The 112,016-nt window shown below is 67.8% G+C and carries 113 protein-coding genes, 1 tRNA gene and 1 pseudogene (1 of these 115 running past the window's edge); 69 read left to right on the top strand and 46 right to left on the bottom strand.

Annotated elements, in window-relative coordinates; all coding sequences use genetic code 11:
* Both M4D53_RS05915 and M4D53_RS05910 read right to left on the bottom strand, forming a co-directional pair.
* Positions 1-148, bottom strand: partial view of a MarR family winged helix-turn-helix transcriptional regulator gene (locus M4D53_RS05915; protein ID WP_187662707.1) — the beginning only. The gene continues 323 nt to the left of window position 1, outside the view; only the first 148 of its 471 coding nucleotides appear in the window; the start codon lies at positions 146-148; its stop codon lies beyond the left edge, outside the window.
* Between the two features lie 17 nt (positions 149-165).
* The gene (locus M4D53_RS05910; protein ID WP_187662706.1) at positions 166-816 is read right to left on the bottom strand and encodes a GTP cyclohydrolase II; all 651 of its coding nucleotides are present in this window, start codon (positions 814-816) and stop codon (positions 166-168) included.
* A gap of 115 nt (positions 817-931) precedes the next feature.
* Between M4D53_RS05910 and M4D53_RS05905 the strand changes: the two genes are divergently transcribed.
* Entirely contained in the window at positions 932-1,771 is an 840-nt protein-coding gene (locus M4D53_RS05905; RefSeq protein ID WP_187662705.1) for a sulfurtransferase, read from the top strand.
* Here M4D53_RS05905 and M4D53_RS05900 read toward each other — a convergent pair.
* Entirely contained in the window at positions 1,759-2,685 is a 927-nt protein-coding gene (locus M4D53_RS05900; RefSeq protein ID WP_259952633.1) for a hypothetical protein, read from the bottom strand. The two genes, M4D53_RS05905 and M4D53_RS05900, sit on opposite strands and share 13 nt — an antisense overlap.
* Before the next feature lie 289 nt (positions 2,686-2,974).
* Here M4D53_RS05900 and M4D53_RS05895 point away from each other — a divergent pair, with 289 nt between their 5' ends.
* The 3 genes from M4D53_RS05895 to M4D53_RS05885 are packed head-to-tail and all read left to right on the top strand — an operon-like array spanning position 2,975 to position 5,464.
* A complete protein-coding gene (locus M4D53_RS05895) occupies positions 2,975-3,625 on the top strand; it encodes an acyl-CoA synthetase (protein ID WP_259952631.1) in 651 nt (216 codons plus the stop codon).
* Positions 3,622-3,981, top strand: coding sequence for a hypothetical protein (locus M4D53_RS05890; protein ID WP_187662702.1), 360 nt, complete (start codon positions 3,622-3,624; stop codon positions 3,979-3,981). The genes M4D53_RS05895 and M4D53_RS05890 overlap by 4 nt, the downstream gene beginning before the upstream one ends.
* Positions 3,982-4,030: 49 nt before the next feature.
* The gene (locus tag M4D53_RS05885; protein WP_259952630.1) at positions 4,031-5,464 is read left to right on the top strand and encodes an MFS transporter; all 1,434 of its coding nucleotides are present in this window, start codon (positions 4,031-4,033) and stop codon (positions 5,462-5,464) included.
* A 10-nt stretch (positions 5,465-5,474) separates the two neighbouring features.
* Here M4D53_RS05885 and purB read toward each other — a convergent pair whose 3' ends face one another.
* Positions 5,475-6,857, bottom strand: a complete 1,383-nt coding sequence (gene purB / locus M4D53_RS05880) for an adenylosuccinate lyase (RefSeq protein ID WP_259952724.1) — start codon at positions 6,855-6,857, stop codon at positions 5,475-5,477.
* A gap of 14 nt (positions 6,858-6,871) precedes the next feature.
* Positions 6,872-7,393 carry a low molecular weight protein-tyrosine-phosphatase gene (locus tag M4D53_RS05875; protein ID WP_187662700.1) on the bottom strand — a complete coding sequence of 174 codons (522 nt, stop codon included), beginning with the start codon at positions 7,391-7,393 and terminating at the stop codon, positions 6,872-6,874.
* A gap of 165 nt (positions 7,394-7,558) precedes the next feature.
* Here M4D53_RS05875 and M4D53_RS05870 point away from each other — a divergent pair, with 165 nt between their 5' ends.
* Both M4D53_RS05870 and M4D53_RS05865 read left to right on the top strand, forming a co-directional pair.
* Complete coding sequence (locus tag M4D53_RS05870) at positions 7,559-7,813, top strand: hypothetical protein (RefSeq protein WP_187662699.1); 255 nt, start codon at positions 7,559-7,561, stop codon at positions 7,811-7,813.
* On the top strand, positions 7,810-9,105 hold the full coding sequence (locus M4D53_RS05865; protein ID WP_259952628.1) for a hypothetical protein: 1,296 nt from the start codon (positions 7,810-7,812) through the stop codon (positions 9,103-9,105). Before M4D53_RS05870 ends, M4D53_RS05865 begins: the two co-directional genes overlap by 4 nt.
* Before the next feature lie 35 nt (positions 9,106-9,140).
* Here the strand turns inward: M4D53_RS05865 and M4D53_RS05860 are convergent, their stop codons facing one another.
* Genes M4D53_RS05860 through M4D53_RS05850 form a run of 3 tightly spaced genes read right to left on the bottom strand, consistent with a single transcriptional unit; the run spans position 9,141 to position 10,163 of the window.
* The gene (locus M4D53_RS05860; protein ID WP_187662697.1) at positions 9,141-9,545 is read right to left on the bottom strand and encodes a phage holin family protein; all 405 of its coding nucleotides are present in this window, start codon (positions 9,543-9,545) and stop codon (positions 9,141-9,143) included.
* Between the two features lie 34 nt (positions 9,546-9,579).
* Complete coding sequence (locus tag M4D53_RS05855) at positions 9,580-9,960, bottom strand: type II toxin-antitoxin system death-on-curing family toxin (RefSeq protein ID WP_187662696.1); 381 nt, start codon at positions 9,958-9,960, stop codon at positions 9,580-9,582.
* Positions 9,957-10,163: a ribbon-helix-helix domain-containing protein gene (locus M4D53_RS05850; RefSeq protein WP_187662695.1), complete on the bottom strand. Its 207-nt coding sequence runs from the start codon at positions 10,161-10,163 to the stop codon at positions 9,957-9,959. Before M4D53_RS05850 ends, M4D53_RS05855 begins: the two co-directional genes overlap by 4 nt.
* A gap of 67 nt (positions 10,164-10,230) precedes the next feature.
* Here M4D53_RS05850 and M4D53_RS05845 point away from each other — a divergent pair, with 67 nt between their 5' ends.
* From M4D53_RS05845 to M4D53_RS05830, 4 genes are all read left to right on the top strand, one after another.
* Positions 10,231-11,298 carry a histidinol-phosphate transaminase gene (locus M4D53_RS05845; protein ID WP_259952627.1) on the top strand — a complete coding sequence of 356 codons (1,068 nt, stop codon included), beginning with the start codon at positions 10,231-10,233 and terminating at the stop codon, positions 11,296-11,298.
* 105 nt (positions 11,299-11,403) lie between these two features.
* Complete coding sequence (locus M4D53_RS05840; RefSeq protein WP_232089125.1) at positions 11,404-12,531, top strand: thiamine pyrophosphate-dependent dehydrogenase E1 component subunit alpha; 1,128 nt, start codon at positions 11,404-11,406, stop codon at positions 12,529-12,531.
* Positions 12,532-12,542: 11 nt separating this feature from the next.
* Positions 12,543-13,508, top strand: coding sequence for an alpha-ketoacid dehydrogenase subunit beta (locus tag M4D53_RS05835; protein ID WP_187664256.1), 966 nt, complete (start codon positions 12,543-12,545; stop codon positions 13,506-13,508).
* A gap of 122 nt (positions 13,509-13,630) precedes the next feature.
* Entirely contained in the window at positions 13,631-14,995 is a 1,365-nt protein-coding gene (locus tag M4D53_RS05830) for a dihydrolipoamide acetyltransferase family protein (RefSeq protein WP_259952624.1), read from the top strand.
* A gap of 630 nt (positions 14,996-15,625) precedes the next feature.
* Here the strand turns inward: M4D53_RS05830 and M4D53_RS05825 are convergent.
* On the bottom strand, positions 15,626-15,904 hold the full coding sequence (locus M4D53_RS05825) for a hypothetical protein (RefSeq protein WP_259952623.1): 279 nt from the start codon (positions 15,902-15,904) through the stop codon (positions 15,626-15,628).
* Between the two features lie 62 nt (positions 15,905-15,966).
* Between M4D53_RS05825 and M4D53_RS05820 the strand changes: the two genes are divergently transcribed.
* Complete coding sequence (locus M4D53_RS05820; RefSeq protein ID WP_259952722.1) at positions 15,967-16,389, top strand: MerR family transcriptional regulator; 423 nt, start codon at positions 15,967-15,969, stop codon at positions 16,387-16,389.
* A gap of 59 nt (positions 16,390-16,448) precedes the next feature.
* On the opposite strand, the gene M4D53_RS05815 is transcribed toward M4D53_RS05820, so the two are convergent.
* Genes M4D53_RS05815 through M4D53_RS05800 form a run of 4 tightly spaced genes read right to left on the bottom strand, consistent with a single transcriptional unit; the run spans position 16,449 to position 22,623 of the window.
* A complete protein-coding gene (locus tag M4D53_RS05815) occupies positions 16,449-18,794 on the bottom strand; it encodes a zinc-ribbon domain-containing protein (RefSeq protein WP_259952622.1) in 2,346 nt (781 codons plus the stop codon).
* Positions 18,784-19,842 carry a TniB family NTP-binding protein gene (locus M4D53_RS05810; RefSeq protein ID WP_259952621.1) on the bottom strand — a complete coding sequence of 353 codons (1,059 nt, stop codon included), beginning with the start codon at positions 19,840-19,842 and terminating at the stop codon, positions 18,784-18,786. The genes M4D53_RS05815 and M4D53_RS05810 overlap by 11 nt, the downstream gene beginning before the upstream one ends.
* Positions 19,843-19,861: 19 nt before the next feature.
* Complete coding sequence (locus tag M4D53_RS05805) at positions 19,862-21,862, bottom strand: TnsB C-terminal domain-containing protein (protein ID WP_259952620.1); 2,001 nt, start codon at positions 21,860-21,862, stop codon at positions 19,862-19,864.
* A gap of 20 nt (positions 21,863-21,882) precedes the next feature.
* On the bottom strand, positions 21,883-22,623 hold the full coding sequence (locus M4D53_RS05800; RefSeq protein ID WP_259952619.1) for a TnsA-like heteromeric transposase endonuclease subunit: 741 nt from the start codon (positions 22,621-22,623) through the stop codon (positions 21,883-21,885).
* Positions 22,624-22,792: 169 nt separating this feature from the next.
* Between M4D53_RS05800 and M4D53_RS05795 the strand changes: the two genes are divergently transcribed.
* The 6 genes from M4D53_RS05795 (at position 22,793) to M4D53_RS05770 (ending at position 27,572) form a co-directional block, all read left to right on the top strand.
* On the top strand, positions 22,793-23,185 hold the full coding sequence (locus M4D53_RS05795; protein ID WP_259952618.1) for a hypothetical protein: 393 nt from the start codon (positions 22,793-22,795) through the stop codon (positions 23,183-23,185).
* Between the two features lie 61 nt (positions 23,186-23,246).
* A complete protein-coding gene (locus tag M4D53_RS05790) occupies positions 23,247-24,050 on the top strand; it encodes a metallophosphoesterase (RefSeq protein ID WP_259952617.1) in 804 nt (267 codons plus the stop codon).
* 871 nt (positions 24,051-24,921) lie between these two features.
* Positions 24,922-25,452: a hypothetical protein gene (locus M4D53_RS05785; RefSeq protein WP_259952616.1), complete on the top strand. Its 531-nt coding sequence runs from the start codon at positions 24,922-24,924 to the stop codon at positions 25,450-25,452.
* A 589-nt stretch (positions 25,453-26,041) separates the two neighbouring features.
* Positions 26,042-26,377: a DUF7882 family protein gene (locus tag M4D53_RS05780; protein WP_259952615.1), complete on the top strand. Its 336-nt coding sequence runs from the start codon at positions 26,042-26,044 to the stop codon at positions 26,375-26,377.
* Positions 26,378-26,491: 114 nt separating this feature from the next.
* Positions 26,492-26,830: a DUF7882 family protein gene (locus tag M4D53_RS05775; protein ID WP_259952611.1), complete on the top strand. Its 339-nt coding sequence runs from the start codon at positions 26,492-26,494 to the stop codon at positions 26,828-26,830.
* Positions 26,831-27,023: 193 nt separating this feature from the next.
* Positions 27,024-27,572 carry a DUF6611 family protein gene (locus M4D53_RS05770; protein WP_259952609.1) on the top strand — a complete coding sequence of 183 codons (549 nt, stop codon included), beginning with the start codon at positions 27,024-27,026 and terminating at the stop codon, positions 27,570-27,572.
* Between the two features lie 1,055 nt (positions 27,573-28,627).
* Here M4D53_RS05770 and M4D53_RS05765 read toward each other — a convergent pair.
* Complete coding sequence (locus M4D53_RS05765; RefSeq protein WP_259952607.1) at positions 28,628-29,188, bottom strand: hypothetical protein; 561 nt, start codon at positions 29,186-29,188, stop codon at positions 28,628-28,630.
* A gap of 350 nt (positions 29,189-29,538) precedes the next feature.
* Between M4D53_RS05765 and M4D53_RS05760 the strand changes: the two genes are divergently transcribed.
* From M4D53_RS05760 to M4D53_RS05730, 7 genes are read left to right on the top strand one after another with little or no spacing between them, the layout of a single operon-like run.
* The gene (locus M4D53_RS05760; protein ID WP_259952605.1) at positions 29,539-29,628 is read left to right on the top strand and encodes a potassium-transporting ATPase subunit F; all 90 of its coding nucleotides are present in this window, start codon (positions 29,539-29,541) and stop codon (positions 29,626-29,628) included.
* Positions 29,628-31,301: a potassium-transporting ATPase subunit KdpA gene (gene kdpA, locus M4D53_RS05755; protein ID WP_259952603.1), complete on the top strand. Its 1,674-nt coding sequence runs from the start codon at positions 29,628-29,630 to the stop codon at positions 31,299-31,301. The genes M4D53_RS05760 and kdpA overlap by 1 nt, the downstream gene beginning before the upstream one ends.
* Positions 31,302-31,305: 4 nt before the next feature.
* Positions 31,306-33,453, top strand: a complete 2,148-nt coding sequence (gene kdpB / locus M4D53_RS05750) for a potassium-transporting ATPase subunit KdpB (protein ID WP_259952602.1) — start codon at positions 31,306-31,308, stop codon at positions 33,451-33,453.
* A 21-nt stretch (positions 33,454-33,474) separates the two neighbouring features.
* Positions 33,475-34,089, top strand: a complete 615-nt coding sequence (gene kdpC, locus M4D53_RS05745; RefSeq protein ID WP_259952601.1) for a K(+)-transporting ATPase subunit C — start codon at positions 33,475-33,477, stop codon at positions 34,087-34,089.
* Positions 34,090-34,091: 2 nt separating this feature from the next.
* A complete protein-coding gene (locus M4D53_RS05740) occupies positions 34,092-36,605 on the top strand; it encodes a sensor histidine kinase (protein WP_259952600.1) in 2,514 nt (837 codons plus the stop codon).
* The gene (locus M4D53_RS05735; RefSeq protein ID WP_259952599.1) at positions 36,602-37,294 is read left to right on the top strand and encodes a response regulator transcription factor; all 693 of its coding nucleotides are present in this window, start codon (positions 36,602-36,604) and stop codon (positions 37,292-37,294) included. The genes M4D53_RS05740 and M4D53_RS05735 overlap by 4 nt, the downstream gene beginning before the upstream one ends.
* Positions 37,295-37,345: 51 nt before the next feature.
* Positions 37,346-38,341 carry a magnesium and cobalt transport protein CorA gene (locus M4D53_RS05730; RefSeq protein WP_259952598.1) on the top strand — a complete coding sequence of 332 codons (996 nt, stop codon included), beginning with the start codon at positions 37,346-37,348 and terminating at the stop codon, positions 38,339-38,341.
* 43 nt (positions 38,342-38,384) lie between these two features.
* Here M4D53_RS05730 and M4D53_RS05725 read toward each other — a convergent pair whose 3' ends face one another.
* Positions 38,385-39,200, bottom strand: coding sequence for a CPBP family intramembrane glutamic endopeptidase (locus tag M4D53_RS05725; protein ID WP_259952597.1), 816 nt, complete (start codon positions 39,198-39,200; stop codon positions 38,385-38,387).
* Between the two features lie 82 nt (positions 39,201-39,282).
* Positions 39,283-40,152, bottom strand: a complete 870-nt coding sequence (locus M4D53_RS05720) for an SDR family oxidoreductase (RefSeq protein WP_259952596.1) — start codon at positions 40,150-40,152, stop codon at positions 39,283-39,285.
* Between the two features lie 17 nt (positions 40,153-40,169).
* On the opposite strand from M4D53_RS05720, the gene M4D53_RS05715 reads away from it, so the two are divergent.
* Complete coding sequence (locus M4D53_RS05715; RefSeq protein ID WP_259952595.1) at positions 40,170-40,658, top strand: MarR family winged helix-turn-helix transcriptional regulator; 489 nt, start codon at positions 40,170-40,172, stop codon at positions 40,656-40,658.
* The gene (locus tag M4D53_RS05710; RefSeq protein WP_259952593.1) at positions 40,655-41,281 is read left to right on the top strand and encodes an NAD(P)-dependent oxidoreductase; all 627 of its coding nucleotides are present in this window, start codon (positions 40,655-40,657) and stop codon (positions 41,279-41,281) included. Before M4D53_RS05715 ends, M4D53_RS05710 begins: the two co-directional genes overlap by 4 nt.
* 19 nt (positions 41,282-41,300) lie before the next feature.
* Here M4D53_RS05710 and M4D53_RS05705 read toward each other — a convergent pair whose 3' ends face one another.
* The gene (locus tag M4D53_RS05705) at positions 41,301-41,573 is read right to left on the bottom strand and encodes a hypothetical protein (RefSeq protein WP_259952591.1); all 273 of its coding nucleotides are present in this window, start codon (positions 41,571-41,573) and stop codon (positions 41,301-41,303) included.
* Positions 41,574-41,728: 155 nt separating this feature from the next.
* Here M4D53_RS05705 and M4D53_RS05700 point away from each other — a divergent pair.
* The 4 genes and pseudogenes from M4D53_RS05700 (at position 41,729) to istB (ending at position 45,208) form a co-directional block, all read left to right on the top strand.
* A pseudogene (locus M4D53_RS05700) lies at positions 41,729-42,041 on the top strand (DUF7882 family protein).
* A gap of 63 nt (positions 42,042-42,104) precedes the next feature.
* Positions 42,105-42,398 (top strand): DUF7882 family protein, encoded by a 294-nt coding sequence (locus M4D53_RS05695; RefSeq protein ID WP_259952589.1) that lies wholly within the window; start codon positions 42,105-42,107, stop codon positions 42,396-42,398.
* 354 nt (positions 42,399-42,752) lie between these two features.
* Positions 42,753-44,408: an IS21 family transposase gene (gene istA / locus M4D53_RS05690; protein ID WP_259952586.1), complete on the top strand. Its 1,656-nt coding sequence runs from the start codon at positions 42,753-42,755 to the stop codon at positions 44,406-44,408.
* Positions 44,405-45,208 (top strand): IS21-like element helper ATPase IstB, encoded by an 804-nt coding sequence (gene istB, locus M4D53_RS05685; RefSeq protein ID WP_141388138.1) that lies wholly within the window; start codon positions 44,405-44,407, stop codon positions 45,206-45,208. The genes istA and istB overlap by 4 nt, the downstream gene beginning before the upstream one ends.
* A gap of 123 nt (positions 45,209-45,331) precedes the next feature.
* On the opposite strand, the gene M4D53_RS05680 is transcribed toward istB, so the two are convergent.
* The 4 genes from M4D53_RS05680 to M4D53_RS05665 form a co-directional block, all read right to left on the bottom strand.
* Positions 45,332-50,875, bottom strand: coding sequence for a CLIPPER-2 domain-containing protein (locus M4D53_RS05680; protein ID WP_259952585.1), 5,544 nt, complete (start codon positions 50,873-50,875; stop codon positions 45,332-45,334).
* Positions 50,876-51,393: 518 nt separating this feature from the next.
* Positions 51,394-51,846, bottom strand: coding sequence for a large conductance mechanosensitive channel protein MscL (mscL, locus tag M4D53_RS05675; RefSeq protein WP_141388142.1), 453 nt, complete (start codon positions 51,844-51,846; stop codon positions 51,394-51,396).
* Positions 51,847-52,452: 606 nt separating this feature from the next.
* Positions 52,453-52,656, bottom strand: coding sequence for an antitoxin VbhA family protein (locus tag M4D53_RS05670; RefSeq protein WP_259952720.1), 204 nt, complete (start codon positions 52,654-52,656; stop codon positions 52,453-52,455).
* A gap of 310 nt (positions 52,657-52,966) precedes the next feature.
* Positions 52,967-54,751, bottom strand: a complete 1,785-nt coding sequence (locus M4D53_RS05665; RefSeq protein ID WP_259952584.1) for a zinc-ribbon domain-containing protein — start codon at positions 54,749-54,751, stop codon at positions 52,967-52,969.
* A 72-nt stretch (positions 54,752-54,823) separates the two neighbouring features.
* Here M4D53_RS05665 and M4D53_RS05660 point away from each other — a divergent pair, with 72 nt between their 5' ends.
* Positions 54,824-55,258, top strand: coding sequence for a hypothetical protein (locus tag M4D53_RS05660; RefSeq protein ID WP_259952582.1), 435 nt, complete (start codon positions 54,824-54,826; stop codon positions 55,256-55,258).
* Positions 55,259-55,501: 243 nt separating this feature from the next.
* Here the strand turns inward: M4D53_RS05660 and M4D53_RS05655 are convergent, their stop codons facing one another.
* Positions 55,502-56,695 (bottom strand): MmpS family transport accessory protein, encoded by a 1,194-nt coding sequence (locus tag M4D53_RS05655; RefSeq protein ID WP_259952580.1) that lies wholly within the window; start codon positions 56,693-56,695, stop codon positions 55,502-55,504.
* Positions 56,696-57,764: 1,069 nt separating this feature from the next.
* On the opposite strand from M4D53_RS05655, the gene M4D53_RS05650 reads away from it, so the two are divergent.
* The 5 genes from M4D53_RS05650 (at position 57,765) to M4D53_RS05630 (ending at position 61,119) form a co-directional block, all read left to right on the top strand.
* Positions 57,765-58,529, top strand: a complete 765-nt coding sequence (locus M4D53_RS05650) for a TIGR04255 family protein (RefSeq protein ID WP_259952578.1) — start codon at positions 57,765-57,767, stop codon at positions 58,527-58,529.
* Positions 58,526-58,957 (top strand): hypothetical protein, encoded by a 432-nt coding sequence (locus M4D53_RS05645; protein ID WP_259952570.1) that lies wholly within the window; start codon positions 58,526-58,528, stop codon positions 58,955-58,957. The genes M4D53_RS05650 and M4D53_RS05645 overlap by 4 nt, the downstream gene beginning before the upstream one ends.
* Before the next feature lie 8 nt (positions 58,958-58,965).
* Complete coding sequence (locus M4D53_RS05640; RefSeq protein WP_259952568.1) at positions 58,966-59,541, top strand: hypothetical protein; 576 nt, start codon at positions 58,966-58,968, stop codon at positions 59,539-59,541.
* 265 nt (positions 59,542-59,806) lie between these two features.
* Positions 59,807-60,430: a flavin reductase family protein gene (locus M4D53_RS05635; protein WP_259952566.1), complete on the top strand. Its 624-nt coding sequence runs from the start codon at positions 59,807-59,809 to the stop codon at positions 60,428-60,430.
* A gap of 17 nt (positions 60,431-60,447) precedes the next feature.
* Positions 60,448-61,119, top strand: coding sequence for an ArsR/SmtB family transcription factor (locus M4D53_RS05630; RefSeq protein ID WP_259952565.1), 672 nt, complete (start codon positions 60,448-60,450; stop codon positions 61,117-61,119).
* Between the two features lie 248 nt (positions 61,120-61,367).
* On the opposite strand, the gene M4D53_RS05625 is transcribed toward M4D53_RS05630, so the two are convergent.
* Complete coding sequence (locus M4D53_RS05625; RefSeq protein WP_259952564.1) at positions 61,368-62,582, bottom strand: ROK family protein; 1,215 nt, start codon at positions 62,580-62,582, stop codon at positions 61,368-61,370.
* A gap of 96 nt (positions 62,583-62,678) precedes the next feature.
* Here M4D53_RS05625 and M4D53_RS05620 point away from each other — a divergent pair, with 96 nt between their 5' ends.
* The 17 genes from M4D53_RS05620 (at position 62,679) to M4D53_RS05540 (ending at position 78,867) form a co-directional block, all read left to right on the top strand.
* A complete protein-coding gene (locus M4D53_RS05620) occupies positions 62,679-64,004 on the top strand; it encodes an ABC transporter substrate-binding protein (protein ID WP_259952563.1) in 1,326 nt (441 codons plus the stop codon).
* On the top strand, positions 64,001-64,915 hold the full coding sequence (locus M4D53_RS05615) for a carbohydrate ABC transporter permease (RefSeq protein ID WP_101848001.1): 915 nt from the start codon (positions 64,001-64,003) through the stop codon (positions 64,913-64,915). The genes M4D53_RS05620 and M4D53_RS05615 overlap by 4 nt, the downstream gene beginning before the upstream one ends.
* Complete coding sequence (locus tag M4D53_RS05610; protein ID WP_085605188.1) at positions 64,915-65,793, top strand: carbohydrate ABC transporter permease; 879 nt, start codon at positions 64,915-64,917, stop codon at positions 65,791-65,793. The genes M4D53_RS05615 and M4D53_RS05610 overlap by 1 nt, the downstream gene beginning before the upstream one ends.
* Positions 65,794-65,830: 37 nt before the next feature.
* Entirely contained in the window at positions 65,831-67,522 is a 1,692-nt protein-coding gene (locus tag M4D53_RS05605) for a glycoside hydrolase family 13 protein (RefSeq protein ID WP_259952556.1), read from the top strand.
* 64 nt (positions 67,523-67,586) lie between these two features.
* Positions 67,587-68,594 carry a metal ABC transporter substrate-binding protein gene (locus M4D53_RS05600; protein WP_259952555.1) on the top strand — a complete coding sequence of 336 codons (1,008 nt, stop codon included), beginning with the start codon at positions 67,587-67,589 and terminating at the stop codon, positions 68,592-68,594.
* A complete protein-coding gene (locus M4D53_RS05595) occupies positions 68,591-69,442 on the top strand; it encodes a metal ABC transporter ATP-binding protein (RefSeq protein ID WP_085605185.1) in 852 nt (283 codons plus the stop codon). The genes M4D53_RS05600 and M4D53_RS05595 overlap by 4 nt, the downstream gene beginning before the upstream one ends.
* Positions 69,439-70,311 (top strand): metal ABC transporter permease, encoded by an 873-nt coding sequence (locus M4D53_RS05590; protein WP_370428264.1) that lies wholly within the window; start codon positions 69,439-69,441, stop codon positions 70,309-70,311. The genes M4D53_RS05595 and M4D53_RS05590 overlap by 4 nt, the downstream gene beginning before the upstream one ends.
* Before the next feature lie 120 nt (positions 70,312-70,431).
* Positions 70,432-70,848, top strand: coding sequence for a Fur family transcriptional regulator (locus M4D53_RS05585; protein ID WP_187662687.1), 417 nt, complete (start codon positions 70,432-70,434; stop codon positions 70,846-70,848).
* The gene (locus tag M4D53_RS05580) at positions 70,845-71,885 is read left to right on the top strand and encodes a permease (protein ID WP_187662686.1); all 1,041 of its coding nucleotides are present in this window, start codon (positions 70,845-70,847) and stop codon (positions 71,883-71,885) included. The genes M4D53_RS05585 and M4D53_RS05580 overlap by 4 nt, the downstream gene beginning before the upstream one ends.
* A complete protein-coding gene (locus M4D53_RS05575; RefSeq protein ID WP_187662685.1) occupies positions 71,878-72,690 on the top strand; it encodes a TIGR03943 family putative permease subunit in 813 nt (270 codons plus the stop codon). The genes M4D53_RS05580 and M4D53_RS05575 overlap by 8 nt, the downstream gene beginning before the upstream one ends.
* Positions 72,680-74,527 (top strand): Ig-like domain-containing domain, encoded by a 1,848-nt coding sequence (locus M4D53_RS05570; RefSeq protein WP_259952552.1) that lies wholly within the window; start codon positions 72,680-72,682, stop codon positions 74,525-74,527. The genes M4D53_RS05575 and M4D53_RS05570 overlap by 11 nt, the downstream gene beginning before the upstream one ends.
* Before the next feature lies 1 nt (position 74,528).
* Positions 74,529-75,251, top strand: coding sequence for a DNA-3-methyladenine glycosylase (locus M4D53_RS05565; RefSeq protein WP_259952550.1), 723 nt, complete (start codon positions 74,529-74,531; stop codon positions 75,249-75,251).
* Between the two features lie 191 nt (positions 75,252-75,442).
* Complete coding sequence (rpmB, locus tag M4D53_RS05560; protein ID WP_017203559.1) at positions 75,443-75,679, top strand: 50S ribosomal protein L28; 237 nt, start codon at positions 75,443-75,445, stop codon at positions 75,677-75,679.
* Positions 75,679-75,849, top strand: a complete 171-nt coding sequence (gene rpmG / locus M4D53_RS05555; RefSeq protein WP_017203558.1) for a 50S ribosomal protein L33 — start codon at positions 75,679-75,681, stop codon at positions 75,847-75,849. Before rpmB ends, rpmG begins: the two co-directional genes overlap by 1 nt.
* 3 nt (positions 75,850-75,852) lie before the next feature.
* Positions 75,853-76,158: a 30S ribosomal protein S14 gene (gene rpsN / locus M4D53_RS05550; protein WP_017829734.1), complete on the top strand. Its 306-nt coding sequence runs from the start codon at positions 75,853-75,855 to the stop codon at positions 76,156-76,158.
* A gap of 326 nt (positions 76,159-76,484) precedes the next feature.
* Positions 76,485-76,772 carry an HU family DNA-binding protein gene (locus M4D53_RS05545; protein ID WP_017203554.1) on the top strand — a complete coding sequence of 96 codons (288 nt, stop codon included), beginning with the start codon at positions 76,485-76,487 and terminating at the stop codon, positions 76,770-76,772.
* Positions 76,773-76,854: 82 nt separating this feature from the next.
* Positions 76,855-78,867: a bifunctional copper resistance protein CopD/cytochrome c oxidase assembly protein gene (locus M4D53_RS05540; protein ID WP_232089123.1), complete on the top strand. Its 2,013-nt coding sequence runs from the start codon at positions 76,855-76,857 to the stop codon at positions 78,865-78,867.
* A gap of 13 nt (positions 78,868-78,880) precedes the next feature.
* Here the strand turns inward: M4D53_RS05540 and M4D53_RS05535 are convergent, their stop codons facing one another.
* Positions 78,881-79,951 (bottom strand): hypothetical protein, encoded by a 1,071-nt coding sequence (locus M4D53_RS05535; RefSeq protein WP_187662683.1) that lies wholly within the window; start codon positions 79,949-79,951, stop codon positions 78,881-78,883.
* A 117-nt stretch (positions 79,952-80,068) separates the two neighbouring features.
* Here M4D53_RS05535 and M4D53_RS05530 point away from each other — a divergent pair, with 117 nt between their 5' ends.
* Positions 80,069-81,466: an ATP-dependent DNA helicase gene (locus M4D53_RS05530; RefSeq protein WP_259952533.1), complete on the top strand. Its 1,398-nt coding sequence runs from the start codon at positions 80,069-80,071 to the stop codon at positions 81,464-81,466.
* Positions 81,467-81,479: 13 nt separating this feature from the next.
* On the opposite strand, the gene M4D53_RS05525 is transcribed toward M4D53_RS05530, so the two are convergent.
* Positions 81,480-82,127 carry a biliverdin-producing heme oxygenase gene (locus M4D53_RS05525; protein WP_060922936.1) on the bottom strand — a complete coding sequence of 216 codons (648 nt, stop codon included), beginning with the start codon at positions 82,125-82,127 and terminating at the stop codon, positions 81,480-81,482.
* Between the two features lie 57 nt (positions 82,128-82,184).
* On the bottom strand, positions 82,185-82,499 hold the full coding sequence (locus M4D53_RS05520) for a DUF2470 domain-containing protein (protein WP_259952531.1): 315 nt from the start codon (positions 82,497-82,499) through the stop codon (positions 82,185-82,187).
* A gap of 85 nt (positions 82,500-82,584) precedes the next feature.
* On the opposite strand from M4D53_RS05520, the gene M4D53_RS05515 reads away from it, so the two are divergent.
* Together M4D53_RS05515 and corA are read left to right on the top strand one after the other, a co-directional pair.
* Positions 82,585-83,865: a serine hydrolase domain-containing protein gene (locus M4D53_RS05515; RefSeq protein ID WP_187662681.1), complete on the top strand. Its 1,281-nt coding sequence runs from the start codon at positions 82,585-82,587 to the stop codon at positions 83,863-83,865.
* A gap of 28 nt (positions 83,866-83,893) precedes the next feature.
* Positions 83,894-84,910 (top strand): magnesium/cobalt transporter CorA, encoded by a 1,017-nt coding sequence (gene corA, locus M4D53_RS05510; protein WP_187662680.1) that lies wholly within the window; start codon positions 83,894-83,896, stop codon positions 84,908-84,910.
* A 17-nt stretch (positions 84,911-84,927) separates the two neighbouring features.
* Here the strand turns inward: corA and M4D53_RS05505 are convergent, their stop codons facing one another.
* Together M4D53_RS05505 and M4D53_RS05500 are read right to left on the bottom strand one after the other, a co-directional pair.
* Positions 84,928-85,137 (bottom strand): multidrug transporter, encoded by a 210-nt coding sequence (locus M4D53_RS05505; RefSeq protein ID WP_259952527.1) that lies wholly within the window; start codon positions 85,135-85,137, stop codon positions 84,928-84,930.
* Positions 85,124-86,479, bottom strand: a complete 1,356-nt coding sequence (locus M4D53_RS05500; protein ID WP_187662678.1) for an APC family permease — start codon at positions 86,477-86,479, stop codon at positions 85,124-85,126. Before M4D53_RS05500 ends, M4D53_RS05505 begins: the two co-directional genes overlap by 14 nt.
* 171 nt (positions 86,480-86,650) lie before the next feature.
* On the opposite strand from M4D53_RS05500, the gene M4D53_RS05495 reads away from it, so the two are divergent.
* Positions 86,651-87,304: an MIP/aquaporin family protein gene (locus M4D53_RS05495; RefSeq protein ID WP_187662677.1), complete on the top strand. Its 654-nt coding sequence runs from the start codon at positions 86,651-86,653 to the stop codon at positions 87,302-87,304.
* Positions 87,305-87,357: 53 nt separating this feature from the next.
* Here the strand turns inward: M4D53_RS05495 and M4D53_RS05490 are convergent, their stop codons facing one another.
* The gene (locus M4D53_RS05490) at positions 87,358-88,386 is read right to left on the bottom strand and encodes an FUSC family protein (RefSeq protein WP_259952524.1); all 1,029 of its coding nucleotides are present in this window, start codon (positions 88,384-88,386) and stop codon (positions 87,358-87,360) included.
* 50 nt (positions 88,387-88,436) lie between these two features.
* Here M4D53_RS05490 and M4D53_RS05485 point away from each other — a divergent pair, with 50 nt between their 5' ends.
* A complete protein-coding gene (locus tag M4D53_RS05485; protein WP_259952522.1) occupies positions 88,437-89,318 on the top strand; it encodes a Rossmann-fold NAD(P)-binding domain-containing protein in 882 nt (293 codons plus the stop codon).
* 257 nt (positions 89,319-89,575) lie between these two features.
* On the opposite strand, the gene M4D53_RS05480 is transcribed toward M4D53_RS05485, so the two are convergent.
* The 4 genes from M4D53_RS05480 to M4D53_RS05465 all read right to left on the bottom strand — a co-directional run bounded on the left by M4D53_RS05480 (position 89,576) and on the right by M4D53_RS05465 (position 91,500).
* On the bottom strand, positions 89,576-89,863 hold the full coding sequence (locus M4D53_RS05480; RefSeq protein ID WP_259952521.1) for a hypothetical protein: 288 nt from the start codon (positions 89,861-89,863) through the stop codon (positions 89,576-89,578).
* Between the two features lie 500 nt (positions 89,864-90,363).
* Entirely contained in the window at positions 90,364-90,636 is a 273-nt protein-coding gene (locus M4D53_RS05475; RefSeq protein ID WP_259952716.1) for a zeta toxin family protein, read from the bottom strand.
* 15 nt (positions 90,637-90,651) lie between these two features.
* Positions 90,652-91,224: a hypothetical protein gene (locus M4D53_RS05470; RefSeq protein WP_259952514.1), complete on the bottom strand. Its 573-nt coding sequence runs from the start codon at positions 91,222-91,224 to the stop codon at positions 90,652-90,654.
* Between the two features lie 6 nt (positions 91,225-91,230).
* Positions 91,231-91,500, bottom strand: a complete 270-nt coding sequence (locus M4D53_RS05465) for a hypothetical protein (protein ID WP_259952513.1) — start codon at positions 91,498-91,500, stop codon at positions 91,231-91,233.
* A 563-nt stretch (positions 91,501-92,063) separates the two neighbouring features.
* On the opposite strand from M4D53_RS05465, the gene M4D53_RS05460 reads away from it, so the two are divergent.
* Positions 92,064-92,258 (top strand): hypothetical protein, encoded by a 195-nt coding sequence (locus M4D53_RS05460; protein WP_259952512.1) that lies wholly within the window; start codon positions 92,064-92,066, stop codon positions 92,256-92,258.
* A gap of 296 nt (positions 92,259-92,554) precedes the next feature.
* On the opposite strand, the gene M4D53_RS05455 is transcribed toward M4D53_RS05460, so the two are convergent.
* The gene (locus M4D53_RS05455) at positions 92,555-92,809 is read right to left on the bottom strand and encodes a hypothetical protein (protein ID WP_259952507.1); all 255 of its coding nucleotides are present in this window, start codon (positions 92,807-92,809) and stop codon (positions 92,555-92,557) included.
* Positions 92,810-92,976: 167 nt separating this feature from the next.
* Between M4D53_RS05455 and M4D53_RS05450 the strand changes: the two genes are divergently transcribed.
* Complete coding sequence (locus M4D53_RS05450) at positions 92,977-93,228, top strand: hypothetical protein (RefSeq protein WP_259952506.1); 252 nt, start codon at positions 92,977-92,979, stop codon at positions 93,226-93,228.
* Positions 93,229-93,524: 296 nt separating this feature from the next.
* Here the strand turns inward: M4D53_RS05450 and M4D53_RS05445 are convergent, their stop codons facing one another.
* The gene (locus M4D53_RS05445; protein WP_259952504.1) at positions 93,525-94,394 is read right to left on the bottom strand and encodes a hypothetical protein; all 870 of its coding nucleotides are present in this window, start codon (positions 94,392-94,394) and stop codon (positions 93,525-93,527) included.
* 231 nt (positions 94,395-94,625) lie between these two features.
* On the opposite strand from M4D53_RS05445, the gene M4D53_RS05440 reads away from it, so the two are divergent.
* Positions 94,626-95,258 carry a hypothetical protein gene (locus M4D53_RS05440; RefSeq protein ID WP_259952503.1) on the top strand — a complete coding sequence of 211 codons (633 nt, stop codon included), beginning with the start codon at positions 94,626-94,628 and terminating at the stop codon, positions 95,256-95,258.
* Between the two features lie 57 nt (positions 95,259-95,315).
* Here the strand turns inward: M4D53_RS05440 and M4D53_RS05435 are convergent, their stop codons facing one another.
* Positions 95,316-95,870, bottom strand: coding sequence for a hypothetical protein (locus M4D53_RS05435; RefSeq protein ID WP_259952502.1), 555 nt, complete (start codon positions 95,868-95,870; stop codon positions 95,316-95,318).
* A gap of 288 nt (positions 95,871-96,158) precedes the next feature.
* Complete coding sequence (locus M4D53_RS05430) at positions 96,159-96,596, bottom strand: hypothetical protein (protein WP_259952501.1); 438 nt, start codon at positions 96,594-96,596, stop codon at positions 96,159-96,161.
* A gap of 114 nt (positions 96,597-96,710) precedes the next feature.
* Between M4D53_RS05430 and M4D53_RS05425 the strand changes: the two genes are divergently transcribed.
* From M4D53_RS05425 to M4D53_RS05415, 3 genes are read left to right on the top strand one after another with little or no spacing between them, the layout of a single operon-like run.
* Positions 96,711-97,010, top strand: coding sequence for a phosphatase PAP2 family protein (locus tag M4D53_RS05425; protein ID WP_259952715.1), 300 nt, complete (start codon positions 96,711-96,713; stop codon positions 97,008-97,010).
* A 40-nt stretch (positions 97,011-97,050) separates the two neighbouring features.
* The gene (locus M4D53_RS05420; protein WP_259952500.1) at positions 97,051-97,665 is read left to right on the top strand and encodes a DUF1684 domain-containing protein; all 615 of its coding nucleotides are present in this window, start codon (positions 97,051-97,053) and stop codon (positions 97,663-97,665) included.
* The gene (locus M4D53_RS05415) at positions 97,662-98,222 is read left to right on the top strand and encodes a dihydrofolate reductase family protein (RefSeq protein WP_259952491.1); all 561 of its coding nucleotides are present in this window, start codon (positions 97,662-97,664) and stop codon (positions 98,220-98,222) included. The genes M4D53_RS05420 and M4D53_RS05415 overlap by 4 nt, the downstream gene beginning before the upstream one ends.
* 25 nt (positions 98,223-98,247) lie before the next feature.
* On the opposite strand, the gene M4D53_RS05410 is transcribed toward M4D53_RS05415, so the two are convergent.
* Positions 98,248-100,278 carry an MMPL family transporter gene (locus M4D53_RS05410; protein WP_259952490.1) on the bottom strand — a complete coding sequence of 677 codons (2,031 nt, stop codon included), beginning with the start codon at positions 100,276-100,278 and terminating at the stop codon, positions 98,248-98,250.
* A gap of 174 nt (positions 100,279-100,452) precedes the next feature.
* A tRNA-Gly gene (locus M4D53_RS05405) sits at positions 100,453-100,526 on the bottom strand.
* 86 nt (positions 100,527-100,612) lie between these two features.
* Here M4D53_RS05405 and dcd point away from each other — a divergent pair.
* Both dcd and M4D53_RS05395 read left to right on the top strand, forming a co-directional pair.
* Entirely contained in the window at positions 100,613-101,218 is a 606-nt protein-coding gene (gene dcd, locus M4D53_RS05400) for a dCTP deaminase (RefSeq protein WP_025102697.1), read from the top strand.
* A gap of 1 nt (position 101,219) precedes the next feature.
* Positions 101,220-101,693, top strand: coding sequence for a hypothetical protein (locus M4D53_RS05395; RefSeq protein WP_259952489.1), 474 nt, complete (start codon positions 101,220-101,222; stop codon positions 101,691-101,693).
* On the opposite strand, the gene M4D53_RS05390 is transcribed toward M4D53_RS05395, so the two are convergent.
* Positions 101,626-102,627, bottom strand: coding sequence for an alpha/beta hydrolase (locus M4D53_RS05390; RefSeq protein WP_259952488.1), 1,002 nt, complete (start codon positions 102,625-102,627; stop codon positions 101,626-101,628). The two genes, M4D53_RS05395 and M4D53_RS05390, sit on opposite strands and share 68 nt — an antisense overlap.
* 72 nt (positions 102,628-102,699) lie before the next feature.
* Here M4D53_RS05390 and M4D53_RS05385 point away from each other — a divergent pair, with 72 nt between their 5' ends.
* On the top strand, positions 102,700-103,347 hold the full coding sequence (locus tag M4D53_RS05385) for a TetR family transcriptional regulator C-terminal domain-containing protein (RefSeq protein WP_259952486.1): 648 nt from the start codon (positions 102,700-102,702) through the stop codon (positions 103,345-103,347).
* Positions 103,348-104,002: 655 nt separating this feature from the next.
* Here M4D53_RS05385 and M4D53_RS05380 read toward each other — a convergent pair.
* Positions 104,003-104,788, bottom strand: coding sequence for a winged helix DNA-binding protein (locus tag M4D53_RS05380; RefSeq protein ID WP_259952484.1), 786 nt, complete (start codon positions 104,786-104,788; stop codon positions 104,003-104,005).
* Positions 104,789-104,914: 126 nt separating this feature from the next.
* Here M4D53_RS05380 and M4D53_RS05375 point away from each other — a divergent pair, with 126 nt between their 5' ends.
* On the top strand, positions 104,915-105,472 hold the full coding sequence (locus M4D53_RS05375; protein ID WP_232089121.1) for a MarR family winged helix-turn-helix transcriptional regulator: 558 nt from the start codon (positions 104,915-104,917) through the stop codon (positions 105,470-105,472).
* A gap of 6 nt (positions 105,473-105,478) precedes the next feature.
* On the opposite strand, the gene M4D53_RS05370 is transcribed toward M4D53_RS05375, so the two are convergent.
* The 5 genes from M4D53_RS05370 to M4D53_RS05350 form a co-directional block, all read right to left on the bottom strand.
* Positions 105,479-106,396 carry a cation diffusion facilitator family transporter gene (locus M4D53_RS05370; protein ID WP_187662667.1) on the bottom strand — a complete coding sequence of 306 codons (918 nt, stop codon included), beginning with the start codon at positions 106,394-106,396 and terminating at the stop codon, positions 105,479-105,481.
* A gap of 132 nt (positions 106,397-106,528) precedes the next feature.
* On the bottom strand, positions 106,529-107,941 hold the full coding sequence (locus tag M4D53_RS05365; protein WP_259952478.1) for an MFS transporter: 1,413 nt from the start codon (positions 107,939-107,941) through the stop codon (positions 106,529-106,531).
* Between the two features lie 70 nt (positions 107,942-108,011).
* Positions 108,012-108,500, bottom strand: coding sequence for a DUF3253 domain-containing protein (locus tag M4D53_RS05360; protein WP_259952476.1), 489 nt, complete (start codon positions 108,498-108,500; stop codon positions 108,012-108,014).
* Between the two features lie 63 nt (positions 108,501-108,563).
* On the bottom strand, positions 108,564-109,739 hold the full coding sequence (locus M4D53_RS05355; RefSeq protein WP_259952474.1) for an exo-beta-N-acetylmuramidase NamZ family protein: 1,176 nt from the start codon (positions 109,737-109,739) through the stop codon (positions 108,564-108,566).
* A gap of 2 nt (positions 109,740-109,741) precedes the next feature.
* On the bottom strand, positions 109,742-110,608 hold the full coding sequence (locus M4D53_RS05350; RefSeq protein ID WP_029989136.1) for a MurR/RpiR family transcriptional regulator: 867 nt from the start codon (positions 110,606-110,608) through the stop codon (positions 109,742-109,744).
* A gap of 137 nt (positions 110,609-110,745) precedes the next feature.
* On the opposite strand from M4D53_RS05350, the gene M4D53_RS05345 reads away from it, so the two are divergent.
* Positions 110,746-112,016, top strand: a 1,271-nt coding sequence (locus M4D53_RS05345; protein WP_259952473.1) for an ABC transporter substrate-binding protein, incomplete at its 3' end; no start/stop codon positions are given.

Raw genomic sequence — 112,016 nt, 5'->3', positions numbered from 1 at the left:
GGATCGCGTAGCGGGCGTGGTTGAGCCCGACCTCGTCCTTCAGCGCCCGGTCGAGGACCTGCGGCAGCAGTTGGACGAACCGGATGATCGGCAGCCAGGTCGCGAGCTCGCCGTCGTCGAGCCGCCGCGGGTGCCGCGCCTCGTTCATGTCGTGCTCCTCGGAGGTCACGCCGCGGTCAGGTCGATCGTGTGGGCCGTGTGGTCGCGCTTCGCCTGGAGGTAGCGCGAGTTGGCTGCGGAGAGGTGCACCTCGGTGCGGACGCGCTCGGTGACCTGGATTCCGAGCCCGTCGAGCTGCGCGGCCTTGTCGGGGTTGTTGCTGAGCAGGCGGATGCGGTCCACGCCCAGCGCTCGCAGCATCTGGGCCGCCACGGTGTAGTCCCGCTCGTCCTCGCCGCGGCCGAGGGCCACGTTCGCCTCGTAGGTGTCGAGCCCGGCGTCCTGCAGCGCGTAGGCGTCGAGCTTGGCGTAGAGCCCGATGCCGCGGCCCTCCTGCCGCAGGTAGAGGAGGAAGCCGCCCTCCGCGGCGATCCGCTCCACGGCCTCCCGCAGCTGCGGTCCGCAGTCGCAGCGCTCCGAGCCGAACACGTCACCGGTGAGGCACTCGCTGTGCGGGCGGACGAGGGGCGCGACCCCGCCGTCGGCGGCGCGATCGAGGGCGGCCTGCCAGTCGCCCAGGCCGAGCAGCAGGTGCTCGCGGCCGTCCACGAGTCCGTCGAAGGTCACGACGTCGGCCGTCGTGCCGAAGCCGTCCGCGAAGCGCAGGGGCACCCGCACGCGGGTGCGCTCCGCGGCGACCGTTGAAGTTTCAATCATGTGAGGGGAAACGCCGGAGACGCGCGGCTATTCCCGCAACCGTCGGGAGGCGATGACCGTGTCCGTCCGTGACGGAGGCAGACGGGGAGCGCCGCGCACTCGGTAGCCTCGCACCATGAGTCACTTCGTCACCGCCACCGAGCTCCACGACCTCCTCGAGAACGGCGCCCCGATCCGGGTCATCGACGTGCGCTGGCGCCTCGACCGCCCAGAGGCGGGCCCGGGCGACTATCGCTCCGGCCACATCCCCGGCGCGGTGTTCGCGTCGTTGGATCAGGAGCTCTCCACACCCGGGGCACCGACCGAGGGCCGCCATCCGCTCCCCTCGACGGAGACCCTGCAGGCGGCGGCCCGGCGATGGGGTGTGCGGCAGGGAGACACGGTCGTCGCCTACGACGACACCAAGGGACTCGCGGCGGCCCGGGCGTGGTGGCTGCTGCGGCAGGCAGGGGTCGACGTCCGGGTGCTCGACGGCGGGCTGCGCGCGTGGACCGCGGCCGGATACGACCTGGCGACCGACGACGTCGTGCCGGAGACCGGCGATGTCGTCCTCGCGGATCCGGGCCAGGACGCCCTCTCGATCGATGAGGCGGAGGCGTTCCCGGAGACCGGGGTGCTGCTCGACGTCCGCGCCCCGGAGCGCTACCGCGGAGAGACCGAGCCGCTCGACCCGATCGCCGGGCACATCCCCGGCGCCCGGAACCTCCCCACCACGCGGCACCTCGACGACAACGGGCGCATCCGCGACCGTGACACGGTGCTGGCGACGCTCGCCGAGGTCGGGGTCACCCCGGAGACGCCGGTGGCGGCCTACTGCGGGTCGGGAGTCACGGCGGCGCACACGGCTCTGGTGCTCCACGAGGTCGGCATCCCGGCGAAGGTCTTCCCCGGCTCCTGGAGCCAGTGGTCGAACACCCCGGGGCGGCCGGTCGCGACGGGGGATCAGCCGGGCTGATCGCCTCCGCGAGGACCGTACCCCCAGCGCAGACCGAGGGCGCCGGGGCCGAATGCCCGACGGACCTGATGCACCGACGTGCCCCGAGGTCGGGGGAGCGCGGTGACGACGGTGCCTCCGGCGGTCTCGACGAGTTCGTCGCACCAGTCCGGGACGGCATCCGGGTGGAAGCGCGTCCACACCAGGACCTCCCGGGCCTGGCGGGACAGGGCGTGACCGGTCTCCCGATCCGACGGGTGGCCCGGCTCGTACTGCACCGACCACTCGACGACCGCGGTGTCCGGGGCTTCGAGCGGGACGTCGAGTTCGATCAGCGCACCGTGCGCCTCGCCGTTCGGGTGGGAGTAGCGCGCGGTGACCCGTCCGCCGGCCACGGCCGTGAGCCGCGGCGGAGGCCCGGGCACGCCGGGGGTGAGGTCGAGGACGGGGATGGCGGTGATCACGCCGCTCGTCGACTGCACGATGCTGCGGGTGAGGCAGGAGGACACCTCGCCGTCGGCGTCGACGTCCGTGACGGAATGGACGGTGAGCTCCCGCGACGGGTCCGGGTACGTGGCGCCGAGGGCGGCGTAGACCTCGCGGACGGCCCGTTCCATGTCGACCTGCTCCAGCGGGAACCCCTGCGGTCCCAGGGGTCCTGTGCGGTGCGGACGGAGGAGACGGCTCAACGCCCCGGATTCGAGGCACAGCAGGTCCTCGATGTCGGCGAGGGCGGCGAGGGACTGCGGTCCTTCCGGGCGACGGGCCCCCGAGCGCCAGTAGCTCAGCGTGGCCATCGAGACGCGGTTGCCCCGGTCGCGGAGCTGCCGCTGCAACCACGACAGCGTCACCGGTCTCGCATTGATCGCATCGCGCAGCGCCGCGGCGAACGCGTCCGGCGTCGCCGCTCTCCTCTCGCCGTCCCCAAAACCCATCACAGCCCCCGCCCGGTATGTGAAGAACACACCTCTACAGTGAGCATAAGACCGCACGCGCGCACCTCAGGGGACCAGGTGGGCATGTGGGTCACGGGGCTGCGATGTCGCGGGGAGGGTGCCCGACCCGGCGACAGCGGCCCGACGCAGTGATGCCCCCCTTGCTGCGTATGTCGTGAAGCCCGGCAATCGATCTGGGGAGATCCGCCGGGCTTCACGAGCATCCCCGGGCGCGTGCGGCTCGCGGCCCCGCGTAGACTGGGGGGAAACCCCGGAGGATCTGGCCGTTATGTCTGCCCCTGCTCGCGCGTTCACCATGCGCCACGTGCAATTGCTGCGCGCGTTGTTCGCGGCCGTCGCCGCCCTGATGATCACCTTCTCCTCGGATCACTCCGCCGCGGTCGGTCTCGCCGTCTTCAGCGGCTTCGCGCTGGTCACCGCCCTCGTGCACATCCTCGCGGCCTGGCTCGTCCTCCCCACGGGGTCGCGCTGGGCGGCGATCCTCCTCGCGGTCGTCAGCGTCATCGCGGGTATGGCGAGCGGTGTGCCCGCGTGGCGCACGGACGACATGTTCTTCATCGTCCTCATCACCTGGGGTGTGCTCAGCGGTGGCCTCGAGCTGCTCGCCGGCATCCGGGCCCGCCGCGCCGGGGGAGCGCTCGCCACCGACGCGATCACCGTCGGGGCTCTCGGCCTGCTCCTCGCCGTCGTCCTGCTGCTGATCCCCTCGGGCTTCGTCCAGGAGTACACGATCGAGAAGGCGGGCACGTTCCAGCTGTCCGGCATCATCCTCGGCGTGGGGATGTTCGGAGGGTATGCGGCCATCGTCGCCGTCTTCCTCGGCATCGCCGGCCTCACCCCGAAGCGTGCGGACGCCGATGACGTCGCTCCCGCCCCCGAGAACGATGCGGCTCCTGTGGAGCACGGAGGAGAGCGATGAGCGACGACAAGCCCACCCGACGGGACATCCTGCGTCCCCTCCACCTGCTCGGCATCGCCCTGGGCTGCGGCGTGTTCGCCATGGTGGTCACTCTCGTCTCCACCGGCGCGTTCACCCTCCGCGTGAACACGGCCATCGCGAACGGCACCTACGAGGGTCTCACCCCCGTGGCGTTGAGCCTCGTCGTGGGTGGCGGCGCCTTCATCGCGACGCTCCTGATCCTCGCGATGCTGATGCTCGCGATCGACCCCGCCGACGTCACCAAGACCATCGACCGTCCCGTGCTCTACGACGCGGAGGACGACGGCAAGGGTGACGGCACCACCGACGAGCCGGGACGCCCCGCCTCGACCTGATCCGTCATACGGGCGGAATATCGGTGAGGTCCTTCCGCTTGTCCCTGGAGTGACTGCCTCCGTCGACCGCGCCTCCATCGGACTCCGGTCGGAGCGCGGACCCATCCTCGGCGCGCTCATGCTCGCCACCGGCCTCATCGCGATCGACGCGACCATCCTCGCGACCGCTGTCCCGAGCATCGTGCGCGACCTCGGCAGCTATCAGCAGTTCCCGTGGCTGTTCTCCGTGTACCTCCTGGCGCAGGCCGTCAGCGTGCCCATCTACTCCCGCTTCGCGGACACGGTGGGCCGCAAGCCGATCATCCTGCTCGGCATCGCCCTGTTCCTGCTCGGATCGATCCTCTGCGGGTTCGCCTGGAGCATGCCGGCGCTGATCGTGTTCCGCATCATCCAGGGCATCGGCGCCGGTGCCGTCGCGCCGATGTCGATGACCATCGTCGGCGACATCTACACGGTCGCCGAACGCGCCAAGGTCCAGGGATACGTCGCGAGCGTCTGGGCCAACTCCTCGGTCGTGGGCCCGGCGCTCGGCGGGATCTTCGCGCAGCTCGACGCCTGGCGATGGATCTTCTGGATCAACGTCCCGCTGTGTCTGATCGCCGGGTGGATGCTGCTGCGCACCTACCGGGAGCAGAAGCAGACGCAGAAGCACAGCATCGACTACGGCGGAGCGGTGCTGCTCACGATCGGGTTGACCGCGCTCATCCTCGGCATGCTGGAGGGCGGGAACGCGTGGGCCTGGCTGTCGGTGCCGAGCGCCCTCTGCTTCGGTATCGGGGTGGTCGCGTTGGTGGCCTTCGGGTTCGTCGAGCGCCGTGTCGCGGAGCCGATCGTCGATCTGCGCCTCGTCACACGTCGGCTCATCCTCACGACGACCATCGTGTCGCTCGGCATCGGGGCGTTGATGCTCGGGGTGACGAGCTTCGCCCCCGCCTACCTCGAGGGGTCCATCGGCATCGCTCCGCTGCTGTCAGGTCTCGCGGTGGCTGCTCTGACCCTCGGCTGGCCGCTCGCCGCCGCGAACGCCGGCCGGCTGTACCTGCGCATCGGCTTCCGCCGCACCACCCTGATCGGCATGAGCATCACCACGGTCGCCGCCGTCGCGCTCGCCGCCGTCGCCTCCTGGCCGAACCCGTTCGTCGTCGCCGGCATCGCGTTCCTCCTCGGCTTCGGGCTCGGGTGGAGTGCCGCGCCGACCCTCATCGCCGCTCAGGCGTCGGTCGGCTGGGGCGAGCGCGGAGCGGTGACCGGGATGAACGCGTTCGCACGGTCCGCGGGAAGCGCCGTGGGGGTGGCGGTGTTCGGGGCGATCTCCAACGCCGTCATCGCGCAGGGCGCGGGACCCGACGACCCCGACACGATCATCCACGCGTCGGTGTGGGTGTTCGTCGCGGTCGCCGTGACCGCCGTGCTCACCCTGATCGCCGCCGCGTTCATGCCGAAGGACAGCGTCGAGGAGCACTCCGGGGAGTCCGGCTCCTAGCTCCCCGGGCTCAGCGGGCGAGGCGCTCCGCGATACCGGTGTAGGTCGCGGGGGTCAGTGCGAGCAGCCGTTGCTTGGCCGCGTCGCCGATCTCCAGGCCCTGCACGAACTCGGCGAGGTCGTCGGCGCCCACCCGGTGTCCGCGCGTGAGCTCCTTGAGGAGCGCATACGGGTCCTGGATGCTCGACCGGCCGGCGACGACCTCGGCACGGATCACCGTCTGGATCGCCTCGGCTAGCACCTCCCAGTTCACGTCGAGGTCGGCGAGCAACACGTCGCGCGACAGCGAGATCGCGTTCAGGCCGCGGCGCAGGTTGTCGAGCGCGAGCAGCGAGTGCCCGAATGCGACGCCGATGTTGCGCTGCGTGGTGGAGTCGGTGAGGTCGCGCTGCAGGCGGCTCGTGACGAGGGTCTGGCCGAGCGAGGCGAGCAGAGCGCCCGAGATCTCCAGGTTGGCCTCGGCGTTCTCGAAGCGGATCGGGTTGATCTTGTGCGGCATCGTCGACGAGCCGGTGGCCCCGGCGACCGGGATCTGCGCGAAGTAGCCGAGCGAGATGTAGGTCCAGATGTCCGTCGCCAGGTTGTGCAGGATACCGCCGGCGTGACGCACGCGGTCGTACAGCTCCACCTGCCAGTCGTGCGACTCGATCTGCGTCGTCAGCGGGTTGAACCCGAGACCGAGCCCTTCGATGTACTCGCGGGCGATGGTCGGCCAGTCGGCGTCCGGGTCGGCCGCGAGGTGAGCGGACCAGGTGCCGGTCGCTCCGGAGAACTTCGCGAGGTACTCGGAGCCGGCGATCTGGCTGCGCACGCGCTCGAGGCGCCAGGCGAAGACCGCGAGTTCCTTGCCCATGGTCGAGGGCGTGGCGGGCTGCCCGTGCGTGCGGGAGAGCATGGCGGCGTCGGCGTGCTCGACGGCGAGCTCCCGCAGCTTCGCGATCACGGTGTCGAGAGCCGGGAGCCAGACCTCCTCGACGGCGCGCTTGACGGTGAGCGCGTAGGACGCGGAGTTGATGTCCTCGCTCGTCGCCGCGAAGTGCGTCAGCTCGGCGATGTGGTCGAGGCCGAGCGTGGCGAGCCGGTCGCGCACGAGGTACTCGATGGCCTTCACGTCGTGCTGCGTGACGGCCTCCTTCTCGGCGAGCCAGTCGATCTCGGCCTGCCCGAAGTCGCGGTAGAGCGCGCGCAGGCGCTCCTTGTCGTCGCCCGACAGGGGGCTCGTCTCGAACAGCGAGCGGTCGGTGAGGGCGATCAGCCATTCCACCTCCACCTCGACCCTGGCGCGGTTGAGTCCGGCCTCGGAGAGGAAGTCGGCGAGCCCGGTGACGGCGCCGCGATAGCGGCCGTCGAGGGGGCTGAGGGGCTGCGGCGGGAGCGAAGGCTGGAAAGTCAGGGGAATCCTCCTGATCAGGCCCCGAAGGTTCGGGGCGTGCGGGGCAGGCGCAGGGCGGGTTCGAGCTGGCGGAACAAGCCGCGAGTCGCCGTCTCGATCATACCGAGCACCGAATCGAACATCTCCGGGCCCGCGTAGTAGGGGTCGGGGACATCGTGGGTCGAGGCGTCGGGATCGAAGGCGAGGAGGAGGGTCACCTTGCCGTCCTCGTCCTCGTCTCTGGCCCATTCGCGGAGGATGCGCTCGTGCGTGCGGTCCAGGGCCACCACGAGGTCGTTCTCGGCGAAGGACGCGGCGGTGAACTGGCGGGCGCGGTGCAGCGAGCCGTCGTAGCCGCGACGGGCGAGCGCATCGATGGTGCGGTGATCGGCGCGCTCCCCGAGATGCCAGTCCCCGGTGCCCGCGCTGCGGGAGACGATCCGGGAACCGAGACCCTGCCGTTCCGCGAGGTCCCGGAACACGGCCTCCGCCATGGGGGAGCGGCAGATGTTGCCGGTGCAGACGAAGATCACGCGGAAGGGATCTCGGGCTGTCACGGATCCATTCTGCCGGTCGATGCGGTTCCTGCACAGCGCCGCCCGGATCGCGACCCGCCTTCGACTCTCCTGCACCGTGGTGTGTGGGCGACGACTGTCCACGGTCCGTGCCCGTGTGAGGCGCATCCGGAGCCGGGGAACGAAGGGCGGGGAAAGGGTGGATCCATGTCGTCCTTCCCTCTCACCGCCCTCTCTCCCGGTGTCGACCCCGCGCTGCGCGCCGCAGTGCTGTCCGAGCTGGATGCGGCCGGGGAGCGACTCGACGAGGCGGCGTCCGTGCTGACGGCCCTGCGTGATGCGTGCTCCTGGGAATCCGAGGGGGTCGAGGCGCTGCGGATGGCGCTCTGGCGGCTGTCCGAGGACGCGGCGCCGGTGCGCGCCATGATGCAGCAGTGCCGCAGGGAGGCGGAAGCGGCATGAGCGGGCTCAGCATCGACCACGGCGGCGCGATCGCCGTGGACACCGCGCAGCTTCGCGACCTCGCGGTACGGGTGCGGGGCGTCATCCCGGTGTTGGCGGAGGTGGCCGATGCCGTGGCGCGCGCCGAGGCGCTGCTCGCCACGGCGGCGTGGACGGAGCTGGCCCCCGCGGCCTGGTCGCTGCGGTCCGTGGCGACGTCGCTGGACGGGCTGACGGCCCGCGTCGAGAAGACGGCCGCCGACCTCGTCCTGATGGCGGAGGCGTACGAGGTCGTCGAGCTGCGCGCGCGGGCGGAGGCGCTGGCGCACACCGACGCGGCCACCGCCGCCGCGGTGGAGGCGCGCCTGGCGCGGCTCCTCGCCTCGGACGGGAGTGTGGGAACGCTCGCGGACACTCTGGAGCGGACCGCGGATGCCCGGCGGTTCCGCGGCCTCGACGACCAGTACGACGCCGCCGGTCTGCTCCCACCGGTCTTCCTGGGCGGTGCGTTCGTAGGCGTGACGTCGGGACTCGGGCGCGTCCGACCGGGAATGGCACTCGGCGCGACGGCCGATCCGGTACGCGTCTCCGTGGCCTCCCGCTCGCGGCCGACCGGCGCGCCGACCGGACTGGCGAGTGCGCTCCGCCGCCTGCCCTCCGCCTCCGGGGCGCAGGTGGCGATCGAGAAGTACACGATGCCCGGTGAGGCGCCGCGATACGTCGCCTACCTCGCCGGTAGCCGCTCGATGTCGCTCCGCACGGCCGGCGGGACGGAACCGTGGGACATGAAGTCGAACATCGAGCTCTACACCGGGGGCCGGTCCGCGTCGTATCAGGCGACCCTCGACGCCCTGGCCGCGGCCGGTGCGAGACCCGGGGATCGGGTGGATGTGGTCGCGCACTCGCAGGGTGGGATGATCGCGGCGCACCTGGCGATGGAGAGCCCGTTCGCGGTCACGACTCAGATCACCGCCGGAAGCCCCGTGGAGCCGACGCTCTCCGCCGATCACACCCTGGTGCAGCTTCGGCACACCGACGACGTGGTGTCCGCGCTCGCCGCGGGAGGGGCGAGGGAGGGCACAGGCTCGGCCGACAGCTTCACCGCGAGTCGGGTGGGCGACCCCGACGCCGGTCGCCAGGACCTCGCGCTCGAGACTCATGCGCTGGAGAACTACATCGAGACGGCGGCGATGGTGGATGCCTCCGCCGACCCGCGGGCGGAGGCTCTCGACGCCTACTGGGCGGACCTGGACCGCGCCGTCACCGTCGACCGCACCGAGTACCGCGCGGAGCGTGTGCTCCCCGATCCGTGAGCCGCACGCGGCGTCGGCAGACGTCGGTGGACGGGTCAGTCGCGGCGGGAGCGCTTGTTCTGCGGGCGCAGGATGAAGCCGAAGATGCCGTTGATGATCGAGATGATCAGGGCGGCGAGAACACCCCACCAGAACGACTCGACCGTCAGGCCCCATCCGAAGCTGCTGGTGATCCAGGCGGTCAGCCAGAGCAGGAAGCCGTTGATGAGGAAGCCGATGAGGCCGAACGTGATGATGTACAGCGGGAAGGCGACGATCTTCACGACCGTGCCGATGATGGTGTTCACCAGCGCGAAAAGGGCTCCCACCGCGAGGAGCGTCAGGACGAGCTGCAGCGTCTCGCCCGGCGGGAAGGCGCGCACCGTGACCTGGAGCACGGGGATGAGCGTGACGACCCAGATGGCGAACGCGTTGACGACGACCCGGATGATGAAGCGCATGATGTGTTCAGTCTCCCACGCGGGGCTCGCGGTGTCAGCCGCGGTCGTCCACCGGGATCCGGTTCTCGCGGATGCGCCGCTCCGACTCGTCGAGGTCGATGCTGCCTGATGCGACGCCGATGACCAGATCGAAGGCATCGTCCGTCGTGAAGCGGTGCTTCCATCCGTTGATCCAGAGGAACGCCACGAAACTCGTCCACGCCGTGCGCTTGTTTCCGTCGAACAGGGGATGGTTGCGGGCCAGAGACTCGAGGAGGGCGGCCGCCTTCCGGTCCAGCGTGCCGTAGGCGTCCTCCCCGAACAGCGACGCGGCAGGGCGCGCGAGAGCCGACGCCAGGAGACCGGCGTCCCGGACGTGGAACCCCAGGCGGCCGACGATGCGGAGGCCGTCCTCCAGAGTCAGATACTCGGTCACGCGTCTTCGAGTCGCTCGAGGAGGACCTTGTCGTTGTCGAACACGAAGTCGACGGCGGCGTCGACGAGGGCCGACCGATGGCTGTCCGCGACGAAGCGATCGGCCGCCTCGATGAGCAGCGCATGCTTGGACGTGTGTCGCTGGGCGGCGACCTCGCCCAGCCGGGCATCGAGTTCCGCAGGGAGTCGCACCGTCATAGCCATACCAGAATGGTATCACCGCACCCTCCGCCTCGAAAGGGTGGCGGGACACACGTCCTAGACTCGACGCGTGACCGAGCCGACCCTGCCCCGCATCCGTCCCGCCATCGCCTCCCTCGCACCGTACCGCCAGGGCAAGCAGGCCGGTCCCGAGGCCTTCAAGCTCTCCAGCAACGAGAATCCGTTCGATCCGCTGCCCTCGGTCGTCGAGGCGCTGCAGCACACGACGCCGATCAACCGCTATCCCGATGCCACGGCCGGCCGCCTGCGTGCGCGGCTCGGAGCCCGCTACGGGGTCGAGCCCGAGCAGGTCCACGTCGCCTCCGGCAGCGTCGCGATCCTGCACCAGCTCGTGCTCGCCACGGCCTCCGTCGGCGACGAGGTCGTCTACGCCTGGCGGTCGTTCGAGGCATACCCGAGCCTGCCGCTCGTCGCCGGGGCGACCGGGGTGCAGGTGCCCCTGACCGCCGACTCCCGCCACGACCTCGACGCGATGGCCGACGCCGTGACCGACCGCACGCGTGCGATCATCGTCTGCACGCCGAACAACCCGACCGGCCCGATCGTCACCTCCGCCGAGTTCGCGGCCTTTGTGGACCGCGTGCCCTCTGACGTGCTCATCATCCTCGACGAGGCCTACGCGGAGTTCGTCACCGCCCCCGACGCCGTCGACGGCCTGGCCGAGCGCGTCTTCGAGGCGCACCCGAACGTGGTCGTCCTCCGCACGTTCTCCAAGGCCTACGGTCTGGCCGGGCTCCGGGTCGGCTATGCGATCGGCCACGAGAAGGTGCTCGACGCGGCGCGCACGACCGGCATCCCGCTGTCGGTGACATCCGCGGCCGAGAACGCCGCCATCGCGAGCCTCGACGCCGAAGCCGAGCTCCTCGAGCGCGTCGCCGTGATCGTCGAACGCCGCGCCCGTCTCGTCGAGGGGCTCCGCGCGCAGGGCTGGGAGGTGCCGGACGCCCAGGGCAACTTCGTCTGGCTGCCGACCGGCGCGCGTACGGACGAGGTCGCGGCGGCGTTCGTCGACGCCGACCTGATCGTGCGCCCTTTCTCCGGCGACGGCATCCGGATCTCCGTCGGCGAGGAGGCGGCCGTCACCCGTGTGCTGGAGGTCGCCGCAACCCTCCGCTGAGCGCGACGCCGCCCGGCGAACCGCGGAATCTCGGGGTTCCGGGGAGATACGAGGGCGTCCTAGGTATGCGTGACCCGGCATGCCGACGCGGGTAGCGTGGGGGCCGTGAGCACCTCTGAGACCCCCCTCGTGCGCGTCCTGGACGAGACCGGAAAGGTCGCCCCGACGCCGGCCGCGGAGCAGTACCTGCCGCTCATCGAGGCCATCCCCGACGACGAGCTCGCGCAGTTCTACCGCGACATGGTGGGCATCCGCGCGATCGACACCCAGGCCACCAACCTGCAGCGCCAGGGCCAGCTCGCCCTGTGGCCGCCGAGCCGCGGACAGGAGGCGGCGCAGGTCGGCTCCGGTCGGGCCGCCCGCGCGCAGGACACGATCTTCCCCTCGTACCGCGAGCACGCCGTCACCCGGATCCGCGGCGTGGACCCGGTCGACATCATCAAGCTCATGCGCGGCGTCTCCCACGGTGGCTGGGACCCGACCGATCCGAAGAACGGCAACACCCGCCTCTACACGCTCGTGCTCGGCTCCCAGGTGCTGCACGCCGCCGGCTATGCCATGGGTCTCACGTTCGACGGGCGCACCGGCACCGGCGACCCCGAGCGCGACGAGGCGGTCGTCGTGTACTACGGCGACGGGGCCTCCAGTCAGGGCGACGTGCACGAGGCGATGGTGTTCGCGGCCAGCTACCAGGCCCCGACGCTGTTCTTCCTGCAGAACAACCACTGGGCCATCTCGGTCCCCGTCACCACGCAGTCCCGGGTGCCGCTCGTGCAGCGCAGCGCCGGGTACGGCATCCCCAGCGTCCGCGTGGACGGCAACGACGTCCTCGCCAGCTACGCGGTGTCCCGCGTGGCCCTCGACGAGGCGCGCGGCGGCGGCGGCCCTCGCGCCATCGAGGCCGTGACCTACCGGCTCGGCGCGCACACGACCAGCGACGACCCCACGAAGTACCGCGGCGACGACGAGGAGCTCGCGTGGGCCGGGCGCGACCCGATCGTCCGGATGCGCGCGTTCCTGGAGAACCGCGGCGCCGAGGAGGGCTTCTTCGCCGAGGTCGACGCCGAGGCCGCCGACGCCGCGGAAGACCTCCGCGCCCGCACCGTGCAGCTCGGCCCGCCCCGCGCCGACCTCATGTTCGACCACGTGTACAGCGAGCCGCATCCGCTGATCGAGGAGCAGAAAGCCTGGCGCGCCCGCTACGAGGCGTCGTTCGAAGGAGAGGGCCAGTGACCCGGGAGACCATGCCGCTCGGCAAGGCGCTGAACGCCGGTATGCGCAAGGCGATGGAGGACGACCCGAAAGTCCTCCTCATGGGCGAGGACATCGGCAAGCTCGGCGGCGTGTTCCGCATCACCGAGCACCTGCAGCGCGACTTCGGGGAGCAGCGCGTGCTGGACACCCCGCTCGCGGAGTCGGCCCTGGTCGGCACCGCGATCGGCCTCGCGATGGCCGGGTTCCGTCCCGTCGTCGAGATCCAGTTCGACGGCTTCGTCTTCCCCGCGTTCGACCAGATCACCACCCAGCTCGCCAAGCTCACCAACCGGCACGAGGGGTCGCTGCGGCTGCCCGTCGTGATCCGCATCCCGTACGGCGGGCACATCGGCGCGGTCGAGCACCACCAGGAGAGCCCGGAGGCGTACTTCACGCACACCCCCGGTCTGCGCGTGGTGTCGCCGTCCACCGCGAACGACGCCTACTGGATGATCCAGGAGGCCATCGCCTCGGACGACCCGGTGATCTTCCTGGAGCCGAAGAGCCGGTACTGGCCGAAGGGCGAGGTCGAGCTCGACGCTCCCGCCGTCCCGCTGCACTCCTCGCGGGTGGTGCGGACCGGGACGGACGTGACCCTCGTCGGACACGGCGCCATGGTGACGACGCTGCTCCAGGCCGCCGCCCTCGCCGAGTCCGAGGGCACGAGCTGCGAGGTCGTCGACGTGCGCTCGCTGTCGCCGGTGGACTACGAGCCGATCCTCGGGTCGGTACGCAAGACGGGCCGCATGGTCTACGCGCAGGAGGCCCCGGGATTCACGAGCCTCGGCAGCGAGATCGCCGCGACCGTCATGGAGCGCGCGTTCTACGCCCTCGAGGCTCCGGTGCTGCGCGTCTCCGGCTACGACACCCCGTTCCCGCCCGCGAAGCTCGAGGGCGCGTACCTGCCGGACGCCGATCGCATCCTCGAAGCCGTCGACCGCTCCCTGGCCTACTGACACCGACGTTCCATGTTCACAACTCAGGACAACCGCCCCCTTTACCCGTCCAGCGCGGGCGCAGGGGCGCGCCCCGGATCGAGTCTCCTGAGTTACGAACGCGGCCCACGAAAGGACTCCGCATGAGCACGCAGAACTTCCCCCTTCCGGACGTCGGCGAAGGGCTGACCGAGGCCGAGATCGTCGCGTGGAAGGTGGCGCCGGGTGACCGGGTCGCCATCAACGACGTCATCTGCGAAATCGAGACCGCGAAGTCCCTGGTCGAGCTGCCCTCCCCGCACGCGGGCGTGGTCGGCGAGCTGCTCGTCGACGAGGGGGCGACGGTCGAGGTCGGCACCTCGATCATCACCTTCGTGACCGACCCTGCGGCGGGCTCGGGGAACGGTTCGGTGGCGCCCGGCACCGTCGCGACGGCGGAGGCGCCCGCGCCCGAGGAGGGCGGCGGGTCGGTGCTCGTCGGCTACGGCTCCGGAAGCGGCGCGACCTCGCGGCGCAAGCGCCCGGCCGAGCGCCCCGTGCGGTCGTCGGTCGGCGTGATCGCGAAGCCCCCGATCCGCAAGCTCGCCCGCGACCTCGGCGTCGACCTCACGAGCGTGACGCCCACGGGTGCCGACGGCGAGGTCACCCGCGACGACGTCATGAAGCACGCCTCGCAGGCCAGCGTCTTCCGCAACATCGAGACCCCGGAGTGGGGGAGCGTGCGCGAGGAGACCGTCCCGGCCCCGCAGGCCCCGTCCGGCCTGGCGCGCGGCCTCGCGCCCGTGCGCCCGTCGGCGGCCGGCGACGACCGCACCGAGTCCATCCCCGTGAAGGGCGTGCGCAAGGCGACGTCGTCGGCGATGGTGCAGAGCGCGTACTCCGCCCCGCACGTCACGGTGTGGAAGGAGATCGACGCCACCCGCACGATGGAACTCGTCAAGCGCCTCAAGGCCTCGCCGGACTACGCCGACATCAAGGTCTCGCCGCTGCTCATCATGGCTCGCGCGGTGATCTGGGCGGTGCGCCGGACGCCGATGGTCAACGCGGCCTGGATCGACACCGAGGCCGGTGCCGAGATCGCCGTGCGCCACTACGTGAACCTCGGCATCGCCGCAGCCACGCCCCGGGGTCTGCTCGTGCCGAACATCAAGGACGCCCAGGACCTCAGCATGAAGGATCTCGCCCGCGCCCTGAACCGGCTCACGCTCACAGCACGCGAGGGCAAGACCCCGCCGGCCGACCAGCAGAACGGCACGATCACCATCACGAACATCGGCGTGTTCGGGATGGACGCGGGCACTCCGATCATCAACCCGGGCGAGGCCGGCATCGTCGCCATGGGCACGATCAGCCAGAAGCCCTGGGTCGTCGACGGCGAGGTGCGCCCGCGCTGGGTGACCACGGTCGCCGGCTCGTTCGACCACCGCGTGATCGACGGCGATGGCATGAGCCGCTTCATCGCCGACGTCGCCTCCATCCTCGAAGAGCCCGCGCTCCTGGTGGACTGATATGAGACGTCACTGAAGGTGCTTTTTCTTCAATCGAAGCTGAGTCGACTCAGCGAAGTTGATCCAGAACGACGTAGTTGATCCCGGTATTTACACGGGTCCCGGGTTGGGAGGTTGTGGAATGGAACGTAAGGGAGCACGAGCGACTCCTGCCATGCTGTCGCCGCACTGGCCTAACGAGCCGTCCCATGATCCAGCGGGCGAGGCTGCGCGTCGCTTCGCCCAAAATCTGCGGGCGGCCATTGGGGAGAGGGCGGTCCGCGCGGTCGGCCGCGACGTAGGGCTTGATGAAGGCACGATCCGGAGGATCCTGCTGGGTGAGTCGTGGCCCGACCTTCGCACCATCTGGAAGTTGGAGGCTGGTCTCGCGGTCCATCTCTACACCCGATCGTAGCTCTCGCTGGGTTGCGGCAAGAAGGGTCAGCGAGCGCTCGGTACCAGGTGCCGCGTGCTGCCGTTCGATCATTCCGCGCCCGCACTAGCGACGGCCGGCCCCGGTGAATCGCTATCGAGGCAACTCGTCTAGCGCGATGTTCTTCCCGAACGCCTTTCGCACGCCCGTCACGACAATGGCGGGTGCGGCCGTATCGGCCCGCCGTGCTGCAAGCGTCGGTCCGGACGCGCTGCCGGTCATGGTTGGCGACCCTCAGCCAGGAGTCGTTCCAACTCCGTGCCGGCGTCCGGGCTGCCGGCGTCGGAGAGCCGCTGCAGCTCACGCAGGTCACGATTCTCCACGGCGCGGCGGGTCAGCAGACGGCCGGCGTGCTCACTGCCCTCATCGAGCAGTTCAGACAGCGCGTCCAGGTCGCCTCGGGCATCGGCGAGGTCGGCGAGCCGGTCTAGCGCGGTCTCGTTGCCCTCGTCCGCGAGTGCGCGGAGGGAGTCTTCATCGAAGTCGTGATCGGTCAAGCAGCCAGCGTGCGACCTTGTCCTTGGGGCAAGGTCAAGTGAGACAATGAAGGACGCTTACCATCGGGCAGCTCGCCGCCCACGCAGGCGCGTCCACGAAGGCCATCCGCGTTTACCATGCCAAGGGATTACTGCCCGAACCGGAACGGGACGCTTCAGGATACCGGCGCTACGACGCGCAGGCGATCATCGACCTGACGCGCATCGTCACCCTCGCCCAGGCCGGTGTCCCGCTGGCCCGCATCCCCGACGTCCTGAACGCCGACGCCAATGCCGCTTCCGAACAGATCGATCGCATCGACACCGAACTGCGCAGTCACATCCGACGACTCCTGCAGCGTCGACATCCTCACCGGACACCAAGGCATCGACAGCCGCGCCTGGGAATGCCTCGACCAACTCCTCATCTCACGACTGACCGAGTAACTGAATCCGCCCTAGCAGGGAAGCGTGAGCCCGTCTCGACCGTTGGGGTCCGTCGCTAACCTCCTGGCCAACAACAACTAGCAAACGACTTGCGCCGCTCTACGACAGCCACATGAACTCATTCCTCTGGCTTGTAACGCGTTGGAGAGATGCTGTCCGGGTGAGTGAGCGCATGGCAGATCGGACAGCCTGAGCCTCGGTGAGCGCGGCTGTTGCCCGTCGCCATCCACGCATGGTTTAGAGCGCACTTCCAATGAATACGCAGATGAGTCCCCGCGACCACCCTCTGCGGAGTCAAAGTCCCGTTGGCGACCCAGTCCCACTCTTCGACGAGGTCCGGCCGTGTCGTGCCCATGTCATTCCAGCCGACGAGGACACGCTTGTTAGCGCAGGTCGGGCAGCCGCTGCCCCTGAGGCGGTCGCTCCCGTTAGCCTCCCAGGTGTGTGATTGAGGACACTTCCAGTGGAGCTTCGTCCTCGTCCCGGCGGCGACGTCCGTCGGGCGTATATGCCCGTTCGCCTCCCAATCCCATTCAGAAAGCCAGTCCGGGCGAGTGGTGGCCAAGTCGTTCCATCCCGGCCACACTCGGGTGTTGGAACAGAACGGGCAACCGGTGCCCTGCCGTGCACGTACGCTGACCATCGCGGGCCAGTCATGGCCCTCCTTGCAGAGCCAGATGAGCGTGCGTCCGCTCTTGCCGCTTACGTTGTCGGCGTTCCACGAACCGTTCTTGCTCGGGTGGACCTCGTCGGCGAGAGTTGGGAACATCGTGCGCAGGGAGTTCTGAGCGGTCACTACTCTGCCCGCGCAGACATTACAGCCCCTACCGATGGTCTGCCCATGAATCGGTGCGTAGTAGTCATGGCTCTCGGCGCACACGAACCAGGCCTTTTCACCCGAGCCCGACAGCACGTCGTACGGGGTCAGGTCCCCGTTCAACGACCCATGCCAGCGGGCCGCGACAGCAGGGTCCGTGACCGCGAGCGAGCTTGTGCGGTGAACTTTCTGGCGACTGCAGTACGTACACGACCCACCGGACGTGCGCCTCGAGATGAGCATCCTGTACTCGCCGTGCGTCGGGCAGAACCACCAGGCGACCTGCTCTGACCCGGCGACGTAGTCCTCAGGTGTGCGGTCGCCGTTGAGAGTGGGGTGCCAGGTAGAGGCGATGTCGCTGTGGGTGACGGAGAACGCGTTGACTGCTGCGTCAACCACCTTGTTGGAGCACACGGGGCACCCCACGCCCTTACTGCTCCGGTTGTTCAAGCTCTGTTCGAACGAGTGACCGACCGAGCAGCGCCAATGCACCTTATCTGCGGAGCCCGCGATGACGTGCTCGGGGCGGAGTTCGCCATTCATTTTCCAGTCCCACTCGGGAATCAGGTGTTTGTGGGTGTCGGCGAGAGTGTTGAAGCCAGCGAGGGGCTTCCGGTTGGCGCAGTAGCCGCACCCGCCGCTCTTCTTCGCGGTGCGAAGCACTCGAATCCGTGACGCAAACAGGTGGCCTCGGGCGCAGACATAATCGTTGAGTTGGAACTCGTGACGGATGCGGTCGCGGCGCGTGCCGGGCTTTCGTGACGACACGTACTGGGTCATATGGAGGTGCTCCGCGCGAGTGAGCCGGCATGTGCGAAGTTGCGCGAGTTCCGCATGCTCGTCGACGTTTTTCCCTTTTGGGGTACACACGAACGAGTGCGGGTTGCTTTGGTCCTGGTGTCCGAGCGTCCGGATGAGAACCCAGAGGGCGTCGACGAGCACGACGCACGACTCGGTGTGCGCGATGTCGCTGACGACCGTGGAGAGCGTTCTGTAGCGTTCTTGCGCCTCTACGTCGCGGTCTGCATACCTATCGAGCGCTCGGGGTCGGAACACCAGCTGGCCGAGGCGCACCGCCAGGGTGAACCGCTGTGCAGAGTCGAGTGAGGTGTCCTCCGCCTCGGTCCATTCGTCGACGCACCCGAGAATCTCTGCGAGACGATGAGCGTCCAGCACCTCCTGTTTGCGCAATCGGCGGTATAGGCGGTCAGCGCGGAGTGCCTCGACACCGACGAGGTACTGGTCCTCAGGCGCTGTACCGGGGCCTACCCACATGAGGTGGCGGCGGCAGACGCGCGGGCCGTCATGAGCCCCTTGCTCGATGCGTTCTCCCGGGGTGCAGCGTTTGCACCCGAATCGGTCCTCGAGTCCAGTGACGCAGCTGACGCAAGACTCACCGTCAGCGTGGCGCGGGAGTGCGGCCGAGTCTCGGGCGAAATGGCCGGTGCTGAGGCCGCCGACGGTCTCTGCGATGAGTGGCACCGCGTCGTTGCGTCCGAGACCGGTGGCGCGCACCGCCGCCTTCAGCCAACCGCCCCACGCGACATCGCTCACGAAGTTCGCGGCGCGCAGGCGCTGCAGATAGCTGTCCACGGTTTCGAACGAGCCGGGGCGGACGTGGAACGGCCAGGAACGCTCAGGCAGCACGGGATGCCTCCTCGACCTCACGGTTCGCCGCGGACAGCAGTCGTTCTGAGGTGAGGTCCAGCGGGATTGTGTCCAGCAGGTCCTTGGTGATGAGCTCGGCGTCAGGGTCGCCCGCTTCGATGAGGTCGAGGGCGGCAGTCGTCAGGAGCCGGGAGAGCGCGGCGATGGAGCCGCGCGTACGATTCCAGAGGTACTCGGCTTCCTTGAGCAGCGTCTGCGGCGGGTGAGCCATCAAGCCGAGCTGCTCTTCGAACTTGACGATGACGCCACCCCACAGCTGGCGGCCCTTGGGCGTCTTGATGTTGAGTTTCTCAAGGCGAACCGGCGCGCAGCGTGAGGCGAACTGGGCGCCGAGTTCGTCGTTGGTAAACGCGGAGGAGTTCAGGTCGAAGCCGACGTACATCGGAACGGCTTTGACGTTGTTCATCAGGTTCTTGATGGCCTGAGCGCTCTCGAACCGCCCCGTCGATGCCGACTGAGCCAGGTTCTGAATCTCATCGAAGATGACCAGGCACGTGTGAGACCTCGCGAACAGTCGGGTGACCTCCGCGGTGCGCTCCTCCAGGGTCATCCGAGGGACGACAGGAACACCGAAGAAGGTCAGGATGCGGCCCATGACCGTCTTCCCCGTGCACTTCGGCGGGATTTCGAGGTACACCACCGGCACGTGCCCATCTTCCTTCCACCTCGGGTGGCGCTCGATGTGTCGACGGAAGGCTTCGCCTGCCAAACGAATGGCGGCGGTGGTCTTCCCGGTCGTCGGCTCTCCGTCGAGAATGATGCCGGTCCGCCCGACCGGACGGTGCGCGACGCGGGCGGCGCGCTTATACGCGAGGCTCAGCTGCTGGAGGGCGGGGGTGATGATGACGATGGAGTCCGCGATACGGTCGCTGCGCTCGATGTCGAACGCCCGCTTCTTTGCGCTGCTCCAGCCCTTGTACTCGGCGGCGGTGACGTGCTCGGCGTTCAGCGTTACTTCGTTCTCGAGTAGCTGCTGAAGCACCTCTCTCTGGTCGAAGTGGCCGAGGAGCTCAAAGCTGCTGTTCATGTTCTGTGCTTCCTTCGGTTTAGCGGGCTGCAACTTCCAGCGCCGCGAAATTGGCGAAGTCATTGCTGCTGTCGGTGTCGGGGGTGAGGACGTTCGCGAGAATGCTTGCGGCTCTCTGTTCCTTTTCTTCCTTCTTCTTGTCTCGCGCCGCCTGTTCGACGGCGTCGGTGGAGTCGGTGATTGCCTGGTTACGGAAACGGACCATCATCACGTCCGCCTCCGCGTCGCTGAAGGAGATACTGTCGAGTGCGGTCCGGTGTGCTTCGAGGGCGATGGCCTCGTCGAGCGGACGAGCCATTCCTCGTTCCTTCGTCCAGTGGCAGGTAATCCAGCCGGAGTCGTCGGGGCAGCGGAGCCAGATGCGGTGCTCGTCGCTCGGGTCGTAGTGGATGACGACCTTGGGCGTGGCCTTGTCGCTGCCTCGCGTGCGGTTACGCATCGGGGCGAGATGAGGGCTGTCGTACTTACGGCCGTCGAACTCGATGCCACCGGCCTGAACCGTGCGCTCCTTGGTCGGGAGGAGATTGATGAAGTCCTCCTCTTCGTAGGCGAGAACGAAGTGACCGGTGAGGTCGATGCATGCGGCGTACATGCTATTCGGGGAGTGGTCCAGGCCCTCTTCGTAGTCGTCTTCGAGGCCTGCGTGACGACGGTTCTGCCACACGATGCACGTCCACTTCTCGAGGAGCTGACTGAGTTCGGCGAGGGTGAGAAGCGCGCCCTTGACCGTGTCTGCGCCCTTGTTCGCGAAGTTGCCGCCCGAGAAGCCGGGGACGAACTGGCAGAACTTGGTCTTCACGGTGCCGAAGAAGCGCTCCACAACGGCCTTCGCCGTCGGGTCGTGGATGGGTGCCTGGGTTAGGGAGATGCCGTACCTCTCGCAAGCCAGCCCGAAGACCGTGCCGCGAAAGTCCTGACCATTGTCGATGAGGATGCGGGTCGGGAAGATGTAAGGACAGTAAGAGTCGAAGGTTTCCATCTGCTTCTTGGACAGGTGCTTCGTCCACGGCATCCGCGGCAGTCCGAAGGAGTCGTAGTCCTTCGCCCACGGGCGGAGCCTGCGCGGCACGAGCGCCTTCGCCAGGAGCACGGCATGGTCGATGCTGGTCGGGTCGGATTCGGTGAGGTTAAGTCCGATGACTGACCGGGTGCGCTTATCGACGAGCGCTGTGAGATGGGGGCGGTCCACCTTGCCGCTAGGCATCCGTACGAAGATGTCGAGCGTGGTCGCATCCATCTGGCACTCGTCGCCCGGGCCGAACACGAGGCGGGGTTTGTGCATGCCCGTCGGAGACAGAGCTGCGGTCTCGCGGCGCTTCGCAGGAATGGTCGGGTTCTGGTCGCCGCTCATGTGCTTGACGAGACGCTCGATGGTGGAAAGCGACGGCGTCTTCGGGCGGTGCTCCTGGGCCGGGAACCGGTCCATCAGCAGCACCTCGAGTTCGGCGCGGATGGCGGTGTACGTGACCGTGGATTTGTTCTTGTAGCTGACGAGGACTTCCGCCAACGCCCGCTGCACCTCCTCGTGCACGCGCGCGAACGCCGCCTCCTTTCGCCCTTCGCGTCGGTCGACGAGACCGGCGATGCCCTTTTTCTCAAACTTGCCGAGGTCGCGCTTCAGCGAGCCGAGGGGCATGTCAATACCGACCTTGCCGAGCGCTTCGACGGTGTAGTCGAGGCGCTTGGTCTTGGAGATGTCGAGCGTGAAGTTGGGGTTCGGCTCACCGCCGTCGACGGGGGTGCCGTCGATGAGTTGCTGCAGGTAGGGGATGAGGGCCCTCTTCGCTGGCTTGAGACCGTCGAGGATGTCTTGCACGGGCCAGCTATCGACGGGGTCGGCCGTCCCCAGCGACTCTCCTGGCGGGAGCTGCTGGGCGAGCTCCGAATGGTGGACGACCTGGTACTCGCCAGTGAGTTCGTCGCGGAGGCGGTAGCTGCCGTTCGCGTAGCTAACGACCGTGAAGTCACCGATTTCGAGGTGGATGGTCTGACCGAGGACGATGGTGCGGCGCGTAATCATTGTGTTTCTCCGGGGTAAGGTCACGCTGCGGTGAGCGGCGTGTGTTCGGTGAAGCGGGCGGTGAGGTCGAAGGTGAGTTCCCCTTTCCACATGAGGTGAAAGAGGAACGGGATGAGCTCGCCCGGTTTGTCCGTGACGAGTGCGTGGCGCAGACCGCCGAATGTGTCGTGGTTCTTCGCCGCGCGAAGGATGAGGTCCTCGACGTCTTGAGCCGGCGTGTAGCGGTGATGGCGGTAGCGACTCATCATTTCCAGGTTCATGCGGACGGTGTCGCTGAGCTGGTCGATGAGCGTGAACCGCCATCCGAGGACTTCGCAGACCCGGGCGGCGTGCGTGAACTTCATCTCGTCCTCGGGCTTCATGAGTGCCTTCGGGTGAACCTCGATGACGTGTCGGGTTCCGTCGGCTTCGATGGCGAGGAAGTCGGGGTAGCAGTGAACGCCGTCGAAGAACGTCATCAGCATGGGCTGGGCGTGGACCGCGACGATGTCGTACAGGTGGTCGATGAGCATCATGCCGGCATACTCGGCCATGGATTCGTGGAAGACGCTGTTCCGCGACCCGGCGCACCAATAGTGGCCCTGGTAGGGTTTCTGGCCCTTCCACTTGCCCGGCTTGCGGGTGCGTTCGCCAGGAGCGACCGTGAGCGCGGTGACGGGGTCGTTCGCCCGAATGGTGTGCGTATTCAGCTTCTTGTCGAACCACTGGATGCGGTCGAAGCCATCGCCCGTAGTCTTCTTGAGAGTCTGGTACTTGGTCATGTCATCCCCTGTGCGCGGGAGAAAGCGTGTCCGAGACGGAACGCGTCAAACATTGGGTCTTTTCGCTCTTCATAGGTCTTTTAGATATATTTTCGGAGTGTCAGACCCCCGATATGTACCCCGTGACTTCCTGATCGAGCCTCGCGACTTCGGGCGGCGGCCTAGGGCCGTGTGGCGCCTGATCGAAGACGACTGGACCCTGGATAGACGGGCACAACTCGATGCATCGATCTCGCAGCACAACATCTCGCGCGGGGTTCGCGAGTTGTACCTGACCGAGAAGAGAAAGAAGGTCACAGATCTTGCTCAAGATCTCGAGGTCGAGTACCACCGTCTCCAGAAGATGCTGGCGGGGCGCGTCGTCATGCAGATGGTTGATCTCGCTCGTCTGCGTCTCCTGATCGGCACGCGCCTGGACTACTGGATGATGCGAGGCGAATCGGCGGAGTACATCCGTGCGGTGGAGCGTGACCTCCACCGCAAGAAGCAGCGCCAGGCGCAGGCGCAACGCGCTGGCGCTCCCTACGCCGGCGTCCACACCGTCCTCCGACACGCCGAATAGCTCATATGCGGAATACTTTCCGCATTTTCGCTAAGATGCAACCACTCTTCGAGGAGGGCTCATGGAAGCGCTCGAGTATGCGTCGGACATTACGTTGTCCGACCGGCGCGTGGCGGTGTGCGGGGACTGGCACGGAAACATCAGCTGGGCTCGGACAGTCGCTCGGGCCCTGCCGGTACTGGCGCCCGGCGTGACTACGCTGCTGCACCTCGGCGACTGGTGGATGGATACGAGCGCGACTGATGATGCGTTCGTCGAGGCGAAGATCAACCGGATCCTCGTCACGCTCGGTAACCACGAACCGTGGGATCAGGTTTCCGGAATCCTGGGCGACCGAGCCGTTCGCGTGTCCGAGATCACCTGGCTCCTACCTCGGCCCGCGCGGCTGACCATCGGAGGGCGGTCGGTCATCTCCCTCGGCGGCGCTGCATCGGTAGACCGCCTCTGGCGTGTTGACGGTGCCGGCTGGTGGGCGGACGAGGTCATCACCGAAGCCCACGTGGCCTCCGCCATCTCCGGTGGGCGTGCTGATCTAATGCTGACGCACGAGTCGCCCGCGCGCACGCCGGTTCGCGCGGTGCGGGAGATCTTGCGTACAAACCCAATGGGGTTCCCTGAGGAGACTCTCGCCGAGTCGGCGCAGTCCCGCGAGCGGGTCAGACGTGTCTGGGACGCCGTACACCCGGAGCTGCTGATGCACGGCCATATGCACGTCGCGGGAGGTGGAACCACGGACGACGGGCGCCGCGTAGCGAGCCTTGGCCGCGACGGCCACGAAGGGAACGTCGGGATTCTCGATCTGCGGACCCTAACGATGGAGACGCCCAGTGTCCGACAGATACTGGCGGCAGGAGCTTTGCGATGACGGGCCTGGTCGAACGACGGACTGTGTGCGGGACCTTCTCCGAGTAGCCAATGGCGCACGCGAAACGGGGCGACCGCCGCCGCGAGCTTAGAGCCGCACCCAGGAGGTTGGAGTTTTGCGTCCTTGCTATGGAACTTTGGATCGGTGAACACTGGCCCCGGCGCGAGGACGAAGCCTCCTGCTACGGTCGCGGCCGCTCGGCAGCTCTCGGGCTTGCTTCGACCGGGGACGTGTTCTCCGCGACTCTCTCTCGCCCTATACCCTGCGGCACATCGATGCGTCGTCGCCAGATCCGCACGTGCGTGCATCGAATCCAAGGTGGTCGACTGGCGTGCCAAGCCCGCAAGGGCACGCGATCCCTGTCGGGAGTAGGGACGTAGCTCGCTCTGCCAAGGTTGGCAAGTGCGGACCACACCCCTATAGAGGATTCGAAAGAGAAGTTGCCTCTATCTCTACTACTTTACTTCTTCTCTTCATGAGAACTACCTACTACTTGGCAACCTTGCCAACCCCCTCCGATCCCAACCGAGAGTAGGCAGAACTCCAGCCAAGGTGCTCTTGGCAACGCCTGGTCATTTCGAAGGTTGGCGTGCTGCACCCGGCAACAGTGGGGGACTCCGGTCGGGATCGGTCAAGCCGCGCGGAGAGACCGCACGCTGCGTCGGAGGTCTGAGGGTAACCCCAGCGCCGAAGCGGCGTCCGATTCCCGCCAGCGCTGAACGAGCGTTGCCGAAGCCTTGGAAGATTGGCTCCAGCTATGGGTTGGCGGCGTGGCAGCGACGAGCCATGAGGGTGAGTTACCTATGCAAACGATGCGTCTCGGTCCACCTCGCGCATAGGGGGTCACGATCAACCTATTCTTGGAGCCGACATGACCACGACCGACCATCCACACTCGACCGCGGATGTAGCGTCTCGCTGCACCGAAACTGAGGGCCTTTACGACAAAGAAAGGCGCGACTCGATTCCCACGCGCGAGCAGGCGCCGACCGAGGGTGTTGCCGGCGCCCTGCTTTACAGCGTCCGCCTCCTCGGCGAGCCCGACCCTTGGGGTGTGACTCTCACCACCAACGAGGCTAGCTCCTTCGCCGAGCTCACCATCGACATTCCGAACGGGCTTCCGGAGAGCACCAAAGAAAAGCTCCTCAGACTCAACGGGCAGCGGATCTACTACACGGCTATGGACCGGGTGTACGACGACCACTTCGGGAATCCCAGTTCATCGCCCCACAAGAGCATCTTCGTGACGACCGTCCAGAAGGCGCTCAGTGAAGCGCGCGATGCGTTGACGCTCGCGTGCTTGGCTCACGCTCGGGAGCAATTTTGGGACGCCGCCCCGGCGCCCGTTGAACGTGACGATTATCGGTATGAGAAATGGTGGGAGGCGCCTGACTTCGACTGAGAGGTGAGGTGCGGTAACGATGAGCTCACATCTCATCGGGTGGCTGCAGCTGCTCGCAGGCATACGAAGTGCTGGTCTTGCTGTCCGGGAACCAATGCGCCGTCAGCGGCATGAAAAACCGGAGGCGAATCGGCTCCACGGGGCAGGTCGGCTTTGCTCCTCCAAGGTCGAGATACCCGCCGCCGGTCTGTCATGTGTCGCATACTGGTGAGAGCGGGCTCGATTGCGGTTCCCGCTCCTCGCGCCTCTCTCCAGATCCGGCGCGGGGCCAGCCCCCATGGATTGCCCATGGGGGCTGCGGACGTCTCCCGGTCGTTCCTCGCATTGCCCTGATTCCGCCACCCCCGCCGCGGAGATAGGGCGGAGGCCGTCAGTCTGTACGGGTGCACGCCCTTCCGTGCCCGCAGCCCCAGCGCTGTCAGCTGACCGGCCTCGCGAGAGTCGAGGAATCCACTCGCTCAAGAAGTCTATTAATCGCGCCCGATCATTGCTGTGCATCTGCTGCAGAAGAGACAGCCTTGTCGCGCACGGCTGATTATGCCTGGGGCTCATGGCAAGGCACGCCCGAGAAGTCCGTTATCTTCAACTCATGGGAACGATTCAGTATGGCGGCGGCAGCGAGATCCACATCGAGGACCGTGCGCTCGCGCATCTTAAGGTCGCCATCGCGACGAAGTTGCGACGCAATGAGAGCTTCACCCTGTCCTGGCATCATCCCGACGGCGACGCGCCTGGGCGGTCGACGATTTGGCTTCACCCTTCGATTCCACTCCGGTTCATCTTCGACGACACCGAGACCCCGGAACTCAACGCGAAGTGGATGCAAGCGTTGATGATCGAAGCGAGCTCGTCAGGCGGGATCATGCTGGTCGATGAAGTCATCGACGGGCCGGCCGAAGTAGAGAGCACGGTCCTGGCCCAGTAGCCCTGACGGCTTTCCGAGGGGGACGCTCCCTTGTGAGATAATTGTTTCCTACACGCGTCCATTCCATTTGACGCTGCATGAAATCGAATCTGTGGCTAACGAAGGACGACGACGATGGGCAAGTTCCTCTACGAAGGCGACGAGAAGACCGAGATCGAGGATCGCGCTCTCACCCACCTGCAGCTTGTCATGACGGCGAAACTCCGTCGCGGAGAGCCGTTTCCTTTCAGCTGGAAGAACGACGCAAGCGTTGGCGGCGGGCGCATCACCGTCTGGGTGCATGCGGGCAGCTCGCTCGTGTTCAAGTATCACGGCAGTCGCCAGCCCGCCATCAACCGGGCATGGGTGGACGCGCTGGCCTTCACGGCAAACTCGCCGACCGGTCTGTACCTGGTTCCGGAGCCGGCAGAGCATTCCTCGGTTGAGGAGTTCACCTCGACGTCGCCGAGTTGATTTACGCGGCGGGTGTTGACTCTCGACCTGGCCAGGAAGCTCGCTAGAAGAAGATCTGCGGAGCGCTTCGAGAAGCCACCAGGCCCCGTCCGCAGGGCTGAGGCAGCCGAACGTGTAATGATCGGCCGGCTCCCGCGTATGGGTTTCGTTTGCGGGCCTCGCGTCGCTCCCTGCCAGAGCGCAGGCTTGAACAGTGTCGAGTCACAAGTCCGCCTTCGAAACCGGCGACGAGCTGCGCCCGCTGCGTCCGCGCCGCGTCCGTTGGGGGTATGTCTATCAATCGTTCGCACGGTACGGCGTGGTTACTACGCGCATCGTCGTGTTCTCGCCGGTCTCTTCAGAGAGCGAACGATTCTGGGCTGACAGCCTCCGTATCTTCACGCCGGTCGCCGTTGCGGTCGCGACCGCCTCATGGTTCATCCTCGTGTCTCTGGGGCTCGCCCCGGAGGTTTCGGCGTTTCTGCTTGCCGTCGTTGTTCTCGGCTTAGGTGGCTGGCTCTGGTGGAAGTCTCGCGTCCTGCGCGGCCGTGTCGCCACAGCGTGGGCGAGTCGCACAGGGCTGTGGACCAGCAGTGTCGAGCAGGCTCGGGAAGAGGCCATCAGCGATCTTGCCGAGCTGATCCAGTTGGCGTCCGACCGGTACCGCCGCGGCGAGATTGACGAGTCGGTTTTCCAGAGGGTCTGGCTTGCGGTGTACGAGGAGACCCTCGCTTTCGATCTGCCCAGCCGCCCCGCCCACTGACCACTCCCTAGAGGAGCGCCTCCGCGACGAGGTCGCTGATCGGACGTGAGGCGATCGAGCCCCACTCCGTCACGAACCAGCCCTCCAGTGGTGCGGTTCGCATTCGCTCCTCGATTCGTCGTGAGATCTCCTCAGGACGGGGTTGGCCGTCAATCGTGATGACCGTGATGCAGACGTCGAGAGCGAGCCGCATCTGCAACTGAACGTGCGCATGGCGTGCGAAGGAAGAAAGACTTCGCTGCTCACGAACGGTCGCCGGTCGGGCTCCCTGCACCATTACGAGAACATGGCGCATTTCTTGCCACCTTTCTGCGTGGTAGACGATGGTGCGGGTCAGGGCGCGAAGGCGATGGTGGAGCGTCCGGCCGGTACCGGATAAGGCGATCCCCACGACGACACCGCGCTTTGAAGCGTGAACGCTCGCGAGGAAGGGAAGCGGGTCTCCACCGGGCACGATGTAGGGGCTGGCTGTCGGGTCAACCAAACCCGCGGTGGGTAGCTCGCCTACTTCATGCATCGCCAGCCTCCCGCGTCGTCGTCATCTGTCACCGGTGAGCTTGGTGCTTTCCGGGCCTGGTTCATCGCGACAACCCCGTGGCACATCAGCAGCAACAGATCACCAGGCGATGAGTCAACGGGGAGACGGGTCTGTAGGCCATTGACCGAGTCCTGGCTCGAGACGACCTTAACCGCAGTTCGCGCGTCCGCTTGCGGACTGGTAAGGAGTCGTGCGTGTGCGCAGGTCCGGGCGATCTGGTCGAGCGCGCAGTCCACTGTCAGCTGCACGCGTCGGTTCCGGCTGCCCTCTACGCGTCCCACGACCCTGGTGACGATGAGTGTCACGTGGTGGTCTGCGGTGCTGGCGTTCGTTCCGGGGACGATCAACACACTCGGCGTTCCGCGCTCGCGAGCGAGTCGCGTCAGAGACCTCCCCCCGACGCTGATGTCGTGCGGCGTCACAACCGTGTCTGGCGGCCATGCCACGCGTGTGTCGACGAGCCGCTGGACTCGTGGGCGGGAGCCCCTGGCCGCGTTGGCGATGGTGTGTAGCAGGCTCATGCGAATGCCGAACCTTCGTTGATCGCGGGGGACGCGACGTCATTGCGCCGGGGCCTTACCTCGCGGAGTGCCACGGCGCCGGAGCACGGGACAGCGAGCAGGTCGCCCTCGTGCACGTCCTCTGGAAGGGTGACGACGGGGTATGGCCAGTGGGGTGCGGCTGCCTCTGCGGAGATGAGCTCGATGTCGGCGGAGCGGGCTACGGATGTGCGGCCGATCAGACGACATTGATCCCAGCGCGCCTCGACCGTGTCGAGGGAGCAATCGGTGAGGGCGATCCTCTTGTTCTGCTGAGTGTCGACGCGCAGTGCGATACGAAACACGAGCACGGTGACGTCGTTCCCTACTCCGCGCGTCCGTACGGTTCGTGCCTGGGGGTGGGGAAGATCCCCACTCAGGAGAGCAGGGGATCCGCTGACCTCTGCCAGGCGCACGAGTGATACGCCTGCGACGATCACGTCGGAAATGGTCGGGATGGTGTGCTCGGGCCAGGCGAAGGAGTCGAGAGGGTCCGGAAGGCTGCGCCGCATCGTCGGCAGGATCTCAGTGAGAGTCATGTTCTCCGTCCTACGTCTGGGCTGGCGATGAGGGAACGGAGCCTTACGGAAGTCATGCGCGTCGCGAGGCCGGCGTCCGCGAGGATGCGCGGACATCGGACCGTTGTGACGCGACAAGTGTTAGCGCGCCGTGAGAGTTGCCTGGGGTGGCGTATGGGTTCCGTTAGAGGCGTCAAAGGAGCCGCCGGAGCCGGTGTTGGATCGGGAGTTGCGCCCCTCCGTGGCGCGCGATCAGCGTGTGCTGTCGCTGTGATCCGAATGGAGCTTGTTGTGCTTGACGTCGTCTACGTGCTGGGCGTGATCGTCCTGTTCGTGGTCGTCGGGCTGCTGGGAAAGGCGGTGGAGAAGCTGTGATCGTGTTCGAGCTTCTCGCCGCCGGCCTCGCGGTCGCGGCGATCGTCTACCTCGTGTCCGCCCTCGTGAAACCGGAGCGCTTCTGATGACGTGGGTGTACGCACTCCTCGCACTGGTCAGCGTCGCCCTCATCATCGGCGTCCTCTACCGCCCGCTCGGTGATTACATGGCCTGGGTCTACACCACACGCAAGGACTGGAAGGTCGAGCGAGGAATCTACAAGGTCATCGGCGTCGACTCGCGGGCCGAACAGACCTGGCAGTCCTACCTCCGTGCGGTCCTGGCCTTCTCCGCGGTCGGTCTTCTTATCGTGTACGGGCTGCAGCGCCTGCAGCAGTGGCTGCCTTACTCCCTGGGGCTGCCCGCTCCATCGGAGCACCTGTCCTTCAACACCGCCGCCTCATTCGTGGGCAACACGAACTGGCAGTCGTACTCCCCGGAACTCACCGTCGGCTACACCGTGCAGTTCGCCGGACTCGCCGTGCAGAACTTCGTGTCGGCGGCCGTCGGTATCGCAGTGGCAATCGCCCTCGTCCGGGGCTTCGCGTACCGTCGCTCCGGGACCATCGGAAACTTCTGGGTCGACCTCACTCGCGGCACCCTGCGCATCCTCCTGCCGATCGCGGCCGTCGGCGCGGTCATCCTGATGATCGGCGGAGTCATCCAGAACTTCAACGGATTCACCGAGATCACCACCGTCAGCGGCGCCACGCAGACGATCCCCGGTGGCCCGACAGCCTCCCAGGAAGTCATCAAGCTTCTGGGAACCAACGGCGGTGGGTTCTTCAACGCGAACTCCGCGCACCCGTTCGAGAACCCGACGGCCTGGACGAACGTGTTCCAGGTGCTGCTGATGCTGATCATCCCGTTCGCGCTTCCCCGCACATTCGGAAAGGTCGTCGGAGACAACCGCCAGGGTTACGCGATCCTCGCCGTCATGGCGACCCTGTACATCGCTTCCTTCGCGATCCTGACCGCCCTCGAGTCGGCGGGACGCGGAACAGCGCCCGAGCTGGCCGGCGGGGCGATGGAAGGCAAGGAACAGCGGTTCGGCATCATCGGCTCGACGCTGTTCGCCACGACGAGCACCGGCACCTCGACGGGCGCGGTGAATTCGATGCACGATTCCTATACGGCGCTGGGCGGCATGATGCCGATGATCAACATGATGCTCGGCGAGGTCACGCCGGGCGGCGTGGGGTCCGGTATCTACGCGATCCTCGTCCTCGCAGTCATCGCCGTCTTCATCTCCGGGCTGCTCATCGGACGAACTCCGGAGTACCTGGGAAAGAAGATCGGGCCGAGGGAGATCAAGCTCGCTGCCCTGTACATCCTCGTGATGCCCACTCTGGTGCTTTCCGGTACCGCGCTGAGCTTCGCGATCCCGGGAATCCGTGAAGAGATGGAGAGCACCTCCATCTGGAACCCCGGCATCCACGGCATGTCCGAAGTGCTGTACGCCTTCACCTCCGCGGCCAACAACAACGGCTCCGCTTTCGCCGGCCTGACCGCGAACACGCCCTGGCTGAACACGGCCCTGGGGCTGGCGATCCTCCTGGGCCGCTTCGTCCCGATCGTGTTCGTCCTCGCGTTGGCCGGTTCGTTCGCCGCGCAGGACAAGGTGCCCACCACGTCCGGCACGCTGCCGACGCATCGTCCGTTGTTCGTCGGGCTGCTCACGGTGGTCACCGTCCTGGTGACCGCTCTCACCTTCTTCCCCGTTCTCGCGCTGGGTCCCCTGGCGGAAGGGCTGATGTAAACCCATGTCCGTATTGACTACTTCCCGTCCCGATTCGGCGAGTACACCCCGTTCCCAGGGTGCCTTCTCCTGGCAGCAGGTGCGCTCCGCACTTCCGGGCGCCTTCCGCAAGCTCGACCCCCGAGAACAATGGCGCAACCCGGTCATGTTCATCGTCTGGGTGGGGGCCGTGCTCACCACCGTGCTCGCCGTATCCGAGCCTTTCCTCGGCGGCCCGGCCCCGTCAGGCGGGACAACGGTGCCATGGTCGTTCACCTGGGCCATCGCCCTCTGGCTGTGGTTGACCGTGCTTTTCGCGAACCTTGCGGAGTCCGTGGCCGAAGGACGCGGCAAGGCGCAGGCCGAGACGCTGCGGAACACGCGTACCAGCACGACCGCGCGTCGCGTCGACTCGTACGACCCGACCACGGATGCCGCGGCGGAGCGCACGGCGGTGACCGAAGTCCCGTCTTCGCAGCTCGGTCTCGACGACATCGTCATCGTCGAGGCTGGCGATCTGATCCCGGGTGACGGCGACATCGTCTGGGGCATCGCCTCTGTGGACGAGTCGGCCATCACGGGCGAGTCGGCCCCGGTGGTCCGCGAATCCGGCGGTGACCGTTCGGCCGTCACCGGCGGAACGCGGGTGCTGTCCGATCGCATCGTGGTGCGCATCACCTCTCGGCCGGGCGAGACGTTCGTCGACCGGATGATCGCGCTCGTGGAGGGTGCGGCTCGGCAGAAGACCCCGAACGAGATCGCCTTGAACATTCTGCTGGCAAGTCTGTCGGTGATCTTCGTGGTCGTGGCGCTCACGCTGAATCCGATCGCCTCCTACGCGGCAGCTCCCGTCAGCGTCACCGTGCTCGTGGCGCTTCTCGTCTGCCTCATCCCCACGACGATCGGCGCCCTTCTGAGCGCGATCGGCATCGCGGGGATGGACCGGCTCGTCCAGCGCAATGTGCTCGCGATGTCGGGACGCGCCGTGGAAGCTGCGGGAGATGTGACCACACTTCTCCTGGACAAGACCGGAACGATCACGTACGGCAACCGTCGCGCGACCGCATTCATCCCCGTGGACGGGGTCCGCCCCGATGAACTCATGCGGTACGCCGCGCTGTCGTCGCTGGCCGACCCGACGCCGGAGGGCGCTTCCATCGTCGAGCTCGCTCGAGACAAGGGAATCGACGTCGGCGCGGCAGCGGCCGGGGTCATCGTGCCGTTCACTGCCCAGACCCGGATGTCTGGATTGGACACCGACGAAGGGGTGAGCATCCGCAAGGGTGCGACGTCCGCCATCGTCTCCTGGCTGGAAAGTGATGGGTCCCGCCTCCCCAGCAGCCAGCTCGCGGAGGTGGACGAGACCGTCGAGCGGATCTCCCAGTCCGGCGGAACCCCTCTCGTGGTCGCGACGAAGACGACAGAAGGTGAAGTCCGGCTCCTCGGAGTCGTGCATCTCAAGGACGTCGTGAAGGAAGGCCTACCGGCGAAATTCTCCGAGATGCGCGCGATGGGCATCCGCACGGTGATGATCACCGGCGACAACCCCCTGACGGCCGCGGCCATCGCCCGGGAGGCCGGCGTGGACGATTTCCTGGCCGAAGCGACACCCGAGGACAAGCTCGCCTACATCCGCAAGGAGCAGGCCGGGGGGAACCTCGTTGCGATGACCGGAGACGGCACCAATGACGCGCCCGCGCTCGCTCAGGCAGATGTCGGCGTGGCCATGAACTCGGGGACGTCGGCGGCGAAAGAAGCCGGCAACATGGTGGATCTCGACTCTGATCCTTCGAAGCTCATCGACATCGTGCGGATCGGCAAGCAGCTGCTCATCACACGAGGGGCGTTGACAACGTTCTCGATCGCCAACGACATCGCGAAGTACTTCGCGATCATCCCCGCGATGTTCATGGGCGTATTCCCCCAGCTCGCCGCACTGAACATCATGGGCCTGCACTCGCCGGCATCAGCGGTGCTCTCGGCGATCATCTTCAACGCGATCGTGATCGTCTTCCTGATCCCCCTCGCGCTTCGAGGAGTGAAGTACCGTCCGGGCGGTGCGTCGAGCATTCTCGGCCGCAACCTCGCGCTGTACGGCCTAGGCGGCATCATCACGCCCTTCATCGGAATCTGGCTGATCGACCTCGTCGTTCGCCTGATCCCCGGTTTCTGAGTCGACGAAAGAAGAATGTAGATGAACACCTCCACCCGCCAGATCGGGAAGACGACGTGGGTCGCCGTCCGCGCGATGGCGCTGCTCACCCTCCTTCTCGGCGTGATCTACACGCTGGCGCTCACCGGCGTCGGGCAGCTGCTGCTCCCGGCTCAGGCGAACGGCTCCCTGCTGACGAACGGCGAGGGCGATCCCATCGGATCGTCGCTGATCGGGCAGGCGTTCACCGACGCAGACGGGGCGCCGCTTCCGGAGTACTTCCAGAGCCGACCGTCGGCCGCCGGTGACGGCTATGACGGCGGCGCGTCCTCCGGTTCCAACTACGGACCCGAGAACGAAGAGCTGATCGCTGCCATTGCCGAGCGCAAGGCCCAGATCGCCGAGTTCAACGGCGTGTCCGAGGGGGAGGTCCCGGCAGACGCGGTGACCGCCTCCGCGTCGGGTCTGGACCCGCACATCAGCCCCGAGTACGCCGCCATCCAGGTGGAGCGGGTGGCAGACGCGCGCGGCCTGTCGACCTCCGACGTCCGCGACGTCCTGGACGCGCACACGCAGGGTCCGACCCTCGGCTACCTCGGTGGCGCGACGGTGAACGTCGTCGAACTCAACGCCGCACTGGACGAACGGGAGGAATGATCATGACGAGACGGGGGCGGCTCAGCGTGCTGCTCGGCGCCGCCCCCGGCGTCGGCAAGACCTTCACCATGCTCGAAGAAGGGCGTCGCCTGCTCGGAGAGGGCAGAGATGTCGTCATCGGGATCGTCGAGACGCACGGAAGGGCGGCAACGGCTGCGATGACGGACGGACTGCCATCGGTTCCACGCGCCCGCGTCGCCCATCGCGGCGTCAGCCTGGAGGAGATGGACCTCGCCGCCGTGCTCGCCCGGAAGCCCGAGATCGCACTCGTGGACGAACTGGCGCACACCAACGTGGCCGGCGCCGTCAACGAGAAGCGCTGGCAGGACGTCGAGGAGTTGCTGGCGGCCGGTATCGATGTGATCTCCACACTCAACATCCAGCACATCGAGTCCCTCAACGATGTCGTCGAGCAGATCACCGGCGCCCCACAACGAGAGACGGTCCCGGATCGGTTCCTCCGCAGCGCTGATCAGATCGAAGTCGTCGACCTGGCGCCCCAAGCCTTGCGTGATCGACTTAGCGGCGGACTGGTCTACCCCGCAGAGCGCATCGACGCGGCGCTGTCGAACTACTTCCGCCTGGGCAACCTCACCGCTCTTCGGGAACTCGCCCTCATCTGGCTCGCAGACGAGGTCGATCAGGCGCTGAAAGGCTACCGCCACGCGCACGGCATCGACTCCACCTGGGAAGCACGGGAACGCGTTGTCGTGGCTCTGACCGGCGGCCCGGAAGGCGAGACACTGCTCCGCCGCGGCGCGCGGATCGCCGCGCGCTCCGCCGGAGGGGAACTCATCGCCGTCCACGTCACCAGCCAGGACGGCCTCCGGGCCGGAAACCCCGCAGCACTGGCCGAACAGCGCGCGCTCGTCGAAAAACTCAACGGCACCTACCACCAGGTCGTCGGCGAAGATGTGCCGATCGCGCTGGTGGAGTTCGCGCGGTCGGTCAATGCCACACAGCTCGTGCTCGGGGCGAGCCGCAGAGGTCGGTTCGCGGCCGCGGTGACCGGTCCCGGTATCGGCGCGACTGTCGTCCGGGAATCCGGCGACATCGACGTGCACATGGTCAACCATGCTGCCGCCGGGCGCAGGCTCACCCTTCCTCCGCTCACTGGCGCCCTGAGCATCAAACGTCGGATCCTGGGGTTGGGGGTCGCTCTGATCGGAGGTCCTGCGCTCACGGCACTGCTCTTCGCATTCCGCAGCTCCGAGTCCATCACGACCGATGTGCTCAGTTACCAGCTTCTCGTCGTCGTCGTCGCCCTGGTCGGTGGCTTCTGGCCGGCACTGTTCGCCGCCGTCCTCTCCGGTGTCACCCTCGACTTCCTCTTCATTGAGCCGTTGTTCACCGTCCACATCCATGAACCGCACCACCTGCTCGCCCTGATCCTGTATGTCGTGATTGCCAGCCTCGTGAGCTTCATCGTGGATCGAGCAGCGCGCTACACCCGTGCCGCGCGTCGCTCGGCGGCCGAATCGGAACTCATCCAGACGATCGCTGGCAGCGTTCTCAGGGGCGAGAACGCTCTGCAAGCGCTCGTCGACCGCACTCGAGAAGCATTCCATCTTCCCGGGGTGCGTCTGGTTTCCCACGGTGGCGTTCTGGCTCGGGCGGGTGAGCCTCTTCCAGACGACCGGCACACGGCGATCGCGATTTCCGAGGACGTCGTCCTCGAACTTCACGGAGCCGACCTGGCCGCCTCGGAACGTCGGCTCCTCGCCGTCGTCACAGCGCAACTGCGCGCCGCTCTCGAACACCAGCACCTGGAGAAGACGGCGAAACAGATGGAGCCGATCGCCGCCTCGGATCGCGTGCGTGGCGCGCTTCTGTCCGCATTGAGCCACGATCTCCGGCGCCCGCTCGCTGCGGCCTCCGCTGCGGTCGGTGGCCTCAAAGCCGCCGGCTCCGAGCTCGCGGCCCCGGATCGCGCGGAACTGCTCGACACGGCAGAGGAGAGCCTGGATGCGCTGGCAGTGCTGGTGACGGATCTGCTCGATGTGAGCCGACTGCAAGCCGGGGTGCTCACCATCGCCGACATCCCGAGCGATCCGGCTGCCGCGATAGCCGCGGCACTGGACGAGCTCGACCTCGGCCCTGCGGACATCTCTCTCGCCCTCAACCACGGCAGCGCGCTCGCGCACGCCGACCCCGTTCTGCTGCAGCGGGTCATCGTGAACCTGCTGGCGAATGCCCACCGATTCAACCCCGAAGGGCGGCCAGTGCACGTCAGCACGAGCACCTTCGCCGACACGCTCGAAGTACGGATCATCGACCACGGACCGGGTATCGCACCCGAGAAGAGGGACGAAATGTTCCTGCCGTTCCAGCGACTGGGCGACACGGACAATTCCACCGGGCTCGGGCTGGGCCTGGCACTCTCGCGAGGATTCGTCGAAGCGATGCGCGGCACTCTCACCCCGGAAGACACCCCGGGCGGCGGCCTCACGATGGTGATCTCCCTCACCACCGCCCCGAGCACCGGATCATCCACCGATCAGGAAGAGACGATGTGAAGATCCTCATCGCAGACGACGACCCGCAGATCCTTCGCGCCCTGCGCATTACGCTGACGGCCAAGGGGTACGACATCGTGACCGTCCCCGACGGAACCCAAGCCATTGCGGCGGCGATCGACCACCACCCCGACATCTTCCTCCTCGACCTCGGCATGCCGCAGTTGAATGGACTCGAAGTCATCGAGGCGATTCGCGGGTGGACCCAGTCACCGATCCTCGTCGTCTCCGGGCGAGCAGGAGCGAGCGACAAGGTCGAGGCCCTCGACGCGGGCGCCGACGACTACATCACCAAGCCGTTCGCAGTGGAGGAACTCCTCGCCCGCATCCGAGCTCTCACCCGCAGAGTGCCGCACGACGATTCGCTGCCGATCGCGACCTTCGGACCCATCACCGTCGACCTCGCCGCACGAAGCGTCACACGATCCGCACCCGACGGAACGCGCCAGATTCGACTCACACCGACCGAGTGGCGCGTCCTGGAGATCCTGATCCGAAACCCGGGAAAGCTGGTCACCCGGCAAACCCTTCTCACGACCATCTGGGGATCCGAGCACATCGAGGACACCGGGTACCTCCGTCTCTACATCTCCCAACTGCGGAAGAAGCTGGAGTCCGATCCAGCACGTCCCGCTCACCTGATCACCGAGCCGGGCATGGGCTATCGCCTGGAAGGCATGGGCCACTGAGCCTCCCCAGCGACACCACTCTCCGGAGCAGACCTGACGGAAGGACCTCCCTTGCCCATCATCGACAACGGCGTGTACGTCAACGGTCTTCGGATCGAGAACCCTGCCAGCCTTGAGGAGACCTTCGAGCACACTCGAGCGCACAGGGGCTTTGCTTGGATCGGCCTCCTGAGGCCGACCGTCGAGGAGATCCAGAAAGTCGCCGAGGAATTCGACCTCCATCCGCTCGCCGTCGAGGACACCCTGACCGGCCACCAACGAGCCAAGCTGGAGCGGTACGGCGACGTGCTGTTCGCGGTGCTCCGCCCAGCGCGGTACATCGACTCGACCGAAAGCGTGGATTTCGGGGAGCTCCACATCTTCGTCGGACCCGCGTTCGTGATCACCGTACGCCACGCTGATGTCCCGGACCTCGCCCGTGTTCGGCGGCGCATGGAATCGCATCCTCAACTCCTCGCACTCGGCCCGGAGGCCGTGCTCTACGCGATCATGGATGAGGTCGTCGATCAGTACGCTCCCGTTGCCGACGACCTCCAGAGCGATATCGACGAGGTGGAGGACGCACTTTTCGGCCAGGCGGGAGTGAAGCTCTCCCGACGGATCTATGATCTCGCCCGAGAAGCGATCATCTTTCAGAGAGCGACTCAGCCCCTGCTCAGCGTCCTGGAGGACCTTCTACGTAGCCGGGATGACGCGCCCGACGTCGAGCTGCAACGGCGCTTTCGCGACGTCCAAGACCACGTGCTTCGCATCAACGACCGCGTCACAGCGTTCCGCGCCATTCTCGACAACATCCTCACGCTGAACGCGACACTCGTCAGCCAGCGGCAGGCGGATGCCGGGTTGGACCAGAACGAGCAGGTCAAGAAGATCTCCGCGTGGGCTGCAATCCTGTTCGGTCCCACGCTGGTGGGAACGGTGTACGGAATGAACTTCACGCACATGCCCGAGTTGGAGTGGCCACTCGGATACCCGCTGGCTCTGCTGCTCATGGCAGCGACCAGCTTGGCGCTCTACGCCACCTTCAAACACAAGCGATGGCTCTGAGTAAACGGTCGTCGGACGCGAACACTCCTGCTCGCCGCCTGACTCACGTACTGGCCAGCGCCCGCGCCGCTCGCCGCTCGCTGACGAACAGAACTGCCGCCAGCGTGGCTCCGCTGATAACGATGAGTATGGTGCTCGATGCCGACAGCACTCCAAAGAGGTTCGACTCCGGGTAGGCGCCATGGAGAGAGAGTGTGGGATCTGTGCTCGCGTGGAGCAGGATCGGGCCCCAGATCGTCCTCGTGACACGAAGCGCCAAGTACATGCAGATCCCGAACGCAAACGTGTAGACGACTTGCGATGCGGTTGTCGCGATGCTCTGATCCGACGTGAACACGTTCCCGATGTGCAACGCCGCGAAAATACCCGCTGATGTCAACGCAACCGATGTCTCTCTGCGCCCCGCCTTTCGCATCATGTTGACGACGAACCCGCGAGTCAGAATTTCTTCGGCGGCACCGATGCAGAGGCCGGTAAGCAGCCACGCACCTGTCAAGGCGGCACCCGCCTTGTTGTAATCGATACTCAGCACCGAGGACACATTCACGGCCAGAACCACGACGACGGCGATCCACATCCAGCGCCGCGCTGACACGGCTTGGCGCGTGAAAAGCTCGGGCAGCCATCCAAGAGAAGCCGCGAAGGCGATGAGAGCGCACACCCCGAGAAGGATCGGCACCCCTGTTCGCAGGAGAAGGTCCCCGGCCCCGCCGTCCGCGGGAACGGTCGTCCCCACGAAGGCGGCAACCGCCCAGACGAAGAGCTCGTATAGCGCGTAATACACGGCCGCAAGTATGAGGGCCCGCCACCAGTCTCCGCGCTCCCAGAACCTCCGCCATCCCGAATTGGTCTCGAGCATCCGCCTCTCCCGCCTCCCGCTCCAGGTGATCACACCGTAGTCGCAATCGAACCGCAAGGAAACCGGCGATCTCTCGATCCCCTCAGCGCTCCCAGGCGGCGCGCTCGCGCTCCGCGAACTTCCGGAACGTCGTGGCGGGTCGTCCGGTCAGTCGTCGTACCGATCGGTTGGGGAAGGCGGAGATGTTGAAGCGGACAACCCGGTAGATCATCTTCTGCACGTCGATGTAATCCTTCGGATAACCTTCCTCGGCGAGCCGAGCGAGGTACTCGTCCTCGCTCGGCCGGAGGTACTGGATTCGACGGCCGAGAACGTCGGAGAGGATCTTGGCGACGTTGCGATAGGTGAGTGTCTGCTCGCCGTTCAGCGTGTACTTCTTGTTGATGTGCCCCGATGATGTGAGCACCGCGGCAGCGACCGCTCCGATGTCGTGTGCGTCGATGAATGCCGTGAAGGCGTGTCCGGCGGGCAGGAAGATCTGATCACGGTCGCGAATGTCGCCGCGGTATGTGGTCGAGAGGTTCTGCATGAAGAAGTTCGGCCGGAGAAACGTGTACGGGGCACGGATTCTCTCCAGGTACTTCTCCACGCGGTAGTGCGGAACACCCTTGTTGTGCTCCACGCCCTGTAGTGAGAGGAACACGATCTGACGGATGCCGAGACGCATGGCGGCGTCGATCAGAGGGAAGAGGTACCGCTCGACGTCTTCGATCGGTGGCGGACGCATGAGGAACAGGCGATCGCACCCTTCGAGGGCCTTTCGCATCGCGTCGGCGTCGCCGCCGAAGTCGAACACGCGCGCCTCTGCCCCCGCCGGCAACTGCTCCGCCGCGGAATCGCTGCGCACGGCGGCGACGACGCGCTCACCCTTGCCGAGGAGGCCCGAGACGACGGCAGCGCCGACCGAGCCCGTCGCGCCGGTAACGAACACTCCCGATCTGAACTCAGACATGTCTGTATGATACAACTATGCCCGTGGACCTTGCCAGGATCGATGATGCATTGCTCGCGATGCGCCGGATCTGGGCGCCGACGACCTCCGGGCGCCCAGCTCGCGGCGCGTCGCCTGCGGTCGACCTGTCGACGGTGCTCCTCGTGCATGCCGTGGGCGAGGGCGAAGGTGTCCTGACGGTCACCGAGGCCGCGGAGCGTCTGGGAGTCACACCGACGACGGCGAGCCGGTTGTGCGGTCGCGCCGTCGACGGGGGCTACCTCGACAAGGTGTCCGCCGTCGCGGATGCTCGTCGGCGCGGACTCACGTTGACCGAGAAGGGTCGGCGGCTGCGGCGAGAGTCCGAGACCTTCCGCCTCGAGTACCTGCAGCGTGTGCTCCAAGGGTGGACGTCCGACGAAGTCCACACCTTCTCCGTTCTCCTCTCTCGTTTCGCCAGCGTTGTTGCAATGAACCCGCCGACGCCGCCTCCCCCTTTCCTGAACAATGAAGGAGCTTCCTCATGAAGATCGCTGTTCTCGGCGGTACCGGCCGCACCGGATCCCTCCTCGTCGACGTCCTTCTCGAAAGGGGACAGCAGGTCGTCATGCTCGTGCGCGACGCGAAGAAAGCGGCGATGATCGCCGACCGCGTCACCCTCATCGAGGGTGATGTTCGCGATCCTGAAGCTGTCGCCCGAACCATCGACGGTGCGAACGCCATCGCTTCAGCGCTGGGTCCGGTAGGCAAGGACGCGACGCTGCTGCGCGACACGGCCGGCATCTTGACGTCCGCCATGGCTGAGGCCCATGTCAGCCGCTACGTCGGTATCAGCGTGGCCGGCCTCACTCTTCCCGCGGACCGCAAGCGTCCGCGTGACAAGGTCATCTCATGGCTGTTGAATCGACTCGGGGGCGAGCTCGCCAAGGACAAGATCGAAGAATACTCCGCGTGGGAGCGCAGTGGTCTGGATTGGACGCTCGCCCGAGTGCCCCGGTTGATCGACGGACCGCTCAGCGAGCTCGACGTCGACCCGCATGTGTCCGGGAGGCGCACGACGCTCACGCGTGCCAATCTCGCCCGTTTTCTCTGCGATGCCGTAGTCGAAGGCGGCTACTCACGGTCGGCCCCTTTCGTCAGCGACCGCTGAGACGTATGCCGCCGACCAGCTAGAGGTCCCAGTCGAGGAAGGATGTCTGATGTGTGCCCGCGCTCAGTGAGTCGTCGGTGCGCTCCATGTAGACCAGAACGCGCGTACTTGCCGTCACGAGAACACTGACGAGACTCGAGACCGTGGCGATATCAATGAACGTCGGTTCGGACCGGGCCGCAGCTTCGATCCGGTGCATAAGCTCGCCGATGTCATGGTCCCCAGACATCACGAAGTCGCGTCCGTCGATCTCCAGATGCGTGCGCATCGTCTCCAGCTTGCCCCGGCCCATCCGCTTATCCTAGGCGTTGCCAGTGTCTCACCTGCGTGGGTTGCACCCGGTCCGTGCCTGCGCCAACATACGCTCCAACGAGGTCCCGGGGGAGAGCACGGCCGCCGTCGTCGCCCCACTTACCCCTCGACGCGTCGGACGGATAGAGTGCCGCTATGGGCGTGATCTTCTACGGCTCCTCTGACGCACCGATCTGTATTGAGGATCGCGCCCTGGCGCATGAAGGTCGCGATCGCGACGAAGCTGCGGCGCAATGAAAGCTTTACGCTGTCCTGGAAGCACGGCGACGGCGAACGGGAAGGCCGTTCGACCATCTGGTTGCACCCGTCAATACCATTGCGCTTCTCGTTCGATGATCCCGAGCCTCCACCGTTAAACATGGACTGGATTCAGTAGTTGATGACGTCTGCCAACTTAACGGGGGGAATCAGCCTGACCGACGAGGTTCTGGGAGACCCAGGGGTTTGAAGTAGGCTGTGGGGGCTCGGCGACTTCGTCGGTCAGCGGAGGGTGCTGACGTAAAGTTCATGTATGGGGAAACTCGAGTACAACAGTTCTCACCCGCCCATCGAGGTGGACGACGCGACGCTGGCGCACCTGAAAATCGTGATCGGGACAAAGCTGCGCCGGCAGAAGAGCTTCATGATGACGTGGCCCTCCGAGAACACGCGCCCCGGCCGGCTCACGGTATGGATGCACCCGAGCATCCCCCTGATCTTCGAGTTCGACAGCGCCATTCCCGTGCCCATCGACCCGAAGCGCGTAGAGAGCATGATGGGAAAGCTCAACGCGCGCGGGGACTTGGTGCTGGATCAACTCGACTGACATTCCGCACGCGGCTCCGGTTCGCTCTTATGACGACGGAGCACCTGAGAGAAAACTCCGTTCCGCAGGCCAGTTGTCGATTTACAGCGGCCTCGAGCGGGACATCGTCGTGGCGGAGGACGCGCCAGCGGGGGATGCGTCGACAACTATCGGCCCTGCACGCCACGCCGGAGCGGTCTCATGCTCATGCGAGGGAGCGCGTGCGGGCAGCTGACTCTGTCACTCTGATTTGGCCCAGGGGTGTTGGTCCGATTTGGCCCATGTTGCGACGCGCCGGGGTGTTCATGTCGGTTTGATTTGGCCCAACCCCGTCAGGGTGGTCTTCAGTCGTTGTTTTCGAGTGAGGAGGGCCAGTTGGGGTCCAAGGTGGAGTTGTATTCGGAAATCCGGCGCGCGGCGCGGGTCGAGGGCCTGTCGGTGAACGCGTTGGCGAAACGGTTCCGGGTGCATCGTCGTACTGTTCGGCAGGCGTTGGCATCGCCGGTCCCTCCGGAGCGGAAGGTCCCCGAGCGGCGGGCTCCGAAGCTCGGCGCGTTTCGCCTGCTGATCGATGACTGGTTGCGGGAGAATCTGGCCGCGCCGAAGAAGCAGCGGATGACCGCGACCCGGATGCACGCCCGCCTTCTTGACGAGCACGCTGCGGATGTGTCGTATGCCGCAGTCCGTGACTATGTCGCCAAACGACGGCGGGAGATCTTGGTCGAGGTGGGTCGGGTCCCGGAGGTGTTCGTCCCGCAACTGCACGCGCCGGGCGCGGAGGCCGAGGTCGACTTCGGTGAGGTCTGGGTGATCCTCGCCGGGGTGAAGACGAAGTGCCACATGTTCACGTTCCGGCTCTCCCATTCCGGGAAAGCGATCCACCGGGTCTACTCGACGCAGTCGCAGGAAGCATTCCTGGAAGGCCATATTGACGCGTTCGAGGAGATCGGTGGGGTCCCGAACCTCCACATCAAATACGACAACCTCACCGCCGCGGTGAAGACGGTGATCTACGGGTCCGACCGGCGGCGGGTGGAGAACGACCGTTGGGTGTTGTTCCGCTCGCATTACGGGTTTGACGCGTTCTACTGCCTACCCGGAATCGACGGCGCGCATGAGAAGGGCGGCGTCGAGGGCGAGGTCGGACGATTCCGCCGCACCTGGTTGTCTCCGATGCCCGAGGTCGATTCCCTCGCCGAGCTGAACGCGCAGATCCGCCGCTGGGACGCCCGCGACGATCGCCGTCGTGTCAGCCAACGACGCACGACCGTTGGTGACGACTTCGCCGTCGAACAGCCATTACTGGGCCCGCTGCCCGCGGAGCGGTTCGATCCAGGCCTGGTGCTGCACCCACGGGTCGACCGGTCGGGGCTGGTGACAGTTCGGATGGCGAAGTACTCCGTCCCTGCCCGACTGATCGGACGGCAGCTCCGGGTTTCGCTCCGTGCCTCAGAAGTCGTGATCTTCGACGGACGCGAAGAAGCAGCCCGTCATGAGCGGGTCGTCGCCCGCGGCGGGGAATCCATCGTCCTGGATCACTACCTCGAGGTCCTCCGACACAAGCCGGGCGCGCTGCCCGGATCGACGGCGTTGGCCGCCGCCCGACAGGCCGGAGTCTTCACCGCGGCGCACGAGGCGTTCTGGCAGGAGACACGGAAAGTCAACGGCGACTCCGCCGGCACCCGTGAGCTCATCGAAGTGCTGCTGCTGCATCGGAGCATGCGGACCGCCGACGTTCTCGCTGGAATCAGAGCCGCGGTCTTGGTCGGCGCGGTCACCGCCGATGTCGTCGCGGTCGAGGCCCGCCTGCACGCGGGCGGGTCCACTTTGCACCGACATCCCGTTGCTCACGAAAACACCGGTGAGCAACGAGTTGTCAGTCTCACCCAACGCCGCCTCCGCGACCCCGCCGCGGTGATCGCCGGGCTCCCACCAGACCGGCGACCATTGCCGACCGTCACGCAATACGACGAGCTCCTGCGACGCCGGGTTCAAGCCACCGATGAAAGAGAAGGAACGACAGATACATGACCACCAGAACCACCGTGACTACAACCCTGCGCCGGCAACGCGGGATCACCGAGGAAGCCGCCGCGGCCGCCGTCGACCAAGCCTGCAGACGGCTTCGCTTGCCGACGATCCGCGCGGTCATGGATGAAGCGATCCGTGTCGCCGAACACGAGCAGCTCTCCTACCAAGGGTTCCTCGCCGAGCTTCTCCTCGCCGAATGCGACGACCGCGACCGCCGGTCCACCGTCCGCCGGGTCGCGGGCGCCGGCTTCCCCCGCCAGAAATGGCTCGGGGACTTCGACTACGACGCGAACCCGAACATCAACCCCGCCACTATCCACACCCTCGCGACCGGCGATTGGGTTCGCCGCAGTGACCCGCTCTGCCTCATCGGCGACTCCGGCACTGGGAAGAGCCACCTTCTGATCGGGCTCGGCACCGCCGCTGCGGAGAAGGGATACCGGGTCAAGTACACGCTCGCGACGAAGCTCGTGAACGAGCTCGTTGAAGCCGCCGACGAGAAGCAGCTTGCCCGCACCATCGCCCGCTACGGAAGAGTCGACCTGCTCTGCATCGACGAGCTCGGCTACATGGAACTCGACCGCCGCGGCGCTGAACTCCTCTTCCAAGTCCTCACCGAGAGAGAAGAGAAGAACTCCGTCGCGATCGCCTCTAACCAGTCGTTCTCCGGCTGGACCGACACATTCACCGACCCCAGACTCTGCGCCGCAATCATCGACCGACTCACCTTCAACGGCACCATCATCGAGACCGGAACAAGCTCCTACCGGCTTCAGCACACCCGCACCGCGACGAGATAATCCTGGGCACCTTCGGTTCGCATCGGCGGCCCGTGAGCGGCTGACTACCAGTAGTCGGACGCGTACGGAGGGGAAACCAGGAGACGCCGGCACGGGGAGAAGTGCTGCGGCGCCCCCTGGTCGTTATGGGGCGCTGCGACGGCGCCGGGCGATGAGCCCGGCCCCCGCCAGCATCAGCAGCACCGAGAACGTGAGCGCGCCGACGGCGAGCTCACCGCCCGTGGGCGGCAGCGCGACCGCGAGCACCCCGGTCTTCGCGGTGGAGGGGTCGGAGACGACCTTCGGTCCGCTCGGAGGCGTTCCGGTCACCGTCGCCGTGTTCTCCAGGGAGCCCTTCTTCTCGTCAGCCTTCTGCACGACGTACGTCGCCGTGCAGACGACCTTCTCGCCGGGCGCCAGGCTGCGTGCACCATCGGCGCACACGGGCGTCGACAGCGCGCCGGCGCCGGTGAAGGCCCCCTCGGCGATGGCGACGTCGGCGATCGTCACGTTACCGGTGTTCGTCACCGTGAACGTGTAGGTGACGGTGTCGCCTTCCCGTGCGATCTGCTTGTCGGCGACCTTCACGAGCGACAGCGCGGGGCTCTGGGTCCCCTCGATCACGACACGGGACGGGTCCGTCACGACCGGTTCACCCGTGGGCGGAGTGCCGGATGCCGTCGCGCTGTTCTCGAGCGTCCCGGCGTCCACATCGGCCTGCTGCACCGTGTAGGTCGCCGTGCAGACGAGCTGCTGCCCGGGGATGAGCGTGCGCGCGTCAGGGCAGTCGAGAGCCGAGAGCTCACCGGCGCCGCTGAAGTCGCCCTCGGCGACGGCCACGTCGGACATCGTCACGTTGCCGGTGTTGGTCACGGTGAACGTGTAGGTCACGGTCTCGCCGACGACGAGGTCGGTCTTGTCCGCGGTCTTCACGATCGCGAGCGCCGGAGCAGGGGTCGCGTCGCTCGTCGTGGTCGACGGGTCCGACTCGATCGGGTCGCCGCCAGGAGGCGTACCCGTCGCGGTGGCGGTGTTCGCCACGCGCCCCGCGTCCACATCGGCCTGCTGCACGACGTACGTCGCCGTGCAGATCAGCTGCGCACCGGGTGCGAGCGTGCGGTCGGCCGGGCACTCGACCGCGGAGATGTCTCCGGCGCCCGTGAACTCGCCCTCCTCGATCGCCACGTCGCTCAGGGTGACGTTGCCGGCGTTGGTGACGACGAACGAGTACGTGATCGTCTCGCCGAGCACGAGCTGCGTCTTGTCGGAGGACTTCACGATCGTGATCGCCGGGGACTGCGTCGCCGTGATGTTCACCGCGGACGGCGCCGAGACCACCGGCTCACCCGTCGGGGGGTTGCCCGTGGCGGTCGCGGAGTTGTCCACCGCTCCCGCATCGACATCGGCCTGCTGCACCACGTAGGTCGCCGTGCACTCCAGCTCCCCACCGGGAGCCAGGGTCCGGTTCGCCGGGCAGTCCAGCGCCGACAGCGCACCCGCACCGGTGAACGGCCCCTCCACGACGGAGGCGTCGGTCAGGGTCACGTTGCCCGTGTTCGTCACGAGGAACGTGTACGTCACCGTCTCCCCCGCGACCAGCTGCGTCTTGTCCGCCGACTTCACGATCGTGATCGCCGGAGACTGCGTCGCCGCGATGTTCACCTCAGAGGGCTCCGAGACCACCGGCTCACCGGTGGGCGGGTTGCCCGTGGCGGTCGCGGAGTTGTCCACCGCTCCCGCATCGACATCGGCCTGCTGCACCACGTAGGTCGCCGTGCACTCCAGCTCCCCACCGGGAGCCAGGGTCCGCGCCGCCGGGCAGTCCAGCGCCGACAGCGCACCCGCACCAGTGAACTCGCCCTCCACCACAGAGGCATCGGTCAGAGTGACGTTGCCCGTGTTCGTCACGAGGAACGTGTACGTCACGGTCTCGCCGAGCACGAGCTGCGTCTTGTCGGCCGACTTCACGATCGTGATCGCCGGGGACTGGGTCGCCGCGATGTTCACCTCAGAGGGCTCCGAGACCACCGGGTCACCGGTCGGGGGGTTGCCCGTGGCGGTCGCGGAGTTGTCCACCGCACCGGCATCGACATCCGCCTGCTGCACCGCGTAGGTCGCCGTGCACTCCAGCTCCCCACCGGGAGCCAGCGTCCGATCCGCCGGGCAGTCCAACGCTGACAGCGCACCCGCACCAGTGAACCCGCCCTCCACCACGGCTGCGTCGGTCAGGGTCACGTTGCCGGTGTTCGTCACGAGGAACGTGTACGTCACGGTCTCGCCTGCGACCAGCTGCGTCTTGTCCGCCGACTTCACGATCGTGATCGCCGGGGACTGCGTCGCCGTGATGCTCACCTCGGACGGACCCGACACGACGGGATCACCCGTCGGAGGAGTGCCCGTCGACGTCGCGGAGTTCCTGATGCGTCCGGCATCCACGTCCGCCTGCTGTACGACATAGGTCGCCGTGCACTCCATGAACTCGTTCGGCGAGAGCGTCCGATCCGCCGGGCAGTCGACGGCCGAGAGCGCCCCCGCGCCGGAGAACGTCCCCTCGACGACCGAGGCGTTCGTCAGCGTCACGTTGCCCGTGTTCGTCACACGGAACGAGTACGTCACCGTCTCACCAGCGACCAGCGTGCGCTTGTCGGCGGTCTTGACGATCGACACCGACGGTTCCGGGACGGACGGCGTGCGCGTCGTCGACGGGTCGGAGGTCACCGGAGTACCGGAGGGCGGTGTGCCCGTCGCCGTCGCGGTGTTCTCCATGGAACCCGCATCGACATCCGCCTGCTGAACCACGTACGTCGCCGTGCAGACCATCTGCGCGCCGGGCGTCAGCGTCCGCTCTGCCGGGCAGTCCACGGCCGAGATCGTGCCGGCGCCCGTGAAGGAGACATCCTGCACAGCGGCATCCGTCAGCGTGACGTTGCCGGTGTTCGTCACGACGAACGAGAACGTGACGGTCTCGCCGACGACGAGCACAGCGGTGTCGGAGGACTTCTTGATCGAGATCGCCGGAGTCTGCGTACCGGTGATGTTCGCCGCGGAGGGCTCCGAGGTCACCGGGTCGCCGGTGGGCGGGGTGCCCGTCGCGGTCGCGGAGTTGTCGACAGAGCCGGCATCCACATCCGCCTGCTGCACCACGTACGTCGCCGTGCAGTCCATGAACTCATCCGGCGAGAGGGTGCGGTCGGCCGGACACGTCACAGCGGACAGCGAGCCCGCGCCCGTGAACTCGCCCTCCGCCACGGAGGCGTCCGTCAGCGTCACGTTGCCCGTGTTCGTCACCCGGAACGAGTAGGTCACCGTGTCGCCCGCGAGCAGGTTCGTCCGGTTCGCGGTCTTGGCGATGGTGATCGCGGGAGCCTGCGCACCCGTGATCTTCGCCTCGGACGGAGCGGAGACCACCGGCTCACCGGTGGGCGGGGTGCCCGTGGCGGTCGCCGTGTTGTCGATCGCACCGGCGTCCACATCCGCCTGCTGCACCACGTACGTCGCCGTGCACTCCAGCTCCCCGCCGGGAGCAAGGGTCCGATCGGCGGGGCACGACACGTCCGACAGGGTTCCGGCTCCGGAGAACGCCCCCTCCACCACAGCGGCGTCGGTCAACGTCACGTTGCCCGTGTTCGCGATCGTGAAGGTGTACGTGATCTTCTGACCGACGACGAGGTTCGTCCGGTCCGCGGTCTTCACCAGCGACACGGACGGCGTCTGCGCCGCGGTGAGGTGCGCCGCCGAGGGGTCGGACGTCACGGGCCCGCCCGAGGGCGGGGTACCGGTCGCCGTGGCCGTGTTGTCGACCGCACCGGCATCCACGTCAGCCTGCTGCACCACGTACATGGCCGTGCAGTCCATGAACTCGTTCGGGGAGAGCGTGCGGTCGGACGGACACGTCACGGCCGAGAGCGATCCCGCTCCGGAGAACGTCCCCTCCACGACCGACGCGTTCGTCAGCGTCACGTTGCCTGTGTTCGTCACCCGGAAGGAGTACGTCACGGTCTGACCTGCGACCAGGGTGGCACGGTCGGCCGTCTTGACGATCGACACGGACGGCTCCGGGACGGACGGCGTGCGCGTCGTCGACGGGTCGGAGGTCACCGGGATGCCAGAGGGCGGGGTGCCCGTCGCGGTCGCGGTGTTGTCCATGGAGCCGGCATCGACATCCGCCTGCTGCACCACGTACGTGGCCGTGCAGACGAGCTGCGCACCGGGGGCGAGAGTCCGATCAGCGGGACAGCTCACCGCCGACATCGTGCCGGCGCCGGTGAAGGCGGTCTCGTTGACGCCGACGTTGTTCAGCGTCACGTTTCCGGTGTTCGTCACGACGAAGCTGAACTTCACGGTCTCGCCGACGACGAGCACGGCGGTGTCCGAGGACTTCTTGATCGAGATGCCCGGGGTCTGCGTCGCGGTGAGGCGGACGCTGGAGGGGGTCGAGGTCACGGCGATGTCGTCGGGAGAGACGGCTCGCGCGGTCGCGGTGTTGTCCACGGCGCCCGCGTTGACATCGGCCTGGCGCACCACGTACGACGCGGTGCAGGTGGTCGAGGCTCCGGTCGCCAGCGGCTGGGGCAGCGCCGGGCAGCTGATCGCCGACACCGCACCGGCGCCGGTGAACGCGGTCTCCGACACCGAGATGTCGTGCAGCGGCACGTTGCCGTCGTTGGTGACCTTGAACGAGTAGGTCACCGTCTCGCCGGCGACGAGCGTCGAGGTGCTCGCCGTCTTCTCCAGCGAGACGTGCGGCAGCCGGGCGCCGTTCGTGAACGTGCAGACCGCGGCGACGCCCTTCGGCCCGCCGTCCGGCACGATGAACGATCCCGTGCTTCCCGTGCCGGAGGCCAGGACGTTGCCGGAGTTGCGGTCGACGCAGGTCCAGCTCGAGTCGTACTTGGGCCTGCCGGTTCCGGTGCCGGTCTCGGTCACGGTGATCTGCTGGCCGGAGAGCACGAGGACGGGACCGGCTTCCTGCGGCTGGACGCCGGAGGCCGTGCCGGCGGTGGTCGCCGTGTTGCCCTTGGTGATGCCGTCGCCCGAGATCGTCATCGTGACCTGGTCGGAGGCGGTGTGACGCCCCGCCGGGAAGTCCTTGACGATGGAGACCGTGTTCGGCGAGGCGCAGGAGGCCATGTCGACCGTGCCGGCGGTGGCGAAGGGGACGTTGCTGATGACCGTCCCGGTTGTGGGGTTGACCTTGTACATCCGGGGCTCGCCCGCCACGTACAGGTACCCGTCGCCCGCGAACGCGATGGCGTTCAGCGCCGTACCACCCGCGTCGATGCGGACGAGCTCCGTGCCCGTGATCGCCACGGGGGTGCCCGCGCTGGTCGGGATCTTCTGATCGATGACGCTGACGACGTTGACCGTGCCCGCGCCGCTTCCGCCCGCAACGACGTAGAGGTTGCCCTGGCTGTCGAAGGCCCAGTCCCCGTTGCCGCCCCCGTTCGGGATGGCGCCGCTGGCGACGAGCCCCATCGACTGGTTGGTGGTCGTGTTGAAGCCGTAGACGTTCAGCGTGCCGCCGGTCACACCGCCGTAGTAGTAGTGCCCGTTCGCCTGGTTGATCGTCCCGTGCGTGACCGCGGCGCCCGCCACACCCGCACCGAGCAGCGTCGTCTGCCCCGTGATGCTGGAGTACTGGTATATCGAGCGTGCCGTACCGGTGTTGGCGGGCTGAACACCGGTCATGACCTCACCGTAGCCATCGGTGTCGGCATCGTAGATGCCGACACCGTTGAGATTCCCGGATGTGCCCGGGATGGAGAATGTCCCGACGGACGTCTGCCCGCCCGTTGTCCGGTCGATCTGCCAGATGTTCCTCGGATTCGCGCCCTGCTGAGTGAACACGTCACCGCACGACAACCCGCCGGCGGCCGCCGCGGACCGCTGGTCGACCACCACACTGACCGCAGAAACGGCCGCCACAAGGACGGCGACCACTGCCGCCGCGACCAACCTCGAACCCTTGCCCTCAGAACTCCGGGCGCGCCCGAAACCCCACCCACCAACCATCCTCAACTCCCCCTGCCAGTTCACGGCACCACCGGTGACGCCGACGTTCCCACCGGCTACACAACTCTAGAGGATCGCTCGGAATCCGCGCGGTACTACTATGTCGCGGACCTGCTCCAGGCTCCTGTCGACTATCGCGTCTCCCGCTCCCTGCCGCCCCGCGTTGACCGCATCCAACGCGGGGCGGCGCCGGATCAGTCCCGGGGCAGCCGAGTCGATCGCGTCGCGGCGGGCTGCGTCGACGCCTGGTTCTGGAGCAGATCGCGGATCTGGATGAGCAGTTCAGCCTCGCTCGGCAGGTCTTCGGGCTCCTCGACGACGCCGGCCTTCACGGCAGCGCGATCCCGCATCTTGTTCATCGGCACCACGAACACGAAGTACACGACCAGCGCGACCGCCAGGAAGCTGATGATCGCGCCGAGGATTGCGCCGAACGAGAACGTGGACGTACCGCCAGCCAGCGTCGGAACCATGACCTGCAGTGCAGTGTCGAGGCTATCGGCCGCGAAGAACAAGCCGATCAGCGGATTGATGAGTGCCGAGACGAGGACGTTGACGATCGCGGTGAACGCCGCGCCGATCACGACCGCGACCGCCAAATCGATGACATTCCCTCGAAGGATGAATTCCTTGAACCCCGTAACCACACAGCGGACCGACGCATGAGCAGCCGGTGGACCTGGTCGAACTACCCAGTTGCGCGCCTGCGGCTCCTAGGGGCATGTCTGATGAATATCAGACTCTGAAGTCGAGGCTGGGAGCGTGGTGCTGGAAGCCGGGTGCGGTGTTGCCGTCGCGGCGACACGTCGCTGGTAGAGCACAATCGCGATAAAGGTGGCCATGGCGATCATGATGAGGGCGGCCACGCAACACTCACGCACAAACTCGCCAACCTGGAGCGTCACACTAGGTGCGGCGATTCCCACCGAACCAACGCACCGCGCCACGACGACCTACCCCTGGGCCAAATCAAGACGACGCCCCGGGCCACTTCAAGTTGACATAGTCAGGCAGCCGAACATGTCGTGGTCGAGGGGCTCACGATGGCACCCTGGCGACACCGAGGCCCGTCGCGCACTAACGCCCCTTGCAGCTTGAAACGCCCTTGTGTGGCGCCGACTTATACATCGGCGAAGTATAAGGACGCCACGTTCGCGCGCAGGTTGACCGCTGCCAGCACCCTCTCAGGCGGTGGTGGGCGTGGGATGTCCCGGCGACAACACCGGCTCTTACAAGATGACAGCTCTCGGCCGTCATCGTTCGAGCTCCTGAGCGCTATCCGGTACACGGGTGTGTCGGAGGACGACGTCCTCGATGATCTCATCGAGCGTTCTACGGCCCTCGATGTAGTCCCACGCGTCGCGGATAGCCGCGGGTGTGGCCGAGAGACCGTCCAAGCGCACCGAATGCAGTGCTTCTAACGCGCCGACGAAACGCTCATCACGGCTTCGGATCATGTCGCGCACCTCATTCGTCGAATCTCGGCTGGTTCAAACGGGGCGCTGGCTCAAGACGATCCGCAGACCTCATGACCCTCGCCCCTTGACCAGCTTGACATGGTCATGCGGCGAGCCAACAGCGCGCGTTTACAGGTCACTGGATCTTTCGGATTCTGGATTCAGTCGGCGACAGCTGGGGTGCCGGCGCGAGTGCAATGTCTGGCGAGCGAGCAGCAACAACTTCGTCAAAGATGAGTCCACGATGAACATGTCGCCTCATGCCAGCGAGGCCACCAACCGCGAGCACGGCCGCCACGCACGTCGCATCTCACGAGGTGCGTGGCGGCACCTCGTCGGATTCCGAGTGACTCCGCGCAACCCACTGTCGGATCTGCATCATGACGGCGTCCGGATCGGGTGCCGCCGCATACGTGACGAGCTCTAGGTAACGGGAGTCATCGATGCGAAGCGATGGCAACGGATCCTCTCGAAGCCGAACGACGAGGTACCCCGCGGCCAGCAGGTCTCGGGTCTTGTCAGTGTCGAGTTCAACCTTGTCGCGGTGCCAGTAGCTCCCGTCGTACTCGACGGCGACCGGCCGGCCGTCGACGTCGATGCCGATGTCCACGGTCCACGTCAGGCGTCGCCGGAAGCGTTCGTCGCGAATAGTTGATCCCGAGGAAGCGGCTCCGAACACGGCGATGGCTGCATCTCGGTAGGCCAGTTCAACTGCGCTCTTGCCGCTGACCCGACACTCCGGACACATGGTGCCGGACACACGTGAGGTGACCGTCGCCTGCCAGACGTGGGTGGCATCTGTCGGACAGTTCCAGGTGGGGAGGAAGGTCGTCTTTCCCGTCGGCATCACGTGCCACGCCGACGTGGGGTTCGTTGGTGCCCATTCGGCTGCGAGCTCTGGATAGAACCAGGCAAGCGACCCCAACCGCGTCTGGCAGGCGGGGCATCGCCACCGCGGCCGCTTGTGTCGCTCCCGCGGTTGCGCCTCCCATTCGTGGCCACACTCTGGGTCACGCCACCACACCCGCCGCTTGGAGTTGTCCCCGACTTTGGCAATGTCCACTGTGTTGAAATCTGGGTGCCACTGGCTGGCGAGTTCGGTATCTAGAGTCATGCCCTGCTGCATGCGGGCGGCCCGGGTAGCGTTACCGCGGCAGGATGGGCACCCGCCATCGAGGTAGCTCTCGGGGGACATGCGGGCGCGATGTCCGTCCTTGCAGATGAACTGCCTCGCCGTCCAGTCGCCAGCGGCTGCCACGCTGCGTGGGTCTGCGTCGTCTGCCCATGCGGCGAGCAGCTCGGGTACATCGAAGACGGCCTTCGTCGCGAGGACCGACCGTTCGACTGTCCGCACGAAGGCCGCCATCTCTGCGCACTGCGGACATCCCGGGTGCCTTGCCATATCGAGAATGGTGTCGGTGAATCCGTGGTCGCACGCTGGGCATGTCCACTGCGCATCACTCCGCGACCGCGGCGTCGCAGTCGCCCAGAGCTTCTCGGGGTTGGCGTCATGGTTCCACCAAGCGACCGCGGCGGAGTCGGAGTCCTTGAACAGCTCCTTCAGACGCGATACCGGGCGCGCCGCGGCACTGCGCTTCGAGCTGTTGAGGCATGAGCATCCGAACCCGATATCGCCGAGTCGCTGTGCGGAGAGTCGGCCACAACTTCGACAAAGCACATAATGAGGGTCGCCGCCAAGCGACGGCTCCGTCAGAGGTCTGATGTAGTTGAAGCCATTGTTGTTTGCGTGTGCTCGGGCAGTCTCCACGGGGACAGTCGAGTAGTCGGCGTAGGAGCCCATCATCCGTCGACTGTCGGCGGCCCACGATCTCCAGTAACACGCGCGGCACGTCTTGATGTCGTGGGCGTTGTTGTCCATGACGTACTCGAGGCGGTAGTGAGCCTCGAGAGCGCATTCCATGCACCGCGTGAGCTGCCATGAGGTGGGCTTGTCGAAATCGTCAAGGAGTTCGAGCCCGCCTCGGCGGAAGCGCTCTTTGATGTGAGGGATGCAGTAGGCCGGCTTCACCCTCGTCTGATACGCCGCGGTGGCGGTGCACTGTTCCTCGGAACATTCCTGAGCGATGGCGGGCATGAGGTGACGGGCCTCTCGTGTTTATCTCGACCAACCGATGATGTCAGATCGCCCGTCTGCCAGGATGTGGCCATGGCGGACGAGCAGACGAAGATGGTGGCGGCGACGAGGACGAGTGTCGAGGCGCTGGGCATCCCTGACTCGATTGTCCGACGGATGCTGTTCGAGCTGGCCGAGGTGATTGGTGGGCATGGGGACCACGACCTTGCACTGGTCTCTGCGGCATACCGAGCCCTTACCAACGTCCTTCAAGAGCGGGCGCAGGACGACAAGAAGACCCCGTTGCAGATCCAGGCCGATGCGCAACGCGCAGTCCGAGAGATCCGGGAGATGGGAGGGGTCGTCCCGGACGTTGTCTTCACCGACGCGGACTTCGACCTACCTCCGACGACGCCCGGCGAGCTCGCCGTGCAGCTCGGCTACTCGGACGGGGCCGCGCGGTACGACGCGTGCTTCGCGCCGGGTTTCCCGAGCATGAGAAGAATGCGCGATGGGTCCACTGACTGAACGGCAGACCAACTATGTGCGGGCCCACCTCCCTTCACGTCGTTGACTGCCCGTCTCGCGAAGACGGATCCCAAGGCGCGATGACCTCTTCCATGGACCCCGACTTGCGCCACGTACGCACATCTCACAGTTAGAGATGTAACGAATTGGCTGTTTTCATTGCCACGCCCCGGTGGCCGCACCGCGCATGTTGCGTCGTCGGCGCAGAGGGCGCAGCCCTCCTCATCTTCCCTTGGCGGGCGCTCAACCGCAACTGACTACGGAGAAGCGCCCAGTTGAGGTGTTCGTCTTGCGCAGTTCCCCGTTGACGTAGATGGTGCAGGTCACCGTCGAGCCGTTCAGGATCTGGGCGTTGAAGTTGCGGTAGTCAGCCTGAGTCTCGAAGGTCATACGCCAGGGGAGGCGGGCATCCGTTGACTGACTGATGTCGTAAGTGCCCGGGGCTATCCAAGTGATTGCCGCAGCCGACCCATCCCCGGTGACCTCGTACACCACCGTAGGTGGTGCAAGCCTAAGCTGTACAGCCTTGCTCGGGTCCGCGACAGTGCCCGCCTGAGGAGTCTGACCCGTCACTCGGTCAGATCCGTACGAGGCCCCATCGGTCTTGAAACCCTCCTCCTGCAGGGTCGAAACAGCGGTGCCTTCCGACATTCCGACAACGTCTGGCACTTTGTATCCCCATTGAAGGGTGACCTCGGTTCCGATGGGAAGCTGACCACCATCTGGGCCGGGGTCTGTTGATCGCACGAAGAGCCTGTCGTTTGCGGCGGCGCCGGGAAGCGACGAGTACGTCCCTGCGATACCCGCAGCGGCGAGTTCATCCATCGCTTCTTGGAATGGCATGCCGACGATATTCGGAAGATCGACCAGCGGCGCGTCGAGTGAAAGCGTCACGACAGTCTCGGCGTCGACGACATCGTTGGCGGCCCGTGATTGGTCGGTCACTGTCCAGCTGCCGTGCTCCGCGACGTTTGATATCACGTCGTTTTCCGGTTTCACGCGGATATGCAGCTCGGTTGCCAGGCTGGCCGCGTCATCGAAGCTGATGCCGGTGAAGTCGGGAAGCGATACCTCCATCACAGTGAGCACGAGCGCCACCGTGGATCCTCGTCGGACGCGGTCTTGGGGCTTAAGGGACTGGCTTGTTACTTCGCAGTAGTCCGAAAGTGGAGGATCGGTCGTGCACACCGCATCCGACAGCTCCCCGTCTGGCTCGTACACCAGCTCGGCATCTTCGATAGCCGAAACTGCATCAGCTCGGGCGTCTCCTACCAGATTAGGTACGGCAGTACGTGAGAGTTGGTCGATGAGAATGGCAGCGACAACCGCCACCACCAACAATGCGGAGAGCCCTGCAGCCACGATCAGGTGGATGCGTCGCGGCGGCCAGAACCGGGTCGTGGCCCGGCTTTGGTTCGAGCGGTCGGAGTCCGTCACGTCGTGCCTCCCCAGCGGCTTTCGGGAACGAGAGAAGCGCAGCGTATGGTGGCGGGCGCTTGGTGCTGAGCATAGCGACGCTGGGAACCGAACTCGCGAGGGGAGCGTCTTCGGAGGCGCACGAGCGCGTACCAATAGACAGCGGGGACAGCTTTCTCACTCGCCAACGACGCCAGCGGGGGAAGCGTTGCTGCGCGCTCAAGTCATGTCTTGCCTGGGCGCTGCGCGCTACGGGCTTGCCGCACCGCCCTGTGTTCGTCGACGGCTTGCCTACATGGAATGGGTCTTTGACGCTGTGGCGCCGACTTGTACCTCGTCGAGGTATAGGAACGCGCCACGCGGGTGGCCCGCTGTGATGACGCCGGGCCGGCAGGTCCACCCCCGTGTCGGGCGATTGTGGTCGTTGGGCGTTGTGCCTTCCGGAGAGGTGCTTATGGTCGCAACTTTCATGCGCGGCCTCCCCGGAGTCGCCAGACATCATCCCTGTCCTGCGGCCTCGGGCATCCCGGATCCTTGATGCGGTCACTGCCCTTCGCGCTCCAGCGGTGCCCCTAGTAGCCGGCGTAGTACGGGAACTCGGCGTTGTGGTTGACGCGGTTCTGTTCACGTTATCCAGTGGTGCCACGGCCGGTACAACGGGTGATGGACTCGTCCGTCGTCGCGAGAACGTTGTCGGCGTGAGGGAACCGTTTGTAGTCGGGTGGAAGTCGCGAGCCAGGTCCGGTCGCGTGGTGCGTATGCTGTTCTGCTCATCGACGACGCGTCTAGTGCAGACCTTGCAGCCATCGCCCAGGGGGTGGGAGCGGGGGGAGGTGAAGTCGTGGTGGCCCTCCTTCTCGCACAGCCGCCAGTATTGGCCCCCGTATCCGAGACACGTCGGTTGGAAGCCGAGACCGTTCCTCGTCGAGTGTCAGCGAGTGGCGGCGATGGGGTGGATGGAGGTGAACGATGCGGTGGGGTGTGCGTTCCTGCGTGTGCACGAGGCACTTATCGCCTCATCACGTCTCACTCATAGATTTCCGTCGCCACGGGGATAGAGTGAACCTGTGCTCCCTCTGGATCGACTCGTATGAGTCAAGTGGAAGGCCCGTACCCCAGCGCCCCAATCGTGGAGGCGGGTCTCACGCTCGCTTTCGCTGAGCAGACCGTCTTCAATGTTGACGCTCTGTCGCGCCGCTTCGACGCGCGCTCGCCCGAATGGGAAGCGCAGGGCATTTTCGATGTCTCCGGCACGTATGTGCCAGTTGCTGTAGGTCAGGAAAGCACTCTTGGCGATGACCGCAAGCTGGTTGGATTCCAGCGCTCTCGCGACAAGGAGCGGTTGCAGTTCATCGAGGACGAGATCCGCTACGTCCGTACCTATCGGAAGAACCTCTACACGGACTGGAACGACTTCATCGCCGATGCGATGGAGCATCTGGTACCGCTATTCTCAGACAACCCCGACAACCTCGTCATGTTCGCGCAGGCGCGATTCGTCAACGAACTCCCCATTCCGAAGAGTGGCAGGTACGAGATCAGCGACTGGGTGTACCTCGGCGTCGACGTTCCCAGCGAGCTTCCGCAGGGTGTAAGTCGCATGTTCACGCAGGTAGACATTCCATTCGACCGAGAAGACACAGGATTCGTCAACACTAGAAGCACAGTGTTTGCCGGAGCCCGCGAGAATGAAGCAGTTCTCGTGCTCGATATTGAGGTGAGTAAGCAATTCCCTCCCAGGAGCGTCAATGGGCTGGAAGATATTCTTACTGTGCTACGTTCCGTTAAGAACGAGCTGTTCGAAGGCGCTGTTACGGACGGTTGCCGCACTCGGATGAGGGGAGCTCCGGAATGACAATCGCATCTCTGAACCTGTCTGAAAGAACTCGAGACCCGCACGTTCACTCGAACGCACCCTTCGGCGCGCGCTACGTCACGATCCCGTTCTCGCCGTTCTGGGACAGTCTCAACGTTCGACCCAGCCGGATTCCTTTCACCGTCGTGGCGACCGCGCCGACGTCATCGGCCCCTGCCCTGATGTCAGTTCCGGACATCACTGCGCTGTTCTCTCGCGGCCAGTTCGTGGATGTAAGTCGCAGTAACAACGACACGACATACATCGAGTGGGAAACCACCGATGGATTCTCGTCCCTGGAGATCGGGCACACCGAGTTTGCCTTTTCGTTCATCGCGGACGATAGCTCGCGGCTGGAGTCCTATGGTGCGGGCGGGTCGCTCGCAGATCGCGACCTGATTGCGTCGCTGATTCGCACACACTCCTGACCGGCGCCGTGACCGAGCAGCTCACACCCTCCCCGGAGACGGTCGACGTCGATATGCCTACGGACCTTGCCGTCGAAGACGATGAGTACATCCTTCGAGCACTGAGTTCCGACGATGTAAACGGCGCAAAGCGCGTGCGGTGGCAGGCGGTCGCGCCGCGGGCGACCGAAGAGTCCGCTTCTGTGATGCGCCTGCGGCTGATGGGTGCGGATAAGGCGAAAAAGAAGGCGCTCGAGATCAAAGGCGCGAAGTACTGCGGCTTCGGACGAGCGCTGGCAGAGACGTTCAGGGAGCACGCTCGTGAAGTGGTCGACTCGCGGCGACACTACTATGGCCACGCTGACCTAGAGCACGGGTTTCCACGCCCGCCGGCAGACCCCCCGCCGCCTCCGGGCGCCCCGGTCCCGTCGTCCGGGGCATATCGGGACGCCATCAAGCACTATCGAGCTATCGCCAACAACCTGTGCTTCTTCGAGGACACTCCGACTCCTGAGGCGTGGTCAGGGGCCGACCTCGAAGAAGCATGCGCCGAAGAGGGGTGCGAACCGACTTGCACGCACCCGGTCCCCGCCGACTCTCACTGAGCTGTTGACTTCTTCCCTACGTCGGTCGATTCGCGGAGAAGTATCACAAGACGCGTTGACCTCTTCTGTGGACCCCAGTCCAGTGTTTCCGGGGGCTCCGCACCGGATCACATAGTTTGACGATCCCGGTCGGACGGGCTCTTCGGCGACTCCAGTGTTTGCCTGGACCAGATATGACGGATCCGGATCAGGATAAGCAACGACCCATAACTGAGCAGGCCACGGTTCGGCGCAGCCCGAACGATCGGGTGGCGAGAATGGACGGATGAGAACCACGCGGAGCGTCGACCTGCCGGTGTTGTACTTCGGGACTCCCGTCGCGCTGATCACCACCGTCAACCCCGACGGGTCGTCGAACATCAGCCCGATCTCGTCCGCATGGGCGCTGGGGACGCGGTACATGCTCGGGCTCGGTGCCGAAGGGCAGGCGGCCGCGAACATCGGCCGGGTCAGGGACCTCGTCATCAACCTCCCCTCCGCCGACCTCGTGCACGCCGTGGAGGCGATCGCGCCGACCACCGGTCGCTCGCCGGTTCCCGCCGAGAAGGTTCCCGCGTACCGGCATGAGCCGGACAAATGGAGTCTCGGGGGCTTCACCCCTGTGCCGTCGGAGGCGGTGATCCCGTTCCGGATCGCGGAATGCCCGGTGCAGATCGAAGCGCGCGTGGCCCAGATCATCCCGATCGACGGCGGCGACGCGCTGGCGGTCGAAGCCGAGGTCCTGCAGGTCCACGTGCACGAGGACATCTTGAAGGCGTACGGACCCGACCGCATCGACACGGACAAGTGGGACCCTCTGTCCTACGCCTTCCGCCATTACTTCGCCCAGGGGCCTCGGGTCGGCTCCAACTTCCGCGCGCCGCTCCTCGACGACCCCGTCGTGGCGTGATCGTCGATCCCTCGTCCGTGTCCCAGCTGGGACACGCGCTCAGCAGCCCGACCCGGGTGCAGATGTGTCTGGCGCTCCTCGACGGCCGGGCATGGACGGCCGGCGAGCTCGCGCGTGCCGCTGGGGTGTCGAGGTCGACGGCGTCGGAGCATCTGACGACGCTCCTCGACGTCCGGCTCGTCGCGCTCCGCCGACAGGGGCGGCACTCCTACGTCACGCTCGCGTCCCCCGATGCCGCGCACATCATCGAGGCCGCGACGGCGTACGCCGGGAAGGCGGCCCCGGTCTCGAGCCTCCGTTCGGCGACGGCGCGAGACGGCATGGCCCTGGCCCGCACCTGCTACGACCACCTCGCCGGTCGCCTGGGGGTCGCCCTCTTCGACGCCCTCGTCGATCGGGGGCACCTCACGCCGGACCTGACGGTGACCGCGACGGGGCGCGACCTGTTCGAGAGCATCGCGGGGCCGGACGCGTTGGTGCCGTCGTCTCGTCGTCCTCTTGTGCGGAGCTGCCTCGACTGGACGGAACGGCGCTCGCATCTCTCGGGTCACCTCGGCGCCGTCCTCCTCCGCACCGCGCGCGACCGAGGCTGGATCCACCCTCAGCAGACCTCGCGTGCCGTGATGGTCTCTCCCGCCGGCACGGCCGCCTTCCACACTCTCTTCGGTATTCCGCCGACACTGTCCTGACCGCGATCGGCATCCGCGTCCCACGACACAGGCGTTCGCGCGGGAACAGGCTCTGGAGTGGGGGAGAGCCTGAACTCCCGCGTTCGCCTGAGTTCGCGCGGGGGCCTGTTCTCGCGACAGGCTGGCGGGACAGGCGTTCGCGCGGGAACAGGCTGCCAGGGGCGGGAGAGCCTGAACTCGCGCGCTTACCTGTTCTCGCGAGGGAGGGCGGCTCGCGAGGGGAGGGGGCGGCTGACGCAAGAGGGGGGTCAGGCGGTGAGACGCTGTTCCGCGAGGCGGGGGACGGCACGCTCCCTGGCAGCCCTCCGGGCGGTCGCGATCGCGCCGGCCGACACGACCTCCGCGCCGAGTGTGGAGGCGAGGATCTCGGGTGCGGGCAGGTGCAGCTCGTCCGGGAGGATCCGGCGGGCGGCGGCCAGCACAGGCTCGATGCTCTCCGCCACGGCCCCGCAGATGATCACGCGGGCCGGGTCGTACATGCTGCCGAGCACCCCGACGACACGGGCGAGGGTGGCCCCCACGCGCTCGGCGACGCGCAGGGCGTCGGCGTCTCCGGAGGCGGCGAGGGTCAGCACCAGCCGCGGATCGACCGGCCCGTCCGCCACGAGCCGTCCGAGGATTCCGTCTGCGGCAGCGCCCCCGTCCTCGACGGCGCTCCGAGCCTGCTCCTCCACGGCGTGCCGGAGGCCCACCGCCGAGCCGACACCGATGATGTGATCGAACACCACGCCCTCGCCGACGCCGCCGTGCGCGCCATGCAGCACGTGCCCGTCGACGACGACGCCGCCGCCGAAGCGCTCACTCGCGAGCAGGGCCACGTAGTCGCGGCAGTCGACGGCCACCCCGAGCGTCCCCTCGGCGATCGCGGCGAGCTGGGCGTCGTTCTTCACCTCGACCACCGGGGCCCAGTCGCGCAGGGCCTCCGCGAGCCCGGGGTTCGTGCGCTCCCAGAAGCCATCGGGGTGCGGGGGCGAGATGCCGTCGCGGTTGACGGGGGCGGCGACGCCGGCGCACACCGCGAGCACGCGCTCCGCGGGCACCCCGGCCTCGTCGCGCGCGGCGGTGAGGTGCCGCAGGATCGTCGCCCGGCGGTCCTCGACGCTCTGCGCGGGGTCGACCTCCACGCGATGATGGACGAGCGTGCGATCGAGCAGATCCGCGACGGTGACGGCGAGATGGGTGTCGCCGGCGTCGATGCCCATCACCACGCCGAGGTCTGCCGCGAGGGCGAAGCGGCGCGCGGGGCGCCCGGAGCGGTAATCGCCGATGGCGCGGGCGTTGGGCAGCTCGCGCAGCACCTCCGCGGTGACGAGGGTGTCGATCGCGTCGATGGTGGTCGAGCGCGTGAGCGAGGTGCCGGCCATGGCCTCGGTGGCGGTGAACTCGCCGGCCGTCCAGGCGAAGTCGAGCACCGCGCTCACGCTCGCGCGGCCGGTGCCGAGTCCCGTCGAGACCTCTGTCACTCCCCTTGACCTTCCTGTCGCCCAGATGAGACAGTACCTCTAGACGGACTAAATTCGCTCACTAGATTTATTCCGCGGATCTACGAAAGGACGACGGTGTCTGCCACACGATCACGGGCGGTGCGCTGGACCGCCGGAGCGCTCGGCCTCGTGCTGACCGGCGCGGCGCTCACGAGCTGTGCCGCCGGCGGGGGAGCGGAGACGATCCGCTTCACGTTCAGCAAGCGCGAGGCCATCCCGTTCATGACGGAGCTCGTCGCGGAGTACAACGCGTCGCAGGACGACGTCCGGGTGGAGATCGACACGTCCGGCGTCGACGTCGTCTCGGCGAGCTTCGTCCGCGGGAACCCGCCCGACATCATGCTCGCCAACTACAACTACGAGGTCGCCCGGTTCGTGCAGCGGTGCGCGCTCACCGACCTCTCCGACACGGAGGCCGCCGCCGGCATCCGTGAGGATCTGCAGCCGTTGATGGACCAGTACGGCTCCTGCGAGGGGCGCACCAGCGCCCTGCCGTACTCGGTCATGGCCGCCTCGGTCATCTACAACACGCAGATCTTCGCGGAGCAGGGCCTCGAGGTGCCGCAGACCTGGGACGAGCTCCTCGCCGTCAGCGACAGCCTCCGCGAGGCCGGGATCGACCCGTTCTACGCCACGTTCAAGGACGACTGGACCGTCGCGCAGGGCTGGTACGACTACGCGGCCGGTGGCTCGCTGGACGTGCTGGCTTTCTTCGACGCGCTCGCCGCCGAGGGCACAGAGGTGGGCCCGGACTCGGAGGTCTCCTTCGAGAAGGACTTCGCGGAACCGATGGACCGGATGATGGTGCTCGCGAACGAGTACACGAACGAGGATGCGGCGAGCCGGGCGTACGGAGACGGCAACCTCGCCTTCGCGAAGGGGGAGGCCGCGATGTACCTCCAGGGGCCGTGGGCGTTCAGCGAGATCGCCAAGACCGACCCCGACCTCGACCTCGGCACCTTCCCGCTGCCCATGACCGACGATCCGGGCGACCTCGCCGTCCGGGTGAACATGGACCTCGCGGTCATGATCCCCGAGGAGTCGCAGCACCAGGAGGCCGCGCGCGACTTCCTGGAGTACCTCTACCTCCCGGAGAACATCGAGGAGTACAACGCCTCGCAGCTCGGGTTCACCCCGACGACGGACGCGGCACCGCCGGACGACCCGCGTATCGAGGGCATGATCGAGTACTACGACGAGGGGCGGATCTACCAGGGCCCCTCGGTCCTCGTCCCGAAGACCCTGCCGATGAACAACTACGCGCAGGCCATGGTGCTCGGCGCCGACCCGTCCTCCATCCTCCGCACCATGGACGCGGACTGGGCCCGCATCGCCTTCCGCGCCCCGATCCCGAGTTCCGAGGATTCCGCATCGGGCGAGACAGAGGAGTCCGCGCCATGAGCACCAGCACGACCGCCATCGTCACCGGCGAGCAGCGGAAGATCCGCCGCCACACGCGCCGCGTCGAGCCGATCTACTACCTGTTCCTGCTGCCGACCCTGGTGATCTTCACGCTCGCGATCACGGTCCCCGGCGTCATCGGCATCTTCTTCAGCTTCACCGACTCGATCGGCATCGGCGAATGGAGCTTCAACGGGCTGACGAACTACATCGCGCTGTTCAGCGACCCGGCGATCCTGCAGAGCTATCTCTTCACCTTCGGGTTCTCGATCGCGACAGTGATCGTCGTCAACGTCATCGCGTTCCTGCTGGCGGTCGGCCTCACCTCCCGCATCCGGTTCAAGACGGGGCTGCGGACGATCTTCGTGATCCCGATGGTGATCTCGGGCATCATCATCGCCTACGTCTTCAACTTCCTGTTCTCGAACTCGATCCCCGCGGCGGGCGCGGCCACCGGCATCCCGTGGCTGGAGACGAGCCTGCTCGCCAACCCCGACCTCGCCTGGGTCGCGATCGTGATCGTCACCGCCTGGCAGGCGGTCCCCGGCACGCTCCTCATCTACATCGCCGGACTCCTGTCGGTGCCGGGCGAGGTGTACGAGGCGGCGAGCATCGACGGCGCCAGCCGCACGCAGCAGCTGACCCGCATCACGATCCCCCTCGTCGCCGGATACGTCGTCATCAACGTGATCCTCGGCTTCAAGGGCTTCCTCAACGCCTACGACATCATCGTCGGCCTCACCAACGGCGGTCCCGGCACCGCCACCCGCAGCGTCGCGATGACGATCATCGCGGGCTTCAACGGCGGCGACTACGCCTACCAGATGGCCAACGCCACGATCTTCTTCATCGTGGCCGTGCTCATCTCCGTCCTCCAGCTCTCGCTGACCCGCGGAAGGAACACGTTCTGATGTCGACGGAGACCCTCACCACCATCCCCGCGGACGGACGCCGGAAGCGGCAGAAGATGGAGCGCGTCAACTGGTCGGGCACCATCATCCTGATCCTGTGCACGGCGACGATCCTCATCCCGCTGTACGTGACGATCTCGATGGCGTTCAAGACCACCGGGCAGGCGGTCGACGGCAACGCGTTCTCGCTGCCGGCGCCGTTCAGCATCGACGGCTTCGTGCAAGCGTGGACGCTGACGAAGTTCCCGGTCGGCGCCGCGATCTCGCTGCTCGTCACGGCAGGGACGGTCATCGCGACGATCGTCCTCGCGGCCTTCGCGTCGTACGCGATCGTGCGCAACTGGGACCGCCGGCTGTTCCGGTACTCCTTCTTCTACCTGCTGGCGGCGATGTTCATCCCGTTCCCCGTCGTGGCACTTCCGCAGATCCAGCTCACCGGACGCGTCGGCCTCGACAACCCGTTCGGCGTGATCATCCTCGCCACGATGTTCCAGCTCAGCTTCAGCGTGCTGCTGTTCACGGCCTTCCTGCGCTCGATCCCGATCGAGCTGGAGGAGAGCGCGCGGATCGACGGCGCCACGACCTGGCAGACGTTCTGGCGGCTCATCTTCCCGCTGCTCGCGCCGATGAGCGCCACGGTCGGCATCTTCGCCTTCCTCTACGCCTGGAACGACTTCATGATGCCGTCGCTGATCATCTCCGACCCGGCGCTGCAGACGCTCCCGGTGCGGCAGAACCTCTTCCAGAACCAGTTCAGCAACAACTACAACGTCGCCTTCGCCTCGTACCTGATGGCCATGGCGCCCGCGATCGTCGCCTATCTCTTCACTCAGCGCTGGGTGATGGAGGGTGTCACGCAGGGTGCCGTCAAGGGCTGACCCGACCCCCGCAAGAAACAAGGAGAGCCTCTTCCTCATGACCGATTCGCTGCTCACCGCGACCCGCGAAGACGACAAGACCGCGACCTGGTGGCGTCAGGCCGCCGTGTACCAGATCTATCCGCGGAGCTTCGCGGACGCCGACGGCGACGGCCTCGGCGACATCCCCGGCATCGTGTCGCGCGCCGACTACCTCGCCGAGCTCGGCATCGACGCGGTGTGGCTGAGCCCGTTCTACCCGTCGGAGCTCGCCGACGGCGGGTACGACGTGGCGGACTACCGGGACGTCGACCCCCGCCTCGGCGCCCTCGACGACTTCGACGCCATGGTCGAGGCGCTGCACGCGCGGGGCATCCGCGTCGTCGTCGACATCGTCCCCAACCACACCTCCGACCAGCACGCCTGGTTCCAGGAGGCGCTGGCTGCCGGCCGCGGCTCGGCCGCCCGGGAGCGCTACATCTTCCGCGAGGGCACCGGTCCCGACGGCGCGGAGCCGCCCACCGACTGGGTCTCGGTCTTCGGCGGCAGCGCCTGGGAGCGCGTCGCGGACGGCCAGTGGTACCTGCACAACTTCGCCGTCGAGCAGCCCGACCTCAACTGGGACCACCCCGAGGTGCGCGAGGACTTCCTCACAACGCTCCGCTTCTGGTCGGACCGCGGCGTGGACGGGTTCCGCATCGATGTGGCCCACATGCTGACGAAGGACCTCACCGAGCCGCTGCCGTCGCGTGCCGAGCTCGACGCGATGGACCGCACCTCCGGCACGCACCCGATGATCGACCGCGACGACGTGCACGAGATCTACGCCCAGTGGCGCGCGGTCTTCAACGAGTACGACCCGCCGCGCACCGCGGTCGCGGAGGCGTGGGTGGAGACCCCGGAGCGCCGCGCGAAGTACGCCTCCGCAGAGGGGCTCGGACAGGCGTTCAACTTCGACCTGCTCGTCGCCGACTTCGACGCGGCGGACTTCCAGCGCATCATCGCCGACAACCTCGCCCAGGCGCAGGCCGCCGGATCCTCGACGACCTGGGTGCTCTCGAACCACGACGTGACCCGGCACGCCACCCGCTACGGCCTGCCGCCGCTGCGCGGACGCGCGGTCAAGCAGGGAACCGAGTGGGTGCGCGCGGGCGGCCCGGAGGAGGGACTCGATCGGGAAGGCGGTCTGCGTCGGGCGCACGCCGCGACGCTGCTGCTGCTCGGCCTGCCCGGCAGCGCCTACCTCTATCAGGGCGAGGAGCTCGGCCTGCACGAGGTCGCGGACATCACCCCCGACCAGCGCCAGGACCCCGGGTTCTTCCGCGGCGCGGACTTCGACGGCCTCGGGCGCGACGGCTGCCGCGTGCCGCTGCCGTGGACGGCGTCCGGTAGCTCATACGGCTTCGGCGCGGCTGGCTCGCACCTGCCGCAGCCTGCCTGGTTCGCGGAGTACGCGGTCGAGGTGGAGGACGCCGATCCCGGCTCGACCCTCAACCTGTACCGCGAGGCGCTGCGTCTCCGGCGACTGCTGCAGACCGGGGAGACGCTCGAGTGGGTCGACACGGGTCGGGAGGACGTGCTGCGGTTCCGCCGCCCGAACGGGTGGGAGGTCGTGACGAACTTCGGCACCGCTCCGTTCGATCTGGGCGCCGCGGCCGACGATGCCGTGCTGTCGACCGTGCCCCTCGACGGCTCCGTGCTGCCGGGCGAGGCCACGGCGTGGATCGCCTCGGGGGCGCTCGCGGACTGACTGCAGAGTCGGGGCGAGGGCACCGGTTTGATAATGGTTCTCATTAGCGTTTAGAGTGGGAATCATGAAGAAGCCCGTCCTCGCCCTCACACTCGCCTCCGTCGCCGCCCTCACGCTGGCCGGATGCTCGACCACCCCGGGCGCGGCAGAGGACGACGGCGCGGTGACGGTCGTCGCGAGCACCAACGTCTACGGCGACATCGCCGCGCAGATCGGCGGGGACCGCGTCGACGTCACCGCGATCATCGACTCGGTCACCCAGGACCCGCACTCCTACGAGGCGAGTGCCCGCGACCGTCTCACGCTGCAGAAGGCCGATCTCGTGGTGGAGAACGGCGGCGGCTACGACGCGTTCATCGACAGCCTCCTGCAGGATGCGCAGGACCCGCACGTCGTCACCGCGGTGGAGTTCTCGCACGACTACCCGGGCAACGAGGGTCACGACGAGGGCGAGGACCACGATCACGACGAGGCGGCGACGGACGAGCCGCACGATCACGAGCACGCCGAGGGCGAGGACGAGCACGCCGGCCACGACCACATCGAGGGCTTCAACGAGCACGTCTGGTTCGACCCGCACACGATGATCCACGTCGTCGAGGCGATCGCCGACGAGCTCACCGAGATCGACCCCGACGGCGCCGACACGTTCCGCACGAACGCGGACGAGCTCGTCGCGGAGCTGGAGGGCTTCGAGGGCGACCTCGAGGCGATCAAGGCGGACGCCGCCGGTGCGACGGTGTTCATGACCGAGCCGTTGCCCGGATACCTGGCCACGGCCGCCGGGCTCACCGACGTCACCCCCGAGGGCTTCGCGGAGTCGGTGGAGGAGGGCAGTGATGTCGCGCCCGCCGTGCTGCTCGAGGCGCTGCAGGTCGTCGGGTCCGGCGATGTGACCGCCGTGCTCACCAACGCCCAGACCGGCGGCGCGGAGACGGAGCGCGTGGAGAAGGCCGCGGAGGACGCCGGGGTGCCCGTGGTCGCGTTCACGGAGCTGCTCGAGGACGGATCGTCGTACTCTGAGTGGATGAGTGACGCGATCCAGAGCCTCGCCGCCGCCGTCCAGTCGTGAGCGGAGCCCGTTCACAGGCGCAGCGACCCGCGAGGGAGACCGGTCCGGTCCTCGAGATCGCCGACGGCGCCCTGCAGCGGGGCGACCGCGAGCTCTGGTCGGGACTCGACCTCACGGTGCAGCCCGGGGAGTTCATCGCCGTGCTCGGCCCATCGGGATCCGGGAAGACGACGCTCCTCCGCAGCATCCTGGGACTCCAGCCCCTCTCGCGCGGCAGCATCCGCGTGGCCGGCGAGCCCGTGCACCGCGGGAACGCCCGCATCGGGTACATCCCTCAGCAGCGCTCGCTCGCTCCCGACACGAGCATGCGCGCCCGTGATCTCGTCGCCCTCGGCGTGCAGGGCAGCCGCTTCGGCTTCCCGGTCCCGCACCGTGGCGACCGGGCGAAGGTCGACGCCCTGCTGGCCGCTGTCGGGGCGACCTCGTACGCGGACCGCCGGGTGGGCCTCCTCTCCGGCGGAGAGCAGCAGCGCCTCCGCGTCGGGCAGGCGCTGGCCGACGAACCCGCGCTGCTCCTCTGCGACGAGCCGCTGTCGAACCTCGACCTCGCCAACCAGGTCGCCGTCACCGACATCATCGATCGGCAGCGTCGGGAGCGCGGAGCCGCCGTGCTCTTCGTCACGCACGACGTCAACCCGATCCTGAACCGCGTCGACCGCATCCTCTACATCGCCGGCGGCCGGTTCCTCCTCGGGACCCCGGAGGAGGTGCTGCAGACCCGGGTGCTGACGGATCTCTACGGCACCCCGGTGTTCGTGCTCCGCGCCGGTGACCGGCTCGTCGTGGTCGGCGTCCCCGATGCGGAGCCGCACCACGACCATGACCACGAGCACGGGGGCGCCGCATGACCGTCGCGTCCGCTCTCGTCCCCATGGTCGGCTGGGACGACATCTTCTCCTTCCAGGACTATGGCGAGCTCGTCGCCCTGCTCGCGAACTCGATCATCGCGGGCGCCGTGCTCGGGCTCGTCGGCGGTCTCATCGGGGTGTTCGTCATGCAGCGCGATCTCGCGTTCGCGGTGCACGGGGTGAGCGAGCTCTCCTTCGCGGGAGCGGCGGCGGCGCTGCTGTTCGGCGGCAGCGTCGTGCTCGGCTCACTCGGCGGAGCCCTCGTGGCGGCGATCCTCATCGGGGTCCTCGGCGCCAAGGCCAGGGACCGCAACTCGATCGTCGGCGTGCTCATGCCGTTCGGCCTCGGTCTCGGCATCCTGTTCCTGTCGCTGTACGACGGCCGCAGCGCCAACCGGTTCAGCCTCCTCACGGGGCAGATCGTGTCGGTCTCGAGTCCCGACCTCGGCTGGCTCGTCGGCATCAGCCTCGTGGTGCTGCTCGGCCTGCTCGTGATGTGGAATCCGCTGCGCTTCGACTCACTCGATCCGGAGTCGGCGGCAGCCCGCGGGGTGCCCACCCGCACCGTGAGCCTGCTGTTCATGGTGCTTCTGGGGCTCATCGTCGCGGTGAGCGTGCACATCATCGGCGCGCTGCTGGTGATGGCGCTCCTGGTGACGCCCGCTGCCGCAGCCATGCGGATCACGGCGGGCCCGGTCGCGGTGCCGGTGCTGGCGGCGCTGTTCGGGTTCGTCTCGGCCGTCGGCGGCATCCTCCTCGCGCTCGCCGGCACCCTGCCCGTCAGCCCCTACATCACGACCCTGTCCTTCACGATCTACGTCGTGTGCTGGATCGTGCAGCGCGTCCGTTCCCGGGTCACCCGCGTCTGACCTCCTTCGAGTCGCGCACTTCGCTCCATTTCGGTCGCAGATGCCGCCAATCGGGCGACTCGAATCCGCGGTGGGGGCGCTCCCAGCCCTCGCCGATCCCGGCGGCCTAGAATCGATGGCATGGCTCAGCGGAACACCTGGCAGCGCGAACGCGTGCGCGAAGCGCTCGCCGACGCGCGCGGTTTCGTGAGCGCACAGAGCCTGCACGCGACGCTCCGCGACGACAACACGGGGATCGGCCTGGCCACTGTATACCGCGCCCTCGCCGGACTCGCGGCGGCCGGAGATGCCGACTCGCTGCAGAGCCCCGAGGGGGAGGCGCTCTACCGGGCGTGCACCACCCAGGGCCACCACCACCACCTCATCTGCCGGTCCTGCGGCCTCACGGTCGAGATCGAGGCGAAGGACGTGGAGCAGTGGGCGCACCGCACGGCCGCCCTGCACGGCTTCACCGAGGCCGCGCACGTGGTCGACATCTTCGGACTGTGCACCCCCTGCGCGAACAAGCGCGACGCCGAGAGGACTGCGACAGCGTGACCGCCCCGGCACGAACGGCCACCCGTCCGGGCCACACGCACCGTCGAGCGCCCTCGCCGCGCTCGACGTGGATCGCCGTCGGCATCGGCGTCGTGATCGTCGCGGCGCTGTTCCTCATCGACGCCTTCCTCCCCACCCTCTTCCCCGCCTCGCTGCCCACCCGCGCGCAGGACGGTCTGACACTCGCTCTCAGCGTGCTGATCGAGGCGCTGCCGTTCGTGGTGCTCGGCGTGCTGCTGTCGATCGTGGTGCAGGTCTGGCTCCCGGCGGACGTCATCCACCGCTGGCTCCCGCGCCGCGCCTGGGCCCGCCGCGCCGTGCTCTCCCTGCTCGGCATGCTCATCCCGGTCTGCGAGTGCGGGAACGTCCCGTTCGCCCGCGGACTCATGATGCGCGGACTCGCCCCCGCGGAAGCGCTGACCTTCCTCATCGCGGCGCCGATCGTGAACCCGATCGTGATCCTCACGACGCACGCCGCGTTCGGATGGGACGGCGGCATCCTCGTCGCCCGCCTCGTCGGTGGCTACCTCATCGCGAACCTCATCGGCTGGATCTACAGCCGCCACCCCTCGCCGGAGTCGCTGCTCACCCAGCGCTTCGTCGACACGTGCGAGCGCGTGACCCACGAGCCGGGAACTCCCGTGCGCCGCAGCCTCACGCAGTTCCTCGTCGAGCTGCGGGCCGTGATGCCGGCGCTCGTGATCGGCTCCGCGCTGGCGGGGGCCGTGCAGGTCCTCATCCCGCGCGACGTCCTGCTCACGATCGGCGCCAACCCCGTGCTGTCCATCGTCGCGATGATGCTGCTCGCGATCGTCGTGGCGATCTGCTCCAATGTCGACGCCTTCTTCGCGCTGTCGTTCGCGTCGACCTTCTCCTCGGGGGCCCTCGTGGCGTTCCTCCTGGTCGGGCCGCTCGTCGACATCAAGATGCTGGCGCTGATGCGCACGACCTTCACCACCCGGACGCTCGTCGGGATCACCGCTGTCGTGCTGGCGTCGGCCTTCGCGATCGGGATCGGGGTGAACGTCCTTGCCTGAGCTCTCCGTCCGCACGCGCGCCCTCGCGACCCGGTGGCTGGGGATCGGTCTGGCCTCCGTCGTCGCCGTCGTCACCCTCGGCCTCGCGGTGACCGACCGCCTCAGCCTCTACATCAGCCCGGAGTCGGTGTGGTTCGCATCGGCTGCCGCCGTGGTCACTCTCGCCGGAGCCGTCTGGTCGTGCACGCTGCCCCTGGGCGCGGAGGAGGATCACGGGCACGACCACGGTCCCTCCTCCGCCCGATCTGCGGAGTCGGAGCACTCCTCCGCTGAGGAGAGCGAGCGCCCCTCCGTCCCGTCGCGCCGGACCCTCGCCGGGGTCGGTGCTCTGGCCGGCGGTGTGGTGGCGACGGGGGTCGTCGTCTCCGCACTCGTCCTGCCTCCCGCCTCGCTCTCGGTCGAGCTCGCGATGTCGCGCGCCGGGGAGGAGACCGCACTGTTCGCCGGCGCCGACACGGTCGCCCTCGGGGTCGCGGACACGTCGACGTTCGGCGTGGGCGACTGGGCGAGCGTCTTCGCCGCCGCGACGAACACCACGGCCTACGACGGGGCCGACGTCACGTTGCAGGGCTTCGTCACGCCGGGCGACGGCGACGGCGTCAACCTCACCCGGCTCGTGATCACCCACTGCGTCATCGACGCCCAGACGGCGGCGCTGCCGGTGAGCGTCGACGCGGACGCGTACAAGACCGGACAATGGGTCGAGATCACCGGGACCGTCCGTGCGGATGAGAACGGCTCCCTGCACATCGAGCCGACCGATGTCGTGGCGATCGACGAGCCGAAGGACCCGTATGAGTACTGACGACGAGCGGCCGGAGCCGCCCGCCGTCCCGCGGACCCGCGCCGAGCTGCGCGCTGCCAGGGAAGCGGAGGAGCGCGCCGCCGAGGAGCAGACGGCCGCAGAGCGCGCGGCCACCGAGCAGGCTGAAGCGGAGCAGGTCGCGGCGGAACGTGCGGCCGTGGAGCGGATGGCCGCCGAGGTCGCCGCCGAGCAGGCCGCCGTCGATCGCGAAGCTGCGGCGGAGCGTGAGGCGGCAGAGCGCGAGGCGGCGGAGCGTGAGGCGGCGGAGCGTGAGGCGGCGGAGCGCGCTGCTCCCGATGCGGCCGCCGGCGTCCCCGCGATCCCGCAGGCGCCCGAGCCGGTGTTCACCCCCGCGGGGCCGGCGTCCACCCCCGCGGCGAGCAGCGAACCGGGAGATGCATCGGATCCGGGCTGGACGCCGACCACCGACCTCCCCGCCGACGACGATGCGCCTCCGCCCGCGCCGTGGTCCCGCCGCCGCTTCCTCGTCACGATCGGTGCCGTGGTCGGAGTGCTCGTGCTCGTCGGCACCGGACTCGGAATCGTCAGCCTGCTCCAGGGCCCCCGGGTGACCGATGTGCAGGTCGACGCCGCCCAGGCCATCGAATCCTCAGGGAGCCGCGTCATCCTCACGGCGAATCAGCCGCTCTCCGCCATCGACCCCGAGCAGGTCACGGTCGAGCCGTCCGTGCCGTTCACGGTCGATGCCGCCGGTCGGGGCGTCGGCGTGCGCTTCACGGTGCCCCTCGACGACGACACGACCTACACGGTGACCGTCTCCGACGTGACGGGTGCGGGAGGAGGACCGGCCGCCGATCTGACGACATCCTTCGAGACCCAGGCGTCGTCGATCTTCCTCCTGCGCCGCGACCCCGACGGCGACGACATCATCTTCCGCACCGACCTGAGCGGCGAGAACGCGCAGCCGGTGTTCTCCCACCCGCGGATCGACGACTTCCGGGCCACGTCCACGCAGCTCGTGGCCGCGGTCGAGGATGACGACCAGTCGCGGCTGCTCGTGATGGACAGGGACGGCTCCGACCAGCGCGAGCTCCCCCTCCCCGGAGAAGGCTACGTGGGCGCGATCCAGGTGTCCGAACGGGGCAACCTCGTCGGCTACAGCTACTCCGATCGCGAGCTCAGCGACACCGAGGGGCGCGCGAGCGTGCTCGTCACCCAGTCGCTGAGCGGCGACGACGAGCCCCGCATCACCGAGGTCGGAGACAAGCAGGTGAGCGTCTTCGTGTGGCAGTTCGTGCCGGACAGTGCCGCCGTCCTGTTCATCGACTTCGACGGAGCGCTCTCCCTCGTGGACCAGTCGGCCGACACCGGCGTGCAGTCCCTCGGTCTCGCCACGACGATCCAGGGCATCTCCCGCGGCACCTACACCGCGATCGTCGAGCGACTGGACGGATCGGTGGTGGAGCTCGACCTGGCGGACGGATCGGAGGAGCCGCTCGCCGCGTCGGAGCCGGACTACGGCACCGCGACCTCCATCACGCCGTTCCCCGGCGGAACGCTGCGTCACGTCGTCGCCAGGGACGAGGGCGGCCTCCCGGTGGGACAGGCCGTCATCCGCGTCGACGACTCCGGCGCGGCCACGCCGCTGGTCGAGGTGAGTTCGGCCGACTCGATCCTCCAGGCCTGTGCGTCGCCGAGCGGGCAGTACGCCGCGGTGGTGATCGCGCCGGACATGGCGGACAACGCCTACGACGGGATGCTGCTGCCGCTGCCGGAGAAGCTCGAGACGCACCTCATCGACATGAAGACCGGGGACGAGATCGTCGCACTGACCGGTTTCGACGCGTCCTGGTGCCAGACGGCGCCGCGGTTCTGACATGACGGGGCCCCTGGCGCTGCGGCGCGCGACCCGCGACGACGTGATGCGCTCCGCCGTGGAGGTCGCGCCGACGCTCCTCGGCGCGGAGCTGCGGACCGTGGTCGTCGAGGACGGTCGCCCGGTGGAGGTGCGCGTGCGGATCACCGAGGTGGAGGCCTATCACGGGCAGGGCACCGGAGCGCTGGCGGACCCGGGGTCCCACGCCCGCATGGGCCGCACCGCCCGGAACGCCACGATGTGGGGCGAGCCGGGCCATCTCTACGTGTACCTGAGTCACGGCATCCACTCCTGCGTCAACGTGGCCTGCGGTCCCGAGGGGCAGGGTGACGGGGTGCTGCTGCGCGCGGGGGAGATCGTGACCGGGGTGGAGGAGGCGGCCCGGCGACGGCGTGCGGTCCTCCCGCTCGGCCGCACCGCTCGGCGGGACCTCGCGCGTGGGCCCGGACGGCTCGGACAGGCCGCGGGACTGCGGCACTCCCTGCACGACGGCATCGACGCCATCACCGGCGAGGAGCGGAACGGCGCCAGGGCGGAGTTGTGGCTCGGCCCTCCCGTGGTCGACGTGGCCCAGGGCCCGCGGGTGGGGGTGGCGGGCATCGCCGGCACGGACGCGTTCCCTTGGCGCTTCTGGATCCCCAGCGACCCCACGGTGTCCGCGTTCCGGTGGGGCCGGGGCGCCGCCGACGCTTCGAGTCGCGCGAATGGCGGCGTTTCGGGCTGAGATGGGGCCATTCAGGCGATTCGAGCAGCTGCTCGGAGCCGTGCTAGACTGACTCTTCGTCTGCGCACGCTCCTGTGCGCAGTTCGTGTGCTCCCCCTTCTTCCGCCGAGAGATCGGCATGCGGGGCGGCGTGCAGACAAGGGATCTTGGGTGAGGCCGTCCGGTCTCACGGTAATGAAGGAGTCATCATCATGGCAGCAGTGTGCCAGGTGACCGGAGCTGTTCCCGGCTTCGGTCACAACGTCTCGCACTCGCACCGCCGGACGAAGCGTCGCTTCGACCCGAACGTGCAGAAGAAGACCTATTTCGTGCCCTCGCTCGGTCGTAAGATCACGCTCAACGTGTCCGCCAAGGGCATCAAGGTGATCGACGTGCGCGGCATCGAGAACGTCGTCAAGGACCTCCAGGCGAAGGGTGTGAAGCTCTAATGGCCAAGAAGGCTCAGGACGTCCGTCCGATCATCAAGCTGCGTTCGACGGCGGGTACGGGTTACACGTACGTGACCAAGAAGAACCGCCGCAACACCCCCGACCGCCTCGTGCTCAAGAAGTACGACCCGGTCATCCGTCAGCACGTCGAATTCCGAGAGGAGCGTTGATCCATGGCTAAGAAGAGCAAGATCGCGCGCAACGAGCAGCGCAAGGTCATCGTCGAGCGCTACGCCGAGCGTCGTGCCGAGCTGAAGAAGACCCTGGTCGACCCGAACGCCACCGACGAGGCCCGCGAGGCCGCCCGCGTCGGCCTGCAGAAGCTGCCGCGCAACGCGTCGCCGGCTCGCGTGCGTTCGCGCGACGTCATCGACGGCCGCCCCCGTGGTGTCCTCACGAAGTTCGGCATCTCGCGTGTCCGCTTCCGTGACATGGCGCACCGTGGCGAGCTGCCCGGCGTGACCAAGTCGAGCTGGTAAGCACCCAGCGAGAAGGGGCGGGGATCTTCGGATCCTCGCCCCTTTTGCATGCCCGGGAACGCAGGCGATCACGCCGGATCAGGCGCGTATGCCAGGGAGTGCCTGATGCCGCGCGGCGGCCTGAACGCGCGAGCGTGCGGCCGAAAACCTGTGGCACGAGTGGCCAATGTGACGCGACACGCCGGGAAATAGGTCGAAACCCGCGAAATGACGCGGAAATCCGGGTCGCCGTTGGTACATTCGAGGCGGTCACACGACCAACGGGGAGCACCCGCTCCTCGTACCCACACACACGATGCGACGGTCCTTCGTCGCTGGAGGATGACATGGCTGACAAGTCCATCACCAAGACCGAGCTCGTCGCGAGCATCGCTTCCGCCACCGGCCAGAGCCAGGCCACCGTCTCCGGTGTCCTCGACTCGCTGTTCGCCACGGTCTCCGACGCCGTCGCCAAGGGCAGCAAGGTCTCCATCCCGGGCTGGATCTCGTTCGAGCAGGTCGACACGGCCGCCCGCACGGGCCGCAACCCGCAGACCGGCGCCGAGATCAAGATCCCGGCCGGCAAGCGCGTCAAGGTGACCGCCGGCTCCAAGCTCAAGGCTGCCGTCAAGTAAGACCGCACCCGTTCGAAGGTCGCCCCCGCTTCGGGGGCGGCCTTCGTGCGTTCTCCCTGCTGCGCGCGCCTAGGCTGGAGGGGTGAGTTCCCGCACCGAGACGCCGCGCCCGACGTCGGCGTACCGTCTCGCCGGCATCGTGATCCTCCTCGTCGCAGCCGGAGCCGCTCTGGTCTGGGCGCTTCTGGTCGGGGGAGGGGCGAACCCGCCGCTGCTGCAGGATCCAGGGCCGGTGGTGCTGTGGGGCACGCCCTTGGCGAAGCTCGTGATGAACATCGCCGGCGCCGTCATGCTCGGCTCCCTCGTGCTGGCGCTCTTCGGACTGCAGGCGGGGGAGCGCACCTTCGACACGGCCCTGAACATCGCGTCCATCGGCGCCGCCGTCTTCACCGTCTCCGCCGGGCTCGCCGGGTTCTTCTCCTTCATGGCCGCCTTCAACCCGCAGCTCAGCATCGAGCGCGAGTTCGGTTCGCAGCTCGGCCGCTTCCTGCTCGAGCTCCCGCTGGGGCAGTCGTGGCTGATCACAACGATCCTGGGCGCCGTCATCACGGTGCTCGCGTTCGCCTGGCGCACCTGGACACCCACGCTGCTCACCGCCCTGCTGGCCGCGGTGTCTTTCCTGCCGCTGGCGACCCAGGGGCACGCGGGGGACCTCGACGGACACAACATGGCCGTCAACTCGATCCTCCTGCACACCATCGGCGCGGCGGCGTGGCTCGGCGGGCTGCTCCTTCTCGTGCTGTTGCGCGGGCAGCAGGGGCTCGACCTCCCCCGGCTCGTCGGCCGCTACTCGTCCCTGGCGATCGCGGCCTTCGCGGTCGTCGCCTTCTCCGGCTTCACGCGGTCGATCGTGGCCGTCGGGAGCTGGGAGGCCGTGTGGACGACCCCCTACGGACTCATCGTCGTCGTCAAGGCCGTCCTGCTCGTCGGCATGGGACTGCTCGGCGCCTGGTACCGCACGCGGCTGATCCCGAAGCTGAGCGGCGCCCGCGCCTCCCGGTGGTTCTGGGCTCTGGTCCTCGGCGAGGTGGCGCTCATGGGCCTCGCCTCCGGCGCGGCGGCCGCGCTCGCTCGCACGCCCCCGCCGACCGGAGAGGTCGCCGCGTTCGCGCAGACCCCCGCGCAGATCCTCACCGGCTCGCTGCTGCCGCCGGAGCTCACTCTGGAGCGCTGGTTCACGGCCTGGGACATCGACGTGCTGTGGCTCGTCGCGGCGGGCTTCGGACTCTTCTTCTACCTCGCAGGGGTGCGCCGACTCCGGGTGCGCGGCGATCGCTGGCCGATCCACCGCACCGTGTTCTGGGTGCTCGGTCTGCTCCTGCTGGTGTGGGTGACCGGCGGACCCATCAACGCGTACCAGGAGTACCTCTTCAGCGTGCACATGCTGGGGCACATGATGCTCTCGATGGCGATCCCGCTGCTCCTCGTCTCCGGCGCGCCGATCACCCTCGCGCTGCGCGCCATCCACAAGCGCGACGACGGCACCCGCGGTGGTCGCGAATGGATCATGTGGGCCGTCCACTCGCCGTTCGCGAGGGTCGTGACGCACCCGATCGTGGCGGCGGCGATCTTCATCCTGTCCCTCTGGGCGTTCTACTTCACCGACCTGGTGCGCTGGTCGATGTTCGAGCACCTCGGGCACGAGTGGATGGTCGCCCACTTCCTGATCTCTGGGTACCTCTTCGTGATGAGTCTGATCGGCGCCGACCCGGTGCCGTATCGCCTGCCGTACCCCGGCCGGCTCATCACCCTCATCGCCGTGATGGCCATGCACGCGTTCTTCGGCATGGCGATCATGATGCAGGAGGGGCTCATGGTCGCCGACTGGTTCGGTGCGATGGGCCGCGACTGGGGCGCCGACCCGATGACCGACCAGTACGTGGGCGGGGGCATCGCGTGGTCGATCGGGGAGATCCCGACGCTCATCCTCGCGATCACCGTCGCCATCCAGTGGAGCCGGAGCGACACCAAGCTCCAGCGTCGCCGCGATCGGCATGCCGATCGCACCGGCGATGCCGAGCTGGAGGAGTACAACGCGCGGCTCGCCGACCTCGCGGCCCGGGATCAGCGCGCGGCGGAGCGCCAGGGCCGCTGACCGGGCACCGGTCTCACTTCACGGGATCGTCCGGGGAGCCGACGCGGATCGATGCCGAGCCGTCCGGGAGGATGGCGATGGAGCCGTTGACCCGGAAGGGCACGTCTTCGGAGACCGGCTCCACGGAGCCGTCGAAGAGCGACTGGATCTCGACCTCGACGTGCGCCACGGCGTCGGTGGCCGGGATCTGCCAGTGACCGTCGTCGGACGGCGCGACCATGATCTCGGGCTGCTGGGCGATGGACCACTTCGGCGGCGCGGCGATCCTGTTCTCGACGCGCAGGCCGAACGGGCACGCGGTGGGCTGCAGCACCTCCTGCGTGGTGCACGCGGTGAGGAACTCCTCGACGCGCTCCTGGACCACGTCGACGAACTCCTCCGTCGGCTCGGTCTGCACATCGAGAGGGGTCACAGCGAGCGGCTCGTCGGCGAGCACGCCGTGCCCGGTGGACTCCGCGATCGCGGTGTCAACCGTCACGGAGTAGAGCCCGGGGGTGAAGACGAGCAGCGGGAGAGGCTCCAGGGGCAGCGCCGCGGGCCCGGCGGCGGAGACCTGGCGGCGGTCGACCTCGAACCCGTTCACGGAGAACCGGTCGGCTCCGCGCACCGTGAGCTCGACGACGGCGAGGGGGCTGGTCGTGAACCGCCAGTTCGGTGTGACGCCGGCCCAGCCGTCCTGCGCGACGTGGAACGTGGTGGTGCCGGAGTGGCCGCCGGCGCGGTAGCTGACGGTCACCGCGGTGCCGTCGCCGGAGGGCTCCTCGGATTCGACCTCGACGTCGCTGAGCGGACCGAGGGCGGAGCGGCGCAGCATCGCCTCGGACGCGGCGGGGTCGATCCCGGCGTCATCGAGGGTCTCCCGGTCGATAGCGACACCGGGAACGCGGAGGGCATCGGCGGCTCGCCCCTCGGAGAGCAGGTCGAGATAGCGGACCACGAACGCCGACGGGCCGTAGAACTGCCGGTAGAGCGTCGCGCCGCCCGCGCCGATCGCGGCCAGCAGGAGGACGCCGATGAGGCCCAGGATCGCCAGATCGGCGCCCAGGCGCGACCGCCGGGGCGCGCGCGTCCCGGCCCGCTCCATGCCGGTCAGTCTAGGAGGGCGTCCTGGGGGGACGCCGAGCGTCGGCGGCCCCGTCCCGGACGGGGCACGTAGCATGGGGGAGCGCCCCGTGTCCGCCCCGTCAGCCCTGTGAGAACCGTGTCCCTTCCCGCCCTGTCCGAGGAGCAGCAGGAGCTGTTCCGGCTCATCGAGGACACCAGCGAGCACGTGTTCATCACGGGACGCGCCGGCACCGGGAAGTCCACGCTGCTGCAGCACTTCGCCTGGAACACGAAGAAGCAGATCGCGATCTGCGCTCCCACGGGCGTCGCAGCGTTGAACGTGGAGGGGCAGACGATCCACTCCCTGTTCCGCCTCCCGATCGGCCTCATCGGGGACGGCGACATCGATCAGAACGATGCGACCCGACGCATCCTCAACGCGATCGAGACCCTCGTCATCGATGAGATCTCCATGGTCAACGCCGACCTCATGGACGCCATCGATCGGTCGCTGCGGCAGGCGAGAGGGCGGCGGGGAGAGCCCTTCGGCGGTGTGCAGGTCGTCATGTTCGGCGACCCCTATCAGCTCGCTCCGGTCCCGCCCCGGGGCGATGAGGCTCGGTACGTGAAGGATCACTACCGGTCGTTCTGGTTCTTCGACGCGAAGGTGTGGGCGGGCCCGTCGACAGGCTCAGGGGCCCAAGGAGCCCAGGGGGCGTTGTTCGAGGTGGACACCCGGGCGGAGCTGCACGTGCGGGAGCTCGTGCAGATCCACCGCCAGTCGGACGACGGCTTCAAGTCCATGCTCAACGCCGTCCGCTATGGACGGGTGACGGCGGAGATCGCCGGGATCCTCAACGCTCAGGGCGCGCGCACCCCGCCGGAGCCCGAGCCCGGCGAGGTGCCGATGATCACCCTCGCCACCCGCAACGACATCGTGAACAGCATCAACAGCCGGCATCTCGCCGCGCTGCCCGGCAAGGAGCAGACCGCGCGGGCGGAGGTCAACGGCGACTTCGGCCGCGGCGAGGCCTCTCTCCCCGCCGAATCCGAGCTCAAGCTCAAGGTGGGGGCGCAGGTGATGTTCCTGCGCAACGACACCGCGATGACCGGAGAGCCGCCGCGCTGGGTCAACGGCACCATCGGGACGGTGACCCGCATCCTCGGCGGGACCGTGCGGGTGGAGATCGACGGCGAGGAGGTCGACGTCGAGCCGGCCGTCTGGGAGCGGTTCCGGTACGCCTACGACCCCAACACGAAGAAGCTCTCCCGGGACGTCGTCGCCGAGTTCACGCAGTTCCCGCTGCGGCTCGCGTGGGCCGTGACGATCCACAAGTCCCAGGGCAAGACCTACGATCGCGCCGTGATCGACCTGGGCTCCGGGGCCTTCGCGCCGGGGCAGACCTACGTCGCGCTGAGCCGGCTCACGTCGCTCGACGGGCTGTACCTCTCCCGTCCGTTGCGGCCGAGCGACATCCGCGTGGATGAGGACGTGCGCCGGTTCATGCGCGATGCGTGGCTGGCGGCCTCGACGCCGGAGCTGCCGAGGACCTGAGGTCGCTGCCGGGTCAGGCGGCGGCGCGGGCGCGGTCGAGGTCTTCGAAGAGCTCGGTGTTGAAGCGGTACGCCAGCAGCACCTCGTCGATGACGCGCTCGCGCTCCGCCTCGTCCCACGGAGCGGCGTCGAGCTGCTCGCGATAGACGTCCTTGAAGGCGGAGGGGTCGGCGATGTCGTCGAACAGGTAGAAGCCGATGCCGTTGGTCTCGAAGCCGAAGCGCCGCGCCATCACCCGCCCGATGAAGATGCCGCCGGAGAGATCGCCGAGGTACCGGGTGTAGTGGTGCGCCACGAACCCGCCCGCCCACGTCGCGCCCACCTGACGGATGCGGTCGACGTAGCGCTGCGTGGTGGGCAGGGGTGCGATCCGCTCGCGCCACTCGGGGCCGAGGAGGAAGGCGAGATCGGCTTCGAGCGCGGGGAGGCGCGTGAGCTTGTCGCTGAGGAACACGGAGGCCACCGGGTCCTGACGCATCCGCTCTCCCGCGCCTTCGAGGGCGTCGTAGATGAAGTAGTGCTGCGCGACCAGGGCGATGTAGTCCTCGCGCGACCCTTCGCCCTTGAGTAGATCGGACATGAAGCCGGCGGTCTCGCTGCGGGAGTGCGAGCCGGAGGAGCGCTCGCGGAGGGCGGCGGAGAAGGACAGGATCTCGGGCATGGCTTCAGTGTAAGGGCAGCCTAACCTTGGGCGGAAGCCCGAACTGTGCGGGACGACTCAGTCGTGCGGACGCGGTTCGATGCCCAGGCGCGCGCAGGCCGCGTCGTACAGGGCCACGACCTCGCGGCGCACCTCTCGGCGCTCGGTGATCGGACCGCCGGGCCACGGGACGCGGAGCTCCGACGTCGAGCCACCGCGGGAGATCTCCCAGACCCCGACCTGCCCGTCGAAGCCGGTCATCACCGCCCCGTCGATCGCCTCCGCGCACGGTTCGGCGAAGGCGCGGGCGATGAGGAGGTTGTCGTCCGTGTGGTCGCCGTTCATGTGGCGGAGGACGGCGGCGATCACGTCGGCATCGAAATCATGGGGCACAGGGACACCCTACGACGCCACGCGGGGCCGACTTTCAGCATCCGCGTTCTAGACTCAGGGGACACGTCTTCGGGGGTTCCCACACATGCAGCTTCTCTCGTCGCGCCGGTGGCGCGCCGCAGCGGCCACGGCGGCCGTTCTCGGTCTCGTCCTCACCGGATGCTCCTCCGAGGGCTCCTTCAGCTATACGCCACCCCCGCAGGTCGACGCCACGCTTCCCGACGACACGGTCGCGGCGCTGCAGGGCGCGGTCGACAACGCGCTCGCGGCCTCCGGGGCCAGCGGGGCGATCGTCGGGGTCTGGGTGCCGTGGAGCGGCACCTGGGTCGCCGCCACGGGCACGCAGGACAAGGCGGACGGCGGCGAGCTCTCCACCGACATGTCGTTCCGCATCGCCGACATCACCCGGTTGATGACCTGCGACGTCCTCTACGCGCTCGCCGACGAGGGCACCGTGGAGCTCGACGCGAAGGTGCCGGAGTACGTCTCGGGCGTCGCCGACATGGCCGATGTCACTCTCCTCGATCTGTGCAACGGAACCAGTGGCGCCGGTTCGTCCGAGGCGACGGTCAAGAGCGCGTGGCTGAACACGCCGGAGCGGGTCTGGGCGCCCCTCGAGCTCGCGGGTTACGGTCTCGGCCGCGCGCGCGTCGCTCCGCAGACCACGTTCCGCGACTCCGACGCCGGATACCTTCTCCTCGGCCTCGCGTTGGAGCGCGCCTCGGGGATGAGCGCGCGCGAACTGATCGCCGAGTACGTCACCGAGCCGCTGGAGCTCGCCGACACCTCGCTGCCGTCGCCCGCTGCGGCACCGCCGTCGGAGGGGGCGTCGCTCAGCGGACACTACATGGGAGCCGTCGAGGGCGGTTTCACCTGCGCCGCGCCCGTCGACATCACGACGATGTCCTCCAGCACCGGCTTCACCGATTCGGGTGTGGTGTCGACGATCACCGACCTCGGGCGGTACATGCAGGCTGAGGCCAAGCAGGTGCTGCGCACGAAGGACGAGCCGGACCGCTTCGCGTCGCCGCTCCCCGCGTACGACAAGGCACCATCGTGGTACCAGGCGACCGGTGGCGCCTACATCGTCGGTTCTATGATCGGTCAGCACGGCTGGACTCCCGGCTACGCGACGGCGGCGTACTCCGACCCGACGACCGGCTTCACGGTGGCCGTGGTGCTGAACGACTCCACGGGCGGTGCGCGCTTCGCCCAGCAACTCTCCTGGGAGCTGGCGGCGATCGCCTCCAAGGCTCCCGCGGCGGCCGGGGAGACGGCTCCGGAGTTCGGTCTTCCCTATACGGCCGAGCAGTATCACACGGCGATCGCGAACGCCGCGCTCGCGTGCGTCCCTCCGGCCGGCTGAGCGCGTCTTCGACGAGCAGGAGGTCCGCATGGCGATCGTCGACAACGCCGTCTACGTCGATGGCGTGCGCACCGAGAACCCGCAGAGCCTGAACGACACGTTCGAGCGGATCCGCGAACGACGGGGCATGGGGTGGATCGGTCTGTATCGGCCGAGCCCCGAGGAGATCCGCGCCGTGGCTGACGAGTTCGGCATCCACGAGCTGGTCGTGGAGGACGCGCTCTCCGGTCACCAGCGCGCCAAGCTGGAGCGGTACGGCGACGTGCTGTTCATGGTCCTCCGCCCCGCCCGCTATCTCGACGAGCGCGAGGAGGTCGAGTTCGGCGAGGTGCACGTGCTGGTAGGACCCGACTTCGTCGTGACGATCCGTCATGCGGAGTCGCCGGACCTCGGCCGCGTGCGTCGCCGGCTCGAGGCCGATCCCGCTCTGCTCGCCCACGGCCCTGAGGCGGTGCTCTACGCGATCCTCGACGAGGTCGTCGACGAGTACTCCCCGGTCCTCGCCGGACTCGAGAACGACATCGACGAGATCGAGGGTCAGCTCTTCGAGGAGGACGCGGACGCGACCCAGCGGATCTACGACCTCGGTCGCGAGGTGATCGACTTCCAGCGGGCGACGCAGCCGCTGACCGGCATGCTCGAGGCGCTGCTCCGCGGATCCGAGAAGTACCGCGTGAGCGAGGAGCTCCAGCGGTACCTGCGGGACGTCCTCGACCACACCCTGCGCGTGAGCGACAAGGCGACGACCTTCCGCTCCGTCCTCGACAACGCCCTCACGGTCGAGTCGACCATCGTCGCGCGACGCCAGAACGACGAGATGCGACGGATGACGGAACTCAGCATCCGCCAGAACGATGAGGTGAAGAAGATCTCCGGCTGGGCGGCGATCCTCTTCGCTCCGACGCTCGTCGGCACCGTCTACGGCATGAACTTCGACCACATGCCGGAGCTGCACTGGGCACTCGGGTACCCTATGGCGGTGCTGCTCATGGTGGCGATGGGCGTCGGGCTCTACGCGGCGTTCAAGCGCAAGGGCTGGCTGTAGCGCCCGACGGCGCCGGATCAGTCCTCGCCGTCGGCCTCCGGCATGCCAGGACCGGGGCCCGGGCGCACCTCCGCGTCGTCGCGGATGTCGATGCGCGTGTTGCCGTCGTGCTCCGAGACGTCCACGCGCGGCGCGGCGTCGGCCTCCGTGGCATCGGGAGCGGAGGTCAGCTGGTCGTGACGGTTCTCCTCGAACGTCTCGTCAGCGGCGTTGTCAGGCGTGCTCATGGCTCTCCTTCGTGTCGGCGGTCTTCGATCGATTGCGGGTCCATCGGGCGACAGCGTAGAGCACCCCGCCGACGGCGAGGAGGATGGCGCCGAACAGCCACACCTGCGGACGCTGCTGGGTGAGCAGCAGGATGCAGGACGCGATGCCCAGCACCGGGACGAACGTCCACACGCGGAAGTGGTCGTGCTCGACCTTGTCGCGGCGCAGGACCAGCACCGAGATGTTCACGCTCAGGAAGACGACGAGCAGCAGCAGCACGACGGTCTCGGCGAGGGTCGCGAGGTCTCCGACCAGCGTGAGGCCCATCGCCACGAGCGTCGTGGTCAGGATCGCGACCCACGGGGTCTTCCGCTTCGGCAGGACGCGCCCGAGCACCGACGGCAGGAGGTTCTGCTCCGCCATGCCGTAGGTGAGGCGGCTGACCATGATCATCGTGAGCAGCGCACCGTTGGCGACTGCGATGAGGGCGATGAGGCTGAACAGCCAGGACGGGACGCTGACCCCGGTGGCCTCGACGACCGCGAGCAGCGGACCGCTGGACTCCTGCAGTTCGGACGCCGGCAGGGCGACGGCGCTGGCGATGCCGACGAGTACATACACGACGCCCGCGGTGAGGAGTGCTCCGAACAGCGCGCGGGGATAGGTCCGCCGCGGGTCCTTGACCTCTTCGATCATGTTGGCGGAGGTCTCGAAGCCGACGAAGGAGTAGTACGCGATCACCGCGCCGGAGAGCACCGCCAGCGCGACGTTCGCCCCCTCCGGCACCTGCGTCGCCCGGGACAGGTCGCCGCCCCCGCCGCCGACGAACACCGCCACGACGACGATCACGATGACGAGGCCGCTGAGCTCGATCGCCGTCATCACGAGGTTCGCGCCCATCGACTCGCGGATGCCGCGGGCGTTGAGCAGGCCGACGATCGCGAGGAAGACGATCGCGACCGGGATGGTCGGCAGGTCGATGAAGGTGCTGAGGTAGTCGCCGGCGAAGGCGATGGCGAGACCGGCCGCGCTGGTCACACCCGCCGCGAGCATGCTGAAGCCGACGAGGAAGGAGACCAGCGGGCTGTGGAACGCGCGCTCGGCGAAGACCGCGGCGCCGCCGGCGCGCGGATACTTGGTGACGAGTTCCGCATACGAGCCGGCGGTGAGCATGGCGAGAAGGAGGGCGAGGACGAGCGGTGCCCAGAGCAGACCGCCCACGTCCTCCGACAGCACGCCCATGAGCGCATAGATCCCCGCGCCCAGGACGTCACCGAGGATGAACGCGAACAGGAGGGGGCCGGTGATGGCGCGGCGCAGCCGGGTGGGTGTCTCGGCGCGCGGCTCGGTCTGGGCGGTCATCCTTGCACGGTACGGCCCGGAAGCCGGTGGGGGCGACGGGCTTGACAGTCCCGCCGCCAATGAGCCAGCACAGGACGACCTCGCGCTATCCTCAGTGCCGCAAGGCGGGTCGTCGCCCGGACCGTTCCGGGGAGACGGGGGGCCGCCTGCGATCCACAGAAGGACACTCTCATGATCGGTACACCTCGTAAGGCGCTCGCAGAAGCGATCGCCACGTTCCTCTTCGTCCTCGCCATCATCGCCGCGGTGAACAGCGGAAGCCCGCTCACCCCGCTCGCGATCGGCTTCACGTTGATGGTGCTCGTGTACTCCACGGGCCACATCTCCGGCGCCCACCTCAACCCGGCGGTCTCGCTGGGCGTGTTCCTGCGCGGCGGGCTCAGCGTCGCCGACTTCGTCTCCTACCTCGTCGCGCAGTTCGCCGGCGGGGCGCTCGCCGCTCTCGTGGCTCTCGCCGTCTGGCCGGCGGGGGAGAAGGCGATGGTCATCGAGGTCGGCCCGGCGTTCCTCGTCGAGGCGCTGTTCACCCTGATCCTCGTCTGGGTCGTGCTGAACTCCGCCACCTCGAAGGACACGGCGGGCAACTCGTTCTACGGACTCGCGATCGGTGCGACCGTCTTCGTCGGTGCGGCGACGGTCGGCTCCATCTCGGGTGGCGGATTCAACCCCGCGGTGGCGCTCGGCCTCTCGGTCAGCGGGCACTTCGCGTGGAGCTCCCTTTGGCTCTACATCGTGGCTCCCGCGGCCGGTGCGATCATCGCGGCGCTGCTGTTCCGGGTGCTCAACGCCGACGACGCGCGGAAGATCGCTGCGGACGCCGAGTAGACACGATCGACGGAGCGCCGCATCCTTCCGGGGTGCGGCGCTTCGTCGTGTCGTCAGGGGCGGCGCCGACCCCGCCGCCGCAGCGCGGCCGACGCGACGGCGACGATCGTGCCGACGAGGACGCCGATGATCGTCTCCAGGACGCGATCGGTCAGCAGGTCGGCGACCGGGGTGGGTGCGGCCAGGTGCACCATCAGGAGGGCCAGCGGAGTGACGAACACCATGGCGATGCCGTAGTTGCGGCCGATGAACAGTTCCGCCGTCCCCTGCAGGACCACCACGACAGCGATCACGGCGAGAGGCGGCATGTCGAGAGCGAGGATCCCGGCGGCCACCAGCACGCCGAGCAGCGTGCCGACGAGGCGCTGGATGCCGCGGATCACGCGGGCGTTGAGCTGCGCGCCGCTGACTGCCGCCACCGCGCCGACCGCCGCCCAGTACCAGTGAGTGCCGCCGAGGAGCAGGCCCACGACTCCGGCACCGACGATCGCGACGGCGACCGAGGCGGCCATCTCGGCGGCGACCGGGCCCACGGACGGGCGCCGTCGCGGCGGCGCCTCCGCCGTGCTCCGGGTGACCACGGCGACGAGGACGGTGAGTGCGAGGCCGAAGAGCACGCTCGCCCCGCCGACGAGCAGGACCGCGCCGAAGGAGGCGCCGGTGGCGGGGATGGTCGCGCATGCGCCGGTCGCGAAGACCGTGAACAGCGGACCGGGCGGGTGCCACTGCAGGACGTAGGCGAGGAGCGTCACGGCCGCCGCGACCAGTGCGACGACGAGGATGCTCAGCACGGCGGGGGCGGCGAGGACCGACAGCGCCGTGCCGATCAGCATCGCGCCGAGCAGCACGCCTCCGGCACTCGCCTGCATGCGGATCCGGTCGCGGAAGACGTCGTGCCGGCCGTAGAGCGCGGCGAAGGCGCCGAAGCTCGCGTAGATGCTGAGGTCGAGCCGGCCGACGGCCCACAGCACGAGCAGCGGGACGGCGACGCTCACCGCGGCGCGCAGGGCCACCCGGTGATCGCCGCGGTGCGGGCCGACGCGCAGGACCCCCGTCCACACCCGTCCCTGCGATTCCGTCACCGATCAAGCCTACGTCCGTCGCCCGGCACCGATGTGCGAGGGTGGAGGAGATGACCACTCCGCCTCCGCCGCGCCGCACCCTCCTCGTCGGCTTCGGGAAACTCGGCGCCCGGCTCGCGCCGCTGCTCCTCGGGGACGGAGGCGCCGTCGTGGCACTCCGCCGCAGTGCCGGAGCGGTTCCGGACGGTGTGCAGGCGCTCTCCGCCGACCTCGCCGTCCCGCTCACGGGTCCGCTGCCCGAGGTCGACGCGATGGTGGTGACGCTGCCACCCGGGCCGGACGTGTCGTTGTACCGCACGGCGCTCTCGCACCTCGCGGCGGCGTTGCCGTCCCCGCCCGCGCGGACGCTCTTCGTCTCGTCGACCGGGGTGTTCGACGGCGCCGGTGGCGCCGAGCCGGTGACCGAGCGGGTCGAGCCGGTGCCCACCACGGGTCGCGGCCGCGGTCTGCGCGACGGAGAGCGCGCGGCCGTCGAGCTCTTCGACGCCGTGGTCGTGCGCCCCGCCGGCATCTACGGTCCCGGGCGTGAGTTCCTCCTCCGGAAGGTCAGGGAGGGGGCTCCGGTGGCCCACCGTCGCCGCACGAACCGGATCCACGAGATCGACCTGGTGCGCGCTCTCGACCTGCTGCTGCGGACGCCGGAGCCCCCGGCGCTCGTGCACGCCGTCGATGCGGCACCCGCTCCTCTGGGAGACGTCATGACCTTCCTCGCCGACCGCCTCGGTCTGCCGGTACCGCCCGACGACGGCAGTGCGCCGAGCGGCTTCGTCTACGACGGCACGCTCTTGCGTTCGGTTCTCGGGGACCTCGCGTACCCGACGTACGAGGACGGGTACACGGAGATGATCGCGGCGCGAGGTCCGTGGCCTGCACGTCTTCACGGAACCACTCCATCTGGCGAGCCAGGGCGCGCGGATCGCTCGTCGTTGTGATCTCCTCCTCGACGTCGGCTCAGCCAGCGCCGGTCCACGGCTGTTCCTGCCAGCTCCGACCTTCGGGGATCCCGGCGAACTCTCCCCCTCGGTCCAGAGCTGCACACGTCGCTGACCGTCGAACTCATAGACCGTCGCGAGGGTCTCGCTCTCGTAGACCTTCCATCGAGGATCCTCGCGCTGCTCGGCTGTGAGCTACTCCGGTTCAACCTCTGACGCGGAGGTCCTACCGAGGTCCGTAGTGTCGCCTGCCGGCGTCAGCACATCTTCGAATGATCCGGCGGGGTGGGCCAGTACCTCTTTGATGCGCTCGAGGACCTGCTCCATGTGAGCAGGTGCGGGGCTCTTCGCCGCCGGCCCTCCACGTGATGCAGGACATCCATCAGAGTGTCCAGGTCCTCCAACTGGAGCGAGTCACCCTCGATGTGGTCATAGGTCCAGGGCACACGGTCCACCAGGGTTGCCCGCTGTTCCTCAGCCCAGGGGATGCCGGGAGCAGATTCGACAGGGTTGCCCGTCGAGCTCTCGGCGATGTGGTCAGTCATCGTCGTCGCCTCTCACTCTCGCATCACGCCGGCGCGCGACCAAGGGGTCCCCACCCTCGTCGATGAACGGAATCGACGCGTAGCAGCGGGGGTTAGTTGAGCCGGGGACCGTTCGCCTCGGAACCGAAGGGCCCCGTGACCGGCTCGGTTCTCGGGTGGGGCTGCGTGGGCCGCTGCGGGTCTGCGGCCCGTTCCGTAGCGACGCGCACCGCTCGGATCGTCGAAGGGACCTCCGCCGCGTCATGGGTGGCGCGGATGGCCTCTGGCGCTGCTTAGCCGAGGCGCCTCATGGTGGGTTCGCAAGTCGGGCGTCGCATCGGGGACTTGGGACATCATCACAGCCGCCGACAGGCACTCTCTCGCCCAGCGCTGTTCTTCGTGCGCCGTCAACGTGCTCGGCAGCCCTCCGGCGTCGATAGCGCGACGTGTCTCCTGCGAGGCGACGGGTGCAGTGTCCGGGGAGACGGAGCGATCGTAGAGCACGGGCTGTGACCGGGTGCTCACCGCGATGTGGTCGACGATGCCGGCAGCGACGAGCTGCTCGACAGTCCTCCTAGGAAGCGCGACACCGCGCCGAGAAGAGATACCGCGCCAGAAACCGCGAGAGCTCGCACCTCCACGCGGTACCCGCTGTCGCGAAACGCGCGAATCGTCGCGTCGACGACGCCCAGCTGACGCATCGTCGTCTCCAAGATCACGCTGCGCCTCGCCCGGCGGAGATGGGCGGCGGCCATCCCTACCCAGGGTCTTGATAGAAGATCATCCGTTCTCAGAGCAGTGGTGGTCGGTCAGTCCGAGCAGTCGACCGGCTGACGCGGGACACGCACGAGCAGGATGCGCTTTCGTCGGCGGGCGGCGATCCTCATTCCCGGAACGCAGCGCATGTAGATCCGCGCGAGACGCTCATCCTTCGTGTGCGCGTAGACGATGATCTGACGGGCGTCTGCGACGGTCGTCAGCGCGTCGCGTACGTGGAGACGAAGCCGGTGGCCTTCGAGGGTTGCGCCGGGGCGGATCACGTGATCGGCGAGGTACCAGCCGCGCGGCGTGGAGACGATCGCGAGGCGAGCATCGGGAGTGGCGTACGTGCAGCGTTCCATGCGCGCCCACTGGAGAGCGAAAGCCATCAGCAAGGTGGCTGCCAGCACGAGTACGGCAACCCCCAGCAGCACCCACCAGGGAGCACCCGAGAGCGCCACGGCGACCACGACGAAACACAGAGTCAGGACAATCAGCAGGATGCTGGTGTACCGCAGCGGCTGATAGCTCATCGTCCACACAGCCGCCTGATAGGACTGCAGCAGCGTCTCCCAGCGCGTCCCCGCGACGGCTGGCGGAATCCGTACGTTGCGTTTACCCACTCGGTGTCACGCCCGGATGAGCGACGCGTTCAGGAACTCTGCAAACTTGCGCACGACGGCCTCATCGTCGTCCAGATCCGGAAGTGGTTCGCCATCAACATTCACCGGGGCGAAGTACACGGGGCGCTCGAACTCGATCAGCTCCAAGCGCAGAACGCGCTTCGAGGACACGGCGTTGTTCGGACGGCCCTTCTCCGACGCCACGCGCGTGATGTGGTCGGTGTTGACGAGGCTGTGTTCACCAATGACGGCCTCACGAAGAGTGATGAATGCCAACGGAACTCCTTGAACTAGGTGATGGTGATGCGAAACGTGCAAGCAGCAGCCATGAGCGCCGCATCGCTGGTGTCAATCTCAGTCTCGCGTGAAGCACGGACACCCGGGTACCCTCGGGAAGCCAGAAAGCTCGGCACTAGCTTGCCCGTGCTTGCTCGGGACCTGCACGCCTCGACCGTTTCGGTGCGACTGTCCGTCAGCTGGTCTAGAATGTACGCAGAAGCAATACCCCTCCAAAACTGCGTAGCAGTGGAGGGTGCACTACCCCGACTGCGTAGCAGCGGGATACCCGCGTAGCGGGTATCGATGAGATCCCAAGCCGGCGGGACCGGCCCCCTGTCTCATCGGCGGAGAGGCCCTAAGCCGGCGGGACCGGCACCCTGTCTCCCCGCAGGTGGTCTGCGCTCGCGCCGTCATCTCCCGTCCTCCCCGTGGGTCCGGGCTAGGTGTCCGCTGAGTCGATCGCAGATTGCGGATCAGTCCGCCCACCAAAAGCCCAAGCTGACCTTGTCTTTCCTGACCGGCGCCGGGCGACGGGGCGCTAGTGCCAGTTCGGAGACACGGTGTCTGACTACCTCTCGCAGCTCCTCGACGCCGCGCCGCCCGCATCGGTCGTCGCCCTGGTCGCGGTCAGCGCCCACTATTGCCTCAAAGTGCTCCTCGCGATCATGGCAACCTTCGGACGGGGCGAACGCCGGAAGAACGCCGAGCGCGTGCTGAAACTCTTGGTGCGACCAAAACGACCCCGGGGTTCATAGAGTTCGATCGTCCGTCGACGCCACGCGCCGTGCTTGGCTGCCTCCAGCACCGATCCCGCTTGTGATCGCTTGTCGCCGGTAGGCAGAGCGCATCGCGCCAGGATTGCCCATCGCCGGGCAACATTCACCGTGGCCCCAGTCGTTCCCAGCCCCTCTTGGATAGAACAAATATACGAATCTCAAGCGGTTGCTGAATCTCCGATATCGAGTATTATGTCAGCTCACAGAGCGGGGCAATGGCGTGCGGTCCAGGCCATGGAGAGGTCCAGGGTTCGTTGGCCCGAACCCCTCCATGGTTACAGCCCGCGGTCGGCGGCGATCACGTGCACCCTGAGGGTGTCCCCCTCGACTGCCCAGTACACGGTGAGGTCCGTCCCCGGGACCTTGGTCCCATAGAGCTTCCGGGTGGACACGAACTCGGACCACGGGGCGCGCCGCGCGTACTCCGGGTCCTCGAGGATGCGTTCGATGACATCCCACAACTGGTTGTAACTGTGGTCGTCGAGGGTGTCTTCGGCGCCCTGCGCCACCAAGGTGAATGAAACTTCCATACGACAAGGATACCATGGGTTTTACCCCCCTAGGGGCAAAACCCACCGAACCCCGAATGCCCAACTACCCTAAACTCGTGCTACATTTGAATCACTAGCTGAGAGCAGCTAGGAGAGAACGCGGCCCGGAGCCGCGGAAAGTGACATTAAAGGGGACCGACCAGATCATGACACTCGTGCATTCAGATGCCCGGGGCCGTCTCAGCCTTGGGAAGATCGTCCAGGCTGATCGCGACTACCGGGTGACCACCAGCCCGCACGGCACCGTCACGCTCGAACCAGTGACGGTGATCTCCGACTACGAGGCAAAGGTCCTCGCGAACAAGCCACTCGTTGAGGCACTGGATATCGCCGCCGCTCAGGTTGAGCGAGGCGAGGTCCACACCGTGACCCGACGCCGGCGACTCACACCAGCCTGACAATGTTCAGGAACGCACAAGGGCCCGTGACGATTGTCACGGGCCCTTGTGCGTGTCCGGTGGGGGAGCCGTGCTTGATCACTTAGGCCGAATTTTTGAGCTCGCGAGCTGGGGCTGGCAGAGGTCCGCCAACCGCTCCAAAGGACGGACCGGTGATAAATGCCCTGATGGAAGAACTCGCTTAGGGCTTCTGGGCTCCCGGATTCTCCCCAGCGAGGTGTGCACGACCCGATGCCGGCGATCCTCAGCCCGACACCTGGGACGCATGACTCATCCCGTCCTCAGCGCCTCGGTTGTCAGAGCTGATTGAACTCGTCGAGGTAGTCGGGGGGCATGGAGTCCACGAGGTTTCGTAAGTCCATTTCGTTGATGAAGGGTGCAGCAGTGACGCCGACCCACCTATGTGTCGCGGCTGACCAGGCTTCGATCGCCTCCGAAACGACAAAACCGACGAGGCGTGCGTACGTGTCTGGTCCAGCCCATGTGCTCGCCAGGTGATTCATCTCGCCATGCACGATTCCTGACATACCGGAATAAGCCGAAGCGATCGACGGGATCTCGTCGTTGAGACGCTGCGAGTAGTTGAACGCGGTCTTTGCCCTTCCCCTCCCAACGATCACTTGCGCCACGTCATCGGTTTCCTTGCCCCTCTTATCCATCCTCCGACTGATCTTGATACCGTCCTCGACCAGTGTTTCTATGACTCGATCGCGTAATTCGACGGCCTTCTCCGGGTCGGCTGGCGCGCCCGTATGGATGGAGTGGAACAGCGAGGCGTAGGCGCGTGCGGCCCGCGTGTCAGAGTCTTGGCCGGCCGCGAGAACCCACGACGCGGAAGCGGAGACCTCTGCGATCGCACGCGCGATGGGGGTCGCCGGTACTGGGTAGAACGTCTCGTGCTGCATGAGCAAATGCAGCCCTTCAAGGTGCGACAGTAATGCATTCGCCATCGATTGCGCGTGTTCCAAACGGTAGTCGAAAGCCAGCCGTTGGCTTCCCCGCTGGATGGCTGCTCGGTCGCTCCCGATCACGGTCGTCGCGGGCGCGTTCAGCACCCAACTCCGCATCTTCCCGGTGATGCGTGTGACGTGGGTACGACTCTGTTGCACGATCCGTCGGGTCGAGACGCCCGCCAGCTCGAACCGTCTGCGGCCCTCATCGTCCATGCGTCCATCATGGCGTGCCCGTCGCGGACATTCGGGTCTCGGTCCTTTGGGTGCTGCTCCTGTGGTTGCGGATGGTCGCTGCGGAAGCACGGAGCGGAGTTATCGTCGCGGACAGCGAACCAGCGGAACCGCAGGGAGCCTGCCCGCTCGGATGGCGCGACTTCGCGCTGTACCCACCAGTGTGCCGCGCGGCACGAAGAGAAGCCGCTGGCTCTGGTTACAGTGATCTGCGTGAGTGGTGACGACGCTGAGATCCGCGACCTTCAGAAGGCTCTCTACGGGAGGGACGGCACCGTGACGAGGGAAGGACTCGACCGGCTCGCTTCTCTCAGATCTCCGAGGGAAACCGTTTCAGCTCCAGCTTGCGTTGACGAAGCCGAGGAGGAGCTCGAGAACCCGGTGACCTCTCACAGCGACGAGGAGGGCGGCCGCGCAGTCTGCCCGCCGACGGTCGCGACGGGCTCTTCCGGCTCCTCCAGGAACGCATGGCTGTTGAGTGCTGGTGGCGTCGGGCTTCTGGGGCTCGGCGTGGTTGCAGGCCTAGCGCTGGAGGCGAATGAGCCTACCCAGCCGATTGCGCATGCGGTGCCACCGTCCATCGGGATGCTCAAGGAAGACACGGTCGTCTACTTCGGAGAGGTCGGAGAATCACGAGTGTGGTCGGCGGTCGATCTGGAAGGACGCCGCTGCGTGTTGGCCGCCGCTCCGCCGCCGACCAATGGCGGAGACATGGTCTGCAAGTCAGACGCCTCGACTGTCGCCCTCTCGGTCCCGAGCGGGCGCACAGGCCTCGCAATGGAGTACGCGGTGTCCTTTGACCCTGAAGGCCGCGCCCTTCCGACGCTCACCGTTACTCGCGGGTGAGGTCAATGGTTGACGGGTGCATCAAGATTCTCGATGCACCCGTCAACGTCACGTAGGTTAGCTACGCGTGATCTTCTTGACGGTCACAGGCGACGAGAAGTACTGCGTGTTGCCCGCCGCGGCCCAGACACCATACTGAAGGCTCGAGCCGTACCAGGCGGTCGTTGTGTAGGCGCCCGCGGACAGCTTGATAGCGGGTCCCCACGTTCCGGTGTATGTGCCCGTTCCGCGGAAGCAATACACCGCTTCCTTCGCGCCGGCGGTGACGGTCAGCTTCGCCGGGTTGTCCAGACACTTCATGTCGATCGCGAACGTCGAGATCGGGGCCTCCGACGGCGTCGCTGCGATCTGCACCCCTGTCTCGACGTCGACCAGGATGTCCATCGGGACGTGTGCCTCCGCCGCTTCGGCAAGGAGCTGCTGGACTTCCTCGGGTGACTGCTCCTCTGCCAGCGCGAACAGCTCGTCCCGCTGCTCAAGGTCATTCTGGATGACCCCAGGAATCTGCTCGACGGTGATGCTCCCCTTCGTGGAAGCGGATGCGGGTGCAGCAACAAGCGCGCTGGCGATCAAAGCGGCTGCGACTGCCCCAAGGGCATGACGAATCTTCATCAATCCTCCGGTTGTTTGGCCCCCACACTGGGGCACTGCTCTCAACCTAGAAGCTTGCCAACACCCCTGTCTGTCCCCCATGTGGCCTACACCTCGCGCCATGCGAGCAATGCTTGATGTCGCTCGTGAACACGAGTGCAGTGCCTGCACTGGCTCCTCTCCGAGCTGGTCACGCCCCCGGAGGAACCCACCTTCCTCGCGGGGGTTCTGCGCCCGCTGGCTGGCCAGCAAACAGAAGGCCCCGTCCTCGTCGGAGGACAGGGCCAAGTGCGGGGGAAGGACGAGTAGCTACTCGGCGGGCACGAGAATCACCGTCTTGGTCGTGCCCAAGGCAGTGACTTCGAAGGACAGCTTGCCGTCCTCGTAGTTGAATGTCTTCGTGTCGTCCTGAGAAGCGAGAAGAGCGGAGGCAGTGGCCTCCTCGTCACGCGCAGACTCCCACGCGAAGTCGCCGGCCTCCGTAGGTGCCTCGTAGGTGCCGACCCAGTACACGGAGCGGGAGTCGTCCTCGTCATTGAACCAGTCCACCGAGATGGTGTCTTCGGTGATGGTCGCAATGTGGGATACGTTGTCACCCTCGGCCGTCCAGTCCCCCACCAGGTTGGCGGGTTGCGCCGGCTGTACCGAGCTGGCGTCCAAACCGGAAGACGCATCGGTCGTCGAGCACGCTGTAAGGACAAGTGCAGCGGAGACGAGAGCGGCGGCGGCGAATCTGCGAATGGTCATACCATTCCCCTTTCAGTTTGGCGCCTAGAGCCTATTGGACCGCGCATGCGGCGATGTTGGTGCACCCCCGTTCATTTCGTCCCTCTTCCGGAGGGCTAGCCCGGGCGTCCCTGCCTGCGCTGGCCGAGCGCCGGGGAATACCCGCCGGTCGGCGACTGGTCCCTCCCCTCGAACCATGCGACCCTCGCGTTCGGAGCGGCCGTCGTGATCGCCGTCGCCCTGGTGGGTGTGAATATGGTGTGGGCCGCGATCGCCCTCGCGGCGCTTGTCGCCGCGGGCCGGGTGCTGCAGGGAGTGCAGTATGTGCACGACATCGCACTGGGTGCGACGTTCGGGAGGGTCATCACGGGCGTCATCGTGCTCGCCGCGGTGGGCCTCGCCGCACGGCGTCAGCGTCGCGTGACGCGGAGCTGAGGGCATTCCGGGCGTCCGTCGTCCGGCGTACCGTGGGCGCATGACGAATGCGCAGACGGCCGTCGAGGTCGTCGACTGGCGGCGGCGGGTGTTCGCCCTGTACGAAGCGGTGCGACGGGCCGACTCCCCGGAGGAGGCGCACGAGCTGTGGCGGATCGAGCGCGACGAGCTGCTGCTGCGGCACCCGGCGACGCCCCTCCTTCCGGAGGACAGGGCACCGTTCGAGGGACTCCCGATAGCGCCGTACGACTCCGCCTGGCGGTTCGAGCTTCCGATCCTCGACACCGAACCGGCATCCTTCGAGTTCGCGACCGGGACCGACGGCGTCGTGCCGTTCGAGCGCGTCGGCGTCGTGGAGATCCCTGACGCCGGATCGCTCGACGTGTGGCGGCTCGCCTCCTACGGCGGCGGGCTGTTCGTGCCGGTGCGCGATGCCTCCGCCGGGCAGAGCGGGGGGACGTACGGCGGCGGGCGCTACCTCATCGACACGATCAAGGGTGCCGACCTCGGGGCCGACCCACGCCGCGGCACGATCGTGCTCGACTTCAACTTCGCGTACAACCCGTCGTGCGCCTACGACCCGGCGTGGGCGTGCCCGCTAGCGCCACCCGGCAACGTGCTGACGGTGCCGATTCCGGTTGGAGAGCTCCGATGAGGCCGCTGCGGTACGCGATCAACGTGACACTCGACGGCTGCTGCCATCACGAGGCGGGGCTCCCGCCGGATGAGGAGTCGATGCGCTTCTGGACCGCGGAGCTGGAGCGCGCCGACGCCCTGCTCTACGGCCGGGTGACGTACGACATGATGCGGGCCGCGTGGCGGCGTCCGGAATCCGGGGTCTGGCCGGACTGGATGGAGGAATGGGAGACACCCTTCGCCGAGGTCATCGATGGCATGCCGAAGCACGTGGTGTCGTCGACGCTCGATGCCGTCGACTGGAACGCGGAACTCGTGCGCGGCGACCTCGCCGAGGCCGTGCGGCGGCTGAAGGTGCAGCCGGGGGAGGGCCTGTCGGTCGGCGGGGTGGCCCTGCCCGCGACCCTCGCGGACCTCGGGTTGATCGACGAGTACGTGTTCGTGGTGCATCCGGTCGTCGCGGGGCACGGCCCTCGGCTGCTCGACGGCGTGCACGAGCGTCTTCGGCTCGAACTCGTGGAGCGGCGGGAGTTCCGCTCCGGTGCCGTCATGCAGCGGTATCGTCCGGTGGCCTGAGCGGGTGCACCGGTCTCCACCGTGATCACCTCGCGTCAGCGACGCGTCCGGAGGCAGGTCGCCCCGGCCACCAGATGCGGTCGCCGACGAGCGCGAAGAGTGCCGGCACGACCACGGTCCTGACCACCAGGGTGTCGACGATCACGCCCACGCCGACGATCAGCCCGAGTTGCCCGAGGGTCACCAGCGGCAGGACGCCGAGCGCTGCGAACACGGCGGCGAGGACGATGCCGGCGCTCGTGATCACGCTGCCGGTGTGTGCGACGGCTTCGACCATGCCCACCCGCGTGCCCCGCAGCGCCGCTTCGGTCCGCGCACGGTGGACGAGGAAGATCGTGTAGTCGATGCCGAGGGCGACCAGGAACAGGAAGGCCAGCAGCGGCACCGGGAGATCGAGCGCGTGCTGTCCGAACAGCACGCGACTGAGCCAGGCCCCGGCGCCGATGGCGGCTACGGCGCTCGCCACATTGACGGCGAGCAGCAGCAGCGGGGCGACGAACGACCGCAGCAGGAACACGAGCACCAGGAAGCTCACCGCCAGGACGAGAGGCACCACGACGCCGAGGTCCGCGACGTTTCCGGCACGGGCGTCGAGATCTGTCGCCACCGCGCCGCCGACGACCGCCTCGGCCCCCGGGACAGCGTGCACGGCATCGCGGAGTCCGGTGATCTGGGCGAGGCTCTCCTCGGTGCTGGGCGCATACTCGCTGGTCACCAGGATCTCCGTGAGCTTCTCATCGTCCGTCGTCCCGACAGGAGTGGCGCGGACGATGCCCTCCACGTCGCGCGCCGCAGTGAGGACGGCTTCGGCTTCGCCGCTGTCCGTGACGATGAGGATCGGCTGCGCCTCTCCTGCCGGGAAGTGGTTCGAGAGCACCTCGAGACCCGTCGCGGACTCGGACGGGACCCGGAACTTGTCGACCTGGTCGAGCCCGACGGTCGTCCCGACGAGGCCGATCGTCATCACGGCCAGCAGGGCCGCACCCCCGAGGAGGCTCCCGACCGGCCGGCTCACGACGCGCGTCGCGATCGTCCGCCACACCCCGCCGCGCCGTGCGGCAGCTCCGGGACGAGGGACGAACGGCCAGAACACGTTCCGTCCGCACACCGCCAGCAGGGGAGGCAGCAGGAAGAGGACGGACGCCAGGGCGACCAGCAGGCCGATCGCGGAGGAGACGCCGAGCCCGTGCGTGCCGGGGATCACCGCGAGGACGAGCGTCAAGAGTGCGAGGACGACGGTGAGGTTCGAGGCGAGGATCGCCGGAGCGGTCCGCCGCCACGCGGTGCTGAGCGCCCGGCGATGGCTTGTGGTGGTGGCGAGCTCTTCCCGGTACCTCGAGATCAGGAGGAGGGCGTAGTTGGTCCCGGCGCCGAAGACGAGGACGCTGATGATCCCGGCGTCGAACTGCAGGTCCCACGCGGAACCGGCAGCCGCGGTCAGGCGGCCGGCGAGTCCGTCGGCCAGACCGACGGCGGCGAGCGGCAGCAGCCACAGCACCGGTGACCGGTACGTGACGATGAGGAGTACCGCGACGATCAGGATGGTCACGAGCAGCAGGGTGAAGTCGGCCCCTTCGAAGGAGGCGGCGATATCGGCGCCGAACGCCGGGCCCCCGGTCACGAGCAGGGTCATCCCATCCGGGGCGTGCTCGTCGATGTCGGCGCGGAGCGCCGAGATCACGGCGGCGGTGTCGGTGCTCGTCTGACCGACCGCGATCGGCGTCACCAGAACTGCGGCCTTCTCGTCCTCGCTCACGAGAGGCCCGGTCGGATCCGCGTCCGCGTGCGTGCCGAGCACCGGGAGGAGACTTTCGAGGGCGTCGACGTCCTGTGCCGAGAGCGTCGCGCCGTCGTTGCGCGACGCGACCACGATCACGGACTGGCGATCCGCGTTCGGGAACTCGGCCAGCAGGGCGCTCGCTCGCGCCGACTCCGATCCCGCGGGGGCCTGCTCGTTGCCGGCCGGGGCCTTCGCCGACCCGAACAGGCCGAAGAGAGCCGTCATGATCAGGAGGACCACGCCGAGCATGATCCATGCGCCGCCACGGGAGGTCATCCACTCGGGAAAGCGCCGAAGAGCGCGAGAATGTGCCATACCTGTCACTCCACCAGGAGCGTCGTGCGGCGACATCGTCAAGACGATGGAGGGAAGTCTCCCTCTTTCGATGGATGCCGGCCGGTCAGCGAGGGGGACGCCGAACCGGTCGCGTCGAGGCGAGGATCAGAGATGTGGAGGGGCTGACGGGAATCGAACCCGCGCTGTCTGCTTGGGAAGCAGAAGTTCTACCATTGAACTACAGCCCCGTACCCGCCCGAGAGCAGGTGGAGCAAGCCTACCTGTCGCAGGCCGGATGGCCAAAGCGCGGGTCGCTCGTGACTAGGCTTGTGCCGTGCTTCTCAGCGATCGCGATATCAGAGCAGAACTCGCCTCCGGCCGCGTCGGCCTGGAACCGCATGCGCCGGAGATGATCCAGCCGTCGAGCATCGATGTGCGGCTGGACCGCTACTTCCGCCTGTTCGACAACCACAAGTACCCGTTCATCGATCCCTCGGTCGATCAGCCCGAGCTCACACGGCTGATCGAGGTCGACCCGGACGAGCCCTTCATCCTGCACCCCGGCGAGTTCGCGCTGGGGGCCACGTTCGAGCAGGTCACCCTGCCGGACGACATCGCCGCGCGGCTGGAGGGCAAGTCCTCTCTCGGCCGCCTCGGGCTCATCACCCACTCGACCGCCGGTTTCATCGACCCGGGTTTCTCCGGGCATGTGACCCTGGAGCTCGCGAACGTGGCGACGCTGCCGATCAAGCTGTGGCCCGGCATGAAGATCGGCCAGCTCTGCTTCTTCCGGCTCACCTCGCCGGCGGAGAACCCGTACGGCTCCGGCCCCTACGGCAACCGCTACCAGGGCCAGCGAGGACCGACGGCGTCCCGCTCCTTCCAGAACTTCCACCGCACGGACGTGGGTGTGACCGACATCGGAGCCGTCGGAGGCTGACATGAGCGACGCGAGCGGGACCACCCCCGACGAGCCTAGGGCGCCGTACGAGGCAGTGCCGCCGGACGCTGCGGGACCGGAGATCGCTCCCGCCGATGCGGTGATCCCGTCCGCCGATGACGTGATCCCGCCCCCGCCACCGGAGACGCCGATTCCGGAGGGGCTGCTGGCGGCGCCGGACGCCGAAGGAGATGTGCTTCCGGCCCCGACCCGTCGCTCGGAACGATCCCGTCCGACGCCCGCGATCCTCCAGGGTGAGCAGCCCGCGGCGGCCGCCGAGGACTGGGCGCAGCGGTCGATCGCCCCGGAGGTCCCCGAGACCGGGAGCTACCGGGTGCTCGCCGTCGTGGTCTTCGTCGTGCTGTTCCTGCTGCTCGCGGCGGCCGTGGTGACGCTCGTGGTGCTGATCACCACTGTCGGGCTGCCGTTCGCGGCGGCCGGCCCGGACGCGGGCTTCCTGCCGATCCGGGTGTAGCGCTGCGGAGGGCGGCGGCCCGGTCTGCCGGTGCGGCGTCGGTGGCTGCCCGTCCCGTCGCGGTGCCGAGCGCATCGACGGCGTCGAGCCCTCCGGTCACGAGGGCGACCACCGCATCGAGGGTCGGGTCCGCCGACAGCACTTTCGTATGGCCGAGACCCACGGTGCGGACGAGGCGGGAGCGGCCGCGGTGGGCGGCGTGCAGCCTGAGGGTGTCCTGGTCGGTCATCCGGCGGTCACCCCGATCGTGCACGAGGAGCAGGGCGGTGCCGGCGGGCAGAGGATCCGCGGCCGCATCGTATCGCTCGGCGGCGGAGGCGGAATCGAGGCCGAGTCGGCGGTGGAAGCGGGTGCGGAGCCGTTCCGCGGTGGCGGGGTCGAGGCGGAGGTCGTGCGCGAACTGGGCGAGGAAAGCCTCGGGAGCCGCGGCACCGGCGACGACGGCGACGGTGGGGACCGGGCCGGACGTCCGGGCGACGGTCAGTGCCGCGAGACCCCCGAAGGAGTGGCCGATGAGGGCGGAGAAGGGGCCGTGGGTGTGTTCCAGCTCCTGCGCGGCCTCGACCCAGTCGCGGATGTCGGTCCTCCGCCCACCGGAGGAGCCGTGGGCCGGAGCGTCGAAGGCGACGACCCGGAGCCCCTCGGCGACGAGCTCCCGCACGAGTGGCGCGAACTGCGAGGCGCGGCCACGCCAGCCGTGCAGCAGCAGCACGGTGCGCGGACCCCCGCCCCACGTGTAGGTCGTGACGGGGATGTCGCGCACGAGGATGCTCCCGCGGCGGGCGGCCTCATGGGTCGCGGCGTCGGTGGCACGCACGCCCATCCGCGGACGGGTGGAGAAGAACAGTCCGTATGCGAGGTCGCCGGCGAGGCGGGGAGTGACACGTCCCACAGCGGGGAGGGTGCGGACGAGGAGGGTGGACGCGGACGGCATGGGGGCTCCTTCACCGAACTATACGAACGATCATCCGTATAGTAGGCGAACGATCGTTCGTATACTAGGGCTATGACGGACACGGTGATGCAGGACGGTCGGCGGGCGCGGGGCGACGCCTCCCGCCGCATCGTGCTGGAGAGTGCGACCGACCTCGCCTCCGTCGAGGGGTTGGACGGCGTGACGATCGGGCGCCTCGCCGCGGCCTCGGGGTCGAGCAAGAGCAGCATCGCGACGCTGTTCCAGAGCAAGGAGGGCCTGCAGCTCGCGACGGTCGCCGCCGCTCGGGACATCTTCGTCGCGCGGATCATCGAGCCTGCCCGCGCCCAGCCGAGAGGAGCGCATCGCCTGGCCGCGCTCCTCCACAATGCCTTGGTCTACTCGAAGGACCGCGTCTTCACGGGCGGCTGCTTCTTCGCGGCGACTGCGGCGGACGTCGACTCCAAGCCCGGCCCCGTGAGCGATGCCGTGCGGGCAGCCCTCGTCGACTGGTACGGGTACATCGAGGCCCAGCTGCGGTTCGCCGCGGCGGAGGGCGAGGTCGACGCGGCCGACGTCGAGGTCCTGGCGTTCGAGCTCGTCGCCCTCAATGAGCAGGCCAACGCGCGGTCGCTCCTCCTGCGGAGCGACAAGCCGTACGGGCTCGCGGCGGCCGCCATGCGCGCACGCCTCCGTGACGCCGGTGCCCCCGACACCGCCCTCGCCCTCCTCGCCCTCTAGCCCCATCCCGCGGCCGGGGCCCCATTCCCCCTGCGGGATCACGAACGCCCCGCAATCCCGCTTCGAAGGGCCGTTTCTGAACCCGTCCGACCGTCGGTCTGCCCCCTTCGCGTGCGGGATGAGAATCGGGCCCCGAGATCCGTCGGAAGGGGCGTTTCTGATCCCCGTTCGACGGTCGGGCCCTGCCGTCTTGCGTGCGGGGTGAGAAATGGGCCGCGAGGCGCGACGGAGGGGCCGTTCCTGATCCACGCACGTGCCTTCCCTGTACTTGTCGCCTCGGGTCCTTGCGCATGCACCGGGCGCCTCGTCCCCGCCCCTCCCGCGCCGCCTGCCTGGATCACCGGGCGGGGTCGAGAACGTGCCGCTGAGGCGTTCGGGAGGGGCGATTCTGATCTCGTCCGGGGAGGGGTGCTCGCGTCGCCGAGGTGTGGGATCAAGAATGTGCCCCGGAACGGCTTGGGAGGCGCGACTCTGATCCCGTCTCGGCTCAGGGCGCTTCGCCCGCGTCCTCACCTCGGGTCGCACTGGGGTGCGGGTGGGGGATCGGGAAAGTGCCGCGGGGGCGCTCGGGAGGCGCGGAAGTGATCCCGGTTCCGGTTTCGCGAAGCGCAAAGCGCCTCACCCGGGAGTCGGGTGAGGCGCTTGAGGGGGACGGTCAGGCGGCGTGGCCGCGGCGGAATCCGGCGTCGAAGCCGCGCTCGAATGCGCGCTCCGCCATCCGCTGCGCCCGATGGCCGTGGCCGTGGCCGTGGCCGTGGCCGCGATGCGCGTGACCGTGATCGCGGTGTGCGTGACCGTCGTGGTGACCGCGTCCGCGGTACCCGCCGTCCTCCTCGCCATCGTGACGGTCGAAGCCGTGCCGGGGCTCGAAGTCCCCGTGTCCGAAGCCGTGCCCGGCACCGAAGCCGCGCCGGGGCTCGAAGTCCCCGGGTCCGAAGCCGTGTCCGGGTCCGAAGCCGTGCCCGTGCCCGTGCCGGCGGCCGAAGCCGTGCCGGGGGCCGAAGCCGAACCCGGGACGCCGCTTCCGGGGGAGAGGAGTCTCCTCGTCCCAGTCGAAGGCGCGAGCGATCTTCTCGAGTGCGGCGAGGGTCGTCGCCATCTCCTCGTCGGAGACGGCGCCGGCGACCTTCGCGCGGATGCTGTCGACGGCGGCGCCGAGGCGTTCCTTCGCCGCGCGGCCTTCCCCAGTGAGTGTCCACCCGTCGCCGTCCGCTTCGACCCAGCCGCGGTCGACGAGGTCGTGCAGCTTGTGCGGGTTCAGCGGGCGGCGCGAGGGCGCCGAGCCGTCGACGACGTTCAGCAACCGCCAGTCGCGACGGGTCGCGCCCTCCGCGGCGAAGGCGGTGGCGAATTCCTGGGCCATCAGGCGATCCACGGCCTTGAGCCAGTAGCCGAACGGACGGGAGCTGTTGTCAGAGGTGTTGTCTGTCGTGGTGTTCATGGTGATCCTTCATGGTCTGTGGTGCACCGATGACGGATGTCATCCGACATATCAATGTCAGTGTGCATGTGCATGCAGTGTGACATGGATGGGAGACGCATGTCAAGCTGCATGTAAAATCGGGGCATGGCCACCGATCCGATCGACCCCGCGTCCCCCGACGCCGCCGAAGCGATCGCGCAGGCGCTCTCCCGACTGCGCGGACGCCGCCCCGGACCCGGCGGTCGCGAGCACGGCGGGCCGCACGGTGCACACGGTCACGGCCCTCACGGCGACCCGCACGAGCACTTCGCTCACCATCGTGGTCACCCGGGGATGCCGCCCTGGATGGCCGACGGCGGCCGCCTCGGCGGACCGGCCCGTCTCCGCATGCTCGAGGCGCTCGCCGCCGCGCCGGAGCCCCTGAGCGTGAGCGCGCTCGGGCAGGCGATCGGCGTGGATCAGCCGCGGGCGTCCCGGCTCGTGCAGCAGGGCGTGCAGGCCGGGTTCGTGCGGCGCGAGGCCGATCCGGACGACGCCCGCCGCACCCGCATCGCGTTGACCGAGGAGGGCCGGCGGCTCGCCCGCGGGATGCGGGGGGAACGCCGCGAGATGCTCGGCCGCGCGCTGGAGTCCTTCACCGAGGAGGAGCGCACCGAGCTCGCGCGGCTGCTCACCAAGCTCGCCGACAACTGGCGCGCCTGACCGGCCTCACACCCGAGCGAAATCCAGCGAGGTCTCGTCGTCCACCGAAAGCGACAGCACGACGGTCTCGACAGCATCGTGGGCCTCGATCCGCCGCTCCACCTCCCGCAGCCGCCGGGCCACGTCGTGCTCGCGCGCATCGCCCGCGAGGTCGACCTCGGCGACGAGGAACAGGCGATTCGGCCCCACGTACTCGATGTGCAGGTAGGTGACCCGCTCGATCTCGTCCATGCCGAGGAGGGCCGTGCCCACCCGCGAGCGCAGTGCGGGGGACACCGACGTGCCCACGAGGAACGCGATGTTCCGCCCGATCAGGATCACGGCGACGACGCCGAGCAGGATCCCGACGAGGATCGACCCGATCGCATCCCACGCGGCGACGCCGGTGAGCTGGTGCAGGAGGATCGATCCGCCCGCCAGCACGAGGCCGATGAGGGCGGCGGAGTCCTCGAAGAACACCGCCCGGAGCGTGGTGTCGCTCGTCTCGAGCACGAAGTCCCACGTGGAGGACCCGCGTTCCTTGGCCAGCCGACGGGAGCGGACCATCGCCTGCGTGAACGACGCCCCCTCCAGCACGAAGGCGATGCCCAGCACGACATAGGCGACGACCGGGCTCTCCACGGGGCCGGTGTCGGACAACTCCTGGATCCCGTGCATGATCGACACGATCGAACCGGCGGTGAAGATGCCGAACGCGGCGATGAGAGACCAGACGAACGCGTTGCGGCCGTAGCCGAGCGGATGCCGGGCGTCCTTGGTCTTCGCGCCGCGCCGGTCGGCGATGAGCAGGAAGATCTCGTTCCCCGCGTCGGCCCAGGAGTGCGCGGCCTCCGCGACCATCGACGCGGACGAGGTGATGACGGCGGCGACCGTCTTCGCGATCGCGACGAGGATGTTGGCGAGGAAGGCGAGGACGACGGTCACCGGGTCAGGCTACTCCCGCCGGCCCCGCTCTTTCGCCGGGCACAGCTTCGGAGCCCCGCCGCGACTCGCCGCCGTCAGGGCCCGACGGCCGGCGTGTCGGCTCCGAGGTCCGAAGTCGTGCACGGAGCGGACTCAGCGCGGTGCCTTCACGGGCAGCAGGAGGAGGAACCCGATGATGAGCACGATGACGATGACGATGCCGAGGATGCCGTAGGCGGTCTGACTCGTGGCGACGATCAGCACGGTCCAGGCGGCCGAGGCCATCCAGCTCGCCGCCCTGCCCGTCGTGGCGTAGAGGCCGAAGATCTCGCCTTCCCGTCCGGCCGGTGTGACGCGGGCGAGGAAGGACCGTGCCGCTGCCTGCGCCGGTCCCACGAAGGCGCAGAGCACGAGGCCGCCGATCCAGAACACGAGGGACCCGGCGTCGCGCAGCAGGAACACCGCGAGTCCGGCGACGATCATCGACCCGATCGAGCCGAGGATGATCCGCTTGGGGCCGAGGCGGTCGTCGAGGCGTCCGGCGATGATGGTCGAGACACCGGCGACGAGGTTCGCGGCGATGCCGAAGACGATGATGTCCTGGGTGCCGAACCGGAACACCGCGGTGCCGATGATGGCGCCGAACGCGAAGACGCCGCCGAGACCGTCGCGGAACACGGCGCTGGCGAGCAGGTACCAGAACGTCGACCGGGTTTGCGGGTCGCGGTAGAGGCCGATCACGTCCTGCACGAGCACGGCGTACGAACGGAAGAACCCGACCTTGCGCTCCGGCCGCCCGAGGGACGGCTCCGGCACGTTGAGGAAGATCGGGATGCTGAAGACGATCGCCCAGACGGCGCATCCCACCGCGATGAGCCGGTACGCGAGGCCGTTGTCGGTGGACATCCCGAACCAGTCGAAGGTGTCCAGCAGGACGACGATGACGAGGGCGATGATGCCGCCGAGGTAGCCGAAGCCCCAGCCGAGTCCGGAGATGCGGCCGACGTTCTTCGGGTTCGCGATGCCGATGAGCATGGCGTTGGAGTTCACCGCGGCGATCTCGCCGAACACGGAGCCGGCGGAGATCAGCGCGACGCCGAGCCAGAACAGGGCCGGCTGCGGCTCCACGAACCACAGCCCCAGCATGCAGAGGATGAGGGCGCCGGTGCCGATGCCCAGCCAGAGCTTCTGTCGTCCGGCCGCATCCGCGCGCTGACCGAGGACGGGGGCGAGCAGGAGGATGCCGAGGGCGGCGATCGTCGAACCCAGTCCGAGACCGGAGGCGAGGTCAGCCTCCGCGGCGACGCGGACCGGGTCGCTCGGGTCGAGGGCGGCGACCTCCGGCGGCAGGAATGAGGCGCTGACGAGGTACAGCGCGGTGAAGACGAACGTGAGGATGACGGTGTTGAACGGCTGCGTCGCCCAATCCCACAGCGCCCAGGAGTACACCTGTTTGCGGGGTGCGGGGGTGTCTCCGCGCAGTTCGAGTCCGACGACGGCAACGGCGCCGCTGTTCGCTGTCGCCACGGGCTCGGGGGCGCCCGCGGCGGGATCGGGTGAGGTCATGCTCGAAGTCTGGCCGCGGACGGTGAACGCCCGGTGACGGCGCGCCGTCGGCGTCGGGCGACCGGGGCGTTCAGAGGGCGGGGCCGCGGCGGATCCGGACGGGGCCCCGGGCGTCGGCGATGCTCACCTGCTCGCCCTTCTGCGTGACCACGACCACCTCGCGGGACGCCAGGTCGGCGGCGACGCGGCGCACGTCGGGCATCCGGTCGCGCCACTCCGCGCCGCCGACCGCGCGGGCGACGTCGCTCGGGCAGATCGACGAGTCCGCGCGTTTCCGGGTGAGGGCGCGCATCGTCGCGGCGATCCGCTCCTCGGCCTGCGCCGCGGAGGGCTCCTCCCACCACGGGGCACCCCGCTCGCCGAGGGCGGTCTTCGCATCCTGCACGCGACGGCGGGCGTCGGGCTCCGCCGCCTTGACCGCGCGCCGTGCGGCCATGAGCTCGTCGACGAGCTCCTGCCGCAGGTTCTCGGGGATCGACGGATCGGTGGCGCGCCACCGACGGCCGTTCACGACGATGTGGTGTCCGTCCGCGGTGGGCGCGGGGCCGTCGTCCGTCATACCGGCTATCCTGCGCGGCGGCCGCGGGCGCCGCCATCCCCTTGACGTCCGCGCGGCTGCCGGTCAGCGGTAGAGGAGGTCGGCGTCGACGAGCCCCGGCCAGTCCGGCACCGCGAGCGACTCCGGTTCGTCCCACTCGCCCGCCGTGATCCGGCGGAAGGCGCCCTCGACCCCGAAAAGCTTCTCCAGCGGGGACCAGTCGGACTCCCCGGGCATCGGCACCAGCGCCCGCTCGGCCAGGGCCTCGGGGTAGAGGGTGGCGAGCAGGGACAGCAGGCGGACGCCGGTGTGCACCGGCCGGAAGGCGACCGGGTCGGTCACGTGCAGGAGGAGTCCCTGGCAGGCCTCGCCGGCGTGATCCCGCACCAGAGGGGTGAAGCCGTAGGGGGAGGCGGTGACGCCGGGAAGGGCGAGCTCGACGAACGCGGTCGTGTACTCCTCGGCGTCGATGAACGGGGCGCCGACGACGCGGAAGGGCACGGCCGTGCTGCGACCCTCGGAGACGTTCACGCCCTCGGCCAGACACGTGCCGGGGTACAGGAGGGCGGTCGCGGCGCTGGGCAGGTTCGGCGAGGGCGGCATCCAGGTCAGCTCCTGCCGGCCGAGGGCGGTCTGATCGCGCGTCCAGCCCTGCACCTCGACGACGTGCAGCTCCACATCGATCCCGCGCGTGCGCACCCAGTGCCGCGCGAGCTCGCCGATCGTCAGACCATGGCGGACGGGCATCGTCCACCGTCCGACGAGCGAGTTCGCCGCCTCGTCGAGCATCGGGCCCTCGGCCTGCTCCAGGCGTCCGCCGAGCGGATTCGGGCGGTCGAGCACCATCACGGCGACGCCCGCGTCGGCGCACGCCTCGAGCACATGGCTCATCGTCCAGATGTACGTGTAGAAACGCGCACCCACGTCGGGAAGGTCGACGAGCACGACGTCGAGGTCGGCGAGGTCGGCGGCCGCGGGACGCACGTCCGCGCCGTAGAGGCTGCGCACCGGGAGCCCGGTCAGCGTGTCCCGCAGATCCCCGATCAGCTCTCCCTCCCTGGCCCGGCCGTCCAGGCCGTGCTCGGGGCCGAAGAGGAGCGTGAGCGGGAAGCCGGCGTCGGCGAGGCCTGCGCGTCCACGGGCGAGGGTCGAGGTGAGGGCCAGGTCGTTCGTGACCATCCCGAGGCGGGCGCCCCGGAGGCGGTCCCGCTGCGGCTGCGTCAGGTCGTCGTGGAGGAGGCGGTCGATTCCGAGCTGCATGATCAATCGATTCTGTGAGCGGTGACGGCGTCGTGCGTGCGCTGGAGGTTCGCGGAGATCCGGTCGTAGTCGGCCTGGGCGATGCGCGTGTAGAGGAAGTCGAGGACGGCGAGCTGGGCGATGCGGCTGGCCATCGCGCCGGAGCGGAAGGTCGACTCCGACACCGCCGTGACGAGGGTGTGCGCGCACGCGCGGGCGAGCGGCGAGCGCGGGTTGTTGGTGATGGCGATGGTGGTGGCGCCGGCGGCGGCGGCCACCTCGGCCGCCTGCACGATCTCCAGGGTGCGGCCGGAGTGCGAGATGGCGATCGCGGCGTCCCGATCGTCCAGGAGCGCGGCGCCGGTGAGAGCGAGGTGGTGGTCGGTCCGCGCCTGGGCGACGAGGCCGGCGCGATGGAGCTTCTGCTCGAGGTCCTGCGCGGCGAGTCCGCTGGAGGCCGCGCCGTAGATGTCGATGCGACGCGCGCCGCGGACCACGGCGACGCACCGCTCCAGCTCGGCGATGTCGAGCTGGCGGGCGGTGCGCTCGATGGCCTCGGCCTCCGCGAAGGCGATCTTGCGCACCGTGGTCGCGGCGTCGTCGTGACGGCTCACATCGCCGGCGGACACCTGGAAGCGCTCGCGCTCGGACGCGCTCCGCGTGAGCTCTCCGGCCAGGGCGATCCGCAGGTCGGGGTACCCGGGGAACCCGAGGCTGCGGGTGAAGCGGGCGACGCTGGCGACCGACACCCCGCACTCCTCGGCGAGTCGGGTGATGGAGTTCTCCAGGACCGCCTGCGGTTCGGCGAGCACGCGTTCGGCGATGCGGCGTTCCGTGGGGGTGAGCGCGGAGAGGCGCTGATGGATGGCTGTCACGACACTGTTCGGCACGAGCCCATGATGGCAGGTCGGGTGCACACTCGGTAGGAATTTTCAGAAACGCTTGCATTTTTGTAAGAGATTGCCCACAGTGGCAGTGTCGGCATCGTCCCCGTGCCGCGACGAAGACGTCACCCGAGAGGAACACCATGCGAAACCGCCCCGTCCGCCTCGCTCTCACCGGAGGGATCCTGGTCGCCGGACTCGCCGTCGCCGGCTGCGCGCCCGCAGCCTCGAGCGGCGAAGGCCAGGATGATGTCACCCTGACCATTTGGTCCTGGCAGGCCTCGTCGTCCCCGAAGTGGGAGGCCGTCTTCGACGCCTACGAAGAGTCCCACCCCGGCGTCACCATCGAGTTCGAGGGCTTCCAGCCCACCGAGTACAACCAGATCCTCGCCACCGGCCTCGAGGGCAGCGACGGTCCGGACATCGCGATGCTGCGCGCCTATGGCGGGGTGCAGTCGGCGATCCAGTCGGAGCAGATCGTGCCGATCGACGACATCGTCGACGGTCTCGACCAGTTCGACCCCACGGTCCTGCGCGCGGCCCAGGGCAAGGACGACGGCAAGACCTACGGCGTCCCCTTCGCGTACCAGACCATGCAGATGTTCTACAACAAGACCATGTTCGACGAGATGGGCCTCGAGGAGCCCACCGACTGGGACGAGTTCATCGAGCTGCAGGAGACCCTCCTCGAGGAGGGCGTCACCCCCATGGCGCTCGGCGCCCGCGAGGACTGGGTCCTGCCGATGTTCCACGACATCGTCGGGTCGGCGCACTACGGCGGTGCGGACTTCGAGGAGAAGGTGCTCGCCGGCGACGTCGACTTCACCGACCCCGCCTACGTGTCCTCTCTGCAGATCGTGCAGGACATGCAGAAGTACCTCGACAAGAACGTCAACGCGATCGCCGTCGCCGACGCCGTCCTGCAGTTCACCTCGGGCCAGGCCGCGCAGTGGCCCGGCGGCTCGTTCGACCTGCCCACGTTCCAGAGCTCCGCGCCCGACACCGAGTGGGGCGTCTACGAGGTCCCGCCGTCCCCCGACAGCGCGCTCGACCACGCGGTCACCCCGGGCTACGCGGACGGCAGCTTCGGCATCAACGCGGCCAGCGAGAACCAGGAGGCGGCCACCGAGCTGCTCAACTGGATGACGACGAAGGAGTTCGGCCAGCTCGTCGCCGACGAGGTCGACCAGTTCTCCGCGCTCCCCGGGGTGGAGTACTCCGACCCGCTCATGAAGGAGATGAACGAGCAGTACACCGCCAACCCGGCTCCGTACCTGCTGCTCGTCGACTTCCGTTACGGCGACCCGACCGGCACCGCGGTGCTCGGCCCGGACATCCAGGCCATGTTCCTCGGTCAGAAGACCCCGGAGCAGCTGGGTGCCGACCTGCAGTCGGGCATCTCCACCTGGTTCAC

The organism is Microbacterium meiriae (assembly GCF_025143875.1).
Classification (GTDB): domain Bacteria; phylum Actinomycetota; class Actinomycetes; order Actinomycetales; family Microbacteriaceae; genus Microbacterium; species Microbacterium meiriae.
This window is presented reverse-complemented; position numbering and strand designations above follow the sequence as displayed.

Bases quoted from the DNA above. Each gene is read 5' to 3' on its own strand.
- M4D53_RS05910 (WP_187662706.1), bottom strand. From the start codon at position 816: ATGATTGAAACTTCAACGGTCGCCGCGGAGCGCACCCGCGTGCGGGTG.
- M4D53_RS05905 (WP_187662705.1), top strand. From the start codon at position 932: ATGAGTCACTTCGTCACCGCCACCGAGCTCCACGACCTCCTCGAGAAC.
- M4D53_RS05900 (WP_259952633.1), bottom strand. From the start codon at position 2,685: ATGGGTTTTGGGGACGGCGAGAGGAGAGCGGCGACGCCGGACGCGTTC.
- M4D53_RS05895 (WP_259952631.1), top strand. From the start codon at position 2,975: ATGTCTGCCCCTGCTCGCGCGTTCACCATGCGCCACGTGCAATTGCTG.
- M4D53_RS05890 (WP_187662702.1), top strand. From the start codon at position 3,622: ATGAGCGACGACAAGCCCACCCGACGGGACATCCTGCGTCCCCTCCAC.
- M4D53_RS05870 (WP_187662699.1), top strand. From the start codon at position 7,559: ATGTCGTCCTTCCCTCTCACCGCCCTCTCTCCCGGTGTCGACCCCGCG.
- M4D53_RS05865 (WP_259952628.1), top strand. From the start codon at position 7,810: ATGAGCGGGCTCAGCATCGACCACGGCGGCGCGATCGCCGTGGACACC.
- M4D53_RS05860 (WP_187662697.1), bottom strand. From the start codon at position 9,545: ATGCGCTTCATCATCCGGGTCGTCGTCAACGCGTTCGCCATCTGGGTC.
- M4D53_RS05850 (WP_187662695.1), bottom strand. From the start codon at position 10,163: ATGGCTATGACGGTGCGACTCCCTGCGGAACTCGATGCCCGGCTGGGC.
- M4D53_RS05835 (WP_187664256.1), top strand. From the start codon at position 12,543: ATGCCGCTCGGCAAGGCGCTGAACGCCGGTATGCGCAAGGCGATGGAG.
- M4D53_RS05830 (WP_259952624.1), top strand. From the start codon at position 13,631: ATGAGCACGCAGAACTTCCCCCTTCCGGACGTCGGCGAAGGGCTGACC.
- M4D53_RS05810 (WP_259952621.1), bottom strand. From the start codon at position 19,842: ATGAACAGCAGCTTTGAGCTCCTCGGCCACTTCGACCAGAGAGAGGTG.
- M4D53_RS05805 (WP_259952620.1), bottom strand. From the start codon at position 21,862: ATGATTACGCGCCGCACCATCGTCCTCGGTCAGACCATCCACCTCGAA.
- M4D53_RS05800 (WP_259952619.1), bottom strand. From the start codon at position 22,623: ATGACCAAGTACCAGACTCTCAAGAAGACTACGGGCGATGGCTTCGAC.
- M4D53_RS05790 (WP_259952617.1), top strand. From the start codon at position 23,247: ATGGAAGCGCTCGAGTATGCGTCGGACATTACGTTGTCCGACCGGCGC.
- M4D53_RS05785 (WP_259952616.1), top strand. From the start codon at position 24,922: ATGACCACGACCGACCATCCACACTCGACCGCGGATGTAGCGTCTCGC.
- M4D53_RS05780 (WP_259952615.1), top strand. From the start codon at position 26,042: ATGGGAACGATTCAGTATGGCGGCGGCAGCGAGATCCACATCGAGGAC.
- M4D53_RS05775 (WP_259952611.1), top strand. From the start codon at position 26,492: ATGGGCAAGTTCCTCTACGAAGGCGACGAGAAGACCGAGATCGAGGAT.
- M4D53_RS05765 (WP_259952607.1), bottom strand. From the start codon at position 29,188: ATGACTCTCACTGAGATCCTGCCGACGATGCGGCGCAGCCTTCCGGAC.
- kdpA (WP_259952603.1), top strand. From the start codon at position 29,628: ATGACGTGGGTGTACGCACTCCTCGCACTGGTCAGCGTCGCCCTCATC.
- kdpB (WP_259952602.1), top strand. From the start codon at position 31,306: ATGTCCGTATTGACTACTTCCCGTCCCGATTCGGCGAGTACACCCCGT.
- kdpC (WP_259952601.1), top strand. From the start codon at position 33,475: ATGAACACCTCCACCCGCCAGATCGGGAAGACGACGTGGGTCGCCGTC.
- M4D53_RS05740 (WP_259952600.1), top strand. From the start codon at position 34,092: ATGACGAGACGGGGGCGGCTCAGCGTGCTGCTCGGCGCCGCCCCCGGC.
- M4D53_RS05725 (WP_259952597.1), bottom strand. From the start codon at position 39,200: ATGCTCGAGACCAATTCGGGATGGCGGAGGTTCTGGGAGCGCGGAGAC.
- M4D53_RS05720 (WP_259952596.1), bottom strand. From the start codon at position 40,152: ATGTCTGAGTTCAGATCGGGAGTGTTCGTTACCGGCGCGACGGGCTCG.
- M4D53_RS05715 (WP_259952595.1), top strand. From the start codon at position 40,170: ATGCCCGTGGACCTTGCCAGGATCGATGATGCATTGCTCGCGATGCGC.
- M4D53_RS05710 (WP_259952593.1), top strand. From the start codon at position 40,655: ATGAAGATCGCTGTTCTCGGCGGTACCGGCCGCACCGGATCCCTCCTC.
- M4D53_RS05705 (WP_259952591.1), bottom strand. From the start codon at position 41,573: ATGGGCCGGGGCAAGCTGGAGACGATGCGCACGCATCTGGAGATCGAC.
- M4D53_RS05695 (WP_259952589.1), top strand. From the start codon at position 42,105: ATGGGGAAACTCGAGTACAACAGTTCTCACCCGCCCATCGAGGTGGAC.
- istB (WP_141388138.1), top strand. From the start codon at position 44,405: ATGACCACCAGAACCACCGTGACTACAACCCTGCGCCGGCAACGCGGG.
- M4D53_RS05680 (WP_259952585.1), bottom strand. From the start codon at position 50,875: ATGACCGGTGTTCAGCCCGCCAACACCGGTACGGCACGCTCGATATAC.
- M4D53_RS05670 (WP_259952720.1), bottom strand. From the start codon at position 52,656: ATGATCCGAAGCCGTGATGAGCGTTTCGTCGGCGCGTTAGAAGCACTG.
- M4D53_RS05665 (WP_259952584.1), bottom strand. From the start codon at position 54,751: ATGCCCGCCATCGCTCAGGAATGTTCCGAGGAACAGTGCACCGCCACC.
- M4D53_RS05660 (WP_259952582.1), top strand. From the start codon at position 54,824: ATGGCGGACGAGCAGACGAAGATGGTGGCGGCGACGAGGACGAGTGTC.
- M4D53_RS05650 (WP_259952578.1), top strand. From the start codon at position 57,765: ATGAGTCAAGTGGAAGGCCCGTACCCCAGCGCCCCAATCGTGGAGGCG.
- M4D53_RS05645 (WP_259952570.1), top strand. From the start codon at position 58,526: ATGACAATCGCATCTCTGAACCTGTCTGAAAGAACTCGAGACCCGCAC.
- M4D53_RS05635 (WP_259952566.1), top strand. From the start codon at position 59,807: ATGAGAACCACGCGGAGCGTCGACCTGCCGGTGTTGTACTTCGGGACT.
- M4D53_RS05615 (WP_101848001.1), top strand. From the start codon at position 64,001: ATGAGCACCAGCACGACCGCCATCGTCACCGGCGAGCAGCGGAAGATC.
- M4D53_RS05610 (WP_085605188.1), top strand. From the start codon at position 64,915: ATGTCGACGGAGACCCTCACCACCATCCCCGCGGACGGACGCCGGAAG.
- M4D53_RS05605 (WP_259952556.1), top strand. From the start codon at position 65,831: ATGACCGATTCGCTGCTCACCGCGACCCGCGAAGACGACAAGACCGCG.
- M4D53_RS05600 (WP_259952555.1), top strand. From the start codon at position 67,587: ATGAAGAAGCCCGTCCTCGCCCTCACACTCGCCTCCGTCGCCGCCCTC.
- M4D53_RS05590 (WP_370428264.1), top strand. From the start codon at position 69,439: ATGACCGTCGCGTCCGCTCTCGTCCCCATGGTCGGCTGGGACGACATC.
- M4D53_RS05585 (WP_187662687.1), top strand. From the start codon at position 70,432: ATGGCTCAGCGGAACACCTGGCAGCGCGAACGCGTGCGCGAAGCGCTC.
- M4D53_RS05570 (WP_259952552.1), top strand. From the start codon at position 72,680: ATGAGTACTGACGACGAGCGGCCGGAGCCGCCCGCCGTCCCGCGGACC.
- M4D53_RS05565 (WP_259952550.1), top strand. From the start codon at position 74,529: ATGACGGGGCCCCTGGCGCTGCGGCGCGCGACCCGCGACGACGTGATG.
- rpmB (WP_017203559.1), top strand. From the start codon at position 75,443: ATGGCAGCAGTGTGCCAGGTGACCGGAGCTGTTCCCGGCTTCGGTCAC.
- rpmG (WP_017203558.1), top strand. From the start codon at position 75,679: ATGGCCAAGAAGGCTCAGGACGTCCGTCCGATCATCAAGCTGCGTTCG.
- rpsN (WP_017829734.1), top strand. From the start codon at position 75,853: ATGGCTAAGAAGAGCAAGATCGCGCGCAACGAGCAGCGCAAGGTCATC.
- M4D53_RS05545 (WP_017203554.1), top strand. From the start codon at position 76,485: ATGGCTGACAAGTCCATCACCAAGACCGAGCTCGTCGCGAGCATCGCT.
- M4D53_RS05535 (WP_187662683.1), bottom strand. From the start codon at position 79,951: ATGGAGCGGGCCGGGACGCGCGCGCCCCGGCGGTCGCGCCTGGGCGCC.
- M4D53_RS05525 (WP_060922936.1), bottom strand. From the start codon at position 82,127: ATGCCCGAGATCCTGTCCTTCTCCGCCGCCCTCCGCGAGCGCTCCTCC.
- M4D53_RS05515 (WP_187662681.1), top strand. From the start codon at position 82,585: ATGCAGCTTCTCTCGTCGCGCCGGTGGCGCGCCGCAGCGGCCACGGCG.
- corA (WP_187662680.1), top strand. From the start codon at position 83,894: ATGGCGATCGTCGACAACGCCGTCTACGTCGATGGCGTGCGCACCGAG.
- M4D53_RS05505 (WP_259952527.1), bottom strand. From the start codon at position 85,137: ATGAGCACGCCTGACAACGCCGCTGACGAGACGTTCGAGGAGAACCGT.
- M4D53_RS05500 (WP_187662678.1), bottom strand. From the start codon at position 86,479: ATGACCGCCCAGACCGAGCCGCGCGCCGAGACACCCACCCGGCTGCGC.
- M4D53_RS05495 (WP_187662677.1), top strand. From the start codon at position 86,651: ATGATCGGTACACCTCGTAAGGCGCTCGCAGAAGCGATCGCCACGTTC.
- M4D53_RS05485 (WP_259952522.1), top strand. From the start codon at position 88,437: ATGACCACTCCGCCTCCGCCGCGCCGCACCCTCCTCGTCGGCTTCGGG.
- M4D53_RS05480 (WP_259952521.1), bottom strand. From the start codon at position 89,863: ATGACTGACCACATCGCCGAGAGCTCGACGGGCAACCCTGTCGAATCT.
- M4D53_RS05455 (WP_259952507.1), bottom strand. From the start codon at position 92,809: ATGGAAGTTTCATTCACCTTGGTGGCGCAGGGCGCCGAAGACACCCTC.
- M4D53_RS05450 (WP_259952506.1), top strand. From the start codon at position 92,977: ATGACACTCGTGCATTCAGATGCCCGGGGCCGTCTCAGCCTTGGGAAG.
- M4D53_RS05445 (WP_259952504.1), bottom strand. From the start codon at position 94,394: ATGGACGATGAGGGCCGCAGACGGTTCGAGCTGGCGGGCGTCTCGACC.
- M4D53_RS05435 (WP_259952502.1), bottom strand. From the start codon at position 95,870: ATGAAGATTCGTCATGCCCTTGGGGCAGTCGCAGCCGCTTTGATCGCC.
- M4D53_RS05430 (WP_259952501.1), bottom strand. From the start codon at position 96,596: ATGACCATTCGCAGATTCGCCGCCGCCGCTCTCGTCTCCGCTGCACTT.
- M4D53_RS05420 (WP_259952500.1), top strand. From the start codon at position 97,051: ATGACGAATGCGCAGACGGCCGTCGAGGTCGTCGACTGGCGGCGGCGG.
- M4D53_RS05415 (WP_259952491.1), top strand. From the start codon at position 97,662: ATGAGGCCGCTGCGGTACGCGATCAACGTGACACTCGACGGCTGCTGC.
- M4D53_RS05410 (WP_259952490.1), bottom strand. From the start codon at position 100,278: ATGACCTCCCGTGGCGGCGCATGGATCATGCTCGGCGTGGTCCTCCTG.
- M4D53_RS05395 (WP_259952489.1), top strand. From the start codon at position 101,220: ATGAGCGACGCGAGCGGGACCACCCCCGACGAGCCTAGGGCGCCGTAC.
- M4D53_RS05390 (WP_259952488.1), bottom strand. From the start codon at position 102,627: ATGCCGTCCGCGTCCACCCTCCTCGTCCGCACCCTCCCCGCTGTGGGA.
- M4D53_RS05385 (WP_259952486.1), top strand. From the start codon at position 102,700: ATGACGGACACGGTGATGCAGGACGGTCGGCGGGCGCGGGGCGACGCC.
- M4D53_RS05380 (WP_259952484.1), bottom strand. From the start codon at position 104,788: ATGAACACCACGACAGACAACACCTCTGACAACAGCTCCCGTCCGTTC.
- M4D53_RS05375 (WP_232089121.1), top strand. From the start codon at position 104,915: ATGGCCACCGATCCGATCGACCCCGCGTCCCCCGACGCCGCCGAAGCG.
- M4D53_RS05365 (WP_259952478.1), bottom strand. From the start codon at position 107,941: ATGACCTCACCCGATCCCGCCGCGGGCGCCCCCGAGCCCGTGGCGACA.
- M4D53_RS05360 (WP_259952476.1), bottom strand. From the start codon at position 108,500: ATGACGGACGACGGCCCCGCGCCCACCGCGGACGGACACCACATCGTC.
- M4D53_RS05355 (WP_259952474.1), bottom strand. From the start codon at position 109,739: ATGCAGCTCGGAATCGACCGCCTCCTCCACGACGACCTGACGCAGCCG.